Below are 114,680 nucleotides of genomic sequence, written 5' to 3' on the forward strand. Positions count from 1 at the left end.
AACCGGTGGCCGCGCGAGCCGACCACCGTGTCGTACCCGTCGGGAAGGCCGGCGATCAGGTCGTGGATCTGGGCGGCGCGGGCGGCGTCCTCGATGTCGGCGTCGGTGGCGTCCGGCCGGGCGTAACGCAGGTTCTCCCGGACGGTGGTGTGCAGCAGGTACGTCTCCTGGCTGACCACGCCGACGATGGCGGCCAGGTCGGCCAGGCGCAGGTCACGCAGGTCGACCCCGTCGACGGTGACCCGGCCGGCGGTCGGGTCGTGCAGCCGGCTGACCAGCCCGGCGAGGGTGCTCTTGCCGGAGCCGGTCTCGCCCACGAGGGCGAGGCTGGTGCCGGCGGGCACGTCCAGGGTGACCCCGGCGAGGGCGGCGGTGTCGCTACCCGGGTAGCCGAAGGTGACGTCCTCCAGGCGCAGGTGGCCGCGGACCCGGGCGGGGTCGAGTCGGACCGGCTCGGCCGGGTCGGCCACGTCGATCGGCAGGTCGAGGTATTCGAAGATGCGGGCGAACAGCGCCAGCGAGGCGGTCAGCGACACGCCCACGTTGAGCAGGCCCATCAGCGGCCGGAACAGGCCGCCCTGCAATGCGGTGAAGGCGACCAGGGTGCCGATGCTCAGCGTGCCGGCGGTGCCGGGCAGGCCGGCGGCGAGGTAGATGACCGCCGGTACGGCGGCGAAGATGATGCTCATCGAGGCCATCCGCCAGCGACCGGCCAGTTCGCTGCGCAGTTCCAGGTCGACCAGGCGGGCCGACGAGGCGGTGAACCGGTCGATCAGCGCGGGCCCGGTGCCGAGGGTCTTGGCCAGTTGGACGCCGCTGATCGACAGCCCCTCCTCCACGGTGACGTTGAGGTCGGCGAGCTCCCGCTGGCGCTGGGCGGTGATCTCCCGGCGCATGCGGGCGACCCGGCGGGTCAGCCAGATCGCCGGTGGCAGCACCACGAGGGAGACCAGGGAGAGCTGCCAGGAGAGCGCGACCATGGCGACGGCGGTGGCGATCACGGTGGTGAGGTTGGCCGCGACGGCGGTGGCGGTCGAGGTGACCACCGACTGCATGCCGCCGATGTCGTTGGTGATGCGGGACTGCACCTCGCCGGTGCGGGTCCGGGTGAAGAAGCCCAGCGACTGCCGCTGGAGGTGGCTGAAGACGTCGGTGCGCAGTCGGTGCATGATCTGCTGCCCGACTCGGGTGGAGATCCAGGTCTGGATGACGCCGAGGGCGGCGGTCACCGCGGCGACCGCGACCATGCCGAGGACCAGCCAGACCAGCAGGGTCACGTCGCCCTGCGGCAGGGCCCGGTCGATGACGGCACGCAGCAGGAACGGGGTGGCCATCGCGATGATCGAGGAGGCCACGATGATCGCGGTCACGGCGGCCAGCGCGGGCCGGTGGGCGGTGAAGAGCCGGCCGATGCGGCGCAGTGACACCTGGCGGGCCTGCGCCTTCTCGTCGGCGCTGACGGTGCGGTGGCCGCGGTCGCGGCCGGTGGGGGTGGATTCCAAGGGGCACTGCCTCTCGTCGGGAATATTGCTGAGGTTACCTCATCATGAGGTAGCAACCGCATCCCCTGCTACCGTATTCCCCGTGACGGAGCGCACGGCGGACGGCGACGACGAGAGCCTGGCGGAGACGTTCTGGGCGGTGGCCGGGCGACTGCGTCGGCAGGCGCGGGAGTCGTTGGCGCCATGGGACGTCACCCCCAGCCAGTCCCGGGCGCTCGGGGTGCTGGCGCGGCACGGTGAGCTTCGCCCGGGCGCCATCGCCGAGCACCTGCGCATCGCGCCCCGCTCCGCCACCGAGGTCATCGACGACCTCCAGACCCGGGGGCTCGTCGAACGCCGGCCCGACCCGGCCGACCGGCGGGCGACCCTGGTCGCGCTCACCGGGGAGGGCAACCGGGTCAGCGCCGCCATCCGGGCCGCCCGCCGGGCCGAGGCCGACCGCTTCTTCGGCCACCTGGACGACGCCGATCGCGACCAGCTCGCCCGCATCCTGCGCACCCTGCTCGGCTGAGCTGCAAGGAAGGGCACCTTGTTAACGCCTGGTGTAGAGGAAGGGGCCCTTCCTAACAATGAAGCCGTGTTTGCCCACCCCGCGCCCGGGTAGCCAGCGCGGCCCGTCCGGTAGGCGGGACCGGCCACGACACGGTCGGGCGAGGTGACAGGAGGATGTCCGTGCCGCTGGTGTCCCATCTGACTCACCACCCCGCCTGATGTGCGGGATCAGCGGCGAGGCTCGGTTCGACGGCAGGCCGCCCGATGCGGCGGCGGTCACCCGGATGACCGAGGCGATGCGGTCACGCGGCCCGGACGGCGAGGGCCTGTTCACCGACGGCTGGGTGACGCTGGGGCACCGCCGGCTGACCATCATCGACCTGTCCGACGCGGGCGGCCAGCCGATGGTGCGCGAGGACCTGGGCCTGGCGCTGGTCTTCAACGGCTGCATCTACAACTATCCCGAGCTGCGCGAGGAATTGACCCACGCCGGGTACGCCTTCCACTCCACCAGCGACACCGAGGTGATCCTGGTGGCGTACGCGCACTGGGGTGACCGCTTCGTCGACCACCTGGTCGGCATGTTCGCGATCGGGCTGGTCGACCGGGCCCGGCGGCGGCTGGTGCTGGCCCGTGACCGGCTCGGCATCAAACCGCTCTACCTCGCCGAGACCCCCGGGCGGCTGCGGTTCGCCTCCACCCTGCCGGCGTTGCTGCGTGCCGGCGACGTGGACACCAGCGTCGACCCGGTGGCGCTGCACCACTACCTGTCCTGGCACTCCATCGTGCCCGCGCCACGGACCGTGCTGCGCGGCGTACGCAAGCTGCCGCCGGCCACCATGCGGGTGATCGAGGCGGACGGGCGCAACCGGGAGGAGGTGTACTGGCGGCCGGACTACGTGCGGGAGCCGGCCGACGCCGGCATGGACGCCGCCGACTGGCGGGCCGCCGTGGGGGACGCGCTGCGCACGGCGGTACGCCGGCGGTTGGTCGCCGACGTGCCGGTCGGGGTGCTGCTCTCCGGTGGGCTGGACTCCAGCCTCATCGTGGCGCTGCTCGCCGAGGCCGGCCAGCGGCACCTGCGCACGTTCAGCATCGGTTTCGACAGCCGCGGCGGCGAGTCCGGCGACGAGTTCCACTACTCCGACCTGGTGGCCCGCGCGTACGACACCGACCACGACCGGATCCGGCTGTCCAACGACGACCTGGTGCCCGCCGTGCGGCGCGCCGTTCAGGCGATGGCCGAGCCGATGGGCAGCCACGACGTCGTCGCCTTCCACCTGCTCTCCGAGCAGGTGGCCCAGCACGTGAAGGTGGCCCAGTCCGGGCAGGGCGCCGACGAGGTGTTCGCCGGCTACGGCTACCACCAGCCACTGACCGAGGCGCCCCGGCACGGCGCCGCCGAGACGTTCGCCACCGCGTTCTTCGACCGCGACCACGACGAGCTGCGCCGGATCGTCGGCCCGGCGTACGCGCTGGACCACGACGCCAGCCGCGACCTGCTGACCGAGCACCTCGCCGCCCCCGGTGCGCAGACCGCGCTGGACGCGGTGCTGCGCCTGGACACCCACCTGATGCTGCCGGACGACCCGGTCAAGCGGGTGGACAACATGAGCATGGCGTGGGGCCTGGAGGTGCGCACCCCCTTCCTCGACCAGGACCTGGTCACCCTGGCCGCGCACTGCCCGCCGGAGCACAAGGTGGCCCAGGGCGGCAAGGGCGTGCTCAAGGAGGTCGCGCGGGAGGTGGTGCCGGCCGAGGTCATCGACCGGCCGAAGGGCTACTTCCCGGTGCCGGCGCTGCGCAACGTGGACGGGCCGGTGCGGGAGCTGGTGGCCGAGGCGTTGCAGGCGCCGGCCGCGCGGGAGCGGGGGCTGTTCCGCCCGGAGTACGTGGCACGGCTGCTCGCCGAGCCGGACCGCGCCGAGGCTGCGGCCGGCAGCAACAAGCTGTGGCAGCTCGGGCTGCTGGAACTCTGGATCCAGACGCACGGCATCCGCTGAGCTGTCAGCCGGCGCGGTGTGGTCAGTCGGTCGACAGAGCCGCCGCCCGCCCGCTGAGGAATGCCTGTTCGGCCGCGTTGTCGGTCAGCGCGGCTGCCCTCCGGTACGCCACGGCGGCCTCCCCGCCCCGGCCGAGCCGAGCCAGCAGGTCGGCGCGGACCGCGTGCCGTACGTGGTAGCCGTCCAGGTCGAGCCGGTCCACCTCGGCCAACGCCACCGCCGGTCCGGCCACCTCGGCGAGCGCGACCGCCCGGTTCAGCGCCACCACCGGGCCGGGGGCCACCGCCAGCAGGTGGTCGTACAGCTGGAGGATCTGCCCCCAGTCGGTGTCGGTGGCGCGCGGCGCGGCGCTGTGCACGGCGGCGATCGCGGCCTGGATCTGGTACGGCCCCGGCTGGTCGCGGCGCAGACAGCGGCGGACCAGCGACTGTCCCTCGGCGACCAGCGCGGCGTCCCACCGGGCCCGGTCCTGCCGGGGCAGCGGAACGAGGTCGCCGTCGGGGGTGGTCCGCGCGTCCCGACGGGACTCGGTGAGCAGCATCAGAGCGAGTAGGCCGAGCGCCTCCGGCTCGTCCGGCATCAGCTCGACCAGCAGTCGGGCCAGCCGGACCGCCTCGGCGCACAGCTCCGTGCGGACCAGTCGCCGTCCGGTGCTGGCCGTGTACCCCTCGTTGAAGATCAGGTAGAGAACCGCGAGCACGGCGTGCAGCCGGTCGGGCAGGTCGGCGTCGCGCGGAACGCGGTACGGGATCCGCGCGTCGCGGATCTTCGACTTGGCCCGGACCAGCCGCTGCGCCATCGTCGGCTCGGGCACCAGGAAGGCGCGGGCGATCTCGGCGGTGCTCAGACCGCCGAGCAGGCGGAGAGTGAGCGCGACCCGGGCGGCCGGGGCCAACGCCGGATGGCAGCAGGTGAAGATCAGACGTAGCCGGTCGTCGCTCACCGGTGTCTCCTCGACGGGTGGGTCGGCGGCGTACAGCAGGGCCGCCTGGGCGTGCCGGTCGGCCCGGGACGCTTCCCGGCGCAGCCGGTCGATGGCCCGGTTCCGGGCGGTGGTGATGATCCGGCCGGCCGGGCTGGGTGGCGGGCCGGTCTGCGGCCACCGTCGCAGCGCGATGGTGAAGGCGTCCTGGACGGCCTCCTCGGCGAGGTCGATGTCGCCGAGGAGGCGGACCAGGACGGCGACCGCGCGGCCGTACTCCGCGCGGAACACCGACTCCACGTTCTCCACGGTCAGTCGCCGGCTCCACCCTGGAACGGGCGGACCTCGACCGGCAGGGTGGTGGCCAGCGCGTAGCGGCGGCCCCAGTCCAGGGCGGCGTCCAGGTCCGGAACGTCGATGATGGTGATGCCGCCCAGGTACTCCTTGCCCTCGACGAACGGCCCGTCGGTGACGAGCACCTCGCCGTCGCGGGGGCGCAGCACGGTGGCGGATTCCGGGCTGTGCAGGCCCTGCCCGAAGACCCATGACCCGGTGGCGGTCAGCTCGTCACGCAACTCGCCGAGCTGGCGCATCACCCCGGCCAGGAACTCCGGCTCCGGCGGCAGCTCACCCTGCGGCTGGTGGATGCTGAGCAGGTAGAGAGTCATCGTTCCTCCTCGCGGGGCGGCCGGCCCGTCGCCGACCTCTCATCCTCCACACGAACGGCCGCCGGCCGGATCGACAGACCGCCCGGAAGAAATCCGAACGCCGGCCGCGTCGGCCGAGGTCGCGGGGCGGCACGACGGCGGCGGTGGTACGCCAGGTGACGGCGGGGTGGCCAGCGTGTGCGAGCTGCGGTGTCGCGCCATCCCGGGCCGGGCGCGATGGTGTAGAAAGGCGGAGTGAGCGCAGCGGTGACGCAGGTGCCGGTCGTTGACCGTGGGGCGGTCCACGGTGGCTGAGCACGCCCAACCGCCCACGCCCGTCACCGCCGGCGCCGCCCTGGTGCGGCTCGGCGACGTGCCGTTGGCGGATCTGCTGGCCGGCGCCGGTGACGGTGTGCTGGCCCACGTGCTGGCCACGCTGGTCACCGAGGGTGACCCGGCCCGGCCCGGCGACGTGTCCGCGTTCGAGTCGAGCTTCTGACCGTGTCGGCCGACGCCTCGCCGTCGGCCGACCAACGCCGCCCTGCCGCGGAGGTGGCACCGGCGGCTGCCCCGACCGCGCCCCGGGTACGCCAACTGGTGCTGAAGGTGCACTCGCGCTGCAACCTGGCCTGCGACTACTGCTACGTCTACCGGCACGCCGACCAGGGCTGGCGGGACCGGCCCCGGGTGATCGCGCCGGCCACCGTGGCCCGGGTGGCCGACCGGCTGGCCGCCCACGTCGCCCGGCACCGCACCGACCGGGTCCGCGTGGTCCTGCACGGCGGGGAGCCGCTGCTGGCCGGCGTCGCCGTGCTCGACCGGACGGTGCGTACGCTGCGCGCCGCGATGCCCGCCGGCACCACCCTCGACGTCACGATGCAGACCAACGGGCTGCTGCTGGACGAGGCGGTGCTCGCCTTCTGCCACACGCACGGCGTCGACGTCGGGGTGAGCGTGGACGGCGGCCGGACGGCCAACGACCGGCACCGCCGGCACGCCGACGGGCGGGGCAGCTTCACCGAGGTGGCCGCCGCGCTGCGCCTGCTGGCCCGACCCGAGCACCGGGCCCGGTACGCCGGCCTGCTCTGCACCGTCGACCTCGCCAACGATCCGGTCAGCGTCTACCGGAGCCTGCTGGAGTTCGATCCGCCCCTGCTGGACCTGTTGCTGCCGCACGGCAACTGGAGCACTCCCCCGCCCGGCCGCCACCCCGACGACCCCGCCACCCCGTACGCGGACTGGCTGATCGCCGTCTTCGACACCTGGTACCGGGAGACGCCCCGGCGCACCGGGATCCGGCTGTTCGAGTCGCTCATCGCGGTGCTGCTCGGCGGGCGCAGCGGCACCCAGGCGCTGGGCGTTGCCGAGCCGGACATCATGACGATCGAGACCGACGGCACCATCGAGGGCACCGACACCCTCAAGACGACCACCACGTCGGCGATGCGTACCGGGTTGGACGTCTTCCGGCACAGCTTCGACGAGGCGCTGCGCCACCCGTCGCTGGCGGGGCGGCCGACCGGGTTGGCGGCTCTCGGGGCGGCCTGCCGGGCCTGTCCGGTCGTCGGCGCCTGCGGCGGTGGCCTGTACGCGCACCGCTTCCGCGACGGCGCCGGCTTCGCCCACCCGTCGGTCTACTGCCCCGACCTGTTCCGGTTGATCCGGCACGTGCGGTCGGTGGTCGCCGCCGACCTGGAGGCGCTGCGCCGCCGCGTCGCCGCCCAGCCCGGCCCGGCCGAGGCGGCACCGCGCGACACGGTCCAGACACCGGTCGCGGGCCGCGCGGCGGAGGCGGTGGGTGCCGGGGCGATCGTGCTTGCGGGGCGGTGAGCCGTGTCGGGGCCGCTGTCCGGGACGCAGTTCGCCGGGCTGGCCGGCGGGCACGGTGACCCCACCGCCCTCGACGTGCTGCGCGGCGGGCAGTTGGGCCGGCGCAGGCTGCTGACGGTCGCCGCCGCCCGCGCGTACGGCGACGACCCGCTGGCCCGGCGCGGCCTGGAGCTGCTCACCCGGGCCGAGCGAGCCGACCCGGCGGCGGTCGCCGAGGTGCTGGCGCACCCGCCGCTCACCGGCTGGGCGCGCGCGGCCATCGGCCGGCCCGCCGACGCCGGCTACCTGGCCGCGCTCGCCGCTGCCGCGGCGACCCGGGCGGGTCTCGCCTTCGAGCTGACGCTGCCCTGCCCGGACGGCACGCTGCTGCTGCCCACCCTCGGCGGCGCGGTGGATCTCACCCCCGGCCCGACGGTGGTGAGCGCCCGGCACGGCACCGTGCGGATCGTCCCTCGGGACGGGCCGGCGCGCTGGCTGCCGGCGCGGCGGATCGCCCCGGCCGCCGGCGTCGAGGTCACCATCGACGACCAGGACCCGTGGCGGCGCCGGTACCACCACCCGCCCGCGCCCCGACTCGCCGACGACGCTGCCGCCGACCTGAGCCGGCTGACCGGGCAGGCGTGGCGGTGGCTGCACGTCAACCTGCCGGCCCACGCCGACGGGCTGGCCGGGTTGCTGCGCTCGCTGGTGCCGCTGCGGCCGCCGCCGTCCGGGCACGCGGTGAGCGCGACCAGTCGCGACGCGCTGGGCGCCATCGCGCTGTCCGTGCCGGCCGACCCGAAGACCCTCGCCCTGCTGCTGGTGCACGAGCTGCAACACACCAAACTCGGTGCGCTGCTGGACCTGGTGCCGCTGCACGGCCCCGGCGGGCCGGCCCGCTACCGGGCGCCGTGGCGGCTCGACCCCCGCCCGGTCGGCGCCCTACTCCAGGGCGCGTACGCGCACCTGGGGGTGGCCGAGGTGTGGCGCTGCCGGCGGGCGGAGGGCGTGACCGCCGCGTTCGAGTTCGCGTACCGGCGGGAGCAGACCGCCCGCGCGGTCCGGCAGCTCACCGACGCGGTGGAGCTGACCGACGCCGGGCGGAGCTTCGTGGCCGGCATGGCGGGCACCCTGCGCGGCTGGCGCGAGCCGGTCGACGAACGGGTCGAGGCGGCGGTGCGGGACATCGCCGACGGCGGCGCGGTGCGCTGGGGCCTGGCCAACCTGACCCCCCACCCAGATGAGGTCGACCGCGCGGTGCGGGCCTGGCGGCGCGAGCAGCCACGCCCGGACGACGGGCCGCCGCCGATGGTCGCGCCACGCCCGGCCGCCCCGGCGCTCGCCGTGGAGACCGGACCGGAGGCTGCGGTACGTGGGCGACTACTGACCGGCGACACTGGTCCGTCCATGCGGGACCCGTCTGACCGGGCTTACGCGGAAGGCGATCCGGTGCGGGCACTGGATGGGTACCGACGACGATTGAGCGGCGATCCCGGGGACACCGACGCCTGGGTGGGACTGGCGCTCGCCGCCCGGCGAACCGGGCATCCGGCCGCGGCCGTTGCCCTGGCGACCCGCCCGGACCTGGTTCGCGCGGTCCACCGGGCGGTGCCCGACGCCGACCTGCTGGCGTTGGCGACGTGGCGCCTCGACGCCCCGGCTTCTCCATGACCCGCGCCGTGCGCCGGTCGTCGCTCATCTCGCCTCGCCTCCGGTGGCCGCCGGGTAGCGGGCGCCGTTGAAGGTGACTCGCAGCGCGTACACGGAAGCGCCGGCGGTGATGAACAGGTGGTTGCGTTTCGGCCCACCGAAGGTGAGGTTGGCGACCGATTCGGGCAGCAGGAGCTTGCCGATGAGGGTGCCGTCGGGGTCGAAGCAGTGCAGGCCGTCCCAGGACGCGGCCCACACGCGCCCGGCGTCGTCGACGCGGAGGCCGTCGAAGCGGCCGAAATCGCATTCGGCGAAGACCCTCCCGCCGGTCAGGGAGCCGTCGGCGGTGACGTCGAAAACGCGGATGTGGCTCGGTTCCTGCCGGGTGTCGACGATGTAGACCTGCTGCTCGTCGCCGGAGAAGGCCAGGCCGTTGGGGCGGCAGAAATCGTCGGCGACGATCCGCAGGTCGCCGGTGGCCGGGTCGAGGCGGAACACGTGGCACGCGCCGCCGAACTCGTTCTCGCCCTTGTTGCCCTCGTAGTCGGAGTGGATGCCGTAGCTCGGATCGGTGAACCAGATCGTGCCGTCGGCGCGTACCACGACGTCGTTGGGGCTGTTGAGCCGCCGACCCTCGTAGCGGTCGGCGAGCACGGTGATCGTGCCGTCATGTTCGGTGCGGGTGACTCGCCGGTTGCCCTGTTCGCACGTGACCAGCCGGCCCTGGCGGTCCACGGTGTTGCCGTTGGCGTAGCCCGAAGCGTGGCGGTAGACGCCGACCGCGCCGGTGGTCTCGTCCCAGCGCAGCAGTCGATCGTTGGGGATGTCGCTCCACACCAGGTACCGGCCGGCTGGGAAGTACGCCGGGCCCTCGGTCTTGCGTGCGCCCGTGTGCAGCCGTTCGACGACGAAGTCGCCGTCCAGGTAGCGGAAACGCTCGTCGAGCAGGTGAAACTCCGCCGGAACAGTCTCGACCATCGCCATGCCTCCCAGATTTCGCCGATCACGTTCGGGCCAAGCCTACTCGGACCGAACCTGGTATGGTCAACAGGCTGGTTTGCAGGATTATGTTTTGAAGGAGCGGCTGGGTGGTAGACGACATCGACCGTGCGTTGTTGGCGCGCCTGCAGGACGACGCCACCCAGTCCTACGCGGCGCTGGGGAAGGCGGTGGGTCTGTCGGCGGGCTCGGCGCACGACCGGGTGCGCAAGCTCCGCGAACGCGGCGTGATCCGCCGCACCACCATCGACGTCGATCCGGCCGCCGTGGACCGCGGCGTGTCGGCCTTCGTGATGGTCGACGGCAACACGTGGATGGGCGACACCTGTGCCGCCCTCGCGGCCATGCCCGGCATCCAGGAAGCTCATGTCATCGCCGGCGCGGCCTCGCTGCTGGTGAAGATCCGCACCGCGACAACCGAAGACCTTCAGGCGGTGCTGCGCGGCATCTTCGACATCGACGGAGTCACCGGCACCCAGACCATCGTCGTGCTCGAGACGTTCTTCGAACGTCCGGTGAGCGTGCTCGACCAGGCCACCCCGCCGTCCCCGCCGGGTGTGCGGACAACCCCCTAGTGTCCTGAGTCGTTGGTTAGTTGGTTAAGTCGGGTGCAGTAGTTGGCGAGGCTGTCGAGAATCTCGTCGGCGGTCTTGGTCCAGACGAAGGGTTTCGGGTCTTCGTTCCAGGCAGCGATCCAGGTGTTGACGTCGGTTTCGAGGTCTTTGACGCTGCGGTGGCTGCTGCGGCGTAGCTTGCGGCGGGTCAGTTCGGCGAACCAGCGTTCGACGAGGTTGAGCCAGCTGCCCGAGGTGGGGGTGAAGTGCAGGTGGAAGCGGGGGTGCGCGGCGAGCCAGGTCTTGATCGCGGGGGTCTTGTGGGTGGCGTAGTTGTCGCAGATCAGATGCAGGTCCAGCTCGGGCGGGGTGTTCGCGTCGATGGTCTTGAGGAATCGCAGGAACTCCTGATGCCGGTGGCGGCGCTGGTGCTGGCCGATCACCTTGCCGGTGGCCACATCCAGGGCGGCGAAGAGGCTGGTGGTGCCGTACCGGACATAGTCGTGGGTTTGCCGGCCGGGCACACCCGGCATCATCGGCAGGACCGGCGCGCTACGGTCCAACGCCTGCATCTGCGACTTCTCGTCGACCGCGAGGACCATGGCCTTGTCCGGCGGGTCGAGGTACAACCCGACCACGTCACGGACCTTCTCGATGAACTGCGGATCCTTGGACAGCTTCCACGTGTCCACCAGATGCGGCTTGAGGCCGAACGCCCGCCAGATCCGAGAGACCGCCGTCTGGTTCAACCCCACGGCCTTGGCCATCGACCGAGTTGACCAGTGTGTGTCGTTGTTGATCGGTGCCTCTTCCAGAGTCTTCACGATCACCGCCTCGACCTGCTCATCAGTGATCTTGCGGGCAGCGCCCGGACGAGGCTCGTCCGCCAAACCCTCCAGCCGGTCACGCACGAAGCGGGCCCGCCACTTGTTCACCGTCTGCGGCCACACCCCCAACGCCGCAGCAACGTCCTTGTTCGTCGCGCCTTGCGCACACGCCAACACGATCCGCGCCCGCAATGCCAACGCCTGCGCGGTCTTCGCCCGACGAGACCAGGACATCAGAGTCTGACGCTCCACATCGGACAAAACCAGCTCGGCCTTCGGGCGCCCTGTTCGCGGCATACCACGAAGCCTACCCGAATTCAGCAGCTAATCACCGACTCAGGACACTAGAGCAGGGCCGGTTCGATGTAGGCGTTCGCGCGCTCCCGCTGGCGGGCCTGCACCACCCGCGGGTTGTCCCCGCCGAAGAGCTGCACCAGCTGCCCGAACGCCTCGTCGTAGAGGGCGCGCCCGGCGTCCGCCTCGCTCTCCGTGGCGAGCCGGCTCAACGCCAGGTTGACCGACGCGGAGAGGGTGTCCGGGTGCTCGGCGTCCAGCGCCCGGGTCAACTCCACGTACGCCGTGGTGTCCAGCAGCAGCGCGGCGTCCCGGTCGCCGAGGGCGAACAGGTCGTTGGCGAGGTTGAGGGTGGCCAACAGGGTGTGCGGGTGCCGCTCGCCGAGGGTGGCCAGCAACTGGTCGCGGACCCGCTGGGCGAGGTCCCGGGCCTGGACGTGGTCGCCCTGCTTGCGCAGCAGCACGCCGAGGTTGTTCAGGCAGGCCAGGGTGATGGCGTGTGTCTCGCCGAGCACCTCGTTGTAGCCGTCCCGCAGCCGCCGGGCCACCCGGAGCGCGGTCTGGTTGTCGCCGACCGCCGACCAGGTGGTGGCCAGCGCCATCTCGGCGGACAACGTGTCGGCGTGCTCGCCACCGAGGATGCGCTGGTAGCGGACCACGGTCCGTTCGATCAGCCGGTGCGCGTCGGCGAAGCGGCCGAGCTGGCGCAGGGTGAGCGCCAGCTCCTTGGCCGTCCGGAGGGTCTCCGGGTGGTCCGCGCCGATCACCTTCTGCTGGACGGTGTAGGTGCGTTGCAGCACGCTGTGCGAGCGCCACAGCTCGCCCGTGTCCCGTAGCCCCCGCCCATAGTTGCTGGCCGAGGCCAGGGTGGACGGGTCCTCCTCGCCGAAGCGGGCCCGCCGCCGCTCATGGATGTGCTGGTCCAGCAGGGCGGCACCGCGAAAGTCGCCGACCAGCCGCAGCGACACGGCGAGGTTGTTCTCCGCGGTGAGGGTCCGGCCGCTGTCGTCGCCGAAGGTGCGCACGCTCAGCTCCAGGGTGCGCCGGTCCTGCGCCTCGGCATCGTGGTAGAGGCCCTGGGCACGCAGGTCGGCGCCGAGGCTGCGGGCGGTCATCAGGGTGTAGAGGTGCTCCTCGCCGAAGATCCGCCGCTGCCGGTCGTACACGTCCCGGTCGATCTCGTACGCCTGGTCGAAATGGCTCTGCGCGCGCAGCACGTTCGCCAGGTGGAAGCGCATCCGCAGCTTGGTCGGGTCGTCATCGTCGGTGTCGCGCCAACCGGCCAGCGACTCCTGCGCCAACGCCCGGCTGGTGTCGTAGTCGCCGCGCCGGTAGAGGTAGCGCACGATGTCCACGACCAGTTGCCGCGCCTCGTCCATGGTGGACAGATGCAGCCCGCTGGGGCGCACGTGCGGCCACAGCTCGGCGTACCGGGGCCAGTTGACCGGCTTGTCCGGGTCCCGTGGGCTGGCCGCCGCGAGCAGCGACTGGGCCTGCCGGCGGGCCTCCTCCGCGTCGTCGAGCTGATCCTGGATGACCAGTTGGACCAGCCGGTGGATGCGGACGGAGTTGTTCTCCGCGTCCACCTGGGCCAGCCCGTAGCGACCCAGCTCGGCGGTGACCAGGCCCTGCAGGATCGGGTCGGTCAACGTCGGGTCGAACGGGGCCATGAAGCTCGCGAAGCGCTCGCCGGTGAGCATGGCGACCGGGATGGGCTCCGGCGCGTAGAACGAGCAGAGTTCCAACAGCCGGGCGGCCGCCGGCTTCTCGGAGCGGAGCTGGGCCAAGGTGACCAGCCAGGTGGCGGCGAGCGTCTTGGAGTAGCCGGCGGACTGCCGGCCGTCGAGGATCCGCAGCAGCCCTGGCGTGTCCAGCGAGGCGAGGTACCGGTCGACCTGCATCGCGGTGGCCCGCAGGTACGCCGCACCCTGCTCGACCGCGAGCGGCAGGTCCCCGAGTTTCTCGGCCACCTGCGTCGCCTCGCCGTCGGTGAGCCCGCGGACCCGGTCACGCAACAGCTGGACGCTCTCGGCGCGGTCGAAGACGCTCAACTCGGTCGCGGTGGCGTACTCGCTCCAGCTCTGGTCGCGGGTGGTGAGCAGCACATGGCCCGGGCCCTGCGGCAGAAGCGCCCTGGTGCCCCGGGTGGGTTCGTTGGCGTTGTCCATGATGATCAGCCAGCGCCGGTCCGGGCCGCCCCGGCGCAGCGCGTCGAGCACCCGGCGGACCGCGTCGGCGCCGCCGCCGGTGCCCAGCCCCATCGCCTGGCCGAGGTCGGCGAGGCCGCCACGGATGCGGTCCTCGCTGTCCGCCGGGATCCACCAGACCAGGTCGTAGTCGCGGCCGAAGCGCAGCGCGTACTCGGCGGCGAGCTGGGTCTTGCCGACTCCGCCCAGGCCGTGCACCACCTGTGTCGCCGAGTCCGGTGCGGCGGTGAGCCGGTCGCGCAGCGCCTCCAGCTGGGCGGCCCTGCCGACGAACGGGGTGCCGTGCTGGCGGACGTTGGACACCGCCGGGAACGGGCCGGGGAACCGGCCGACCGCGCGCCCGCCGACCGCGACCGCCGAGGCGCCGGCCGCCTCCAGCAGCCGGGTCCGGGCGGTGGACGGATCGACGTCGGTGAGGTCCACGGGGCTGCGGTCGCTGTACGGGACGGGCAGCCGCGACTCGTCCACCCGCAGCGGCACCAGCAGGCCACCGCCGCCGAGCTGGTCCCGGCCGGAGGCGGTCTTCCACACCTCGGCGGCGAGCGAGGTGCCCGCGTAGTGCCGGGTGAGCACGGCCAGCACCCGGCTGGCGCCGCCGACGGCCCGGTCGAACTCGGCCCGCCCTCCGGCACGCAGCGGGACGTCCACCGCCCGGCGGTCCACCCGCAGCCCGGCCTCCTCCAACTGGTCGGTGATCCACTCGGCCCAGAGCCGGTCGGCGGACGCGTAGCTGACCAGCACGGCCTGCTCGGCGGTGAGCCGGCTGCGCTCGAACTCGGTCAGCGAGCGGCGCCGGTCCTCCTCGGGCATCGGGTGCATCGTGGTGACCCGGCCCCCGGTGATCACCGAGGCGAGCTGCTCGTACGCGGCTAGCAGGGTGCCGACCTGCTCGGGCCGGTCGCCGAAGGCGGCGAGGATCTCCTCGTAGGCGTAGAAGGCGCGGTACGGCACCTCGATGGTGTTCCAGTAGCGGGCCGCCGCCGAGTCGGAGAGGTGGTCGAGGAAGGGTGCGAACTCGGCCCGGACCAGGTCGCGGCCGGTCTCCAGCTTGCGCAGTTCGGCGTCCTCCACCCGCATCGGCACCGGCAGCAGCAGCGGCGGGTCGTCCAGGCGCTGGCCGCGGATGGAGCGGGCCACCGCCGCCGCGCCGCGGATGCTCTGGGTGGACATGGTGAAGCAGTTGACCACCAGGTCGGGCAGTTGCACGGTGCAGATGCCGGCCACGTCGCTGAGGCCGGTGCGGCTGTCGATCAGCACCACGTCGTACTCGGCGCGCATCTGCGCGCGGACCGCGTCGATGAACGACGCGCCGCCCTGCCGCTCGTAGAAGTTGGCCCAGTCGAACGTGCTCACCAGCCGGGAGTACGCCGAGTCCTGCTGCCCGGCGGCCACGAAGTCGATGACGCCGCCGTGGCTGAAGTCCCAGTTCAGGGAGACCGCCCGTCGCTGGATCTTGCCGTGCCCGGTGAGCAGCTCCTGGGAGTCCTCGTCCCGGTTGCGTTGCATGGTGGCGATCGAGTAATCCCAGATCATCTCGATCACGCCCGGGGTGGCCCGCAGCTCCTTGTCCCGCAGGAACGGGTGGAAGTAGCGGTGCAGGCCCGGGGATTCCAGATCCCAGTCGACCACCAGCACCTGCAGGCCCTGACTGGCGAGGATCCAGGCCACGTTGGCGAGCGCCATCGTCCGGCCGGTGCCGCCCTTGTACGAGTAGAAGGTCACGATCTGGCCGCGTGCCGTCTCGTTCACCGCCATGGCCTGCCTCCCCTAGGGACCTTCGAGGATCGGGCGTTGGCCGGAGCCGTCCGTGGGTGGCTCCTGGTAGACCGTGCCCGTGCGGTAGATCCGGCCCTGTTCGACCACCAGCACGTCCTCCAGCTCCTCCTGGAAGCGGGCGGAGGTCGCGATCTCGGTGCGCCACAGGTCGCGGGTGTTGTGCAGCACGTGATGCGGGAGCACCCGGGCCAGCGTGTCCCACATCTTGCGGTTACCACCGGACGCGGCGTCGTCGGCTGCCGTCCAGGGTACGAGCACCGGCGCCCGCGGCGAGGCCACGTCGCGGTCGTAGCGGATCAGACTGAGCTGGTAGCGCGGCAGGTCGGCCGACCAGACGTCGACCACCAGCACGACGATCTGGTTGTGGGCCCGGGCCCATTCCCGGACCGCGGCCAACTCCTCCGCATCCTCCACCGTCCAGCCGTAGCTCTTGGTGGTTGCGATGGCGCCGGCCCAGCTGCCGATCGGCACCTCCAGCTCGGGCCGGTACGGCCGCCAGTCCCGGGAGACCGCGCCGTAGCGCTCCTCGGCGCCGGGACGGCTGTCGGCCAGCTCGGCGGAGCTGCCGGCGACCAGCACGATGTGCACGTGCCGCGCGCTGGTGGCCCGCTGCACGACGCCGGCCACGGCCGGCCCGGTCTGCGCCTGCGGGCGGGCCGGCTGACCGAACGCGCTGGTCACCTTGGCCAAGGTCGGGCGCTGCGCCGGCTGGTGCAGGGTGTGGTCGCGCGCGGTCTGCACGATGTGCTTGGCCAGCGCGTCGACGAAGTCGCGGTACTCGTCCTCGTGCCGGCGGCGTTGCTTGAGGGTGAGCAGCCCGTCCTGGGCGTAGACCGTGCCGGTCGGGAAGTTGCGGTACTGGTAGGTGCCGACCACCTCGGGCAGCCGGTCGCAGGGGATCCACTGCACCGGCACCAGCGCTGGCGGGCGGACCTGGAACTGCCGCTCGTGCTCGTCGATCCGGTCGGCGAAGACCCGGAACTCCCGGCCACAGTAGTCACTGACGACGTACCGGGGGGAGGTGAGCGCGATCAGGCAGGCGCTGGTGGAGAGAGCGCCGGCCAGGGCGTCCGTCCAGGTGGTGCCCAGCAGCATCTGCCCGTCGATGAACCCGGCCTCGTGCCAGCGGACCCCGGCCAGCCCGGCCACCGCCTCGCTGAGATCGCCGAAGAACGCCTGCACCTGACCGTTGCGGTTGTCCTCTTGGGCGTAGCTCAGGAAGAAGAGTGGCACGCCCGCCTCCGCTCACGGGTCCCACGACCGGTGCGCCCAGTATAGGACCGTCGATGCCAGCCCAGCCGTCACGCGATCATCGCATTGGGCGCGCCGGGAGTCACATGCCCGACGTTTCGCGGCTGAGCGGAGGCGCGGAGGCGGCCGGGCCGGCCCGGTTCGTCGGCGCGACCGGGCCGGCCCGGCCGGCGGGCCGACGGGCACGTCAACCGCTGGTGGCTGGACCCGGTGCACGGGCGCGGCTACCCCGCCGACATGATCGCCACCTACGGAGTCGAACCGCCGGTACGCGGCGACGACCTGGCGGTGATCGCCACGCCCACCGACTTCCTCGGCGTGAACTACTACTTCCGGCAACTCGTGGTCGACGACCCGGCCGGGCCGCCGCCGTACGCCCGGCAGGTGCCGGTGCCCGGCTCGGTGGAGACTGCGATGGGCTGGGAGGTGTACCCGACGGGGCTGGAGCGGCTGCTGGTCGAGGTGAGCCGGGAGTACCGGCCGGGCCGGATCATCGTCACCGAGAGCGGCTCGGCGTGGCCGGACGAGGTCACCGCGGACGGCACGGTGGAGGACAAGGAGCGCACCGACCATCTGGAGCAGCACCTGGCGGCCTGCGCGTCGGCGGTGGCCCGGGGTGTGCCGCTGGACGGCTACTTCGTCTGGTCGCTGCTGGACAACTTCGAGTGGGCGTACGGCTATGACAAGCGCTTCGGATTGGTGCACGTGGACTACGCCACCCAGCGCCGGACGGTGAAGGCGAGCGGCCTGCGCTACGCCGAGCTGATCCGCGCCCACCAGCGCCTCGCCCGCACGACCGGGACCGCCACGCCGGTGGCCTGAAACGGGGGTGGGCGAGACCGAGGCACCCTGGGCGCCGCGCCGATCGGCGCCCAGGGTGCCCTGGTCTCGCCCGGCGCTCAGTCCAGGACGCGACGGGCCAGCGACGGCGGCGGCCGGCCGGCGAGCAGCCATCCGGCGCCGGTGGCGACCACCAGCAGCCCGCTGACGATCGCCACGAGGTGCGCGACGGGCACGGCGCCGAGCGGGTCGAGGTCACGGTGCAGAGCAGCGGCCAACGCCAGGTACGCGCCGGCCACACCCAGCACGGCACCGAGCAGGGCGAGGGCCCCGGCGGTGGTGGCGGTGAGGGTCCGCCGTACCCGCCTCGACGCACCGGTCGCGGTCAGGGTGCGCAGGTCCGCCGCCGCCTCGCCCCGGATGAGCCCGACGGTTGTCGCGAGCACCCCGAGCGCGAGCAGCACGCCGGCGACGGTCGCGCCGGTCCGCAGCGCGGTCAGCGAACTCTGCGACCGACGTGACTCGATGGTGAGCCCGGCGGTGGCGGCCAGCTCCTGGGCCGTGGCCAGCTGCGCGCCGGTGAGGGGGTGGTCGGCCGCGAGGAACCAGCCGACCCGGGCCGGCTGCCAGCCGTGCCGGGCGAGCGCGGCGGGAGTGATCAACGAGTCGGGCAGCCCGGTGTAGCCAGACCGGGGCAGGGTGCGCACGCTCGGCCGCACGCCCCGGGCCGGGATGTTCACCAGCTCCAGCTCACCGGTGCGGGCGGTGAGCACGTCGGTGTCGGCCTCGACCGCCATCCCGTCCGCCCCGTTCAGCCGGAGCAGTCCGGGACTGACCACGTAGAGCGGATGGGAGGGGGTCGACTCGCCGGCCGCTGCCGGAACGCCGATCTCGACGGCCGGGTGGCCGGTCGGTCCCCCCTCCCGACCCGGGTCGGTGTGCGAGGCCACCACCGCCATGTCGAGCGGAATGACGGTGGCCGCGCCAACGCCGGCCGCGATGGTGTCGGTCCGGGCCTGGAGAGCGGCGATCTCGGCCGCCGTACGCTCCGGAATCACCGGATCCGGCTGCCCGATCCGGATCAGCAACTGGCTGTCCGCCAGGTTGCCCAGCCCGGCGGCCTCCCGGCTGCGGTACTCCGCCGCGGCGGAGCCCACCACGATCGCCGCCGACAGGCCCACCGCGAGACTGATGGCGGCGAGCGCCGCACCGGCCCGAACGCGATACCGGGCCAGGTCGGCCAGCGCGAGCCGAACGGCCACCGGAAGGCCGCCCCGGGCCGCCGCCAGAGCCGGGATGGTCAGCGGGCTGGCGAGCAGCACGCCGAGCACGGTGCCGACGCTGCCCACGACGATGAGCAGCGGGTTCGACCCGTCGGAGAGCACCAGGGCGGTGAGGCCGGCGGCGAGCAGCGCGGCCGCGGCCACGGCGGTCCGTCGCGCCGCCGGCGGGGCCGGTGGCCGTGCCGACAGCGCGCTCATGATCGGGGTACGCGCCACCGCGCGGGCCGGCCACCAGGCGGCGGCGGTCGCGGTGACCACGGCCAGCAGCATGCCCACGCCGACGGTGAGCCAGGGCAGGTCGAAGCGGCCGATGCGGTGCCCGGCGGCGGTCTCGACGAGACCGGCGGTGACCAGCCAGGCGGCGACCCCGATGGCGGTGCCGCAGACCGCGGCGACCACCCCGACAGCCGCGCCGTTGACCAGCAGCACCAGCCGCAGATGTCGGCGGGTGGCGCCCATCGCCGCCAGCATGCCGAGCTGACGCAGCCGGCGCTGCGCCAGCACCACGAATCCCGCGGCGGCCACGAGCGACACGAGTAGCAGGCCGACGGTTGCCAGCGCCAGGGCGGCAAGGGTGAGCACGGTGCGCTCGGCCGCCGGCCGGGACTCGCGCACCAGCGGGCCGTCGACAGTCCGGCGGAAGGCCTCCATGGTGTCGCGGTCGCCGGCCACCAGCACGGTCACCGACTGCGGCCGCTCGGCGTGGGCGGGGTCGGTGAGGGCGAACTCGTCGTGCAGGTCCGCCGGATTCTCGACCACCCCGACGATCAGGCGGTCGGCGTCACCGAGCGGGACCCGGGCGCCGAGCCCGGCGCGCAGGGCTTCCGCCACCCCGTCGGTCACCGCCAGCTCGTCGGGCCCGGACGGGTAGCGGCCCTGCCGCAGGGCGAGCATCGGGCCGCCGTACGCCCCGGCGGGGTCCTGGGCCCGGACGTCCACCGGGTCGAACAGTCCCGGCACCGGCACTCGCCGGTGACCGATCACGTCGATCGTGCCGAACCACGCCCGAGCGGCGGTGACCCGGTTGTCCAGCGCGGCGGGGTCGTCGCCGGGGATCCGGATGAGCTGGTCGGCGCGGCCGAACGTGGCGTCGCTCGACGGGGGGAGGTTCCAGGTCGCCGCCAGACCGAAGGTGGCGCCGGTGACCGCGACGGTGAGCAGCGCGATGGCCAGCAGTTGCTGCCGCCACTCGCGGCGGAACAGTCGTACCGCCCAGCGGATCACCGCGCGGCGGGCCGCAAGCCCGCCGCCCGTGGGCCGGGTGGCCGTCCGGCTCGGATTCGCGGTGGCGGTCACAGCGCCGGGTCCGGGGCGAGCAGAGCGTCCGGGCCGGCCGACGGCGCGGTCTGGTCGACGACCCGGCCGTCCCGTATGAAGATCACCCGATCGGCCCAGGAGGCGAGCTGGGCGTCGTGGGTGACCATCACTCCCGCGATGCCGCGCTTGCAGGCCGAGCGGAGCATCCGCAGGACGGCTTCGCCGTTGGCCGCGTCGAGGGCGCCGGTGGGCTCGTCGGCGAGCAGCAACCGCCGGTCCCCCACCACGGCGCGGGCGATCGCGACACGTTGGCGCTCGCCGCCGGAGAGGTCGTCGGGGAAGTGCCCGGCGCGGTCGGTCAACCCCAGCTCGTCGAGCACCCGCAGGGCGGCGGCTCGCGCCGGACGCGCGGCCATGCCGTCGAGCTCCAGGGGCAGGGCCACGTTCTCGGCGGCGGAGAGGCCGGCGAGCAGGTTCAGATCCTGGAAGACGAAGCCGAGCGACCGGCGACGCAGGCGGGCGGTGGCGTCGGCGGAGAGCGTGGCGAGGTCCGACCCGCACACCGTGACCTGGCCGTCGGTGGGCTCCTCCAGGGTGCCCGCGATGGTCAGCAGGGTGCTCTTGCCCGAGCCGCTGGGGCCCATCACGGCGACCAGTTCACCGGCGACCACGTCGAGGTCCACCGCGCGCAGGGCGTGCACGGCGGCGGCACCGGCGCCGTACACCTTGGACACCTGTCGCAGGCTCAACACGACGCTCATCGCCGGGCTCCTGACGTCCGGTCGCGGTCCGGCCGCGTCGTACGCCCGGCGGGAGCGTCGGCGGCAGGCGGTGCGGCGGCCTGGTCGGCGGGCGGCGTCGGACGGGTACGCAGGCGCGCGTCCGCGGCGTCCAGCCACCGGACGACCGCTTCCAGCCGGAACAACTCGGCGTCGACGACGAGGCCCAGGCCGACGTCCTCCGGCGACGCGTCGGCCTTGAGATGCGTGTAGTGCTGCATCTCCTCGACGATCCGCCGCCGGTGGGCCTGGAGGATCCCGGTCACGTCCACCTGGGGCAGGCGCATCGCCACCTGCACCTTCATGACGAGCTCGTCCCGGGGCGGCGGCCCGGCCTGCGGCGGCGTACGCAGCCAGCTGTGCAGCTCGCGCTCGCCGTCGGCGGTGAGCCGGTAGCGCTTCTGGGCGCCGTCGCGGCCGGCGTCGTCGGACTCGACGTGCCCCTCGCGCTCCAGGCGTTGCAGCGTGGTGTAGACCTGCCCGACGTTGAGCGGCCAGACCTCGCCGGTTCGCGCCTCGAACTCCTGGCGGAGTTGGAGACCGTACTTCGGTGCCTCGGTGAGCAGCGCCAGCATGGCGTGACGGATGCTCACGATCCATCACCTACGGTTAACATACTCGGTATAATACACAGTATTCTCGAGCTGACGCCTCGATAAACCGCACCGGGCGGTTAGCCTGCGCCAATGGCCGCAGCAGCCGACGAGGTCGAGCAGCCCGACACCGGGCCACGGATGTCCGAGACGGACCGGTTGACCGCGTTCAGCGACGGCGTCTTCGCCATCGTCATCACGCTGCTGGTCATCGAGCTGCGGGTGCCGGAGTACCACGCGGGTGAGTTGCTGGCCGGGCTGCTCGACGAAGGAGCGTCCTACCTGGCCTTCGTGGTGTCCTTCGTCTACGTCGGCGTGCTCTGGCTCAACCACCACGCGCTGGTCCGGCTGATCCGCGCCACCACCCTCGCGCTGAGTTGGATCAACCTCGGCATCCTCTTCGGCGCGGTGATCATCCCGTTTCCGACCGCCGTGCTGGCGTCCGTGCTCACCCACGGCGACACCGCCGACCGTCGGGCCGCCGTCGCCCTGTACGCGCTGGCCGCCGCGCTGATGTCGGCGCCGTGGCTGGTGTTCTTCGGCTATCTGCACCGCCACCCGGAGCTGCTTCAGCGCGGGGTCAGTCCCGGGTACGTGCGGACGCAGCGGCTGCGACCGGTCACCGGCCTGGTCCTCTACGGGCTCAGCGGCCTGCTCGGCTGGTTCGTCAATCCGATGCTGGGCCTGATCGGCGTCATCGTCATGATCGTGTATCACGCGTTCACCAGCGAAGGGCTGCGCCGCCGACGGACCGCGGGTCGCTGACCCGCCGAATCCTTCCGTGCGAGGGTCTATGGGTTGTTCGCCCGGATATGTACTGGCAAAGCTAGTCTGAGCCGGTGCGGGGCGGACCGGAGAGCGAGACGACCACCGACGAGCGGCACTCGTCCCGGGTGGCGTTCGACGTCAACGACGCGCACCGCGAGCTGACCCTGGACAACCGCACCACCCTGCTGGACACGCTGCGCGAACAGCTCGGCCTGACCGGGGCGAAGAAGGGCTGCGACCACGGCCAGTGCGGCTCGTGCACGGTGCTGCTGGACGGCCGGCGGGTGAAGAGCTGCCTGCTCCTCGCGGTCACTCTGGACGGCCGGTCGGTGGTCACCGTGGAGGGGCTGGCCGGCCCGGACGAGCTGTCCCCGCTCCAGGCCGCCTTCGTCGCGCACGACGCGTTCCAGTGCGGCTACTGCACCCCCGGCCAGCTCTGCTCCGCCCGTGGCATGCTCGACGAGGTCGCCCGTGGCTGGCCCAGCGCGGTCACCGGCGACCTCACCGCCCCGCCCGAGCTGACCGACGCGGAGATCCGCGAGCGGATGGCCGGCAACCTGTGCCGCTGCGCCGCGTACCCGCACATCGTCGCGGCCGTTCGCGAGACGGCGACGACGAGGTGAGACCGTTCCGCTACCACCGGCCCGCCGGCGTGGCCGAGGCGGTCGCCGTGCTGGCCGTCGAGCCGCAGGCGGCGTACCTGGCCGGCGGGACCAACCTGGTGGACCTGATGAAGCTCGGGGTGCAGCGGCCCGACCTGCTGGTGGACGTGACCCGGCTGCCGCTGGACGCCGTCGAGGAGCTGCCCGGCGGCGGGCTGCGGATCGGCGCGACGGTCCGCAACAGCGACCTGGCCGCCCACCCGGTGGTCCGGCGCGACTACCCGGTGCTGGCCCGCGCGCTGCTCGCCGCCGCCTCCGGGCAGCTGCGCAACCTGGCCACCACCGGCGGCAACCTGTTGCAGCGCACCCGCTGCGTCTACTTCCAGGACACCGGCAAGGCCTGCAACAAGCGCGAGCCGGGCAGCGGCTGCGCCGCCCGGCACGGCCAGAACCGCGACCTGGCCGTGCTGGACTGGTCCGACCTGTGCGTGGCGACCCACCCGTCGGACCTGGCGGTCGCGCTCGCCGCGCTGGACGCCGTGGTGGAGGTGCACGAGCCCGACGGTCCGCGGGACGTTCCGCTGGCGGCGCTGCACCGCTCACCCGGCGAGCACCCGGAACGGGAGACCACCCTGGCCCGAGGTGCGCTGATCACCGCTGTCCGGCTGCCGCACCTGCCGGCCGCGCGCCGCTCGGCGTACCTCAAGGTGCGCGACCGGGCGTCGTTCGCCTTCGCCGTCGGCTCGGTGGCCGCGGTGCTGGACCTCGACGGCGACGTGGTCCGCGACGTCCGGCTGGCGTACGGGGCGGTGGCACACCGGCCGTGGCGGGCGTACCGGGCCGAGGAGGAGCTGCGCGGGCGGCCGTTCAGCCCGCAGCTGGCGGCGCGGGCCGCCGATGCCGAGCTGGCCGAGGCCCGCCCGCTGCGGCACAACGGCTTCAAGCTGCCGCTGACCCGGGCGATCACGGTGCGGGCCCTGACCGAGCTGGCCGAGGGGACCTCCGCACCATGACCACCGGCGCGGTGGGGCGGGCGTATCCCCGGTTGGAGGGTCGGGAGAAGGTCACCGGCACGGCACGGTACGCGGTGGAGTACCCGGTGGACGGGGTCACCTACGGCTGGGCGGTGCCGGCGGCGGTGGTCCGGGGACGCATCACCCGGGTCGACGCCGCGCCGGCGCTCGCGCTGCCCGGCGTGCTCGCCGTGGTGCACCACGGCAACGCGCCCCGACTAGCGCCCGGGCCGGAGCCGGACCTGTGGCTGTTGCAGGAGCCGGCCGTGCACTACCGGGGGCAGCTGATCGCGGTGGTGGTCGCCACCAGCCTGGAGGCGGCCCGGGAGGGCGCCCGGCTGGTCCGGATCGACTACGACGCCGGGCCGCACAGCACGGTGCTCACCGCCGACCACCCCGGCCTGTACCGGCCGGACCAGGTCAACCCCAGCTACCCGACGGACACGGCGGAGGGCGACTTCGACGCTGGGTACGCGGCCGCGCCGGTACGGCTGGACGCCACGTACCGGACGCCGGCGTACCACAACAACCCGATGGAGCCGCACGCCACCACCGCGCAGTGGCGGGACGGGCGACTGCTGGTGCACGACTCCAACCAGGGCGCCACGCCGGTGCAGGCAGTCCTGGCCGAACTGTTCGAGCTGCCCCGCGAGTCGGTCCGGGTGATCGCGCAGCACGTTGGCGGCGGCTTCGGCAGCAAGGGATACCCCAAAGCGGCCGTGGTGCTGGCCGCGCTGGCGGCGCGGCAGGTGGACCGGCCGGTTCGGCTGGCGCTGACCCGGCAGCAGTTGTTCGGGCCGGTCGGCTACCGCACTCCCACCATCCAGCGGGTCCGGCTCGCCGCCGACGCCGACGGGCGACTCACCGCGATCTGCCACGATTCGATCACCCAGACCTCGACCCTTCAGGAGTTCGCCGAGCAGGTCGCCGTCTACACGCGCAGCATGTACGCCGCGCCGCACCGGCGCACCACGCACCGGCTGGCCCGCCTCGACGTGCCCACGCCGTTCTGGATGCGCGCCCCGGGCGAGTGCCCCGGCGCGTACGCCCTGGAGTCGGCGATGGACGAGCTGGCCACCGAGGCCGGCATCGACCCGGTGGAGCTGCGGATCCGCAACGACCCCGCGGTCGACCCCGAGCTGGGACAGCCGTTCACCAGCCGCAACCTGGTTGCCTGTCTGCGCGAGGGGGCCCGCCGGTTCGGCTGGGCCGACCGGGACCCCGCACCCCGGGCCCGGCGCGATGGGCGCTGGCTGGTCGGCACCGGGGTGGCCGGCGCGAGCTACCCGGCGCGGGCGCGGGCTTCCGCCGCGACGGCCACCGCGCGCCCCGACGGCGGTTTCCTGGTCCGGATCGACGCCACCGACATCGGCACCGGCGCCCGGACGGCGCTCTGGCAGGTGGCGGCCGACGCGCTGGGGGTGTCGCCGGAGCGGGTGGAGATCCAGATCGGCGACAGCGACCTGCCGCCGGCCGGGGTGGCGGGCGGCTCGATGGGCACCTCCTCGTGGAGCTGGGCGGTGATCCGCGCGTGTGAGGCGCTGCGGGAGAAGCTTCGGGACACCCCAGGCGGGGTGCCGTCCGACCGGGAGGTGACCGCGGAGGTGAGCACCGCCGACGAGGTGCGGGAACAGCCCGCGCTGCCGCGGTACGCGTACGGGGCGCACTTCGCCGAGGTCCGGGTGGACGCGGACACCGGCGAGGTGCGGGTGAACCGGCTGCTCGGGGTGTTCGCCGCCGGGCGGGTGGTGAACCCGACGACCGCGCGCAGCCAGCTCATCGGCGGCATGACGATGGGCCTGTCGATGGCGCTGCACGAGGAGGGCGTGCTCGACGAGCGGTACGGCGACTGGGTCAACCACGACCTGGCCACCTACCACATCACGGGTTGCGCGGACGTGGAGCGGATCGAGGCGCACTGGCTGGACGAGCAGGACGGCGAGCTGAACCCGGCCGGGGTGAAGGGCATCGGCGAGATCGGCATCGTCGGCACCGCGGCGGCGATCACCAACGCGGTGCACCACGCGACCGGCGTACGAATCCGCGACCTGCCGATCCGACTCGACAAGCTGATCGGCATATCACCGTTGGCTTAAATAAGCTCGTCCTGATATAAAGGTCGTCGTGCACGCCTTCGACGTGCTGGGCGATCCGGTCCGGCGCCGCATCCTGGAGCTGCTCGCCGGTGGCGAGCAGACCGCCGGCGCGGTCAGCGCGGTGATCCGCGAGGAGTTCGGCATCTCCCAGCCCGCCGTGTCCCAGCACCTCAAGGTGCTGCGGGACAACGGCTTCGCCACCGTGCGGCCGGAGGGCGCCCGGCGGCTCTACGCGGTCGACCCGCGCCCACTGCGCGAGGTGGACGGCTGGCTGGAGCACTTCCGCCGGTTCTGGACGCCGCCCCTGGCGGCACTCGCCACCGAGCTGGCCCGGGGCCGACGCGAACGCCGGCTGCGCGGGCCCGCCGACCCACCCGAGGAGAGGAACCCACAATGATCAACGCGATCGAGCAGATCAACGCGGTCCAGCGCCATGTCGGCAGCCGCACCCTGGAGGCCGGCGAGGCCCGGGTGACCACGATCAGCCAGACGTACCACACGACGGTCGAGGATCTCTGGGACGCCTGCACCAGCGCCGAGCGCATCCCGCGCTGGTTCCTGCCGATCAGCGGCGACCTGCGGCTGCACGGGCGGTACCAGCTCCAGGACAACGCCAGCGGCACCGTCGAGAGCTGCGACCCGCCGCACCGCTTCACCGCCACCTGGGAGTTCGGCGGCGAGGTGAGCTGGATCGAGGTGCGGCTCACCCCGGTCGACGACGAGCGGACCCGATTCGAGCTGGACCACATCGCGCACGTCGACCAGGACCGGTGGGCCCAGTTCGGGCCGGGCGCCGTCGGCGTCGGCTGGGACCTGGGCCTGCTCGGTCTCGCCTCGTACCTGTCCGCCGACGGCAGCGGGGTTTCGCCGGAGCAGGCAGCCGAGTGGAGCGTCTCCGACGAGGGCCGGCGGTTCACGGAGCTGAGCAGCGAACTGTGGGGTCAGGCGAGCATCGCCGGCGGCACCGACGCCGACGAGGCCAAGGCCGCCGCCGAACGCACCACCGCCTTCTACACCGGCACCCCCGCCGCCTGAGCAGCGCATCCGCACCGCCGCCGCCGGCCCGAGGACCGCGACGGCGGTGCGGGTAACGTGCTGCGGCATGACCGGTACGCCGTACTCGCACTGCTCCTACTGCGGCACCGCCTACCCGGCGGCGGGCTGGCCGCGGGTCTGTGCGGCCTGCGCCGAGACCGTCTGGCGCAACCCGCTGCCCGTCGCGGTGGCCGTGCTGCCGGTCCGCACCGCCGAGGGCCTGGGTGTGGTGGTGGTCCGCCGGGACATCGAGCTGGCCCGCGGGCTGCTCGCGCTGCCCGGCGGTTTCATCGAGTACGGCGAGGAGTGGTCCGACGCGCTGGTCCGCGAACTGCGGGAGGAGACCGGGCTGGTGGCGGGCGCCGAGGACGCCCGGCTGTTCGCGGTGCACGGCGCCCCGGCGGGCGGCACGATGATGATCTTCGGGGTGCTGCCCGAGCGGCGGGCCGAGGAGCTGCCGCCGTCGGCGCCGACCGAGGAGGCGACTGAGTGGTTGGTGCTCACCGAGCCGGTGGAGCTGGCGTTCTCGACCCACACCCGGGTGCTCGCCGACTTCCTCACCCGCGACCGCCGCGCCTGACCTCCCCTCCCCCGGCCGCCCCGGCCCGGCCCGACCTTGGGCCAGGTGGGTCGGCCTCAGCCGCGCGAGCTGCCCGGTGCTCAGCGGGGTAGCGCGTCGTCGGTGCCGGCGAGGTAGCCGCTGGCCTGGAGGTCGAACAGCTCGCGGTAGAGGCCGCCGGCCGCCATCAGCTCGTCGTGACTGCCCTGCTGGACGAGTCGACCCCGGTCCATGACGAAGATCCGGTCGGCGTGCCGGACGTTGGCGAGCCGGTGGGTGATCAGGACGACGGCGCGGTCCGGTCGGCGACGCAGATGTTGGAACAGAGCGTGTTCGGCGCGGGCGTCCAGGGCTGCCGACGGCTCGTCACAGATCAGCAGGGCGGCGTCCCGGTAGAGGCCCCGAGCGGCGACCAGCCGCTGCCACTGCCCGCCGGACAGCTCGTGGCCATCCTTGAACTCCCGGTCGAGCAGGGTGTCGTAGCCGTGCGGCAAACCGACGATCATGTCGTGGGCGGCGGCCGCGGCGGCGGCATCCTGCACGCTGGGGCCCGGTCGATCCGGCGGCCGGTCGTGCCGCCCGACCCGGATGTTCTGCCCGGCGGTGAACGGAAACCTCCACCAATCCTGGGTCATCACGGCCACCTGCGCGCCGACGGTACGCGGGTCCAGTTCGGCGGCGTCGACGCCGTCCCAGCGGATCACCCCGCCGGTCGGCTGGTAGAGCCCCGCGATCAGCTTGGCCAGGGTGGTCTTGCCGGAGCCGTTCTCGCCGACCAGCGCGATCACCTCGCCCCGCCGGACGGTCAGGCTGACCCGGTCCACCGCTGGCGCGTCAGTGTCCGGATAGCGCAGGCTCACCTCGTCCAGCTCGACCGCGTCGACGCCGTCGGCCGCCCGCTCACCGCCGATCGGCACCCGGCTGCCGGCACGGTCCAGGAAGTCCCGGTAGTCCTGGTAGTAGAGGGCGTCCTCGTAGAGCGAGTTGGTGGCGACGACGGCCACCCCCAGGCTGGTCCGCGCCGACTGCAGGGCGAGCATGGCGGTCGCCGCGGCGGCGAGGGCGACCATTCCGCCCAGCAGCAGACCGCCGAGGACCGCGTACACCCCGAAGGTGGCCAGCCCCGCGACGGACGCGCCCACCACCCGGGTGCCCGTCTGCGAGCGGACCAGTCGCAACTGGGCCCGGGTCTCGACGGCCATCACAGCGCGGTACTCGGCCAGCAGGAAGTCGCGCATCTGATAGGCGCGCACCTCGGCGGCGGTGCGCCGGTTGGCCATCAGATGGGCCAGCATCCACATCCGACGTCGCCGGGTGATCCGCGCCAGCATGGCCAGGTACTCCCGGCGGGCCATCCGCACCGCCGTGATCGCCTGGGGTATCGCCGCGAGCAGCAGGCAGGGCAGTAGCAGCGGCTGGATGACGGTCACCGCGACCGCGGTGGCGAGGATTCCGACCACACCGGTTACCAGGTTGACGGTGTGATCGACGATGTACGCCGCTTCGCCCATCCCCCGGTCCCGCACGCGGTCCATCTCCTCGGCGAACCCCGCGTCGTCGAACGCGGCCAGGTCCACCGCCGTGGTCGCCTCGAACAGCCGCAGCTCCACCTGGTAGTTGATCTGCGGGGTCAACCGGGCCTGAGCCCAACCGGCGGCGATCGTCAGACCACCGCGGGCCGACACCGCCGTGGCGGCCACGATCAGCGCCGGCAGGGCCGAGCGGACCCGGTCCGGGGTGGGACCTGCGGCGAACAGCTCGCGCAGCACGCTGGTCGTGGCGAGCAGGCCGAACGTGGTCATCACCCCGGCCGCGACGTTGAGCCCGATGGAGGCGACGGTGTCCCGGCGGTTGGTGGCCCAGGCCAGCCCGACCGCCTCCCGGACCAGCCGGGGCAGCCGCCGGGCCACCGCCCAGAAGCTGGTGTGGGCGACCTCCCTCGCGTGGTGCATCCAGACGGCGTCCTCCAGCTCCGGCAGCACCGGCGGGTCGCCTGGCCGATCGTCGTCCAATGAGGCGGTACGCTGGCGGGCCATCGACTCCACGTACCCTCCTCGGGGCGGGATCACCAATGCCGCCCGACCCTACTGTGTGCAACTGCCCGATGTCTCCAGGTGACCGGCGCGTCGCACGAGTGTGCCAATGGCGTGTCGTCACCCCATCCGGATGATCCCGAGCCGGCCAGGTCAGCCGGCCGGCGTCTCCGAGCGGAAGCTGTGACCCATCTCGGCGCCGAGCCCGAAGTAGTGGCGGAAGTTGTAGATCAACGGATGCCAGGCCCCCGGGTCGACATGGTCGGTGCCCGGCACGACGATGCGGGCGTCGGCGTGCACCGCCAGTACGTGGGCCTCGACGATGAGGAACGAGTCAGTGGCGTCGGCGTGGATCCGGGAGACCCGGGCCTCCAGGTGCAGCGGGCACTCGGTCACCCGGGGCGGTCGGACGCGGTACGACGGCTGCGGCCGCAGGCCGGCGGCCTCGAACTTCGCCGACTCGTGCCGGAACCGGTCGCGCTTGGAGTCCGGCACCGGGTGCCGTCCGGTCAGCGGCGCGAGCCGCTCGACGGCCTCCCACTGATCAGCAGCGGGAAGATTGATCACCACATCGGGGCGGGCGGCGAGGTTGTACGCGGTCTGCCCCTCGCCGCCGAGGCCGAGCACGACGACGTGGTCGAGGGCCCACGCAGAGGAGATCGGTGCCAGGTTGGCGCTGCCGTCGTCGTTCTCGGTGCTCAGCAGCACCACCGGGGTACCGAAGTACAGGATGCTCGGGTTGATCGTCAGGTGCTCGGCGACGGGTGGTGAGTGGCTGATCGTCATGGTCGCTGACCGTACGGCCGTCATCGTTCGGCCCTCGCCGAAACGACCGGTCCGCAGGTCAGGACGGCGGCGTGCCCTCGTTGACCGGCAGCAGGACCCGGAAAGTGGTCCGCCCCGGTTCGGTCTCCACCCGGATGTCGCCGTGGTGCTTGTGCACCACGATCCGGTACGAGATGTCCAGCCCCAGCCCGGTGCCCGCCCCCACCGGCTTGGTGGTGAAGAACGGCTCGAAGATGCGCGGACGCACCTCGGGCGGGATGCCGGGGCCGGTGTCGGTGATCTCCACCGCCAGCAGGTCGCCGACGCGTCCGGTGTGGACGGTCAGCGTGCCCTTCTCTCCCATCGCGCCCAGCGCGTTGTCGATCAGGTTGGTCCACACCTGGTTCAGCTCCGCGGCGTACGCCGGGACCGGCGGGAGGCCGCGGTCGTACTCGCGGACCAGCTTGACCTGCGCGGGGATCTTCCCCTTGAACATCACCAGCGTCGCGTCGAGCAGGTCGTGCACGTCCACCACCCGGTGCGGCGCGCGATCCAACTGGGAGTACTGCTTGGCGGCACCGACCAGCCCGGAGATGCGGGTCACCGCGTCGCCGATCTCACGCATCAGCAGCTCGGTGTCGACGGTGTAGGTGAGCCACCGCACCGCCGCCTCCAGGTCCGCCGGGCCGACCGCCGCCTTCACCCGCCCCAACCAGGCCGCGTCGAGCCCGCCACCGACCAGGATCGGCGCCAGATCCCAGGCGCCGCTCACCCCGTGCTCCTCCAGCCAGTCGGTGAGCGCGTCCTCGGCGTCGGCGGTCGCCATCGGGGTCAGCTTCGGCGCGGTGGCCACCCGGGCCACCGCCTCCTCCTGCAACGCGACGAGGCCGTGCAGCGCCCGACCGTCCAGCCGGCCGTCGGCGATCATCGCGAGCTTGTGCCGCATCCCGGCGACCCGGTCGCCCAGCACCGACGTGGCCCGCACCGCCGCCGCGGCCGGGTTGTTCAGCTCGTGGGTCAGCCCCGCCGAGAGCGAGCCCAGCGCGAGCAGCCGCTCCCGTTCGCCGACGATGGTCTGGCTGTTCCGCATCCCGAAGAACAGGCCCTCCAGCAGGTGCATCGGCATCGGGAACCAGGACCGCAGGGCGTACGCGAAATCCTCGGCCGGCAGCACGAAGAACTCCGCGTCGGTCACCGCCCGCAGGCTGTTGCGGTAGGTCTGCTCGACCTGGTCGCCCAGGTACGCCTGGGTGGCGCCGCCGTACACCCCGCGCTGCTCGGTGCGGCTGACCTCGATGTCGTCGCCGCGTACCTGCCGGCTCAACGCCACCGCGCCACGCAGCAGGACGAAGAAGCAGGTGGCGTCCTCGCCCTCGGCGTACACCAGGGTGCCGCCCGCGCGCTGCTCCACCCGGCCGTGCTCGGCCAGCCAGTCCAACTGCCCGTCGTCGAGGGCCTCGAACAGGAACAGGGTACGCAGCTGCGCGGGTGTCAGCCGGTCGCTCTCGGTGGTCACTGGGCCTCCTTCGTTCGCGACTGCGGGGCTCGCAAACCCGGCTCACTCCTCGCGCTCACTGGGCCTCCAGGTAACGGTGCACGAGCGACACGGCCATGGCGCCCTCGCCGACGGCCGAGGCGACCCTCTTGACCGATTCGGCTCGCACGTCACCCGCGGCGAACACCCCCGGCAGGCTGGTCTCCAGGTGGTACGGATCGCGCGACAGCGACCAGCCGGCCGGACGCCGCCCACCGGCGAGCAGATCCGGACCGGTCACGATGAAGCCGCGCCCGTCGCGGACCAGCACCCCGTCCAGCCAGTCGGTCCGAGGCTCGGCGCCGATGAAGATGAACAGCCAGGACGTGTCCACCGAGCGGGCCTCGCCGGTACGCGTGTCGCACAGGGTGAGCCGTTGCAGGTGATCCTGCCCGGCGCCACCGACCACCGCGGTGTGCGGGTGCACGGTGATCCGGTCGATGCGCTCCAGCTGGTCGATCAGGTATCGGGACATCGAGGCGGTCAGGTCGGCGCCCCGGATCAGCAGGTGCACGCGGGCCGCGTACCGGGAGAAGTGCACGGCGGCCTGGCCGGCCGAGTTCGCCCCGCCGACGATGTAGACGTCCTGGTCGACGCAGCTCGGCGCCTCGGTGGCCGTGGAGCCGTAGAACACCCCCCGGCCGGTGAAATCGGCCAGCCCCGGGGCGTCGAGCACCCGGTAGGAGACCCCGGTGGCCAGCACCACGGTGTGCGCGGCGATCTCGGTGCCGTCTCCGAAGCGCAGCAGCCGGGCGCCGCCCGCCTCGCTCAGACCGACGACCTCCCGGGCGCTGAGCAGCTCGGCGCCGAACTTCACCGCCTGCCGCCGAGCCCGGTCGGTCAGCTGCGCCCCGGAGACGCCGTCCGGAAAGCCCAGGTAGTTCTCGATTCGGCTGCTCTGGCCGGCCTGCCCGCCGGTCGCCCGCCGCTCGACCAGCACGGTGCGCAACCCCTCCGAGGCGCCGTACACCGCGGAGCCCAGGCCGGCCGGGCCACCGCCGATCACCACCAGGTCGTAGAAGTCGGAGGCGGGCACCACGGTCAACCCGGCCAGCCCGGCCAGCTCGGCCTCGCTCGGAGCGATCAGTGCCTTGCCCTCGGCGGTCACCACCAGCGGCACGTCCGCCGCGGTGGCCCCGGCGGCGTCGAGCAGTCGGGCGCCCTCCGGGTCGTCGGCCAGCAACCAGCGGTACGGCACCAGGTTGCGCGCCAGGAAGTCGCGGACCTTGAACGACGGCGCCGACCAGCGGTGCCCGACGACCCGGATCTCGGTGGTCGCCGCGTCCGGGGTGACCGCCCACGCCTCCAGCAGGCCGTCCACCACCGGGTACAGCTTCTCCTCCGGCGGATGCCAGGGCTTGAGCAGGTAGTGGTCCAGGTCGACCACGTTGATCGCCTCGATCGCGGCGTCGGTGTCCGCGTACGCGGTGAGCAGCACCCGGCGGGCGGCCGGGAAGATGTCCATCGCGGCCTCCAGGAACTCGACTCCGGTCATCTCCGGCATCCGGTGATCGGCCAGCAGCAGCGCCACCTGCTCGCCACGCAGCTTGACCTCCCGCAGCGCGTCCAGCGCCTCCGGGCCCGAGGCGGCCCGCAGCACCCGGTAGCGGTCGCCGTACCGGCGACGGATGTCCCGGGCCACCGCCCGGGACACCACCGGGTCGTCGTCGACGGTCAGGATCACCGGGTTCGCCATGGCGCCCATAAAACCACCTACCAGGGGTACGCCGCACCGGGCCGGGTCGGTACGGGACGCGGTTCACGGTTGGTCGGGCGCGAGGCGGGTAAGCCGGGTCGCCGCGCGGGTGGCCGCACACCGACGACCCGCCCGACTGCCGCGCACACCTCGGGGGGCCCATGGCGGACGCGTCGACGACCGGAACGACGTCGGACCGGGTCGTGGAGCTGCGGGTGCACGGCGTCTCGGGGGCGGGGGCCGACCAGGTGCTGGACCGGCCGCACGTCCACCAGGTCGCCGGGGACCGCAGCGGCGGGTTCTACCGCCCACGTGAGGGCTATCCCGACACCAAGGGCACCGACGGGATCATGCTGGAGGCGTACCGCTGGAGCGACCTGCCGTCCGGCACGGCCGTGCGGACGCTGTCGCTGGTGTTCCTGCTGCCGTTCATGCTCTGCAACGTGGCGCTCTGGATGCGCCCGGCGGGTTACGCCTCGAAGCACGGCATCGTCGCGCTGTGCCGGGTGCTCGCGCTCACCCTCACCATGCTCTACGTGCTCTCCATCGTCGGGGTGGCGCTGGACCTGATCGCCTGGCGTTGCATGGGCACCCCGTCCTGCATGGCCGGGCGGACCTGGCTGTCCTGGCTCGGCGGGCGCTCGGCCGGGTTGCGCCTCGGCGTGTTGGCGCTGGTGCCGGTCGCCGCCATCGGAGTCGTCTGGTGGCTGGGCGCCCGCCCCAGCCACTCGTTCGACGCGTTCCGGACCCGGGAGCCCTCCTCCGCCGCCGCCGCGCACCGGTTGAGCGCGGTCGGCCAGTGGGACGGCACGCCGCTGGTGGGCAGGCTGCGCTCGGTGCACGTCGCCGCCGCGTTCGCCACCCTGGACGGCAGCCTGCTGGCCGCCCGGATCAGCGAGGGTGCGTCCTGGGTGATGGGGGTGCTGGTCGTGGCCACCGGGGCGGTGCTGCTCGCCTGCCTCGTCCTGCTCACCGTGGTGCAGAGCATCGACCGGCCCGGCCCGTCGGCCCGGCTCGACGGGCTCACCCGCGGCCTACGCACGATCGCCTGCGGCCTGACCATCCTGGTGATCGTGTACACGATCATCAGCCCGAAGCCGTGGCCGCACGGCCGCGAGCTGCCCGGGTACGGCGCGCTCGTCGCCTGGCTGTTCGCCAGCCAGACCGCGCTGCTGCTCGTACTCGCCGCGTTGGTGATCTGGCGACGGGGCGGGCCGCCGGGGGCATCACCGCTGCGCGCGCTGGGCGCGCCGGCCTTCGTCACGGTGGGCGCCGGCCTCGCCGTGGCGTTCTCCGCCGAGCTGGTCTACCGGGTGTCGGACCTGCTGGACCGCGACGGCGAGACCGCGGACCGACTGGCCACCAGCCCGCCACTGGCGTACAAGTGGGCGATCTTCGGGTTCTTCATCGCGGTGCTGACCGCACTGCTGTTCGGCGGCGTGGTCACGGTGCTGAGCTGGCGCGAGCGGAGGCGGGCCGCGGCCGCGATCGTGGCCGCCGACTTCCCGCACGCGCCGCCGGACGCGGCGCAGCGGCTGCGTCAGGTCGAGCAGGCGGTGGCCCGGGCCCGGTTCACCGAGCGGCTGCCCCCGCTCACCGTGGTCTACGCCGGGCTGGCCGCGGTCGGCCTGGCCGCCAGCGTGCTCGGCCTGCTCCAGCTCTATCCCGGTGACGTGATCCAGCGCTACGTCCGGCTGCCCGCCGACATGGTCAACTTTCTGATCGGGATGGGCAGCTACGCGATCGCCGCGATCGTGCTCGGGCTGGTGGTCGGCGGCATCTTCGCGTACCGGACGGCGCAGTTCCGCCGGTACGTGGGCGTGCTCTGGGACCTGGGGACGTTCTGGCCCCGGGCGGCGCACCCCTTCGCCCCGCCCTGCTACGCCGAGCGGGCCGTACCGGAGCTGACCCGGCGGATCACCTATCTGGTCGACCAGGGCGAGGCGGTGCTGCTGGCCGGGCACAGTCACGGCTCGGTGCTGCTCGCCGCCACGGTGCTGCAACTGCCGCCCCGGACCACCGACCGGGTCGCCCTGCTGACCTACGGGACGCCGCTGCAGCGGTTGTACTCGCAGCTGTTTCCCGCCTACGTCGACGACGAGGTGCTGCGCGAGATCGGCGAGCGGGTCGGCTGGCGCTGGGTGAACCTGTGGCGGGAAACCGACCCCATCGGAGGTTGGATCTTCGCTCCGCACCGTCCCGGGGACCCCGGGACGGTCACCGGGCCGGAGGCCTCCGTGGACCGCCGGTTGGTCGACCCGCACGACGTGGTGCCACCGCCGTACGACAGCGTGCCGCCGCCGATCCTGGGGCACTGGCCGTGCGAGTCGGATGAGGCGTTCGCGGCGGCGGAGCGGGACCTGACCGAGCGGCTGCGCGCGGACCTGCGGCGGACGGGTTGAGCGGCGGGCCGGATATCGTCGCGGGGTGAGCCCGTCCAAGCAGCCCGAACGCCGGCTGATCGCCTCGAACAAGAAGGCCCGGCACGACTACACCGTGCTCCGGACGTACGAGGCGGGCATCGTGCTGGTGGGCACCGAGGTGAAGTCGCTGCGCGAGGGGCGGGCGTCGCTGGTGGACGCGTTCGCCCACGAGCGGGACGGCGAGATCATGCTGTACGGCCTGCACATCGCCGAGTACGCCTACGGCACGTGGACCAACCACGCCCCCCGGCGCAACCGCAAGCTGCTGCTGCGCCGGGCCGAGATCGACCGGATCCTGGAGAAGGTCCGCGAGGGTGGCGTGACCCTGGTCCCGCTGTCGATGTACTTCGACAACGGCTGGGCCAAGGTCGAGCTGGCCCTGGCCAAGGGCAAGCGCACCTACGACAAGCGGCAGACGCTGGCCGAGCGGGACGCCAACCGGGAGATCGCCCGCGAGCTGGGCCGGCATCTCAAGGGCCACCCGCGCCGGGGCTGACCCCACCCGGGCTGCCGGAGCGAGGGCGCCCGCGTCACGCCACGTCGTGTCATCCTGGCCGGATGCGAGTCGCCTCGATCCACACCTATCCGGTGAAGGGGTGCCGCCGAATGGACCGCGACACGGCGCGGGTCGAGCCGTGGGGCCTGGACGGCGACCGGCGCTGGCTGATCGTGGACGGACACGGGCTCGGCCTGACCCAGCGCCAGCACCGGGAACTGGTGACGGTGCGGGCGGTGTCCCGGCCGGGCGGGCTGACCCTGGACGCGCCGGGCCTGGCTCCGCTCGATCTGGCCGAACCGACCGGCGGCGAGGCGATCCAGGTCCGGGTGTTCCGGGGGCGGCCGCCCGCACCGGTACGCGCCGCCGGCCGCGAGGCGGACGACTGGCTCAACCGGCTGTTGGGGCGCACCGCTCGGCTGGTCTGGCTCGGTGACCCCGCCGGCAACCGCGTTCCCTGGCCGGATCCGGCCGGCTCCGGCGCCGAGGTGAGCTTCGCCGACGGCACTCCGCTGCTGCTGGCCAACACCGCGTCGCTGGACGCGTTCAACGACTGGCTGCTGGAGTCGGGCAGCTCCGAGGGGCCGCTGCCGATGATCCAGTTCCGCCCCAACCTGGTGGTCAGCGGTGCCGCGCCGTGGGCCGAGGGTGAGTGGGTCGGCCGGCGGATCAGGATCGGCGGGGCGGTGCTCCACGGCGTCGACGAGTGTGGCCGCTGTCTGGTCGCGACGATCGACCAGGAGACCGGGGAGCGGGGGCGGGAGCCGCTGTGGATGCTCGCCGCACGGCGGAACATCGGCCGGAAGCTCCGCTTCGGTCTCCAGATGACGGTGCGGGCCGAACCGGGCGGGCCTTCCCGCGACGGTCGTACGGTCAGCGTCGGTGACACCGTGGAGGTGCTGGACTGATCGGGGCGGCCCGCCTCGGACGTTGTTGCGCTGCCACCGGAGGTGGGGCAACATCAGGCGCCGTGACCGCACCAGGCAGGGACCTCGAGAACGACACCCAGGCCGGCGACAGCGGCACGCACCGGTGGAATCGGCGGGTCAGACACTGGATGGCCGGCGCCGGGGTCACCGCCCTGGCCGCCGTGGTCGGCATCACCCTCGCCGTACGCTCCGGCTCCGCCCCGGCCTGTGCCGCGCCACCGACGGGCGCCACCGTCCACAAGGGAAAGGCCTCCTTCTACGACGCGGGCGGCTCGGGCGGCAACTGCTCCTTTCCGAGCCCTCCGGCGGACCGGCTCTACGTGGCACTCGGCCCGTCGGAGTACGCGGGGGCGGCGGCCTGCGGCGGTTACCTGGACGTGAGCGGCCCGAAGGGCACGGTCCGGGTCGTGGTCATGGATCAGTGCGCCGGGTGCACGCCCGGCCGCATCGACCTCTCCGAGGAGGCGTTCGCCCGGATCGCCGACCGGGCGCAGGGCGTCGTGCCGGTGACGTACCGGGCGGTGGTGAGCCCGCCGCTCGACGGGGGCCTCACCTTCCGGATGAAGAACGGCGCCTCGCAGTGGTGGTTCGCGGTGCAGGTGGGCAACCACGGCAACCCGCTCCGCTCGGTCGAGGCGAAGGGGCCGGGCGGCGGCTTCCGCGCGGCGGTCCGCCAGAACGACAACTACTGGACCGTCGAGCGCGGGATCGGCCCCGGGCCCTACAGCATCAGGGTCACCGACGTGTACGGGCGCCAGGCAACCGCCACCACCATCCGGATGGTCGCGAAGCGGGTCCAACGCAGCGCGGCCTCCCTCGCCGACCCCGGCGCCCCGGCCCGTACGCCCAGCGGTTCGCCCTCGGCCGGACCGACCCCGACGGCGAGCCCCGTCCCGACGGAGTCGGTCGCCCCGACGGCGACCCTCGAAGCCCTCGCCGGCGCCGCCCCGCTCGGCGTCCCCGGCTGCTGACCCCACCCACGCCGGGCCCGTCCGCCTCCCGGCGAGCGGGGACAGGGAGACGTAAAACGCAACCCCTTCCGGTCTTTCCGCTCGCAGATGCGAGGGCTAGGGTGGGCCGGTGACGATGTTTCGCATCGGCGAGGCGGCCGAGCTGCTGGGCGTCAGCGCCGACACGATGCGCCGCTGGGTGGACGCCGGGCGACTGACCGCCGGGCGCGACGCGCACGGCCATCGGGTCATCGACGGCGCGGACCTGGCGGGTCTGGCCCGCGCCCAGGCCGCCGATCCGGCCGTGGGCGCCGAGCTCTCCTCCGCCCGCAACCGGCTGCGCGGCATCGTCATCGACGTACGCAAGGACACCGTGATGGCGCAGGTCGACATCCAGGCGGGCCCGTTCCGGATCGTGTCGCTGATGAGCCGGGAGGCCGTCGACGAGCTTGACCTGCGGGTCGGCTCGGTGGCCGTCGCGGTGATCAAGTCGACCACGGTGGTGGTGGAGCGGGCCGCACCCGCCCCGGCCAGGGGAAGGTCGGGCGGATGAGGGCGCGGGCGGTGCGTACGGCGGTGGCCGTACTGGTGGCGGTGGCCGGGCTGGCGGTGGCCGGTTGCGGCGGAGGCGACGACCCGACGCCGGACGGCACCACCGGGGACGATCGGGTCACCGGCGCGGTGACCGTGTTCGCCGCCGCATCGCTGACCGAGTCGTTCACGCGCATCGGCGAGGACTTCGAGGCCGCGTACCCGGGCAGCACCGTGACGTTCAACTTCGCGGGCAGCTCCGCCCTGGCCAACCAGATCAACCAGGGCGCACCGGCCGACGTGTTCGCCTCGGCCGCTTCGCGGAACATGACCACGGTGACCGAGGCGGGCAACGCCGACGGCACGCCGAGCACCTTCGCCCGCAACCAGCTGGTGATCGCGGTGCCCCGGGGCAACCCGAGGGGGGTGACCGGGCTGGCCGACCTGACCCGGCCGGGCGTGAAGGTGGCGCTCTGCGCCGACCAGGTGCCCTGCGGCGCGGCTGCCCGGTCGGCGCTGGAGGCGGCTGGGGTCGCGTTGACGCCGGTCACCCTGGAGCAGGACGTCAAGGGAGCGCTGGCCAAGGTGAAGCTGGGCGAGGTCGACGCTGCACTGGTCTACCGCACGGACGCCAGCGCGGCGACCGCCGACGTGACCGGCGTCGAGTTCCCCGAGTCGGCGCGGGCGGTCAACGACTACCCGATCGTGGCGCTGAAGGACGCGCCGAACCGGGCGGGCGCGCAGGCCTTCGTCGCGTACGTGCGCTCGGCGCCGGCGCAGGCGGTGCTCGCCGAAGCGGGCTTCCAGGCCCCGTGAGCCGGGTCCTCGACACCGCCGTGCCCCGGCGGCGCGGCCGGGTGCCGGCGGCGCTGCTGATCCCGGCCGGGTTGGGGCTGCTCTTCCTCGTCCTGCCGCTGGCCGGGCTGGTCGTGCGGGCACCGTGGACGACGCTGCCGCAGCGGCTCACCGAGCCGGGGGCGCTGACCGCACTACGGCTGTCGGTGCAGACCGCGACCCTGGCCACCATGCTCTGCCTGCTGCTCGGGGTGCCACTGGCCTGGCTGCTGGCCCGGGTCGAGTTCCCCGGCCGGCGACTGGTCCGCGCCCTGGTCACCGTGCCGCTGGTGCTCCCGCCGGTGGTCGGTGGGGTGGCGCTGCTGTTGGTCTTCGGCCGGCGCGGGCTGCTCGGCGGGTGGCTCGACGCCACGTTCGGCGTCACCCTGCCGTTCACCACCGCGGGTGTCGTGCTGGCCGAGTCGTTCGTCGCCATGCCGTTCCTGGTCATCGCCGTGGAGGGGGCGCTGCGCGCTGCCGACCACCGCTACGAGGAGGCCGCCGCGACGCTGGGCGCCGGCCGGTGGACCACCTTCACCCACGTCACGCTGCCGCTGGTGGCACCGGGGCTGGCCGCCGGCGCGGTGCTCTGCTGGGCCCGGGCGCTCGGCGAGTTCGGCGCCACGATCACCTTCGCCGGCAACTATCCCGGCCGGACGCAGACCATGCCACTCGCCGTCTACCTGGCGTTGGAGACCGACCTGGAGTCCGCGATCGTGCTCAGCCTGGTGCTGCTCACCGTCTCGGTGGTCATCCTGGCCGCGTTACGTGACCGCTGGATGACCAGCCCGTGACCGCGTCACTGCTCGACGCCCGGCTCGTCGTCGACCGGGGCGCCTTCCGGCTGGATGTGCCGCTGCGGGTCGCGCCCGGCGAGGTGGTCGCGCTGCTCGGGCCGAACGGCGCCGGCAAGACCACCGCGCTGCGCGCGCTGGCCGGGCTGCACCCGCTCAGCGCCGGGCACGTCACGCTCGGCGGCGCCGACCTGGACCGGCCGGCGAGCCGGCGCTGGGTGCCCACCGAACGCCGGCCGATCGGCGTAGTCTTCCAGGACTATCTGCTCTTTCCGCACCTCAGCGCATTGGACAACGTGGCCTTCGGGCCGCGTAGGCACGGCGTCGACCGTCGGGCGGCGCGGGCCACCGCCCGGGACTGGCTCGGCCGGGTGGGGCTGGCCGAGCAGGCGCACCGCCGGCCCCGGCAGCTCTCCGGCGGGCAGGCGCAGCGGGTGGCGCTGGCCCGCGCGCTGGCCGTCACGCCATCGCTGTTGCTGCTCGACGAGCCGCTCGCCGCACTGGACGCCCGCACCCGGCTGGACACCCGCGCGGAGCTGCACCGCCACCTGTCCGCGCATCCGGGGGCGACGGTGCTGGTCACCCACGACCCGCTGGACGCGCTGGCGCTGGCCGACCGTCTGGTCATCGTGGAGGGCGGACGGGTGGTGCAGGAGGGCGACGGCCCCAGCGTCACGGCCCGCCCGCGCACCGACTACGTGGCCCGCCTGGTCGGGCTGAACCTCTATCGGGGGCGGGCCGAGGGGCACGGGGTGCGGGTCGCACCGGAGCTGACCCTCACCGTCGCCGACCGCCTCGACGGGGAGGCGTTCGTCGCCTTCCGCCCGGCGGCGGTGGCCCTGCACCCGCGCCGACCGGAGGGCAGCCCCCGCAACACCTGGGCGGGCACCGTGGCCGGGGTCCAGCGGCACGGCGACAACGTGCGGGTGCAGCTGGACGGGCCGATCGGGGTGGCCGCGGACGTCACCCCGGCCGCCGCCGCCCAGCTGCGGCTGATCCCCGGCCAGCAGGTCTGGGTGGCGGTCAAGGCGACCGAGACGCACGCCTACCCGGCCACCGGCTGACACCTGGTCGCGGTGCCCCGTCGTCCGCCGGGCGGCCCGGCGGGGACGGCTCAGCCGGCGAGGAGGTCGGCGTGCGCGGCGCGCAGCCGTGCCAGCGCCGGGTCGCTGCCCGGGACGACACGGCGGTCCAGCTCGGCCCACACCTCGGCCAGTGCCGCGCGAACGGCACCGAGCTCGGCCGCGTGCCGGTGACTGCTGCGCCGGTGCTGCTCGTCGAGGCGACGGGCCCAGCCCGCGGTGACCGCGGCGAGCCGGTCGGCGTCGGCGCGGGCCTGTGCGCCGCTGCGGGCGGCAGCGGCCGGGACGATCGCGGCGACCGGGCGGTGATCGCCGTCGCGGGTGACGACGGTGACCGCGTCGGTCAGCTCGGCCAGCGCGACGAGCTGGCTGAACCGGGTGCGCGCCTCGCGCAGCGGCACGGAGCGCGGCGGATCGGGGTGCGGGGTGAGCGCGGGGACGGCCATGGATGCATGGTGCCGTCCGGGTACGACAGAACCCGCCGTCGTCAGTGGACGGTGGACTGCGCAACGGCCGGCCCGACCAGCCACTCGTCGGCCAGCACCGACCAGACTTCGAGGTCGATCCGCCCCTGCGGCCCCGGGTAGACCTGCCGCAGCGTGCCGTCGTGGCGCAGGCCGAGACGGCGGGCGAGCGCGATGCTGCGGGCGTTGTCGGCGTTGGTGCGCCACTCCACCCGCTGGATGCCGCGCTCGCGAACCGCCCAGTCGACGATCCGGCGGACCGCCGGCGCGACGATGCCCCGACCCTGCGCCGACGGCTCCACCCAGCAGCCCACCTCGCAGACGCCCAGCGCCGCGTCGAACGACACGAACATGACCCCGCCGACCAGCGTGCCGCGCCACCACAGGCCCCAGATGCCGCCGGCGTCGCGGGCCCAGCGGTCCGCGTACCGCTGGAGCACCGCCCGGGCCGAGGGCAGGTCGGTGGCGACGAAGGACGGCGACACCCAGGGCTGGATGTGCTCCCGGGCCCGGTCCAGGTTGGCGAGGAACTCCTCGGCCCGCCACGGGTCCAGCGGGCGCAGCTCGACCTCCTCGGTCAGCGGCAGGGCGAACACGGTGCCTCCACGGGGTGCGGTTCGGACGTCGTCGGGATGCAGGTTCGCACAGGCCGGCCGGCCGGACCCAGCGCGGGGCGCGCTCGGGCGCCACTCAAATGATCATGTGGGTCCAGTAGCTGAGCCAGAGCACGAACAGCGCGCCCTGCACCAGGGCGAGGGCCGCGGTCAGCCACACGTCGACGGTGGCGCGGCGTGCCCAGCGGGCCAGCACCAGGGCGACCGGGAAGGCGGCGAGCAGGTAGCGCAGCAGGCTCTTGTAGACCGCCGGGCCCATCGACAGCGGCACCAGGACCATGAGCACGCCGTACACCAGGTACGGCAGCTCCCGTCGGCGGAACCCGGCGATCAGCACGGCCAGCACGGCCACGGCGAACCAGACCCGGGCGGCGTCGCGGGGCTCCCCGGCCAGCCCGTCCAGCAGCACCGGCAGCGGGTTCTGCACCTCGATCCCCCAGCCGACCTGCTGGGCGTGCTGGTAGGCGAACCAGTCCCCGCCCCGCCACCGGCAGAACGCCATGAAGGTGAACCACCCGGTGGGCAGCAGCAGCAACGGCCAGCCGATCCGCAGGTAACCGAGCAGGGCGCGCGGGCCGAGCCGCCAATCGTGCTGGCGGAGCAGCACCAGGGCCAGCGGCAGCGCGACGAGCAGGCCGACCGACCGGCTCATCGCCAGGAAGTAGCCGAGTACGCCGACCAGGAGCCACCGACGGCGCTCGGCGTAGTAGAACGCGGCCAGCGCGAGGCAGACGAAGAGCGACTCGGTCAGCGCGGCCTGGAACAGGAACGCGGTGGGCAGCAGCACCAGGTAGCGGGTGAACCGGCGGGCCCCGTCCGGGTCGCCGAGCAGCAGCTCGGCCAGTCGGTAGCCGTACCAGAGGGCCAGCAGGAACGCGACGTTGCTGATCAGCAGCAGGGCCAGCGCGTTGTCGCCGCCGAGCAGCGCGCCGACCGGCCGGGCCAGGAACGGGTAGAGCAGGGGGAAGCCGAAGTCCCGCCACGGCCCGGTCAGCGGCAGCTCACTGAGCCGTAGGTAGAGCAGCGCGTCCCAGGCGAACCAGAAGGAGATCCACCGGTGCCCGGAGATCTCCCGCTGCTGCGCCCACATCAACGCCTCGTCGGCCGGCGGCGCGCCGGGAACGCCGTCCCAGGCGTGCAGGACCAGGAGCCCGACCAGGGTGAGCAGCAGCTTCGCGCCGAGGAACAGGCCCAGCAGGTACGGCCAGGGGGCCGGCACCCGGCGGGCCAGCCGTGCCCCGGCCCGGGCCGTCGCGGCCAGCCGGGGGGCGAGCGCCCTCGCGCGCCCCCGGCCGCTCCGCCACCGGCGCATCCGCCCCGCTCCCCCGGTCCGCCCCGGCCCACCCTCCGCGCGGGGGCGCCACTCTTCCCGTTGTACGCCGCCGCGCGCGCCGCCGGAGCCGAAACCGTCACATACCGGTGCGGTCGCGCGGGTGAAGTCCGCCGCAGAACGGGTACGCGCCGCGCCTCAACCACAGCGGTGAGCAGGGAGCGCGGCGGCATGAGCGAGCAGCACGGCACGGTGGTCATCGGCGCGGGGCCGGCGGGCCTCACGGCGGCGTACGAGCTGCTCCGGCACGGCCTGCCGGTCCGGGTGTTCGAGGCGGACGAGGTGGTCGGCGGGATCAGCCGGACCGTGGAGCGCGACGGGTGGCGGTTCGACATCGGCGGGCACCGGTTCTTCACCAAGGTGCCCCGGGTGGAGGCGTTCTGGCACGAGATCCTGCCGGACGAGGACTTCCTGACCCGGCCCCGGATGAGCCGGATCTTCTACCGGGGGGCGCTGTTCAACTACCCGCTCAGCGCGGCGAACGCGCTGCGCAACCTGGGGCTGCCGGAGGCGGCCCGCTGCCTGGGCTCGTACGCCCGGGCCCGGCTGCGCCCGCCCCGGGACCAGTCGCACTTCGAGGGCTGGGTGTCGGCCCGGTTCGGCTGGCGGCTGTACTCGATCTTCTTCAAGACGTACACCGAGAAGGTCTGGGGAATGCCGGCCGATCGGCTCCAGGCGGACTGGGCCGCGCAGCGGATCAAGAACCTGTCACTGGCGAAGGCCATCCGCAACGCCGTGCTGCCCCGGCGGTTCCGCACGGACGTGACCAGCCTGATCGAGCAGTTCCAGTACCCGAAGTACGGGCCGGGGATGATGTGGGAGCGGTGCGCCGAGCAGGTCCGCCACCGTGGCGGCGAGGTGTCGACCGGCACCTGGGTCACCGCGGTGCACCGCGACCCGGCGCGACGGCGGGCGGTCAGCGTGACGGTCAACGGGGCGGGCGGGCAGCGCACTGAGGCCGCCGACCACGTGATCTCGTCGATGCCGATCTCCGAGCTGGTGACCGCGTTGCGGCCGGCGCCGCCGACGGAGGTGCTGGCCTGCGCCGCCGACCTGCGCTACCGCGACTTCCTGACGGTCGCGCTGGTGGTGCCGGCCGAGTTCTCGTTCCCGGACAACTGGATCTACGTGCACGACCCGGGAGCGCGGGTGGGCCGGATCCAAAACTTCGGTTCCTGGTCGCCGTACCTGGTCAAGGACGGCCGCACCTGCCTGGGTCTGGAGTACTTCGTCTTCGAGGACGACGAGATGTGGCGTACCCCCGACGCCGAGCTGGTGGCGCTGGCCACCGCCGAGCTGGAGCGGCTGGGGTTGGCCCGGCCGGGCGTGGTGGAGGCCGGCTACGTGGTGCGGATGCCGAAGGCGTACCCGGTGTACGACGAGCGATACGAGCACAACGTGGACGTGATCCGGGCCTGGCTGGCCGAGGAGGTGCCGAACGTGCACCCGGTGGGTCGCAACGGCATGCACCGCTACAACAACCAGGACCACTCGATGCTCACCGCGATGCTGACGGCGGAGAACATCGCCACGGGCAGTACGCACGACGTCTGGTCGGTCAACGTGGAGCAGGACTACCACGAGCAGTCGTCCGGCGGCGACGGACGGCGGGGCACGGGCCGGGACGCGCCGGTGGTGCCGAGCCGGATCGTCACGGCCCCGATCACCGCGCCGGCGGGTACCCGCCACGTCGGCGACGAGGACCGGCCAGCCCAGGTGCCGCTGGCCTGACCGTGGGCTGTCGGCTCACCGCCTGACGCGGACACCGGGGCTCGCCGCGGTTTCGCCGCCGGCCCCCGGCGCCGGCGGCCGGCGTATCGTGCCTGGATCCTGCCGTCGCTGGTAGGCGGCGGCCAGGTGGTCCTGGAGTTCGGCGTGCCGGAACTGGTACACCACACCGGCCTGGCGCAGCACCTGCCGTCGCAGCGCCTCTCGAAACAGTACGGGGAACCGAACCGGCGGACGCCCACGCAGCAGCAACACGATCTGAGCGAACCCGGTCAGGACCGCCGGGCCGAGGCCGCTGAAGATGCCGTACGACATCCCGAGCAGGATGCCGAGCTCCGGTCCGACCGACACCATCCCGGGTCGAGGCGGATCCACGATATTGAACAGCGCGAACAGGACTCCGCCGAGGACGATGCCAGAAGTCACGGTCACCACGGTGCGGCGGCGGTCGGCCCGGTAAATGCCGTCCGGGGTGCTCGCCGGCGAGTCGGCCAACGGCTTCAGCCAGATGCCCAGCAGGCCGAATGTCACGTTGGATCGACCGATCGACGTGCCGACGATTGAGAGGCCCATCAGCGTCAACCCGAGCAGCACCCCGGCGAACGGGCCGAGGACAAGTCCGGTGGCTACGCCGATGGTCAGCGGTGGACCCGATCCGAGCAGCCACAGCGTGCGCAGTTCCGCCCTGGTCGGCCACCGCGGGTCCATGCCGATCGGGTCAGCGGGGGTTGGTGCCGGGCCGGGGGGCTTAGATCCCAGAACACACGCGCCTGCGGTGGCGGCGGCGCCGAAGATCACGCCGAGCACAGCCAGCAGTATGTCGGCCCTGGTGCCGTTGGCCAACGCCACGCATGTCCCAGCCAGCACGGCCGTCGGCAGTCCGATTCCGAAGCCGACAACGATCGACAGAGGCCCGAAGGGAATCCAGGTCGGGATCTCCCACCAGCGCAGGTCGCGGCGTCCCTGGAGGTGGTGGGCGAACCAGGACAGGTAGAACAGGTGACGCCGGTTCCGCCGCCGCTCGCGTCGGCCGCGCGGGCCGGAACCGGCCGGGTAGGCCCGCTTCAGGAACTGGCCGATCACGCGGGCCTTCACCTCCGCCACCGACGACAGCTCGGCCAGCTCAGCTGGGTCGGATGCCCCACCGTCCGGCCCGTCGAACGCGTCCCGGGCCAAACTCAGGATCAGGGGGTTGGCGAAGGCTTCCGCTACCGGCGAGTCGGGGTGGTTGCGCAGATGGTCGGTCAACTGCCGCCAGAGCCGACGTTGCCGGTCGCTGTCGTGGCCACGGCGCAGGTACTCGGCGGCGGTGTCTGGCTCGACCGGGTCGAGCTGGAGGACGACCGGGCGGGGCAGCCGTCCGCCGGCGCGCGCACGGTCGTACCCCTCGATCTGGGAGGTGAGTACGACCCGCAGCCCAGCAGCCTCACGGGCGATCGCGGTGAGCGCGGCCCGCTGCCCCGCCGCCGGCATCTCGTCGAGGCCGTCGAGGAAGAGCGCCACCTGTCCTTTCTCGATCAGGCGGCGTGCGACGTCCGCGCCGTAACGCGGGTGCCGAAGAGCCCGGAAGTTCGTCTCCATCTCCCTGACCACGTGGTCGAGCAGCGACCTCTCGCCCGGGTGCCAACTGCCCAGGGTCACCCATACCGGCACCGGCGTGCCGGCGTGCCCCCCTGTCATGATCGGTTGGACGCACTCCTCGGCCGCCCTGACCAGCAGCATCAGCATCGCCGCGGTCTTCCCGCTACCGGCCGGGCCGAGCAGGAGCAGTTGCTGGCGCTGGATCCGCCGGTAGAGGTCCGCATGCAGGTCGCTGACCACGCCCTGTTCGCCGCGACCGTCCTCGACCTGGTTCCGGCGATCGGCGCTTCGACGGCGGGGAGCCCGGCGAGCTTTCCCACCGGGGCGGTCGAACACTTCGTGAATCGGCAGCGACCGTTGGTGGTCCCAGTGCCAGGTGACCCGCACCGGGTCGGCGGTCGTTTCGATGCCCCAGGCCGCAGACTGCTTCGACCACAGCGACAGGGTGGCCTGGGCCAGTACGTCGGCTGCCGCCGTGAGCTGCTCCGCCGCCGAAAGCTGCGGCTCTTCTGAGCCGCGCCGCCACTCCACCACCGCCGCCGCGAACACGAGTAGGGCACACGGGATCCACATGGCCGTGTACACCCAGGACGGCAGGTGGACCGGGGCGGTGGTCAGGTTGATGACGACGGCGAGCGCGGCCGTCAGCGCGGCCGTGGCCAGAGAGTAACGGAATCGCCGCATGCACATCTCCCGGTCAGCGGAGCCAACAGTATCGACCGGGACGCCCTTCGGGCGGGGGCCCGGATGGGCCCGGTGCCACGGCACCCCGGCGTCCGGTCTCGGAGGCAGGAAACCGCTTACCTCTAGGCTATTGACGGTCATCACTGGCTGTCAGTACCGTGATGCGGGCAGCGAGAAAGCGCTTTCCGACCCTCACCGTCCGACAGGGAGCGCTCCCATGCCCAAAACCCTGCGCGCGTTCTGCCTGGCCCTGCTCGCCGTCGCCACCGTGCTGAGCACTACCGCCCCCCTGCCCGCCGAGGCCGCCCCCCGCTTCCGGGTCCTGGTCTTTTCCAAGATCACCAACTTCTACCACGACTCGATCCCGGCCGGCATCGCCGCGATCCAGCAGCTCGGCACCGCCCACAACTTCGAGGTCGTGGCCACCACCGACGCGGGCGCGTTCACCGACGCCAACCTCGCCACCTTCGACGCCCTGGTGTTCAACAACACCAACTCCACACCCGCCTCCGGTGACCTGCTCAACGCCGGCCAGCGGGCGGCCCTGCAGACATTCGTCCGCAACGGCGGCGGTTGGGCCGGCCTGCACGCCGCCTCGGCCAGTGAACGCGACTGGCCCTGGTACGAGGGCCTGGTCGGCACGATCTTCGACTTCCACCCCGACTTCTCCGCCACCGGCGGCACCTACCCCGGCCGGGTGAAGGTCCTCGACCGGGCGCACCCCTCGACGCGGAACCTGCCGGAGCTGTGGGAGCAGAGCGAGGAGTGGTACAACTGGCGGACCAACCCGACCGGCAACGTGCACACCCTCGCGCAGATCAAGGTGCGGGACGGGATCAGCGGGCTGGACGAGGGCGTCGACCACGCGTACTCCTGGTGTCAGCGCTACGACGGCGGCCGTTCCTGGTTCACCGCCGGCGGGCACGCCAGCTCCCGGTTCAGTGAACCGGCGTTCCTGGAGCACCTCCGCTATGGCATCGAGTGGGCCGCCGGCGCGGTCGCCGGCGACTGCTCGGCCTCCGAGACCGGCACCTTCGAGCGGGTGGGACTGGTCACCGAGAACCTCGCCGACCCGTTCGAGCTGGCCGTCGCCCCCGACCGGAAGGTCTACTACATCCAGCGCACCGGCGCGCTGAAGGTCGTCAACCAGGACACCCTCCAGGTCACCACGCTGCTGGACCTCGCGTACACCTCGGCGATGACCGACCAGTCCGACGGTCTGCTCGGCATGACCCTGGACCGCAACTTCGCCAGCAACGGCTGGATCTACCTGCTCTGGTCCGACAAGACCCTGAAACAGCTCAACCTGTCCCGGTTCACGGTCGCCAACAACAGCGTGGCGCTCTCCTCCGAGAAGCGGCTGCTGACGATCCCCACCTACCGTGGCGTGGGCCGGGCGAACTCGCACATGGGCGGCTCGCTCACCATGGACGCCGCCGGGCGGCTCTACGCCGCCATCGGCGACAACACCGATCCGTTCGCCTCCAGCGGATACACGCCGATCGACGAGCAGGCCGGACGGGCCGCCTGGGACGCCCAGGGCACCGCCGGCAACACCAACGACCTGCGCGGCAAGATCCTGCGGATCACCCCGCAGGCGGACGGGACGTACACCATCCCGAGCGGCAACCTGTTCCCGGCCGGCACCGCGAGGACCCGCCCGGAGGTCTACGCGATGGGCATGCGCAACCCGTTCCGGATCACCATCGACCCGCACACCAACGCGCTGCTGGTCGGCGACTACGGCCCGGACGCCCGCGCCGCCGATCCCAACCGCGGTCCGGAGGGGACGGTCGAGTTCAACCGGATCACCGCCGCCGGCAACTACGGCTGGCCGTACTGCGTGGGCAACAACATCCCGTTCAACGACTACAACTTCGCCACCAGCACCCCTGGGGCGAAGTTCAACTGCGCCGCGCCGGTGAACAACTCCCCCAACAACACCGGCCTGACCACCCTGCCGGCGGCGAAGCCAGCGCTGGTCTGGTACGCGTACTCCGCCTCCAGCCAGTTCCCGGAGGTGGGCACCGGCGGGGGCGGGCCGATGAGCGGTCCGGTCTACGACCACGACCCGGCCAACACCCGGACGACGAAGTTCCCGGAGTACTTCGACGGCAAGTGGATCACCTACGAGTTCACCCGCAAGTGGTTCAAGACGCTCTCGATCCACAGGACGGCGCAGACGTTCACCAACGCGCGCTTCGGGCCCACCGCCGTGGGCGACCTCCAGTCGATCAACGGAATCTTCGGCAACATGACCTGGATCCAGCCCTTCGAGGCGGAGTTCGGCCCGGACGGGTCGCTCTACGTCATCGACTTCGGCGAGGGAACCGGCAGCGGCCGCGGCGGCAGCAACGCCGGGGCGGGCATCTACCGCATCGACTACGTGGCGAACGGGAGGCCGCCGACCGCGAAGATCGCCTCCAACCCGGACAGCGGGCGCCCTCCGCTGACCGTGGCCTTCTCCTCGGCCGGCTCGACCGCTGGCGACCGCTCGGCGCTCAGCTACGCCTGGGACTTCACCAACGACGGCACCACCGACTCCACCGCCGCCAACCCGAGCCACACCTACCCGTCGGCGGGGACGTTCACCGCCCGGCTGACCGTACGCAACAGCGGCAACGGGTTGACCGCCAGCGCGGTCACCGACGTGGTGGTCGGCAACACCCGGCCCACGGTGACCATCACGGTGCCCGACGGTGGCTTCTTCGACTTCGGCGACAAGATTCCGTACACGGTGACGGTCACCGACCCGGAGGACGCCACCATCGACTGCGCGAAGGTGACCGTGCAGACCCAGCTCGGCCACGACTCGCACGCCCACCCGCTGGACAACTACACCGGCCGCTCGGGCCTGCTGGCCACCGAGGCGGACGCCGGTGACGGGCACGGACCCGGGCAGAACCTCTACACGGTGGTCACCGCGCAGTACACCGACGGCGGCGCGGCCGGCGGCGTACCGGCCCTGACCGGCTCGACCCGGGCGCAGTTGCAGCCCAAGAGCAAGGAGGCCGAACACCTCAGCGGCCAGTCCGGCATCACGGTGAACGACCGGCCCACCGCCCGCGCCGGCAAGCGACTCGGCGACGTCGACCACAACGACTGGGCGGCGTACGGACCGGTGGACCTGCGCAACATCGGCTCGGCGACGCTCGGGGTGACCAACGGCGGAGTCGGCGGCGACATCGAGCTGCGAACCGGCTCACCCACCGGCACGCTGATCGGCAGGGCCACCATCGGATCGACCGGCGGATGGGACAACCTGGTCTCGCCCACCGTCACGCTGACCAACAAACCCGCCGGCACCACCACCCTGTACGCGAGGTTCGTCAACGCCGCCCAGGTCGGCGGCACCCCGGACCTGCTCTCGCTGGACTGGCTGCGGTTCAACGGGGCCGGTGTCAAGCAGGAGCCCGGCGGGTCGCTCTCCCTCGCGGCCAGCCCCGGCAGCGGCACCGCGCCGCTGACCACCACCCTGACCGCCACCGCGACGGCGCCGTCCGGGCGGAGCATCACCGACTACGCGTGGGACTTCGGCGACAACAGCGCCGTCACGCACGGAGCGACGCTGCGGTCGACCGGCCACAGCTACCCGCGCAAGGGGACCTTCACCGCCCGGGTCACGACCACCTACACCAGCGGGGAGACCCGCTCAGCCAACCTGACCATCACGGTCAACTGACCGTCGAGCGGTGGCGGGCAAACGTCCATCCCGCCCGCCACCGCCCCACGGACAGGTGCGGTTTACTGCCAGGAACTCTGCTGCGTGTAGACGAGGTTGCCGGGAATGACCGTGCCGTCGGTGCTCAACTCGGTGTAGGCCCAGAAGTCACCCTCGGGCAGCGGCTTGTTCGGCTTCAGCGTGAATCCGACCGTCGAACCGCGCTCCACCGTGCTGGGCAGCGTCAGCGTCGCACCCGAATACTTGGCGTTCCGACCGATGATGGCGTGGCTCAGCTGGAAGTCGACGACCGGGCCGCCGGGCAGCTGGGCGAACACGTAGGCGGTGTAGCGCCCCGGCTCGGGCAGGAACTTGTAGGCCTGCTCCGCGCTGGTCCAGAACCTGTCACTGCTGTAGATCAGGGTGTCGCCCTTGTACAGGTAGAGGTCGAGGTTCGTGTTCGGGTCGTCGGTGTTGGCTTCGACAACGATGCCGGCGGTGTTCGCCGGCACGGTGAAGTCGAACTTCCTCACTCCGGTCGCGGTTGGGTCGAAGACGCCGCCGTAGACGCCGGCCGGCATCGAGTACGACTTCCGCTGCATCGGCGTGTAACCGGTGCTGCGACCGTCGAGTGGTCCGGTGAAGCCCGGCTGGAGCGAGCCGAACGCGCCGTTGGTCATCCGGCCGAATTCCTCCCCGTCGTCACCGTACGGTCGGGGGGTGATTCCCCACGGGCGGGCGGTGACCGGGATCCGGGCGTCGTGGGCCTTGCCGCGCCAGGCGATCGACCCGGTCACGTACCGGTCCCAGGGCGCGCTGCCCCGACGCAGGGTGACGGTCACCGTCGCGGACCGGCCCGGCTCTAGCGTCACCGATGCCGGCGTCACGGTGACCTTCATACCGTCCAGTCCGGACACCGACGAGCGGTAGGTCTCCCGCGCCTTGCTCACGTTGGTCAGGGTGCGGGTGAGGGTCACCGGCCGGGTCCCGTCGTACTCGCGCAACGAGATGGCCGGCAGGTTGAGCGCCTTACCGTCGGGCTGGGCCGTCTCGCTGAACTCGATCAGGTCTGCCGCGGTCGGCTCGATGACCAGTCCCGGGTCGGTGGCTCCGGCCAGGTTGATGAAACCGCTGCCCTGGTCCAACGGACTGCTGGTGCCGACGGTGTCGGTGGCGGTGGTCCGCAGTGCCGAGGAGACCGCGCCCGGTGACCAGGTCGGATGCGTGGCGCGCAGGATCGCCGCCGCGCCGGCCACGTACGGCGAGGCCATCGAGGTGCCGGAGTACGCGTCGTAGTTCCGCCCGAAGTTGCCGGGCGGTGCGACCGCGGCGATGATGTCCGAACCCGGCGCGACCAGGTCCGGCTTGAGGATGCCGGTGGCCACCTTGTCCGGACCGGTGGAGGAGAAGTCCGCGACGCTGGGTACGCCCGGCACGCTGGAGCCGTCGCCGCCGCTGCGCAGAGACACCTTCGCGTCGGTGGGGTGGCGCATCAGATAGTTGAACAACGTGCCGGCCTGCTTCTCGGTCGGCAGGTAGACGACCGGGAAGTTGAAGATCGAGTTGATCCGGTAGTTGCCGACGGGGTCGAACAGCACCATCGCCGCCCCGCCCTTGGCCTTGATCTCGGCGGCGGAACCGAACGTGTCGGACAGCGCGCAGGCGACCACTTTGCCCTTGATCTTGGCAGGGTCGAGGCTGCCCGGTTCGCAGTACACCGAGCCCTCCGCCGATCCGGCCTGCTCACCGAAGACCATCGGCAGCGAGTTGCCACCGGGCAGAGCGTCCAGCGAGCCGCCGACGAGCTTCGTGCCGTCACCCAGTTTGACGGTCGCTTCGTCGAGGTTCGTCACCGCCGCGCCGACCGTGGTCACCCAGGGCGCCGCGTTGCTGATCGCCCCGCTGACGATGCCGGTGTTTCCCGCCGACGCCGCCACGAAAACTCCGGCCAGCGACGCGTTGAGGAACGCGACGCCGATGGGGGTGTTGGCTTCCCAGTCGCCGAGATCGGAGCCGATCGAGAAGTTCAGCACCTGCACACCGTCGGAGACGGCCGCGTCGATGCCGGCGATGATGTCGGCGTCGTAGCCCATCCCGCCCCACAGCACCTTGTAGACAGCGATCTGGGCGTCCGGCGCGACCCCGGAGACGGGACCGAAGCGGCGGCCGTCGATCGTGACGTTCGACAGCGGCAGACCCGCCGCCGTGGACGCGGTGTGCGTGCCGTGACCGGCCATGTCGCGGGCGGACAGGACCTCACCCTCCGGGATTGAGCCACCGTAGGCGAGCCACGAATCGGCGAAGTACCGAGCGCCGACGATCTTGCCGTTGCAGTGCTCGGCCACGAAGGCGACGCCAGTCTGGCAGGTGCCGCGCCAGGTCGCCGGGGCGGTCATCCGCTTGGCGAACGACGCGCTCTCCGGCCAGATGCCGGTGTCCAGGACGCCGATCACCATGCCCGCGCCCGTGCCGGGGCCGGGCTTGACCGGTTTGCCGGCGACGCCTGATGCCACCGGCTGGTCCGGCTCGCCAGGAGCGGTGGCGGTCGGGGTGCCGGCGGTCGGGTTGGTCGGCGTCGCGGCCGGCAGAGCCGTTCGGGTGCCGAGCGCCCGCGAGGCGGTGACGGCGCGCACCCGCTTGTCCGCCCGCAACGTGGTCACCTGCTGGGCGGTCAGCTTCGCCGAGAACCCGTTGAAGGCGGTGGTGTACGCGGCGGTGACCTGGACCCCGGCCGCGGCAGCGACGGCGTTGCGCTGCGCGTCGAGGTGTCCGCGGTAGGCGCGTGACGGTGCCGACGTCACGTCCAGCCGGTCACCCGCCTCCGGACGGGTTCGCGCCAGCCCGGACACGCCACCGGCGTACGAGGTCAAGGGATCCTCGGCCAGTTCGACGATGTACATGCCCGGACGGGTCTCGTCCACCGTGGCTCGCTGGCTGGCCGCGTTCTTGCCGTCGGGCCGGCGATCGGCGCCGTCGGTCAGGGTGACTCTCTTGTCGGAACCGGGGGTGAAGTATCCGGCGGCGCTGCTGCCGCTGCCCGTCGGCCCTACCGGGGCCGCCGACGCCGATCCCGCGACACCGGTGGTGCCGGCGATCACGGCGAGGACCAGCGTCGGTAGCGCCAGTCTTCGCAGCCTGTCTCCGCTCGTGCTTGTAGCGACGAGGCTCCTTTCGATGACTCCCTTGTGGAGCGTTCTTACGATCACGACCCGCGCCTGGGAGCGCTCCCCCGCCTAGGCCGCCGAGAGTTGATCGGCGGTTTGGGGAGTGGTACGGATCGCTGGTGCGTATAAGATCATGATCCGTCAGCCGAGACCAGATGCGCGTTTCCTCGGTGCCGCCAGAGCACAGTGCACACCCCGGCGAGGGCCAGTCCGAGCAGCGGAGCGACGCCGACCCCGGCGAGCGTGCAGGCCACCGCCAGCAACGCCGGCGGCACCCAACACCAGGCGGGCACGGTACGCGGCGCGCGACCGCGCCGACGTGCCGCCGCTTCCACGGCTATCGGCACCACCAGCACCGGCAGCGCAGCGGCCAGGAGCGTCAGCCAGGGCAGCACGAGGCGGTCGAAGCGCGCCACCGCGAGCAGCCCGCCGAGCACCGCGACGCCGAGCATCGCCGTGCGCGCCGGCACCCGCGGCGTCAGGCCACGCAACGCCAGCGCCCCGGAGTACGTGGTGGTCAGCGCGGCGGCGAAGACCGCCACGGCGACGAAGAGATTCGCGTACGCGGCCAGCCCCGAGCCGGCGGCGAGCAGCGCGACCACGTCCGCCGAACCGGTCCGCAGCCACAGGCCCGCACCGGCCACCACCCCGAGCAGCGCCGGCCCGAGCAGCAGCCCCACACACCAGGCCAGGTCCCGCCGCCGGGCCAGGCCGACGCTGAAGTCCGGCGCGCGCAACGCGAAGACCGCCACGTAGCCGATCATCGCGGCGGCGTCGGCGAGACCACCGGCGGCGACGCGGACCGGCGCGCCCGGCGGCGGCAGGACGATCAGGCACCAGCCGACCAGCACCACCGCGCTGAGCGTGGTGAGCACCGCGACCCGGTTGCCGAACCGGGCCGGCGCCCAGGAGACGACGAGGACGGCGACCTCCAGCAACGCCGGCCCGACCCAGCCGGGCAGGTGTGTCAGCGCCGCCAGGGACGCGCCGCCGAGCCCGACGTTGAAGCCGTTCCAGCCGACCATCGACACGGTCAGCACGGCCGCCAGCAGCATCCGCGAGGTGTTCCCCAGGTACGCGGGCAGCACCGCGGTCAACGTTCCGCCGTCGCCGAGCGGCCGGCGCAGCCCGATCCGGCCCTGCCCCCAGAGCAGCGCCGCCATCAGGGCGCCACCGACCAGCAGCCCGGCCACCGGCACCGCGCCACCGTGCCGGGCGGCCATCGCCGCGCCGAGCACCAGTGTCGCCGGGGCGGTGCCGATGCCGAGCCACGCCCCGATCGCCGCCGGCCACCGGCGTTGCGGAGCCTCAGGCAACGTGGTGCAGGTAGCCGGCGATCGCCGCGTCCAGCACCTCCGCGCCGGGACGTGCCCACACCTCGGCGGAGAAGACCTCCACCTCGATCGGGCCGAGGTAGCCGGCCGCGTCCACCGCCTCGCGCAGCCGGCGCAGCTCGATGCACCCGTCGCCGGGCAGGGCCCGACCGAGCAGCACCCCCTCCGGCAGCGGGGTCACCCAGTCGCAGACCTGGAAAATGGCGATCCGGGCGCCGGCCCGGTCGATCTGCGCGTACACGGTGTCGTCCCACCAGACGTGGTACGCGTCCACGACCACGCCCACCACCGCCGGGTCGAAGCGCTCGGCGATGGCCAGCGCCTGGCCGAGTGTGGCGATCACGCAGCGGTCGGCGCAGAACATCGGGTGCAGCGGCTCGATGGCCAGCCGTACGCCGGCCGCCGCCGCGTGTGGGGCCAGTTCGCCGATCGCGTCGGCGACCCGGCGCCGGGCGCCGTCGATGTCCCGGCTGCCCTCCGGCAGCCCTCCGGACACCAGCACCAGCTCGGGGGCGCCCAGGGTGGCCGCCTCCTCGATGGCCCGCAGGTTCTCCGCGCTCCAGTCGTCGGCCTGGAAGAAGCCACCCCGGCACAGCGACGTGACGGCGAGGCCGGCGTCACGGACCAGCTTCGCCGAGCGGGCCAGCCCGTACTCGGCGACCGGCTCCCGCCACAGCCCGATGCCCGGCACCCCGGCCGCGACGCAGCCGGCCACCACCTCGGGCAACGGCCAGTGCTGGGCGGTGGCCTGGTTGAACGAGAAACGCTCCAGCCCGCTCACTGAGCTGGCTTCCGTTCGCGACTGCGGGGCTCGCAACACCGGCTCACTCCTCGCGCTCACTGGGCAACTCCCGCCACGGTGAACAGCGCCCGGGCGCGGGTGGCGGCCAGCTCGGCGTCGGGCAGCAGCCCGGCGGCGTCGGCCAGGGTGAGCAGGGTGGCCAGGTGGGCCGGCGACCGGCCGGACTGCGCGCCGCCGACCATGGTGAAGTGGCCCTGGTGCCCGGCCAGCCAGGCCAGGAACACGATCCCCGTCTTGTAGTGCCAGGTCGGCGCCGCGAACAGGTGCCGCGCCAGCGGCACGGTCGGCGCGAAGATCTCGTCGTACGCGGCCAGGTCGCCCCGGTCCAGGGCGGCCAACGCGGCGGCGGCGGCTGGCGCGATGGCCGCGAACACCCCGAGCAGCGCGTCGGAGTGGCCCACCTCGTCACCGCGGATCAATTCCGGGTAGTGGAAGTCGTCGCCGGTGTAGAGCCGTACCCCGGCCGGCAGCCGGCGGCGCAGCGCGACCTCCCGCCCGGGGTCGAGCAGCGACACCTTGATTCGGTCCACCTTGGACTGGTGCGCCTTGATCAGCTCGACCACCGTGTCGGCGGCCAGGTCCAGGTCGACCGCACCCCAGTAGCCGGTCAGCGCCGGGTCGAACATCGGGCCCAGCCAGTGCAGCACCACCGGCTCCTCGGCGGCGGTCAGCAGGTCGTCGTACACCCGTAGGTAGTCCTCCGGGCCGCGGGCCGCGGCCGCAAGGTGCCGGCTGCACATCAGCACCGGTTGGGCGCCGGCCGCCCGCACGTCGTCCAGCTGCTCCCGGTAGGCCACGGTGACCGCCGTCAGGGTGGCCGGGCCGGCCGGCAGCTGGTCGGTGCCGACCCCGGCGACGATCCGCCCGCCCACCGCGCGGGCCTCGGCGGCGCTGCGCCGGATCAACTCCCGGGTGGCCGGGTAGTCCAGCCCCATCCCCCGCTGGGCGGTGTCCATCGCCTCGGCGACGCCCAGCCCGTACGACCAGAGGTGCCGCCGGAAGGCGAGGGTGGTGTCCCAGTCCACCGCCGCCGGTGCGCCCGGCACGTTCTCCGCGCTCGGGTCGGCCACGACGTGCGCGGCGGCGTACGCGATCCGGCTGGTCGCCGGGGCGGCCGGACGGGGGAATCCGCGCCCTCCGGCCAGCCGGTGCCGCCGGCCCCCGGGCAGCACCACCTCCGCCGTCATGAGGTCAGCTCCGGCACCTCGACCCGGACGCCCTCACGGGCCGAGCGCAGCCCCAACTCGGCGAGCTGCACGCCGCGTGCGCCGGCTAGGAAGTCCCAGCGGAACGGCTCACCGGCCACCACGTGCCGCAGGAACGCCTCCCACTGCACCTTGAAGCCGTTGTCGAACTCCTCGTTGTCGGGTACCTCCGTCCACTGTGCCCGGAAGTCCTCGGTGACTGGGAGGTCCGGGTTCCACACCGGCTTCGGGGTGACCGCCCGGTGCTGCGCCCGGCAGCGGCGCAGCCCCGCCACCGCGCTGCCCTCGGTGCCGTCGACCTGGAACTCCACCAGCTCGTCGCGGTACACCCGCACGCACCAGGACGAGTTGAGCTGCGCGATCACCCCACCGTCGAGTTCGAAGATGCCGTACGCGGCGTCGTCGGCGGTCGCCGGGTAGCTGCGGCCCGCCTCGTCGACCCGCTCGGGCACGTGGGTGGCGGTCACGCAGGAGACGGCGTTGACCCGGCCGAACAGCTCCTCCAGCACGTAGTGCCAGTGCGGGAACATGTCGACCGTGATGCCGCCGCCGTCCTCGGCCCGGTAGTTCCAGGACGGACGCTGGGCCGGCTGCCAGTCGCCCTCGAAGACCCAGTAGCCGAACTCGCCGCGCACCGAGAGGATCCGGCCGAAGAAGCCGCCGTCGATGAGCCGCTTGAGCTTGCGCAGCCCGGGCAGGAAGAGTTTGTCCTGCACCACGCCGGTGCGTACCCCGGCGGCGTCGGCGGCACGGGCCAGGTCGAGCGCGCCCGCGGTGTCCTCAGCCAGGGGCTTCTCCGTGTAGATGTGCTTGCCGGCGTCGATGGCCTGCCGGATCGCCTTCTCCCGCTGCTGGGTGACCTGGGCGTCGAAGTAGATCTCGACGTCGTCCCGGGCCAGCGCCGCGGTCAGGTCGGTGGTCCAGTCGGTCAGCCCGTGCCGTTCGGCGAGCTCACGGAGCTTCGTCTCGTTGCGCCCGACCAGGACCGGTTCCGGCCAGATGGTCGTGCCGTCGGCCAACGTCACGCCGCCGGCTTCGCGGATGGCCAGCAGCGAGCGGACGAGGTGCTGCCGGTAGCCCATCCGTCCGGTCACGCCGTTGACGATGATGCCGATCGACCTGCGGGTCATGATGTTCCTTCCGTCGTGCTGGTCGTACCGATGCGGGCTCAGTGGTTGGCGGCCGCGCTGCCGAGCAACCCGCGCAGGTCGGTGGCGAGCCGGTCGAAGCGGGGATCCGACATCACCTGCGCGTAGTCGCGGTGCGCCGGCAGGTCGACCGGGAAGGTGCGGATGATCCGGCCGGGTCGGGCGCTCATCACCACGACCCGGGTGCCGAGGAAGACCGCCTCGGCGATGGAGTGGGTCACCAGCACCACCGTGGTGCCGGTCTCCCGCCAGATCCGGTGCAGCTCGGCGTTCATCTGCTCGCGGGTCAGCGCGTCCAGGGCACCGAAGGGCTCGTCCATGAGCAGCACCGGCGGGGAGTGCAGCAGCGCGCGGCAGAGTGCCACCCGCTGCTGCATGCCGCCGGAGAGCTCGTGCGGCAGCGCCTTCTCGAAGCCGGTCAGGCCGGTCATCTCGATCAGCTCGTCCGCCCGGCGGGCCGCCTGCGCCCGGTCCATGCCGCGCATCTCGGCCTGGAGCAGGATGTTGGCCCGCGCGCCGCGCCACTCGAGCAGCGCGGCCTTCTGGAAGACGAAGCCGATCTCCTTCTGCGGGCCGGCTACCGGGCGGTCCAGCAGCGACACCTCGCCGCTGGTCGGCCGGACCAGCCCGGCGACGATCTTCAGCAGGGTGGACTTGCCGCAGCCGGACGGACCGACGATGGTGACGAACTCCCCCGGCTGGATGTCCAGCGACACGTCGTCCAGCGCGGTGGTCTGCGACCGCCGCGAGCTGAACCGCACGGTCAGCCCGGACATCCCGATGGCGGTGCCGGCCCGGGCCGGCGCGGCGGTCACCGGGTCACCCCTGGGCCGCGTACGAGGCGTCCCAGTACGCGTTGGGCGCGCCCGGGTCCTTCAGCTCCGCGTAGCGGGACATCAGGTCGATGGTCTCGCTCCACTGGGCGTCGGTGTTCACGCCGGGCGGGCCGTCGGAGCCGATCAGCGGCAGGTTGAGGGTGAGCTGCTTGGTGAGGACCTCGGGCGCGGGCTCGTTCTCGGCCAGAGCGGTCATCGCGCTCACCGCACCGGCCGGGTCGCGGGCGGCCTCGGCCCAGGACTTCTGCGTGGCCCGGACGAACTTGCGGGCCAGCTCGGGGTCCTTCTGCAGGGTCTGGGTGTTGGCGATCAGGCCGGTGCCGAGCAGGTTCATCCCGTAGTCGGCGAAGAGCAGCACGTCGACCTTCTTGCCGGTCTTGCTCTCGATGGTGGGCGCCTGGTCGTGGAAGAAGCCCATGATGGCGTCGACCCTGCCCTCGGCCAACGCCGCGATCTTGCCGGCGGCGTCCACGTTGACCACCTTGACGTCGCTCTGCTTCAGGCCGTTCTTCTCCAGCCAGGCCGGGAAGGTCGCGTAGAGGGCGTCGCCGGGGGTGCCGCCGACGGTCTTGCCCTTGAGGTCGGCTGGGCTCTTGATGTTCTCCTCCGCGAAGAACTCCACCGAGGAGGGGCCCTTCTCCAGGTACGCGCCGAGGCTGCGCACCGGCATCCCGCTGGCCACGGACTTGAGCAGCACCGGGCTGTCCGCCCAGCCGAAGTCGGTCTGCTTCTGGGCGACCTGCTTGACGGTGTTGCCGGAGCCGTTGCCCGGCAGGATCTTCAGGTCGATGCCCTCGGCGGAGAAGAAGCCCTTCTGGAGCCCGTAGTAGAACGGGGCGTGCTCGCCGTACGGCACCCAGTTGAGGGTGAGGGTGACCTGCTTGCTGCCGTCGGTGCCGCCGTCGGAGGAGTCGTCCCCGCCGCAGCCGGTGGCGGCGAACAGCAGGGCGACGGTGGCCAGGATGGTGGTGGCGGTGCGTTTCATCGGTGCCTCCGTGATGGGGTCGGTCAGGAGGTGGTGAGCGGTACGCCGGCCCGACGGCTGGCGTGCCAGGGAATGAGCAGTGCCTCGGCGATCTCGACCAGGACGAACAGGACGATGCCGATGGCGGACATCAGGATCAGGTCGGCGAACAGCAGCGGGGCGTCGAGGTTGCCGTTGGCCAGCAACAGGACGTAGCCGAGCCCTTCGCTGGCGCCGACGAACTCACCGACCACGGCGCCGACCACCGCGAGGGTGACCGCCACCTTGAGGCCGGCCATCAGGTGTGGCAGCGCGTTCGGGAAACGGATCTTGCGGAAGGTGCGCCACGGCCCGGCGCCCATCGTGGCGGCGAGGTCGAGCAGCTCCGGGTCGGTGGAGCGCAGCCCGGCCACGCCGGAGATGACCACCGGGAAGAACGCGATGAGCACCGCCAAAATGATCTTCGGGGTGAGGCCGAGACCGAACCAGACCACCAGTAGTGGTGCGATGGCGATCTTCGGGATGACCTGCGCGAACAGGACGATCGGATAGAGCGCCTTGTCCAGGGTGCGCGAGTAGGCGATGGCGACCGCGGTGGCCAGCCCCAGCGCGGCGGCCAGCACGAAGCCGAGCACCGTCTCGTAGAGGGTGACCATGGTGTGCCGGGCCAGCTCGGACCACTGCTGCGTCATCGTGGTCCAGACCTGGCCGGGGGTCGGCACCAGATAGTTGGGCACGTACTCCCGGGCGGCCACGAACCACCAGGCGGCGAAGAACGCCGCCAGCACCAGCGCCGGGCGCCAGAGCGAGTCGGCGAGGGCCAGTGCACGCCGGCCGAGCGTCGGTCGTGGCGGGCGGCCGCCGGTGCCCGGTGGCGGACCGCCCACTGCGGACGGAGTCGCGCCGTCGACGGAAGCCGGCCCACCGACGGACCCGGGCGGGAGCGAGGAAGCGGCAATTTGTTCGCCGCTCGCCGCCTCGGTGGCGGCTTGCTGACCCGCCGCGTCCAGAGCGTTGTCGGTCACGCGGAACCTCCTCGAAGCCCGGCATGGCATGGCACCGACGGACCGGGCCGGTCGGCGTATCAGGCAAACGCTTTCCAGGAGCGTAGGCGGCTCCCCGACACCAGGCAAGGCCTTTCCTGGGTCTGTTCGCCGCTACGCCAGGTCCGCCCGCGATCGTGGCCTCCGAGATCGACTCGACTTCCAGGGAACCGGGCCATCGTCTGCCCTCGATCACCCCGGCTTCAAGGAAACCGAGTCAATCAACCACGACGTAGCGCGGACCGTCCGAGAAGGACGGCCAGCTAACCGCGCCGTCAGATGGCCGCCGGATAGGTGTCGAGCAGGCCGCACATGCCCAGCCGGCCCCGCTCGACCGGCTCGTCCACCGCGTACACCCCGGCCTCGCCCAGGTGCCCGGCATCGCCCCGGCCGAGGGCGTCGAGCTGCTCGCCGGTCCCGGCGGCGGCCCGGCCCGCGCCGGCCGCCCAGCGCTCCCGCCAGCGCGCCAGCAACGGCTGACGCAGCGCCACCGCGGCGGAGTGGAAGGCGGCGAGCGCCGCAGGTCCGCCCGCCCGCAGCGCCTGGAAGCCGGTCACCGCCAGATCCCGCCGCCGGTACGCGGCGGTCACGTCGGCGCCCGGCGCTCCCCCGTCGGGCAGCGCCGCGGCGGCGGCGTACGCGGCCGGGTCGGCCAGCACCTCAGGCGGGAAGGTGAGCACGGCATCGCCGGCCTCGGGCAGGCCGCTGTTCTGCATGAGCACCACGATGGTCAGACCCCCGCCGTTGACGAGGCGGTGCACGGTGCCCGGCTCGAACCAGACCACCGCACCCGGCCGCAGCGGGGTCTCCCGGTAGCCGCCGGCGGCGGTGAGGGTCTGCACCGCGCCCTCGCCGCCGGTCACCACGTACCCCTCGGTGCAGCACAGGTGCACGTGCGGGGTGCCGCCGACCACGCCGTCCGGCGCGGGGGTGTCGTAGACGCGTAGCCGGGAGAGCCCAACCCCGCCGGGCAGCGGGGCGGCGAAGCGTTCCGACACGGCGGGCCTCCCTGCGGGAAAGGGCTTTCTCTGCGGTACCGTGACGCTAGCCGGCGCGGCGAAACGCCGTCAACAGACCGAGGGGGCGGGCCATGGCCACCCTGTCCGACGTGGCGCGGCGCGCGGGCGTCTCGCCCGCCACCGCCTCCCGCGTGATCAACGGCAGCAGTAAACCCGTCACCGACGAGCTGCGCGAGCGGGTGCTCGCCGCCGTCGCCGAGTTGCAGTACGTGCCGAACGCGCACGCCCAGTTGCTGGCCCGCTCGCACCGCAGCGCGGTCGGCGTGATCGTGCACGACGTCTCCGACCCGTACTTCGCCGAGATCACCCGTGGGCTGCAACGCGTCGCCACCGACCAGGGCCGGCTGCTGATGATCTGCAACAGCTACCGCGACCCGGACCGCGAGTTGGAGTACGTGGAGCTGCTGCGCGGCCACCAGGTGGCGGCGCTGATCCTGGCCGGTTCCGGCTACCACGACGACGCGTTCACCCGGCAGCTCAACGAGAAGCTCGCCGCGTACGAGGCGACGGGCGGGCGGGTCGCGGTGATCGGCCGGCACGAGCACTCCGGCGACGCGGTGATGCCGGACAACCGGGCCGGCGGCTACCTGGCCGGGCGGGAGCTGTGCGAGCTGGGCCACCGGGCGATCGGCGTGGTGGCCGGTCCGCGCATCCTCACCACCACCACCGACCGGCTGGCCGGGCTCCGGCAGGCCCTCGCCGAGCAGGGCCGTGACCTGCCCGAGCGGCGGATCCGGTACGCCGAGTTCGACCGCGACGGCGGCGCCGAGGCCACCGCCCGGCTGCTCGACGCCGACCCGGAGCTGACCGCGATCGTGGCGCTCAACGACTCGATGGCCATCGGCGCGCTCGCCACCCTCCGGGCCCGATCGCTGGCGGTGCCGCAGCGGGTCTCCGTGGTGGGCTTCGACGACATGCCGATCGCCCGGGACGTGACTCCGGCGTTGACCACCGTGCGGCTGCCGTTGGTCGCCATGGGGGTCCGGGCGATGTCCCTGGTGCTCGGCGCGGAGGCGCCGGCGCCCCGCGTCGAGGTGCTTCCCGCCGAGCTGATCCGCCGGGACACCGCCGGCCCCGCCCTTCGGTCCACGTTGGACGCGACCGGCGCGGCGCCGCGCGCGCGTCGGGGTGACGCCGGCTCGTGACCGTGGCGAGCCCGACCCAGCGTCCGCTCACGATGGACGACGTGACGTACCTGGTCCGTGCGTCGTTCGGCCCGCACACGCGGGTACGCGACGGCGGCCCACTGACCGGCGGCGGCTACGCCACGGTCTGGTGGGCGCTGCTCGACGACGACCGCAGGGTGGTGCTGAAGCTGGCCCCGCCGGCCGGTACGCGGCTGCTGCGCTACGAGCGCGGGCTCTGCACGGCCGAGGCGCGGTACTTCCGGCTGGTCACCGAGCGGGCACCGGGGGTGCCCGTTCCTCCGGTGCTGCACCACGGCGCCGACCCGGCGTACGGCGAGTGGCTGGTCACCGGAATGCTGCCCGGCCGGTCACTGCGCCAGTTGGCCGAGGCCGGCGCGGCGGTCGACGACGGCTCGGCGCGGTACGACCTCGGCGCGGCCCTCGCCGCGCTGCACCGGGTCACCGGCGACCGGTTCGGTTATGACGGCGACCGGGCCAGCGGGGCGACCTGGCGAGCGGCGTTCACCGGGATGCTCGACGCGCTCCTCGCCGACGCCGCCGACTGGGACGTCCGGCTGCCGGTCACCCCGGACCGGTTGCGCGCGCTGGTCGGGCGGCACGCCGGCGCGCTGGACGAGGTACGCCGGCCGGCGCTGCTGCACTTCGACTGCTGGGACGGCAACGTGCTGACCGTGCCCGGCCCGGACGGCCGGCTGCAGTTGAGCGGGCTGGTGGACGGCGAACGGTTCCTGCACGGCGATCCGCTGCTGGATCTGGTCTCTCCGCTGCTCTACCGGCGGATCGAGGACGAGCCGGAGCATCCACTGCTGCGCGGCTACCGTGCCGCGGCCGCCGAGCCGCTGGTGCTGGACGCGGCGGCCCGCCGCCGGCTCGGTCTCTACCGGCTGCATCTGTACCTGCTGATGACGGTGGAGATGCCGAGCCGGGGCATGACCGCGCGGAGCCATCCTGGCCGGCATGCCCGGCTGGCGGCCCTGCTGGACGAGGAGATCGCCGCGCTCGTCCGGGACTGACGCGCGGGTCTCGTCACTACCCATGCTTCGCACCGGGTGTGCCGCACGGATGCGCCTCGGCACAACGGATTGTCCCGGGCCCGTCCCGGGCTTAACCTCCCCCGGTGCAGATTCGGGAGTTCGTCGACCAGGACTGGTCGCAGGTGTGGCCGATCATCGAGGAGGTGATCCGGGCACAGGAGACCTTCCCCTACGATCCCGCGATGACCGCCGAGCAGTCGTATGGCATGTGGGCGGAGGCGGCGCCGGGGCGGACCGTCGTGGCGGTCGACGGCACGCGGGTGCTCGGCACCGCGAAGATGGGCACCAACCGACCCGGGCCGGGCTCGCACGTGTCCACCGCGAGCTTCATGGTCGCCGCCGACGCGCGCGGGCGGGGCGTGGGCACCGCCTTGTGCCGAGACGCCGTGGTTTGGGCGCGCCACCAGGGGTACGTCGGGATGCAGTTCAACGCCGTGGTGGAGAGCAACCGATCGGCGGTCGAGCTGTACCGCCGGGAGGGCTTCGAGGTGGTCGGCACGGTGCCGGGCGCGTTCCGTCACCCCACCCTCGGCCGGGTCGGCCTGCACGTCATGTACCAGGAGCGGTGACCGGGCCTGCGGGTGCGGCGGAAACGCTGGCGGGTGCGTGGCCCTGCCAGGTGCCTGTCGAGCTGCCCCACAACTGGGGCAGCTCGACAGGCAGCCGTGGAACAGGCCGACTCGGAGGACGACGACCCGGGGTGGAGCCGGGGCTAACCGGCCCCTCCTACCGGGACGGCGACGGGCGACCGATGCGGCTCCGCGCCGGCTCGGCGGATCGGCGTGAACAGGCCACCGATCGCGACCAGCAGACATCCCGCCCCCGACACGATGGCGACCGCCGCGACGCCGTACCGGGCGGCGGCCCAGGTCAACGCGACCGCACCGGCCGGCCCGAGGGCGTAGTGCGTGCTCCAGAACGCCGAGGTGACCCGGCCGAGCAGATGATCAGGAGTGATCTCCTGGCGCAGGGACATCGAGCAGATCCCGCCCACGCTCAGGCAGCACAGGTACACGGCGGTGAGCGCGGTGACCGTCGGCACCGACGTCGCGAGGCCGACGCCCGCCACGGCGAGACCGCAGATCGCGTGCGCGCTGATCCAGGTGACGCCGAAGCCGCGCCGGCGGCGCAGCGGGGCCACCAGGAGCGCCCCGGCGATGGTGCCCACCGCCGCCAGGCCGAGCACCGTGCCGACGGTGCCCTCGGATCCGCCGAGGTCGTGCGTGACGTGGTAGATCAGCACGTCGGTGAAGCCGTAGGTCAGGAAGATGAAGACCGACAGCAGCACCGTCAGCGCACGGAGCACGGGTTGGCGCCACAGGAACCGCGCCCCGGCCAGGAACTCGACCAGCGGTCGCTGCCGGGTCAGCGGGGCGGCGTCGTCGGCCTGGACGGGTCGCAGCCGGATCAGCCACAGGCCGACCGCGGAGGCCGCGAAGCTCGCCGCGTTGACGGCGATCGCCACCGCCGGACCGAACCGGGCCGACACCACGCCGGCGAGCAGCGGCCCGAGCACGGCCGCTGCCGCGTACGTCGCCTGCAACCGGCCGTTGGCCTCGGTGATCCGGTCCCGGTCGACCAGGTTGCGGACCGCGGTCACCGCGGCGACCTGGAACATCATCCCGGCCGCCTCGCAGATCGGCAGCACGACGAAGAGCAGCCAGACCTGCGGCCCGGCGAGCCAGGCCAGTGGCACCAGGCCGTAGAGCACCAGGCGGGTGAGGTCGGCCACGATCATCAGGGTCCGCCGGTCGTACCGGTCGACCAGCACGCCGCCGAAGATCCCGGCGACGACGGACGCCGCGCCCGCGACGGCGGTGAGCAGGCCCATCCGGGCCACCGACCCGGTCGCCTGGAGCACCAGCAGCGGCACCGCGAGGAACGCGAACGAGTCGCCGGCCGCGGAGAGCGACTGCGCGATCCAGTACGTACCGAATGTGCGGTCCCGCCACAACGGAGGCCGGACCGCACCGGCAGGTCGGCTCATGGCGACGAGGGTAGTGGGCGCGGCCGCCCGCATCGGCTGTGCCGGGCGTCACACCAACCCATGTCACGAATCGTCGGGCGACACGCATCTCGTGGTCGTCACCCAACGAGAGAGGCCAGACGATGAGCACATCGCACGACGCAGGCACGGCCACCACGCACCGCGTGCTGGTCCTGGGCGCGGGGTACGCGGGCATGGCCGCGGCGATCCAGCTCGCGGCCCGCACCAGGGGACGCGCCGACGTGCAGGTCACCCTGGTGAACGCGCAGGAGCGGTTCACCGAACGGTTGCGGCTGCACATGGTGGCGACCGGGCAGCACCTGCTCGAGATGAACATTCCGGCGCTCCTGGCCGACACGGGCGCGCAGTTCGTCCGCGGCTGGGTCACGGCGGTGGACCCGAACGCGAAGACCGTCCGGATCGACGACAGTCGGGTGCTGCACTACGACACGCTGGTGTACGGGTTGGGCAGCGTGGCCGACACGGCGCTGGTGCCGGGGGTCGAGGAATACGCGTACACCCTGGACAGCGCCGACGACGCGGCGTCGCTGGCCGACCGGCTGGCGCGGCTCGCCAGCGGCACGGTCGTGGTCGCTGGCAGCGGCCTGACCGGTGTCGAGTCGGCCGCGGAGATCGCCGAGTGGCACCCGCAGCTGAACGTCGTGCTGGTGGGCCGGCAGGAACCGGGCGCCACCATGAACCCCAGGGCCCGGGCGTATCAGCGGGCGGCGCTCGAACGTCTCGGTGTCCAGGTGCGCAGCGGGACGGCGGTGACGAAGGTGCTGCCCGATTCGGTCGAGCTGGCGGGCGAGGCGACCATCGCGGCCGACGTCGTCCTGTGGACCGGCGGTACGCGGGTGTCACCGCTGGCGGCCGCCGCGGGCCTGACCGTCGACCAGGGCGGTCGTGTCGTCACCGACGCCACACTGCGGTCGGTGTCGCACCCGGACGTGTACGCGATCGGCGACGCGGCCGCGATCCGGCAGGGTTACGGCGTCATGCACGGCACCTGCCAGAGCGGCATGCCGACCGGCGTGCACGCGGCGGTGTCGATCGTCCGCGCGCTGGACGGCAAGCTGCCCAGGCCGTTCCGGTTCGGTTACTACCACACCCCGGTGAGCCTGGGACGGCATGACGCGGTCGTGCAGTTCACCCACCCCGACGACAGCCCCCGACGGGCGTGTCTGACCGGCCGCGCGGCCATCTGGTACAAGGAGACGGTGAGCGCATCCCCCTGGCCGACGTACCGCCGCATGGTGAAGCTGCCCTCCTCCGGCGCGTTCTGGCCGCGCGGTGGTCGCTTCACCCGCCTCCGGGACGCGCGGTGACCCGCCCCTACTCGGACGTCGACCAGCAGGTGTTCCACCGCCATCGCAACCTGCTGTTCTCGGTCGCCTACCGCATCCTCGGCTCCGCGGCCGACGCCGAGGACGCCGTCCAGGACGCGTGGATCAAATGGTCCGGGGCCGACCGCGCCCAGGTGGCCGACCCCAAGGCGTACCTGGCGCGCATCGTCGCGAATCTGGCGTTGCAGCGCCTGCGCTCCAGCCAGCACCAACGTGAGACCTACGTGGGTCCTTGGCTTCCCGAACCCGTCCTGACCGAGGGCGACACCGCCGATGCCGTCACCGACGCCGAGTCGGTGTCGATGGCGATGCTGGTGGTGCTGGAGACGCTCAGCCCGCTGGAACGCGCGGTGTTCGTCCTGAAGGAGGTCTTCGACTTCAGCCACGCCGAGATCGCGGTGGCGGTGGAACGCTCCGAGGCCGCCGTACGCCAGGCCGCGCACCGCGCTCGGGAGCACGTGCGCGCCCGGCGACCACGCTTCACCGCGGACCGGTCGCAGCAGCGCGGAGTCACCGAGCGGTTCCTCGCCGCCGCGACCGGCGGCGACATCAACACCCTGCTGGAGTTGCTGTCGCCGGACGTCACGTTGTGGACCGACGGCGGCGGCAAGGTCCGCCAGGCCCTGCGCCCGATCGTGGGCGCGGAGACGGTCGCCGCCTGGTTCGCGGCCATCGGCACCGTCACCTACCAGGGTGTCCGACCCGATGACATGCGCGCCGCCCTGGTCGAAATCAACAACGGGCCGGGCGTGGTGTTCAGCGGTGCGGGCCGGGTGATCGCCACCGTCACCTTCGACATCGGCGCTGACGGCCGCATCACCACCATTCACAACGTCGCCAACCCCGACAAGCTCCGGGCCGTCGGCGACGGCGCCACCCGCGACCTCACGACGAGCTGAGCCGGCCGCGGGAAGGATCCCGGCGGCCGGCCCCGGATCGGTGTGAGACGTGGTCAGCGCTGGCGCAGGGGTGCGAGCGCGGTGCTCCAGGCCACGACCTGGTCGAGGGTGACGCCGAGCGCGTCCCGCTGGTGCTCGTTGGGCTTGAAGACGCTGAAGTTCTCGAAGTCGGTGAAGAGCGACAGCGCGACCTGGGACCGCACGTCGGCCATCTGGAGCTCAGCGGAGATCAGCCGCAGGTGCTCGACGGCCCGCGCACCGCCGACCGAGCCGTAGCTGACGAAGCCGACGGCCTTGTTGTTCCACTCGGCGTAGAGGAAGTCGATGGCGTTCTTCAGGGCGCCCGAGGTGGAGTGGTTGTACTCGGGCGTGACCATCACGAACCCGTCGAACGACGCGATGGTCTCGGCCCAGCGCAGCGTGTGCGGCTGGGTGTACTGGCCCATCGCCGGCGGGTACGCCTCGTCGAGGTGCGGCAGGTTGTGGTCGAGCAGGTCGATCAGCTCGAACTCCGCGTCGGAGCGCTGCTTGGCGACCTCGAGGACCCAGCGGGCGACGGCTTCGCCGTTACGGCCCGGGCGGGTGCTCCCGAGGATGATCCCGATCCTGGTCATGGTTGCGCCTTTCAGAAGTCCTTGCCTGGCGACGAGAACGCTAGCCATTTGTTGCTTCGTCAAGCAACCTCCTGATCCATGTCGAGCATCACAGCGAGGGCGAGCAGTTGCTCGGTCAAGCAACTAGGATGGGGGCATGTCCGGCAACTCCGCAGAACCCCTTCGCCCCCTCAACCCCGACGAGGAAGCCCTGGTCCGCTCCCTGGGCCAGCTGATGTTCGTCCTGCCCCGGGCCATCGACGCCGACATGACCGGCGACCGTCAGCTGCCGCTGACCGAGTACACGGCCCTCCGGGTCCTCTCCGAGGCGCCGGGCCGGCAGCTGCGGATGCACGAACTCGCCGCGGAATGCCAGCTCTCGCTCAGCGGGATGACGCGCACCATCATCCGGCTGGAGACGCAGGGCCTGGTCGAGCGGGTCCGCAGCGAGCAGGACGCCCGCGGCTGGAACGCCGTCCTCACCGACGCCGGCTTCGCCCGGTTGGAGGAGTCCTGGCCGAGCCACCTGACCGCCGTGCGGCGGCGGTTCCTGGACCACCTCGAGGGCGTCGATCTCGTCCAGCTGGCCCGTGCGTTCCGGCAGATCGGCACGGCTGACTGAGCCGGGTGCGCTCACCCGCCGAGCAGCCGCGCGAACGGCGTCGGGTCGTCGTACGGGTCGGCGGGAGCGGGCGAGTCGCGCCGCTGGACCTCGCGGGCCAGCTCGCCGGCCGCCCGGTCGATCCGTTGCACCAGGGAGCCCTGGGCCGCGTCGCCGGCACCCCAGTCCTCCGGCGCCGCGAACACCCCGGTCGGCACCACGACCGCGCGCAGGTAGCTGAAGAGCGGTCGCAGCGCGTGTTCCAGCACCAGCGAGTGCCGGCCCGTCCCCCCGGTGGCGGCGATCAGGACCGGCTTGTCGATCAGGGCCGTGTCGTCGAGGACGTCGACGAACATCTTGAAGATCCCGTTGTACGAACCGGAGAACGTCGGGGTCACCGCGACCAGCGCGTGGGCACGCCGGACGGTGTCCTGCACCCGTTCCAGCTCCTCCGACGGGTACCCGGCCAGCAGATTGTTGACCAGGTCGTGCCCGTGGTCGCGCACCTCGATCAGCTCCACGTCGACCTCGGCGCCGAGCCGCTCCAGCTCGCGGCGGACCGCGTCGGCCAGCCGGTCGGCGAGCATCCGGGTCGACGACGGCTGCCGCAGGCCGGCGGACACGACGGCGATGGTGCGCTTCATCGAAGCTCCTCCCCCGCAGCGGCAACCGTCGCCGCCTTGAGCGAGGCGTGGGTCGGGGCGTCCGGGACGTGGGCGGGACGGCCCACCGCGAACTCCTTGCGCAGCACCTGCACGACCTCGCCCAGCATCTCGATCTGCTCCAGCACGGTCTTGCGGGGGACGCCAATGCCGTCGACGTTGAAGAGTTGGCGCTGGTAGTCGCCGCCGGCGTACTCCCGGAAGGTCAGGGTTCGGTCGATCACCTCCTGCGGGCTGCCGACCAGGAGCGCCGTCTGCCTCATCGTCTCCTCCAGGGACGGCCCGTGCCCGTACGCGGCGGAGTTGTCGAAGTACGGACGAAACTCGCGGACCGCGTCCTGGGAGTTGCGCCGCATGAACACCTGCGCGCCCAGGCCCACGATCGCCTGATCCGCCGGGCCGTGCCCGTAGTGCTCGAACCGTCGGCGGTAGAGCTCGACCATCCGCTGGACGTGCGCCTTGGGCCAGAGCAGGTTGTTGTGCAGGAACCCGTCGCCGTAGTAGGCGGCCTGCTCGGCGATCTCCGGGCTGCGGATCGAGCCGTGCCAGACGAACGGGGGCACCCCGTCGAGCGGGCGCGGCGTGGAGGTGAACGACTGCAGCGGAGTGCGGTAGCGGCCCTCCCAGTCGACCACGTCCTCGCGCCACAGCCGGCGCAGCAGGTCGTAGTTCTCGATGGCGAGAGGGATGCCGGCGCGGATGTCCTTGCCGAACCACGGGTAGACCGGGCCGGTGTTGCCACGGCCCATCATCAGGTCTACCCGGCCGTCGGCGAGGTGCTGGAGCATCGCGTAGTCCTCGGTGATCTTCACCGGGTCGTTCGTGGTGATCAGCGTGGTCGAGGTCGACAGCAACAGCCGCTCGGTACGCGCCGCGATGTAACCGAGCATGGTGGTCGGCGACGAGGGCACGAACGGCGGGTTGTGGTGCTCGCCGATGGCGAAGACATCCAACCCGACGTCCTCGGCCAACGTGGCGTACTCCAGCACGGCCTTGATCCGCTCGTGCTCCGACGGCATCCGCCCGGCCACCGGGTCCCGTGCCAGATCCCCCACGCCGAAGATTCCGAACTGCATCTGAAGTCGCCGCCTCACTCGTACCGGTTGTGCCTGACGCTCGTCAGCAACCCGGGACACACGCGGCAGATTCCTTGACCAGTCAAGTACTTACGTGACGGCGGTCACGTGGAGCGAGCGGGCGGCTCAGCCGGGCAGTCGGCCGAGCGCGACCAGGGCCCAGGTGAGCAGCCCGAACGCGCCGGTCGAGGCGACGGCCCGGACCACGTTGCCGCGCACCCAGGCAGCCTCGAAGCCCTCCCGCAAGCCGGCCAGGTCGGCGACCCGGTCGACGTCGCCGGCCTGCGCCAGCACGTTGTTGAGGGGCACGTTGACGACGGCCGTGACGCCGAGCACCACCAGGTACAGCAGCAGCGCGGCGACGATCCACGGCAGCACCGCGCGGTGCCCGGCGTCCAGGTGCAGTGCCGCCGCCAGCAGCGTGAACACCAACGCACCGCCGAAGCAGACGGCGAACCACCCGTTGAGGATGGACTCGTTGATCCGCTGCATGGCGAGCACCAGCGTCCGGTCGTCGGTGCGGGCCAGGCCCGGCATGACCGCGTACGAGAACGCGGTGAACAGCCCAGCGGTCAGACCGGTGGTCACGGTGGCGGCGAGCAGGCTCGCGGTTCGCAGGACACTCATCTCACACCGCCCAGACGCTGGTCGCGGCGGCGGCCCGGGCGTACCCGCTGAAGTCAGCTGGGTCGCGGCCGAGAGCCCGCCGCACGCCGTCGGTCAGGCTCGCGTTGCGACCGTCGAGCACCGTGCCGAAGAGGTACGCCAGCAACGCCACCGTCTCCGCCGGCACGCCGGCACCGCGCAGCGCGTCGGCGTACTCCGCCGGGTCGACCGGGACGAACCGGATCGGTCGGCCGCTGGCCTGGGCGATCTCCGCGATCGCGTCGGCGAAGGTCAGCAGACGCGGTCCGGTCACCTCGTACACCTCGCCAGCGTGGCCCTCGGCGGTCAGCGCGGCCACCGCGATGTCGGCGATGTCGTCGACGTCCACGAACGGCTCCGGCACGTCACCGATGGGCAGCGCCACGGTGCCCGAGCGCACCGCGTCGGTCAGGTCCCCCTCGCTGAAGTTCTGTTGGAACCAGCTCGCCCGGACCACCGTCCAGGTGCCACCGGCGTCGTCGAGCACCTTCCGGACGGCCTGTTCGGCCTGCTCGGCCTCGGCCTCGCCGCGCCCGGAGAGCAGGACCACGCGGTCCACTCCCCCGGCGACGGCGAGCCGGGTGAACGCGTCGACCGCCGGCACCGCCCCGGGCACCGCGAGGTCGGGCTGGTAGCTCAGGTACACCGACCGGACGCCGGCCAACGCGGCCGGCCAGGTGGCCCGGTCGGTCCAGTCGAAGGGCAGAGCGCCGGCGCGGGAGCCGAGCCGGACCGGCAGCCCTCGGGCGGCGAGCCGGGCGGCGACCCGGCGGCCGGTCTTGCCGGTGCCACCCAGGACGAGTACGGGGGAGGTTTCAGTCACGCCTCCATTGCACTGGCCGGCGAACGCTTCGACCATGCGTCACACCGTCGGGTGCATACGCAATCGTCTCGCGGTCGCGCCCCGGCCGGGTGTCAGCCTCGCCGACCCGGCCGGAGCGCGACCGGTGTCACCGGGCCGGCGCGTAGCGGGCCAGCGGATTGGTCAGCGTGCCGACGAACTGGAGGGCGGCCGACGGGTCGGCCAGGTCGATCATCTGCTGGTTGTCGCGCAGTTGCAGCCGGTTGAGGCAGGACAGCGCGAACTCCGGGGCGAACAGGTCGTAGCGGCGGGCACGCTCGGCCAGGTGCGGCACCCGGTCCAGGTAGTCGGCGGCGCAGGCCGCGACCGTACGCCAGAAGGCGTCCTCGGCCAGCACTCCGGCCTCGACCAGCACCGCGTTGAGGTGGCGCAGGAAGCAGTCGACCACGTCGGTGAAGATGGTCAGCAGTTTGGTGTCGTCGGGCACCTCGACCCGGATCCGCTCCACCGCGGGCGGCAGCTCGACCTCGGTGCTCATCACCGCGATCTCCTCGGCGATGTCCTTGAAGATCACCCGCTCGACGGTGTCCCGCTCGTCGAGGACCAGGATGACGTTCTCGCCGTGCGGCATGAACGCCAGATCGTGGGCGTAGAAGCTGTGCAGCAGCGGGGTCAGGTAGGCGTCCAGGTAGCGGCGAAGCCACACCTCGGGCGCCAGCCCGGACCGGGCGATCAGCTCCGCGGCCAGCGAGCCGCCGTCACTGTCCACGTGCAGCAGCGCGGCCATGGTGGTCAGTCGCCGGCCCGGCGCCAGGCCGGGGACCGGACTCTCCCGCCACAGCGCGGCCAGCATCTTCCGGTACGGGGAGGTGCGGTCGGTGGCCGCCTCGTACTGCCGGTGCCGGTAGCCCACCGCGGCCCGCTCCCGGATGACCGTCAGCCCGGTGCCGGCCAGCACCTCGTCCCCCGCGATCAGGTCCGCCAGCCAGTCGTTGATGGCCGGCGTGGCCGCCATGTACGCGGCCGACAGACCGCGCATGAAGCCCATGTTCAGCACCGACAGCGCGGTCTTCACGTAGTGCCGGCCCGGCTCGGTGACGTTGAAGAAGGTGCGGATGGACTGCTGGGCGAGGTACTCGTCCGACCCGGGGCCGAGGTGCACGAGCCGCCGCTCGGCCAGCTCGCCGGCGAAGGTGACCGCCAGCTTGTTCCACCACTGCCACGGGTGCGCCGGGATCAGGTGGTAGTCGGCGAGATCCAGCCCCAGGCCGGCCATCGTCGCGGCGAACCGGGCCCGGGTGTCGACGTCCAGCTCACCCTCGATCAGCGTGTCGTAGTCGAGGTCGGCGGCGCTGCTGAACGTCGAGTGGTCCCGGTGTGCGGCCAGCCACTCCAGTCGGACCGGCGCGGCGGCCTCCGGGGCGTACCGGTGGTACTCGTCGACGCCGAAGCCGAGCCGGCCGTTGTTGGCCACGAAGCAGGGGTGGCCCTCGGTCATCGACGTCTCGATGGTCTGGAAGTCCGCCCCGGCCAGCTCGGCGGCGTCCGGCGCGGGGCGGGCCAGCTTGTACGCGGTGCCGGCGAGGGTGGAGGTGATCTCCTCCAGGTAGACCGGAAGCACCCGCGCGGAGAGCCCGAGAGTGTCGCGCAGCTCGACGATGAGGTCGACCGCGTCGGGCGGCAGGGCGACCCCGTCGCGGTGCCGGGTGATGCTGTCCGGGTCGATCTGCCAGTGCGCCAGGGCGAACACCCGCGCGGCGAACCGGTAGGTGACCGCGCCGTCGTCGCTGCGGACCTCGTACCACTGCCGGTCGTCGGTGGTGACCGGGACGGGCTCCGGGGTGATCAGCCGTTCGTGGGTGAACTCGGCGAGCGCCTTGCGGACCAGCAGCCGGTTGGCCCGGGCCCAGCGCTGCGGGGTGAGATGCCCGACCGGGTCGACGGCGGCCGAGGCGGCGGCGGAGGACGGCTGGGTGGGGACGGCGGTGGCGGTCACGCCGGGGCTCCTTCGGTTCGGGTGGCGGCTGCGCGGTCTGTGGCGGCCCGGTCGGCCGCTGCCTGGTCGGTCGCGGCGTGGAACCGGGCCCGGGTGCAGACGCTCAGCAGCGCCTCCTTCTCGGGCTTGGCGATGGCGCCGACGACCTCGAAACCGACGGCGGCGTTCAGCGCGTGCACGGCGGTGTTGCGCACGTCCGGCTCGACCACCACCCGGCGGGTCGCCGGGTCGGCGAAGAGCCAGGCCATGACGGTGGTGATGACCGCCCGGGTGAAGCCGTGCACGGGGGTGCCGGTGGGCGCGCAGAGGAAGTGCATGCCCACGTCGCCGGGCTGGGCGTCGTACAGGCCGACCAGCTCGACGCGCGCCGGGTCGTAGCGTTCGGCCAGGAAGGCCGGACGTCCGTCGCACAGGCCGAGGTACGCGTCGTGGTGCGGGTGGGCGGCGATCCGCCGGTACTCCTCGGCCACCCCGGCCGGGTCGGCGTCCTGCATCAGCCAGAACGCCGCCTTCGGGTGGGTCACCCAGGCGTGCAGCAGCGCGGCGTCGGCGTCCGGGTCGAGGGTACGCAGCGTGAACTCACCGAGCCGGTCGTCGACGCGGGTGTAGACGACGGTCACGACGCCACCCCGGCGGGCGCGCCGAACTCCTGGAAGGTGATGCTCTTCTCGATCGGGTAGTGCTCCCGGCCGAGCAGCTCCCGGATGATCCACGAGTTGCGGTACGCGCCCATGCCCAGGTCCGGTGAGGTGATGCTGTGCGTGTGGGTGCCCGCGTTCTGCAGGAAGATGCCCCGGCCGGTGTGGTCGATGCTGTAGTTGCGGGCCACGTCGAATCGGCCGCGCGCGTCCCAGCGGATCCGGTCGCGCACCGGCGTGAGGAACTCCGGCACCCGGTAGTGGTAACCGGTCGCCAGCACCAGGCCCTCGGTCCGCAGGGTGAAGTCGCGCTCCTGCTCCACCTGACGCAACCCGAGCGTGTACGCCCCGTCGTGGTGGTCGGCGCCGGTCAGCTCGGTGTTGGTGAGCAGCCGGGTGTTCACCGGCCCGTCGACGCTGTGCGCGTAGAGCAGGTCGAAGATGTCGTTGATCAGGTCCGCGTTGATCCCCTTGAACAGCCCCTTCTGCTCGGACTCCAGCCGGTAGCGGGTCGCCTCGGGCAGCGCGTGGAAGTAGTCCACGTAGTCCGGTGACGTCATCTCCAGAGTCAGCTTGGTGTATTCGAGGGGGAAGAACCGCGGCGAGCGGGTCACCCAGTTCAGTTGGTAGCCGTACCGGTCGAGGTCGCCGAGCAGGTCGTGGTAGATCTCGGCGGCGCTCTGCCCGCTGCCCACCACGGTGATGCTGCGTTTGGTGCGCAGCGCGTCCCGGTGCTCCAGGTAGCGCGAGTTGTGCACCGCGTCGCCGGGCAGCGCGGCGACGGCGGGCGGCAGGTGCGGCGGGGTGCCGGTGCCGAGCACCAGGTGCCGGGCCCGGTATTCGACCGTCTCCCCCGCGGCGGTGCTGGCCCGCACCACGTACCCCTCGTCGGCGGGGTCGTACTCCACGGTGGTGACCGTCTGGCCGAAGCGCAGGCTCGGCAGCTTCGCCGCAGCCCACCGGCAGTAGGCGTCGTACTCGCTGCGCAGCGGGTAGAAGCTCTCCCGGATGTAGAACGGGTAGAGCCGGCCGATCTCCTTCAGGTAGTTGAGGAAGGAGTACGGCGAGGTGGGGTCCGCGAGGCTGACCAGGTCCGCGAAGAACGGGGTCTGCAACCGGGCCGACTCCAGCAGCATGCCGGGGTGCCAGGCCAGGCTCGGCCGGGCCTCCAGGAACACCCCGTCCAGCTCGTCGATCGGCGCGGTGAGGCAGGCCAGGCCCAGGTTGTACGGGCCCAGCCCGATGGCGATGAAGTCGTGGGTGGACATCCGGCCCTCCAGGCGCGGGTTCGCCGGCATCAGCCGACGTGGCAGGTCAGGTCGGCGGCGGTACGGTCGTGCACGTACCGGCCGGCGTGGGTGGCGATCAGTTCGAGCACGTGCCCGACGTCGTCGAGAGTCGTGGCCGGGTTCAGCAGGGTGAACTTCAGGAAGTGCCGGCCGTCCACCCGGGTCCCGGCGACGAGCGCGGCGCCGGAGGCGGCCAGCGCCTCCCGGGCGTGCAGGTTGGCCGCGTCGGCGAACTCCCGGGCAGGGCCGGTGGGCAGGTAACGGAACACCACCGTGCTCAGCTCCGAGCGGGTCACGACCTCGAAGCGGGGATCCTCGCTGACCAACTCCCAGGCGTCGGCGGCCCGGTCGACCACCTCGTCGAAGAGCGCGCCGAGCGCGTCCGGGCCCATCACCCGCAGGGTCAGCCAGAGCTTCAGCGCGTCGAAGCGGCGGGTGGTCTGCAGGCTCTTGTCGACCTGGTTGGGGATCCGCTGCTCCACCATCCGCGCCGGGTTGAGGTAGTCGGCGTGGTAGGTGGCGTGGCGTGCCGCAGCACCCGCCGGTCGCGCACCAGCAGCGCGCTGGAGCTGACCGGCTGGAAGAACGACTTGTGGTAGTCGACGGTCACCGAGTCGGCCCGATCGATGCCGTCGAGCAGGTGCCGCCGGGTCCGCGAGACCAGCAGGCCGCAGCCGTACGCGGCGTCGACGTGCAGCCACACCCCGGCTGCCGCGCAGACCCCGGCCAGGTCGGCGAGCGGGTCGATGGAGCCGAAGTCGGTGGTGCCGGCGGTGCCGACGACCGCCATGACCACCAGCCCGGCCTGCCGGCACCGGGCGATCTCGTCGCGGACGGCGGTCGGGCGGATGCGGCGCTGCGGGTCGGTGGGCACCGCGAGCACCGCGTCCGGGGCCAGGCCGAGCAGCTTGGCGGACTTCTGCACGCTGAAGTGACCGGCCGCGGAGGTGAGGACACGCAGGCGGGGCAGCAGGTCGGCGCGGGCCGCCGGAGTGGTCGCGGCGGCGCACGCCTCCTCCCGGGCCAGCAGCAGCGCATGGAGGTTGGACTGGCTGCCCCCGGTGGTGAAGACGCCGTCGGCGGTGGGGCCGAGGCCGACCCGCGCGGCGGTCCAGTCGATCAGGCGCCGTTCGATGAGGGTGGCCCCGGCGCTCTGGTCCCAGGTGTCCAGGGAGGAGTTCACGGCGGTGAGCACCGCCTCGCCGAGCAGTGCCGGGATGGCCACCGGGCAGTTGAGGTGGGCGAGGTAGCGGGGGTGGTGGAACCAGACGGCGTCGCGCAGGTAGACGTCCTCCAGCTCGTCCAGCGCGGCGTCCGCGTCGCCCAGGGGTCGGTCCAGGTCGACGCCATCGACCACGGGCGCCAGCTCGGCCGGGGTGATCCCGGTGCCGGGCCGGTCCACGGTGGCCACCCGGCGGGCGACCCGGTCGACGCCGTCGGCGAGTGTCCGCCGGTACTGCTCGACCGAGTCGCCGTGCAGCAGCTGGGCCCGCGCGACTGCCGGCGCGGTGGCCGGTGCCGATGGCGGCGCGGTGGTCTCGACGGGGTACGTCGGCAGGGTCACGGATGTCCTCCACGTTCTCGACGATGGGCAGCCGGAACCGTCCCCCGGCGCGGTCGAGCGCCGGGGGCCGTGCTGCCTTCGATTGGGTCGCCGGTCAGGCGGTCATGGCGTCAGCTGATCTTCTTCGCGTTCCGGATGGCGGTGGCGAGGTTCTCCAGCAGCGGCGCGGAGCCGGCGTACGAGAAGCGGGGCACCGTGTCCCACGGGGTCACCTGGTTGGCCTTGACCGCCGGCAGCTGCTGCCAGGTGGGCTTGGCGGTGAGGTCCTTGGGCTGCAGGGCGGTGCTGCGGTTGTCCAGCAGGATCAGGTCGGCCGGGAACTTGCCGGCGTTCTCCCAGCTCAGCGCCTCGAAGTAGTCGCCGGCTTCGAGCTTGGTGGGGACCACGATGTCCACGCCCAGCTCGGCGAAGTACATCAGGTCGGTGCTCACCTTGGGGTTGGAGACGTAGAACAGGTCGGGGCTGCCGGAGCAGGCCATGACCTTGATCGCCGGGTTGGCCTTGACGGCCTGGCGGACCGCCTCGGCGCCGGCCTCGAAGCGGGCCTTTGCGTCGGTGACCTTCTTCGCGGACAGGTCCGCGCCGAGCGACTCGGCCAGCGCGGCGTACCGCTCGATGGGCTTGGTCATCGGCACCCGGGCGGTGGTGATCGCCACGCTCGGCGCCAGCGGCAGGATCTTGGTCTTGCTCTCGTCCGGCACGTACCAGAGGGCGTCCGGGTCGTACATGTGCGTGACCAGCAGCTCGGGGCGCAGCGCCGCGTACTTCTCCAGGCTGAACTCGCCCCACACGTTGCCGAGGATCTCCACGGCCTCGATGTTCAGGTCGCCGGCCTGCGGTTCGGCCGTGCCGTCGGCGCGCTTGGTCTCGCCGAACACGCCGACGAGCTGCTTGTCGAGACCGAAATCGATCAGTGCGGCCGCTACCCCCGTGAAGGCCACCACGCGGGTCGGACGAGCCGCCACCTCGATCTTCTGGTTGCGGTCGTCGGTGAACGACCAGGGGCCACTTCCGTTGCTGGCGTCGGGCTTCTGGGCGTCGTCCTTGCCACAGCCGGCGAGCAGGGCGGCCAGCGTGGCGGCGCCACCGGCGGCCAGCAGGCCACGACGGGAGAGGCGACGGGCGGACAGGGCATCGGGCATGGTGTTGTCTTTCGATCAGGGGACGGCCGGGGTCGACCAGGACGGCGGGGTTAGGTTAGCCTAACCTCGTTCGTTGTCAACATCGGTACGTCGTGTCGCCACACCCCGGAGCCCACACTGGACGCCACACCCTCCGTCACCAGACCGGCACCAACCGTGCCAGCTGACCTGGCGGCACCACCCCTCGCACCACCGCCGGTGCGGCGCGGTCGCGACGCGGCCCGCGCCACCGGCCTGATCGGCGCCGTGGCGCTGCTCGGCGTGGTCCTGCTGCTCAGCATCGCGGTCGGCGCGAAGTCCATGTCACTCGGCGACGTCTGGTCCGGGTTGCTGCACCGCGACGCCACCGAGTACGCCGTGGTGCACCGGATGCGCCTGCCACGCACCCTGCTCGGGCTGATCGCCGGCGCGGCGCTCGGGGTCGCCGGCGCGGTGATGCAGGCCCTCACCCGCAACCCGCTCGCCGACCCCGGGCTGCTCGGCATCAACGCCGGCGCCTCCGCCGCCGTCGCCTCCGCCGCCGCCTTCCTGGGCGTCACGGCCATCGGCGGGTACGTCTGGTTCGCGCTGCTCGGCGCGGCGGTGGTCACCGCGCTGGTCTACGCCGTGGGTGGCGGACGCGGGGCCACTCCGGCCCGCCTCGCGCTGGCGGGCGCGGCGCTGAACGCCACCCTCTACTCGTACGTGAGCGCGGTGATGCTGCTGGACACCGCCTCGCTGGAGCGGCTGCGGTTCTGGACGGTCGGCTCACTGGCCAGTGCGGACTCCGCGACCGTGACCCGGGTGCTGCCGTTCATCCTGGTCGGCCTGCTGGTCGCGCTCGGCGCCGCCCGCCCGCTGAACGCCCTCGCGCTCGGCGACGACGCCGCGCGCGCCCTGGGCGCCCGACCCGCGCTGATCCGGGCCGCCGTGATCGTCGCGGTGACCCTGCTCTGCGGCGCGGCGACCGCGGCCTGCGGCCCGATCGTCTTCGTCGGGCTGCTGGTGCCGCATCTGGTCCGCGCCCTGATCGGCCCCGACCTGCGCTGGCTGCTGCCGTACTGCGCGGTGCTCGCACCGGTGCTGCTGCTCGGCGCCGACGTGCTGGGCCGGGTGCTGGGCCGGCCGGGTGAACTCCAGGTCGGCATGGTCACCGCCGTGCTGGGCGGCCCCCTCTTCCTCTGGCTGGTCACCCGCGGACGGGTGGCCCACCCATGACCGTCCTCCGTACCCCGGGCGGGCTCTCGCTGCGCTTCCGCCCCCGCGCGCTGATCGTCGGCGCCGGTGCCGCGCTGCTCGCCGCCGGGCTGGGTCTGGTCGCCCTGGGCAGCGGCGACTACCCGATGGGCGCGGCCGACGTGCTGCGCACGTTGACCGGCGGCGGCACACCGGCCGAGCAGTTCATCGTCGGGGAGCTGCGGCTGCCCCGGTTGGTCACCGCCCTGCTGGTCGGCGCGGCGCTGGCGCTGGCCGGCACCGTGTTCCAGTCCCTGGTACGCAACCCGCTGGGCAGCCCCGACGTGCTCGGCTTCACCCAGGGCGCGGCGACCGGCGCGCTGGTGGTGGTCGTCCTCGGCGGCGGCAGCCTGGCGCTGGCCGGCGCGGCGGTGGCCGGCGGGCTCGGCACCGGCGTGCTGATCTACGCGCTCGCCTGGCGGCGCGGGGTGCACGGTCACCGGCTGATCCTGGTCGGCATCGGCGTCGCCGCGATCCTCACCGGGGTCAACGGCTACCTGCTGACCCGGGCGCCACTGATGGACGCCGCCCGCGCCGTGCTCTGGCTCACCGGCAGCCTGGACGGCCGGGGCTGGGCCAACGCCGGGCCGCTGCTCGCCGTCGTGGCCGTGCTGGCACCGCTGGTGCTCATCGGCTGCGCCCCGGCGCTGCGAATGATGGAACTGGGCGACGACACGGCCAGCGCCCTCGGCGTGCCGGTGCGGCTGCTGCGCCTGGTGCTGCTCGCCGCCGCGGTGCTGCTGGTCTCGTTCGCCGCGGCCGCCGCCGGGCCGGTGTCCTTCGTGGCGCTGGTCGCGCCGCACGTGGCGAAGCGGTTGACCCGCGCGCCGGGCCCGAACCTGGTGCCGTCGATGGCGGTCGGCGCGGCGCTGCTGGTCGGTGCCGACCTGCTGGCCCAGCGTGCCTTCACCGGGCACCAGCTTCCGGTCGGTGTGGTGACCGGGGTGATCGGCGGCGGCTACCTGGTGTGGCTGCTGGCCATGGAACGCCGGGCGGGTCGGCTGTGAACACCCGCGACGCCTTCGAAGGAGCATCCATGCACCCCGGCAGTTCACGGCTCGGCGGCACCGCGCTGACCCTCGCCTACGATCGGCGCACCATCACCGAGGACCTGACCGTGGCGGTGCCCGACCGGTCGTTCACGGTGATCATCGGCCCGAACGCCTGCGGCAAGTCGACCCTGCTGCGCGCCCTGTCCCGGATGCTGCGCCCGACCACCGGCGCGGTGCTGCTGGACGGGCGGGACATCCACGACGTGCCCGCCCGGAAGGTGGCCCGCACCCTCGGCCTGCTGCCGCAGACGTCGATCGCGCCGGACGGGATCAGCGTCGCCGAACTGGTCGCCCGGGGCCGGTACCCACACCAGGGGCTGCTGCGGCAGTGGTCCCGGGAGGACGAGCGGGTCGTCGAGGAGTCGATGGCCGCCACCGGGGTCGCCGACCTCGCCGACCGGTCGGTGGACGAGCTCTCCGGCGGGCAGCGGCAACGGGTGTGGATCGCCATGGCGCTGGCCCAGCAGACCCCCCTGCTGCTGCTCGACGAGCCGACCACCTATCTCGACATCGCCCACCAGATCGAGATCCTGGACCTCTGCGCCCGGCTGCACGAGGAGCAGGGGCGCACGCTGGTCGCTGTGCTGCACGACCTCAACCACGCCGCCCGCTACGCCACCCACCTCATCGCCATGCGCGACGGGCGGGTGGTGGCCGCCGGCGAGCCGGCCTCGGTGGTCACCGCGGACCTGGTGGCCGAGGTGTTCGGGCTGCCCTGCCGGGTGATCGACGACCCGGAGACCGGCACCCCGCTGGTCATCCCCGCCGCCCGGCGCCGGGCCACCGTGCCCGCCCCGGAGCCGGCGTGAACGCTGAGCGGTTCCGCGACCGGTGGGGTGTGCCGCACCTGCGGGCCGGCGACCCGCTCGCCCTGGCGACGGCGCAGGGCCGGGTGACCGCGTACGACCGGGCGTGGCAGATCGAGGTGGAACGGCACCGGGCGCAGGGCACCAGCGCCGCCTTCCTCGGCGCTGACGCGCTCGGCTGGGACCGGTTCGCCCGGCAGGTCCGGCTCGACGACACCGCCCGCCGCTGCCACGCCGCGCTCGACCCGGCGACCGCCGCCTGGGTGGGCGCGTACGTGGCCGGGGTGAACGCCGGCCTCGCCGCCGGGGCGGCCCGCGCTCCCGAGTTCGCCGCCACAGGGCTGAGCCCGGGCCGGTGGCAGCCGTGGACGCCGCTGGCCATCTGGCTGGGTCACCACCTCCTGTTCGCGGGGTTCCCCAGCAAGCTCTGGCGCGAGCACGTGGCGCGCCGGCTCGGCCCGGACGCGCGGGACCTGTTCGCCACCGACGGGCCGGCCGTCGCCGGCAGCAACGGATGGCTGCTCGCGGCCGAACGGACCGGCACCGGGGCGGCGCTGCTCGCCGGCGACCCGCACCGGTTCATCGAGGATCCCGGCGTCTACCAGCAGATCCGGTTGGCCTGCCCGGAGTACGACGTGGTCGGGCTGGCGATGCCGGGTGTGCCGGGCATCGCGCACTTCGCGCACGCCGGCGCAGTGGCCTGGGCGATCACCAACGCGATGGCCGACTACCAGGACCTGTACGCCGAGCGGCTGCGCCGGCAGCGCCCGGTGGTCGAAGCGCTCGGCCCGGACGGCTGGCGACCGGCACACACCCACGTCGAGACGATCGAGGTGGCTGGGGCGGACCCGGTCGAGGTCGAGGTGGTGGAGACCGAGCGAGGCCCGGTGATCGTCGGCGGGCCGGACGAGTCCAGCGCCATCAGCCTCCGCTACCCTCCCCGCGTCCGCGCCGAGCTGGGGTTCGCGGCGTTGCCGGAGCTGCTGCGCGCCCGGAGCGTGGCGGACGTGGACCGGGCACTGCGGCACTGGGTGGAGCCGGTCAACGTGGTGCAGGCGGCGGACACCGCCGGCGGGCTGCTGCACCGGGTCGCCGGCGCGGTGCCGGTGCGGAATCCGGAGAACGGCCGGGGGGTGGTCCCGGCCTGGCGGGCCGAGTACGCCTGGCGCGGCTGGTACGCGCCGCTGCCCCGGGCCGACGTGGCCGGCCGTGCGGTGATGGCCAACGAGCGGGGGCTGGCGGCGCCGCTGGGTGTCGAGTTCGCCCCGCCGCACCGGGCGCACCGGATCGCCGAGCTGCTCGACGCCGGCCACGCCTGGACGGCCGAGCGCCTGGCCGCCGTGCACACCGACACGTACCTGGCGTCGGCCGGTCCGCTGCTGGCGATCCTGGCCGGGGTGACCGGGCTCGGTCCGGATGCCGACGCGCTGCGTGAACGCCTGCTGCGCTGGGACCGGCGGATGGCCGCCGACAGCACCGACGCCGCGGACTTCGCCGTGCTGCGGTCGGCCGTCGTACGCCGGCTGGCTGCCCACCCGGCGCTGGCCGCGCTGGCCGAGCCGCCGGCGTACCCGGAGGTGTTCGCGCCCTGGCTGGCACTGACGCCGCGGGTCGGCTACGCGCTGTCGCACCTGCTCGGCGGCGCCCGGCTGCCCGGCGTGGACGTGGCGGCGCTGGTCCGCACGGCGGCCGAGGAGGTCGCGGGCGCGGCGGACGGGCAGGTGCGCTGGGGAGACCTGCACCGGTTGGCGCCGTGGCGGGCGCTGCCCGACCCGGACGCCGGCCCCGGCCCCCGCCTCGGCGGCGACCACGACTGCGTGCTGTCCACCTCCAGCGTGCCCGGGGTGACCCATTGGTGCTTCCGGGGACCGGCCGCGCGTTTCGTGTGGGACCTGGCCCGGCGGGACGACAGCCGCTGGGTGGTCCCGCTGGGCGCCTGCGGGGTGCCCGGCGACCCGCACCACGACGACCAGAGCCCGGCCTGGCTGGCCGGGGAGCTGTTGCCGGTGACCACGGGCTGGGAGAAGCTCACCGAGGAGCGTGATGAGCACTGACACCAGGACCGCCGATCGACACCGCCACCGGCGGGACATCCCCGCTTTTGGGCTGGTGACCATCCGGCCGGTGCGGCCCGACGAGGACGCCGACCTGTTGCACGCCTGGGTGACCCAGGAGCGGGCCCGGTTCTGGGGGATGCGCGAGGCGAGCCGTGAGCGGGTGCACGAGATCTACGCGTACCTGGACTCGCTGGCCACCCACCACGCGTACCTGGTGCACCGCGACGGCGTGCCGGTGGCGCTGGCGCAGACCTACCAGCCGGAGGCCGACCCGGTCGGCGAGCGCTACGACGTGCTTCCCGGCGACGTCGGCGTCCACCTGCTGATCGGGCCACCGGTGACGGTCGAGCGCGGCTTCACCGGCACGCTGTTCGGCGCGATCCTGGATTTCGTCCTCGCCGACCCCGGCCGCCTGCGGGTCGTCATGGAGCCGGACGCCCGCAACGACAAGGCCGTCGACCGGTTCGTGCGCGCCGGCTTCCGGCCCGGCCCGCTGATCGACCTGCCGGAGAAGCGCGCCCGGCTGCTCTTTCTCGACCGACCGGCGGCCACCGGCTGACGCCGGGCGGCGAACCGGGATCAGCGGGCGGAGGTTCCGAGGGCGACCAGCTCGGACAGCCGGTCCAGCTGATCGGGATCGGCCAGCGCCGAGCCGACCGCCACGACCCGTACGCCGGCGTCGAGGAACGCACCGGCGTTGCCCGCGTCGAGGCCACCGGTGGCGACGAACCGTAGCTGCGGCAGCGGGCCGGCGACCGCCCGGAACCAGCCCGGTCCGAGGGAGATCGCGGGGAACGCCTTGAGCCAGGTGAGGCCGTGTCGCAACGCCTGCTGTGCCTCGGTCGGCGTGGCCACGCCCGGCAGGTGCGGCAGGCCGCGCGCGGCAGCGGCGTCGGCGACCGCGAGATCCAGGCCGGGCGCGACGGTGAACGCGGCCCCGGCGTCGGCCGCGGCCGCGACCTGCTCCACGTCGAGCACGGTGCCGGCGCCGACGATCCGGCCGCGCTCGGCGCCCGCCTCGACGGCCGCGCGCAGCGCCGGCACCGCGTCGGCGGTCGCCACCGGCACCTCGACCACGTCGATGCCAAGGTCCCAGGCGCGGCCGGCGAGCCGGACGGTCTCCGCCACCGGCAGGCCGCGCAGGATCGCCATCACCCGGGCCGTGCCGAAGACGTCGCCGAAGTCCGCTGTGCTCATGATCCACTCCATCCGAGATCGCTTGGAAGCCGGGCCAGGTCCAGCGGCGACCAGGCCTCGGCGGGGGCGTCCAGCAGCTGGTCGAACCAGGCCCACGGCGGCACCGGCGCGTTGACGCCGCTGCTGCCCAACGCCTGGGCCGCGACCAGATGCCCGAGACGCAGCCGCCGTACCGTGTCGAGGCCGCGCAGCAGCCCGGCGAGGTAGCCGGCGGCGAACGCGTCTCCGGCGCCGACCGGCTCCACCACCGCCACCCGCGGCGCCGGGACGAAGACCGGCTCGGCGTCGCGGCACAGCGCGATGGCCCCCACCGCGCCATCCTTGACCACCACCGTCTCCGGCCCGGGCAGCAGGCGGCGCACCGCCGCCGGATCGTCCGTGCCCCACAGCGCGTCCGCCTCGTCCTGACCGACGAAAACCAGGTCGCTGCGGTCGGCGAGGTCGCGCAGCACCGACGCGGCCCGGTCGGCCGGCCAGAGCCGGGCCCGGTGGTTGACGTCGAAGCTGACCAGCGCGCCCGGCAGCGGCCGGTCGGTCACCGCGTGCTCGGCCAGTGCTCGACAGGGGGCGGAGAGCGCGGGGGTGATCCCGGACAGGTGCAGCACCCGGGCGCCGGCCAGCCGCTGGTCGGCCAAGGTGCTGGGGCCCATTCGGGAGGCGGCCGAGCCGGCCCGGTAGTAGTGCACCTCGGTCGCCGTCGCGCCCGGGTCCTTGACGTACAGCCCGGTGGGGGCCGCCGGATCCACAGTCACCAGATCCACCCGGACGCCGGCGGCGGCGACGTGTCGGACGACGGCCCGGCCGAAGGGGTCGTCGCCGACCCGGCTGACCCAGGCCGCCCGGTGCCCGAGCCGGGCGAGGTAACCGGCCACGTTGGACTCCGCGCCGCCGACCGAGACGGCGACCCGCTCGGCGTGCTCCAGTGGCTCGCCCGGCGCGGGGCACAGCACGACCATGGTCTCCCCCACCGTGGCGACCTCGACCGACGGGGAACCGGCCGGAGCGGTCGCGGAGTCGGGTCGGGCGTCGGGGGTCGGCACACGTCCTCCGGGCGAGGGTTCGGGGTGCGCCGAGCCTAGGCGCGTCGCGCGGGACGAGCAACTGCATCGCGACGAGGTCAGGGCAGCGTCAGCCCGTACGCGGCCAGCACCTCCCCGATCGGCTGGTAATAGGTGGTGCCGCCGGAGGTGCAGTTGCCGCTGCCGCCGGAGAGGATGCCGATGATCATGCCGGTGGCGGCCACGTAGAGCGGGCCGCCGCTGTCCCCCGGCTCCGCGCAGATGTTGGTACGGATCAGGCCGTAGACCACGTTGCCGCCGGCGTAGTTGACGGTCTGGTTGAGGCCGGTGACGGTGCCGCAGCGCACGCCGGTGGTGACGCCGCTGCGGCACACCGCCTGACCGACGTACGCGCCGCCGGCGCCGTAGATCGTCAGCAGCCCAGGGTAGGTGTAGACCGCGCTGGGATGGGCGATCCGGCCGGTGTAGCGGATCAGGCCGTAGTCGTTGCCGGGGAAGCTGGTGGCGGTACGGGTGCCGAGCACGGTGGTCTGCGCGCTGTCGGCGTACCAGGCGCTGGCGACGGTGGTGCAGTGGCCGGCAGTGATCACGTAGTAGGTGCTGCCGCTGCGCACGTTCGCGCCGAGCGAGCAGCGGCTGCCACCGCCGTAGACGCCCTGTCCGGCGGCGATCAGGGTGCGCAGCGTTCCGGGTTCCCGACGCAGCAGCGCGCCGGCCCGGTCGGCCACCGTCCGCAGCGCCGCCACCTGGGCAGGAGTCACGGTGTCGTCGACGGTGAGGGTCATCCGGCCGGTGGCCGGGTCGAGGCCCCAGGCGGTGCCGGGTGTGCGTACACCGGCCAGCGCGGCCACCGGGTCGGCGACGGGCGCGGCGGGGGCGGCGCGGTCGGGGACGGCGGCCTGCGCCGCGCCGGGCGCAACGAGCAGGAGGGCGGTCAGGACGAGGGCGACGAGCGGGCTGCGGAGCATCCGAACCTCCAAAGAGATCGAGATATATGGATGCCGTCAAGCATCGCCCGGCGGCTGTCGCCATGGCAACCACGCCCGGTCGCGCGCTTGACCAGGGGTCGGCGGGAATCGTCGATCCGGGGACGGGCCACGCCGTCGCCGCCGATAATCCTCGAAGGATGCGGCGGGAGGCCGGGCATGACCACCGGAGGCACTGCGGCGCTGGTGCGCCGCCCGGACGGATCGGCCCGGGCCACCCTGCTGGAGCTGCTCTTCGACGTGGTCTTCGTGGCCGCCCTCGCCTTGGTCTCGAAGCTGATCGCCGAACGTGAATCCTGGACCGGCGCCGCGGAGGTGCTGCTGACGCTGACGGCCATCTGGTGGACCTGGTCGGTCACCTCGACCACGACCGAGTTCTACGACCCTGATCAGCGCCCGATCCAGGTCATCCTGATGGTCGCCATGGTGGGGTCGGTGGGGATGGCGGCGGCGCTGCCGATGCTCTCGGCAGGGCACGCGATGGTCTTCGCGATCGCGTACGTCACCACGCACGTGGTGCGCGGCGTCGTCCTGATCACCTCGTTGCACCGGCAGCGGCATGAGGCGGCCAAGAAACGGGCCACGCGGTTCCTGTTCTGGTTCGTGGTCTCCGGCGTCTTCTGGATCGCCGGGGCGGTGACCGGCGCGCCGGACTGGGGACTCTGGGCCGTGGCGATAGCGATCGACCTGTTCTTCGCGGCGGTCCGGTACCCGACGCCCTGGCTGGGTCAGGTGCCCATGGAGCAGTACGACCGGACCACCGGGCACCTGGGCGAGCGGTACCAGCAGTTCATCATCCTGGCCCTCGGCGATATCATCCTGGTGCCCACCCTGGAGGTCAGCCGGACACAGTTCGACCGCTTCCGGCTCACCGCCCTCTTCTGCGCCTTCGCCATCATGCTGCTGCTCTGGCAGGTCTACGTCTTCCGGGCCGGCCAGTTCCTGTTGGCCGGGGTCGAAGCGAGGCAGGCGTCCCGACTGGCTCCGTACACCCATCTGGTGATGCTGACCGGCGTGGTCGGCACGGCGGCGTCGTTCGACCTGGTCGCCGCCCGGCCCACGGGAGAGACGCCGGTGCGGTGGCTCATGCTGATCGTCGGTGGTCCGCTGCTGTTCGTGCTCGGGCGCGTCCTGTTCACCTGGTTGGTGACCAACAACGTGCCGTGGCGGCGGTTGGCCTGGCAGCTCCTGCCGCTGCTGGTGCTGCCGTGGGCCGGCGGCTGGCCGCCGCTGCTGGTCACCGTGGTCGTGGCGGCCGGGCTGGCCGGTCACATCCTGACCCCCGGCGGGGGTCGGGAGACCAAGCCGGGGCTGGAGTGGCGGCGAAGCAACGACTGACCCGCGACCGTCAGGCGAGGTGTCGGGTGGCCCACTCGGCGAGGTCCCGGGCGCAGGCGTCGACCGACTCCCGCCACGTCCGGGCCGCACCATCCCCCGCCTCGTCGCTGACCTGCTTGACCAGCCGGCATGGCACGCCAGCCTGGTTGGCGGCCCAGGCGATCGCGTACCCCTCCATGTCCACCAGGTCTGCGCGCTGCGCCAACCGGTCCCGTGCGCCGTCGTCGGCCACGAACGTGTCGCCGGTGGCCAGCACGGCGCCCTCCGCGGCCAGCGGGAGCGGCGCGCCGTACGTCTGGCCGGTGAGCGTGCGCAACAGGGCGGTGTCCAGGTCGTGCTGGAGCACCGTGGCGACCTCGTGGATGCCGGTCCAGCCTGGGCGCAACGCCCCCGCCGTGCCCAGGTTCAGCAGCAGGGCGGGGCGCGGGCCGGCGGCCAGCACCGCCGCCACGGCGCTGGCGGCGTTCACCTTGCCCATCCCGGTGAACAGCACCGGCAGCTCCGGCGGGAGGTACCGGGCCTCCTCCTCGACGGCGAGCACCACCAGCGGACGATCGAGCCGGACCGTACCCCGAAGAATCACCGCAGCATCGTACGGGCCGTCCCGGAGGCGGGCGTTTCGGCCTCGGCGGGCGTGCGCCCAGCCATCATTCAGCTGGCTCGCAACGCGCGCCCAGCCGGATGGGGCAGGCTGGCCCGGCGAGCCACCGGACCCGTCCGGGTGCGCCACCGCCGACACCGGCGACCGCGCGCGGACCGACGGCGGTCCGGTCCGCCGACGGAGAGGTGACGACGGTGTACGACGGGCAGGAGTTCCTCCGCGACGACCGCTGGTGCCTGAGCAGGCGAGCGCTGCTGAGCGGTGTCGGCGCGGTCGGCGCGGCCGGACTGCTGAGCGCCTGCGGCGCCGGCGACTCCCCCACCGGTCAGGCGGCTGCCACACCCGGCACCGTGCTGGCCCGCACCGGCGACGTGCCGGTCGGCGGCGGCACGGTCGTCGACGGTGTGCTGGTCGTCCAGCCCGAGGCCGGCACCTTCACCGCGTACGACGCGACCTGCCCGCACCAGGGCGCGCGGGTCGGCGCACCCCGGGACGGGGTGATCACCTGCCCCGCGCACAACTCCACCTTCTCGGCCAGCGACGGCGCCCGCCTCGCCGGCCCCGCCACGCGGGGGCTCACCGAGATCCCGGTCCGGGTCGAGGGCACGAACATCGTCCGCACCTGAAGATCGCGGCGGTTACTCGTCCACGAAGCTGTACAGGACGAAGTCCTTGTCGGCGCCGCAGGCGATCACCCGGGTGTTCCACGAGCAGGACGCGCTGCGGACGTCCTGGAGTTCGCCCAGTTCGTCGACCGCGCCCGGCTCGGCCCACACGCCGGCCAGGACCCGGTTGTCCGCCACCGTGCTGGGCGCCTTGGCGAAGACCAGCAGGTTGCCCTCGTCGAGGCGGACCGCCACGCCGCGGCGGTCGCGCAGCACCGCCTTGCCCTCGGCGTCGAAGACAGTGACCGTCGACTCCGGGCTCTCCCGCTGGGCGAGCAGTTGGGCGCCGAGCGGGACCAGGCCGGTCGCGCCCGGCGCCGCCCACCGAACCGGGCTCTTACCCTCGGTCGCCGCCACCACCTCGGTGCGCTCGGCCTCGCTGTTCGGCACCTCCAGCAGGCACGCCCGCCGCTCACCGCAGGCCACCAGCTCCTTCGGCCGGCGCTGGTCGTTCCCGGCCCGGTAGAGAACCACGGGCGTGGCGTCGGAGTTCAGGTCGTACGCCAGCAGCTGGTATCCGCCGTCGTTGGCCGCCACGTAGAGCCGGTCCTCGTGTGCCACCACCAGGTCGTCGAGGTCCGCGACGTTGCCCCACTGACGCAGCACCGAGCCGGAGGCCATGTCGAGCAACCGCGCCGACCGGTCCGCACCGATCTGCACGAGTCGCCGCCCCTTGCTCGTCCACGGGTTGCGGGGCGTGCCGTCGAGGAAGGCCGGCCCGCCGGCCGCCCCATCGGTGCTGACCGGCCGGACGACGGTGCGACCGCCGCCGTACTGGTCGCGGGGGTTGGCCTCGGTCCACGTCTCGTGGCCGTCGCTCAGCCGCAGGCCGACCAGCCGGTCGCCGGCCCGGTCCACCAGCACCGCCACGCCGTCGGCGAAGTACACGCTGTCGTCGCCACGGATGGCGCGGTTCCAGCGCTGCGTGCCCAAGCGACCGTCGAGGACGGCCAGCTGGCGGGGGGTGCTGTCGCCCGGCGCGTCGGCGATGACCGCGACCGCCCCCGGGACGGCCACCAGCCCCGTCCAGTCGTCGGCGCTGACGTTGGTCGGCTTGCGCCACAGCTCGTCGCCGGTGCCGGTGTCGACGGCGACCACCTCGAGCCGTTTGTCCGGCAGCGGGTACCCGAGGTAGGCCCGATCCTCGAGCACCGCCGTCCACATGCCGCTCGGCCGCTCGGCGCCGGCATGCGGCCGGGACAGCACACTCAGCGGTCGGAACTCCAGGTCCGGGTAGCGGTCGCGGAGGAAGTAGAGCGTCGACGCGGTGGCCACCCCGGCCAGGGCGAGCACCGCGGCGAGCACCACCCAGTGGGCCCGCCGCCAACGCGTCCCGGGGACGCGGTTGGGCGTCGGCGGCGGGGTGGCACCGTGGCCACCGACCAGGGTCGCCGGTACGCCCGCCGGCTCTGGTTCGGTCGGCGTCGGCAACCCCGGCCAACCTGACCCGGACGGCCCCGACGGCAGCGTCGACACCGACCCGTGCTGCGACGGCACGGTCGGGGCGGCCTCGGCGGGGACGGTGGGCGCGGTCGAACCGGCCCCAGCCGGGATGGTCGGCGCGGTCGAACCGGGCGCGGCGGGCGAGGTCGGCGCGAACGGTGGTCCGGCCGGTGACGCAGGGGCCTGCGTCGGTACGGCTGGCGAGGCTGGTGCCTGCGCCGGTCCGGCCGGGGCGCTCGGCGGGGCGAGCGGCGGTCCGGCGTACGCCGGCGCGGACAGTTGCCGGAGCAGCGGCAGGTCGGTCAGCGCTCCCTCGGCCACCGGCAACTCCGGCTGGTCCAGCACCGTCGGCGCCACCCCCAGCTCGGCGTGCAGCATCCGGGCCACCAGCGGGATCCGCGACGAGCCGCCGACCAGGAACAACCCGGCGAGCTGCTCGGGGCTGAGGCCCGCGGCGGCGATCACCTCCCGGGCCCGGTCGACCGCGCGGCGCAGCAACGGCGTGGCCACCCGTTCGACGTCCGCCCGGGTCAGCCGCACCGCCTCGGCCACGCCGGGCACGGCGACCGGCGCCACCGTCGAGCGGGACAGCGTCTCCTTGGCGCCCCGGACCTCGTCCCAGAGCCGGACCTGGTCGCGGCGCTGCGCCGGGTCCGTCGGGTGAATCAGCCGGGCCCACTGCGCGGCGTGCCGGTCACCGACCAGCTCGCCGACCCGCCGCACCAACGCGGCGTCCAGATCCAGGCCACCGAGATCCGGCAGGCCACCATCGGCCACCACGCGGAAGCCGGAGTCACCCCACGGGTCGGCGCCCTCGTTGCGCAGCACCGCGACGTCGAGCGTCCCGCCGCCGAAGTCGAACACCGTGATCGCGCCGCCGACCGGCACCGGCCGGTGCAGCACCTGCGTGTAGTAGCGGGCCGCGGCCACCGGCTCGCGCAGCAGCCGGGTGCCCGGCGGCGTCGGCCCGGCGAGCGTGTGCTCGGCCGCCTGCGGCCAGCCGGCCCGCATGAGCGCGTCGCCGAGCACCTGGCGCCGCGTGGCGTCCCATGCCGCCGGGCAGGTGACCACAGCCGGGGGCAGGAAGCCGACGGTGCCCACCGCGGCCCGCGCGACCGCCGCCAGCACCGCGGCGAGCAGCTCGGCCGGCGGGTACGAGCGGTCCCCGAGCAGCACACCCGGCTCGTCCACCCGACGCTTCGGGTTCGCCTCGAACCGGGCCGGATCGGCCTGCGCCAACCGGCGGGCGTCCCAACCGGCGTGCAGCGTGCCGTCCGGGTCGGCGTACACGGCGGACGGACTGACCGGCTGACCGTCCATCAGCAGCGGACGGGTCCGCCCGTCCGGCCAGCGCAGCACCGCGACCGTGTTGGACGTACCGAGGTCGACGCCGAGGGCGAAGCCCTCGTGCTGGCCTGCCATCTACCCGATACCTCCGCCACGACGAGGGAAACCCAGCCCCGCATGGTACGCATCCGGTGCTGGCGGGCTGATCAGTCGGTCGGAGTCGCGTCGGTCCGGCCTACCCGGGTGCCTGTTCACCAGCGCTCAGGGGGTCGTACAGCGGACCCCGCGTACGGCGGTGACGGTGACCTCCAGGCTCCCGGCCTCGGGCCAGTCTTCCGGCGACGGGGAGACCGGAAAAGCCCGCCCGTCGGTCGTGCCCACCCAGCGCTCGTACACCGAGAGGAAACTTGGCACGCCGTTGACGTCCTTGCAGTAGTACAGACCGGCCTGTCCGTCGCCGCTGCTGTGCACGGGCGCCAGGTCCAACGGCTGCGTCTTCCAGCCCGCGGCCAGGATGGCCGGCTCGTACATCTCGGCCAGCTTGTCCTGGGCGAAGCCCACGTCGAGCGCGAAGAACAGGCTGACCCTGGTGGTGGTGACGCCGGGACCCGCGTCGACGGGCTGTCCCTTGATCCGGGTGCTCTCGCGTTCACCTACCTGCCGGCAACCCTTCTCGACCGCTGGTGGGCCGACCGCGAGCGCCTCCGGCGGGCGGAAGGCGAAGACCGGTTCAGCGAGGTAGGCGGCGAGTAGTTCATCTTCGTGGGCAGGTGGATGACAGCCCTTGGCGAGCGGAGTCGCACTCGGGTCACCGCTACAGCCAGCCAGCATGGCGAGCAGGCACAGCGCGGCAACGACACCCGACCGAACCGCTCGTGAAGCCATGCGCCGGGACCCTACCGGGCCGAGAGGCGGCCACCGCACTCGCGGCGAACCACCTGGTGTGGGCCGGTCCGGCGTGGCGTCAGTCGCCGGGGCAGCGGTCGGAGAGGGCGTAGCGGAGCAGGACCACGTCGCCGATCTGGCGGGCCTCGGCCAGCCGGGCCCGGCGGCCCGGGTGCCAGGGGAAGCTGCCCTCGCCGACGAACCGGGGCGCCCGGCCGTCGCCGACGAAGAACGGGGCGACCACCAGGTGCAGTTCGTCGGCGAGGCCGGCGGTGAGGAACTGGGCGTGCACCGTCCCACCCCCCTCCACCATCAACCGCCGTACGCCCCGGGCGGCCAGGTCGGCCAGCAGCCAACCGGGGTCGACCGGCTCGCCCGCGTCCACCACGGTGGCCAGTCGGCCGAGCCGTTCCCGGGTCTTCTCCAGCGCGTCGCTGGCGCAGTAGACGAGCCGGGGCGCGTCGCCCGCGGTGAAGAACCGAGCCGTCGGGTCGAGGTCGCCCCGGGCGGTCAGGGTGACCTTGATGGGCGAGGCCGGCCGCCCGCCCGCCACCCGCTCGGCCCGCCGCTCCGCCGCGCGCACCAGCAACCGGGGATCGTCGCGGCGGACGGTGCCGGCACCGACCAGGATCGCGTCGCAACTGGCCCGGACGGCGTCGACCCGGTCCAGGTCGTCCGCGTTGGACAACAGGAGCCGCTGGTCGGAGGCGTCGTCGATGTACCCGTCGATCGAGGTGGCGCAGCTCAGCAGCACGTACGGCCGCGCCAGCGCCGGCCGGCAGCTCATGGGGCGACGGGCCGATCGGGGGTACGCCCAGCGGGAGCCGCGTCCGCCTCGGTCTCCGCAGCCTTGGCCGCCTTCGCGGCAAGGTAGTCGGCGTTGGCCGGGGAGAGGAAGATGCCGGTGGGCACCCGTTCGGCGACCGCCACACCCAGGCGGGTCAGCTGCTCCGCCTTGTCCGGGTTGTTGCTGAGCAGCCGGATCCGAGGCACACCCAGGGTGGCCAGCATCTGCGCGGCGGCGGTGTAGTCCCGCTCGTCCTCGCCCCGGCCGAGCGCGACGTTGGCCTGGTACGTGTCCAGCCCGGCGTCCTGCAGGGCATACGCGTCGAGCTTGGCGTACAGGCCGATGCCCCGGCCCTCCTGGCGCAGGTAGAGCAGGAAACCGCCGGCCTCGGCGATCCGCTGCACCGCCTCGCGCAACTGCGGCCCGCAGTCGCAGCGCTGGCTGCCGAACACGTCGCCGGTCAGACACTCGCTGTGCGGGCGGACCAGTGGCGGCTCGCCACCGTCGGCGAGCCGGTCCAGCGCGCCGGCCCAGTCGCCGAGGCCAAGGGCCAGGTGTTCGCGGCCGTCCACCAGGCCCTTGAACGAGAACACCCGGGTGGTCGTGGCGTAGCCGTCGGGAAAGGTCAGCGGCACCGTGACCTGCGTACGGACCGTGGCGACCGGCAATGCTTTGGGCATGGGACTCCTTTGTCCGGCGCCACCACCGTGCGGTGACGCGTACCGTCTCACAACCGGCTCAACAGCCGCTACCGGAGGCGGCTTCCCGACCGGGGGCCGGAGTCCGAGCACGCCGGGCGAGCAGCACGGCGGCACCCGGCAGGCTGGCCACCAGCACCAGTCCACCGTAGACGGTGGCGGTGGCGACCCCCTCGGCGGCGCTGAGCCCGGCCGCGCCGAACGCCCACGCCGCCACCCCCTCACGCGGGCCGAAGCCGGCGATGTTCAAGGGCAGGCCCATGGCGAGCAGCGCGAGCAGGGTGAGCGGCAGCAGCCGGGACAGCGGGGCGTCCGAGCCGGCGGTACGCGCCGCCACCAGGAAGGTGGCCAGGTGACCGGCGACCATCACGGTGGAGGCGACCAGCACCCCGAACCAGGTCCGCCGGGCCAGCAGCCCGGCGCGGACGTCCGCCACGGCGGTGCGCAGTCCTCGTGCCGAGCGCGACCGGCCGGCCTGCGGCAGGACCCGCGCCAGCAGCACGGCTGCCAGCCCAGCGGCGACCAGCAACGCGACGGCGGCCGGCAGGTACGGCCGCACCGGCGACGGGAAGGCGGCCAGCACCACCAGGGCGACGACCACCAGAACCACCTGACCGGCGGCACGTTCCCAGACCACCGCGCGGATGCCCCGGCTGACGTCACCGGCGTCCCGGCCGTGGCGTACCGCCCGGTGCACGTCGCCGAGCACACCGCCGGGCAGGGTGGCGTTGAGGAACACCGCGCGGTAGCAGTGCGCGACCGCGGTCGTCAGCGGCAGCCGTACGCCCAGGCCACCGGCGACCAGGCTCCACCGCCAGGCCGCGCAGACCGTGGTGAGGACACCGATGAGCAGCGCCGCGGTCAGCGCCGGCGCGTCGATCAACCGCACTCCGGCCAGGAACGGGCCGGCGCCCACCTGCCACAGCAGGGCGGCGAGCAGGCCCACCCCGCCGACCACTCGTGCCCAGGCCCAGAACATCGGCGCCGGTCCTCCCTGAAGATCGTCCACTTGCCCTAGTGCACGTACCCGGGGCGCGAGCGGTTCATCCGCCGGCCAGGAGGTCCCGGTGTTCGACCAGTACGCCGAGCCGCCCGGCCGCCGCGTCGGTCAGCCGGCGCTCGGCGTACGCCCGGGCCGGGCCGGCCAGTTCCGGGCGCTCCTCGCAGGCAGCGCCCAGCCAGCCCCGGAACCACTCGGCGGTCAGGTCGGCCTGGTCCGGACCGAGCCGCCACGGGCTGGGCCGCTCCCGGACCGGGACGCCCCGACGGGCGAACGCGACGACGGTGGCGGCGACGGCGTCCGGGCCGAGCAGCCGTCGGCCGTCGACGGTGCGCCGCTGGTGGTCGTTGAACGCGGCCTCGACCAGCGGGTCCAGCGGGTCGGCCGGGGTGAGTCGGACCCGCCCGGTGACCGAGATCGCGAACAGGGTGGGCCGGCCGGCGTCGGCGCAGGCGGCGACCACCCGCTCGACCTCCTCGGCGGTCAGCATGTCCAGCAGCGCGGACGCGGTGACCAGCGCGCCGTCGGCCAGATCGGCGGCGGTCAGCCGGGTGAGATCGCCGCAACGGGTTCTGACCGTGACCGGTGCGCCGTCGGCGGCGGTGACCCCGGCCATGCCCTCGGCGGCCCGGGCCAGCAGGTCGGCGTCCCGGTCGTGCAGCACCCAGTGCTGCGGGCCGGTCAGTCGGGCCGCCAGCCACCGGCTCATCGAGCCGGTGCCGCTGCCCAGGTCGTGGATCACGGTCGGCGCCTCGCCGGCCAGCCGGGGACGGACCACGTCCACCAGGTCCTCGGCGCGGGCCGCCGCGTCGGCGGGCTCGCGCAGCCGCAGCCAGTCGGCGAACGACAGGGTCTCCTCGACGGTCATGCCGCCACCTCCTCCAGCACGGCGGCCAGCAGCGCCGTGGTCACCGTCCAGTCGGTCAGGGTGTCCCGCCGGGCCAGAGCGGCACGCCGCAGCCGGGCCCGCAGGGCGTCGTCACTCAACCAGCGGGTCAGCGCGCCGGCCAGCGCGGCCGGGTCGCCCGGCGGAACCAGCAGCCCGGGCCGGTCACCGCCGGGCGCCTGACCGAGCGCCTCGGGCAGGCCGCCCACCTCGGTACCCAGCACCGGCAGGGCGCGGGCCAGGGCCTCGGTGACGACCATCCCGTACGTCTCGCCCCGCGACGGCAACACCAGCAGGTCGGCGGCGTCGTAGGCGACGTCCAGCGCGGCGCCGGTCAACGGGCCGGCCAGGCGGACCCGGTCGGCGACGCCCGCCCCGCCGAGCCGCTCACGCAGCCGGTGCACCAGCTCCGGCTCCCGGGCGAGCGTGCCGGCGCAGACCAGCGTCCACGACAGCCCGGCGAGCGTGGACAGCGCGGCCATCAGCACGTCGTGTCCCTTGTGGCGGGTGACGGCCGCCACGCAGAGCAGCCGGTTGCCGGTGACCGAACCGGGCGCCGGCGGCGCGGGCGTCACCCCCGGCGGCGCGGCCCGGACCCGGTCGGGCGGCAGCGGGTGGCGGGCCAGCAGCCGGCGGCGCGTCCACTCGCTGGTGGTGACGACGGCCCGGGCGGTGGCCAGCGCGAGGGCCTCGGCCTCGTCGTTCAACGGCAGGTGCACCAGGACCACGAGGCGCAGCCGCCGGGCGTGCGGGGCGAGCAGGTCCGGGACGGTCGAGGCGATCAGGCCGTCGAGCAGCACCACGGCGTCATCCGGCGCGGCGGCCAGCAGCCGAGCCAGCTCCGCCCGGTCGGTGGGGTCGGGGTACGGCCATGCGCCGGGCACCGCGTGTTCGTGCACCGACCAGCCCCGCCCGCCGAGGCCGGCGCAGATCCGCCGGTCGTAGACGTTGCCGCCGCTGGGCGTGGCCGGGTCGTCGATGTCGCCGGGCAGGACGACGTGCACGGCAGGGCCGGGCGAAGCGGGCCGGTCGACCGGCGTCGCCCGGCCCGCCCCGATCACAGCGACCGCTCGTAGCTGGCCCAGGCGACGTGCGACTCGTGCAGGGTGACGGTGATGCCGGCCAGCTCACGCGCCCCGGCGCCCAGCTCACCGGCGTGCACCCGCTCGGCCAGCCGGTCGGCGACCGTACGGGCCAGCACCTCGGTGGTGGTGTTCACCCCGGCGAACGCCGGCTCGTCGTCGAGGTTGCGGTAGGACAGCTCGCCGACCACGGCGCGCAGTTGCTCGGTGGCCAGGCCGATGTCGACCACGATGCCGTCGGCGTCCAGGTCGAGCCGGCGGAACGTCGCGTCCACCACGAAGGTCGCGCCGTGCAGGCGCTGGGCCGGGCCGAACACCTCGCCCCGGAAACTGTGGGCGATCATCATGTGATCCCGAACGGTCACGCTGAACACGGTCACTCCCCGTCGTCGTAGGTGATGAGGTGGCAGAGCGCGGGAAGGTCACCCGTGCTCAGTCGAGCGAGGACGTCGGGCAGCTCCTCGAACCGGGACGCGCCGGTGATCAACGCGTCGAAGGCCGGATCGTCGAGCAGGTCCAGGGCGAGCGCCAGTCGGTCGGCGTAGCTGCGCCGCCCCCGCCGTGCGGGCGCGACCATGCCGACCTGGCTGCTGCGCACGGTCAGCCGCCCCGAGTGGAACGCCCCACCGAGCGACACCTGCACCGGGCGGTCGCCGTACCAGCTCAGCTCGATCACCGTGCCCTCCGGCGCGAGCAGGTCCAGCGAGCGTTGCAGACCGTCGGCGGTGGCGCTGGCGTGCACGATCAGGTCCCGGTCGCCGGCCGCGTCGGCCGGTTGGGCGAACCCCACGCCGAGGGCGCCCGCCACCCCGGCGCGGCGGGCGTCGGTGTCGACCAGTTCGACCTGCACGCCGGGAAAGCGGGCGAGCAATGCCGCGACGCAGCAGCCCACCATGCCCGCACCGATCACGCTGACCCGGTCGCCGACCAGCGGCGCGGCGTCCCACAGCGCGTTCACGGCGGTCTCCACCGTGCCGGCGAGCACCGCGCGGGCGGGCGGCACGTCGTCCGGCACCGGCACCACCGCGGTGGCCGGCACGACGTACGCGCTCTGGTGCGGGTGCAGGCAGAAGACCGTGCGCCCGAGCAGCTCCGGTGGGCCCTGCTCGACCACCCCGACGCTGAGGTAGCCGTACTTCACCGGGCCCGGGAAGTCGCCCTCCTGGAAGGGCGCGCGCATCGCGGCGTGCTGGTCGGCGGGCACCCGGCCGGTGAAGACGAGTGTCTCGGTGCCCCGGCTGACCCCCGAGTAGCGTGCCCGGACCAGCACCTCGTCGGGGCCCGGGACGGGCAACGACACCGGCCGGATCTCCGCCGCGCCGGGCTCGCGCACCCAGCAGGCGTACGCCTCGCGGATCACCGTCGCGCACCTCACCTTTGCTCCCGGCCGAACCGAACGGCCACGTTTTCCGTGTTCCCTGTCGGGGTCGTCGATCATAAACACGGAGGTACGGTGCCCACGGTTCGAAGTGGTCCGATGATCGGGCTGAGCGCGCAACTGGTCGTGTTGGCGGTGCTGGCCGCCACGGTGGGGCTGGGTGGCGCCGGCTGGCTGGTCGGTACCGGCTACGCGGTGGTCACCTGTCTCGCGTTGAGCCGGGGCCTGCACCGGGCCGGCGCGTCCCGCCTGGGCCCGGCCGACCGGGTGACGCTGACCCGGGCCGTCCTGGTCGGCGCGGTCACCGCGCTGGTGGCGGACTCGTTCGGCCGGCCCGCGCCGGTGGGGTTGCTGGTCGCGGTGAGCGCGGTGGCGTTGCTGCTGGACGCGGTGGACGGGCAGGTGGCGCGGCGCACCGGCACGGTGAGCGCGCTCGGCGCCCGCTTCGACATGGAGGTCGACGCGTTCCTGATCCTGGTGCTCAGCGTGCACGTCGCGCCGGTCGCCGGCGGGTGGGTGCTGGCCATCGGCGTGATGCGGTACGCGTTCGTCGCGGCGAGCGCGGTGCTGCCCTGGCTGGGCGGGTCGCTGCCGCCGCGCTTCTGGCGCAAGGTGGTGGCCGCCGCGCAGGGGGTGCTGCTGGCGGTGGCCGCGGCAGGGGTGCTGCCCGAGCCGTGGACCACGCTGGTGCTGGTGGTGGCGTTGGCTCTGCTGGTCGAGTCGTTCGGCCGGGACGTGGCGTGGTTGTGGCAGCGTCGGCCGGTGTCCCGGCGGGGCCTCCCGGTGCCGGCCGCGCCGGCGCCGGCCGCCGCGCTGGCGCCGACCGTCCCGCCGGTTCCCGCGCCGGTGGCGCTGCCGACTCCGCTGCCGGTGGTCGCGCCGTCCACGGTGACGCTGCCGCCCCTGCTGCCGGTGCCCGCTCCCGCGCGGGCGATGGCGGTCCGCTCGGGCGGTACGGTCCACTCCGACTGGAGGCTGTGATGACCCTTCCCACCCAGGTACGCCGGCTGGCCGGCCGGTTCCGTTCGCGCCCTCCTGCTGTGGGCGAGGTGTCGGCGCGTACTCCCGGGTCGTTGGCCGCGGCCGGACGCGGCCCGGCGCGGCGGGTGGCGGGCGGGGTGGGCAGCGCGCTGGCCGTGTTGCTGGTGTTCGCCGTGCTGGTCGGCCCGGACCGGCTCGGCCTGCTCACGCCGGGCGCCCTCCTGCGCATCCCGCTGGAGGGGCTGCTCGTCGCCGCTCTGCTGCTGGCCCTGCCGGCGCGGCCCCGGCGGGTGGTGGTGGCCGTGGTCGGGCCGCTGCTCGGCCTGCTCGCCATCGTGAAGCTCGCCGACCTGGGCTTCCGTACGGCTCTCGACCGGCCGTTCGACCTGGTGCTGGACTGGCTGCTGCTGGACGACGCGTTCGGCTTCGTCCGTGACTCGGCCGGTCAGGCCGGCGCGGTCGGCACGGCGATCGGCATCCTGCTGCTGGTCGGAGCGCTGCTGGTGGTGCTCACGCTGGCGCTGCGGCGGCTGGCGTCGCTGCTGGTCCGGCACGAGCGGGTGGCGACCCGGGCGGTGGCCGCGCTGACCGTCGCGTGGGTGGCCTGCGCCGTCGTCGGGGTGCGCGTCGTACCGGGCGTGCCGGTGGCCGACGCCGGGACCACCGCGCTGGTCGGCGCGCACGCCACCCAGGTGGACGCACGGCTGCACGACCGGGAGACGTTCGGTGCGCAGATCAACGCCGACCCGTTCCACGACACGCCGGGCGACCAACTGCTGACCGGGCTGCGCGGTAAGGACGTCATCGTCGCGTTCGTGGAGAGCTACGGCCGCGACGCGGTGGAGGACCCGGAGCTGGCGCCGCAGGTCAACGCGGTGCTGGATGCCGGAACGGAGCGGCTGCGCGCGGCCGGTTACCACGCCCGCAGTGGCTTCCTCACCTCCCCCACCTTCGGCGGCGGTAGCTGGTTGGCGCACGACACGCTGTTGTCCGGCCTGTGGACGGACAACGAGGGGCGGCACCGCACCCTGCTGGCTAGCGATCGGCTCACCCTCAACGGCGCATTCCGCCGGGCCGGATGGCAGACCGTCGGGGTGCTGCCGGCGGCCACTGAACCGTGGCCGGAGCAGGGGTTCTTCGACTACGACCGCTACTACGACACGGAGGCGCTCGGCTACCGGGGACCGAAGTTCGGCTACGCCCCGATGCCCGACCAGTACACGTTGTCGTTCTTCCAGCGGCGGGTCCGGGCCGACGCGGACCGCCCGCTGATGGCGGAGATCCCGCTGATCTCCAGCCACTCGCCGTGGACGGCGGTGCCCGAGATGATCGGGTGGGACGAGGTGGGCGACGGCTCGATCTACCGCGGCTCCGCGGTCGGCGAGGACAGCGGCGACCCTGACGACCGGGACGCCGGCCAGATCCGCGGCGGGTACCGGAAGGCCATCGCGTACTCGCTGGAGACCCTGATCTCCTACGTGCGGACCTACGGCGACGACGACCTGGTGCTGGTCTTCCTCGGCGACCACCAGCCCGCCCCGGTGGTCACCGGCGAGGGTGCCAGCCGGGACGTGCCGATCACCATCGTCGCCCACGATCCGGCCGTGCTGGACCGGGTGGCGGACTGGGGGTGGCAGGACGGCCTGCGGCCCGGTCCGCAGGCCCCGGTGTGGCCGATGGACACCTTCCGGGACCGGTTCCTGACCACCTTCGGGCCGTCGGCACCGCCGATCGCCGCGCCCCGCTGAACCCGGGGACCAGCGTGCTCGGCGATGACCAGCCTGTTCTCGTAGGCTCCGACAGTGGAAAGCAGTCGAGGGCGACATGGACCATTTGTTGGACGCGGCGGAGAACGCCTCGCCGGTCGAGGCGGTCACCCGGGAACTCGGTGCGGCGCTGGGGGCACGTACCGTCGCGTTCCTGATCGCGGACCTCAGCGGCCGGGCGCTGGTCCGGTTGGCCCACGTGCCGCTCGATGGTGCCGGCGACGGGCGCCGCGACGGTGCTGAGGTCGCCACCGTGATGCCGTTCGACGGCGGCCCCGCCGAGCAGGCGCTACGCACCCAGGTGGTGCAGGTTGTCGCGCGGCCCGATCGGTGGACGGTGCTGGCGCCGGTGACCGACCGCGGTGAGGCGATCGGCCTGCTGGAGATGATCCTGCCGGACGAGCCCGATGCGCGGGCACTGGAGGAGACCGCCCGCACGGCGCACGTGTTGGCGTTCGTGGTGATTGCCAACCGGCGGTACACCGACCTCTTCGAGTGGGGGCAACGGACGACGCCGTTCACCCTGTCCGGGGAGATCCAGCGCCGCCTTCTCCCCAGCTCGTTCACGTGTGAGGCCAGTGCGTTCACCCTGTCCGGCTGGCTCGAACCCGCCGCCAGCATCGGCGGGGACACCTTCGACTACAGCCTCGGCCGGGACGTGCTGCACTTCAGCGTCACCGACGCGATGGGCCACGGGGTAGCCAGCGCGCTGACGGCCACCCTGGGCGTGGGCAGCCTGCGCAACAGCCGCCGCCGCGGGGTTGGTCTGGCGGAGCAGGCCGAGGCCGCGAACGCCGACGTGGCCCAACACGCCGCGGTGCCCGGCAGCTACATCACCGCGGTCCTCGGCTGTCTCGACCTGCGCACCGGGGTGTGCGCGCTGCTCAACGCCGGGCACGTGCCGCCGCTGCTGGTGCGCGACGGGGACACCCGGACGCTGGCGCTACCGGCCAACTTCCCGCTGGGAATGTTCGCCGAGACCGATCACCACGCTGGCGAGATCACGCTGCGACCAGGCGACCGTCTGGTGGTGGTCACCGATGGCATGCGGGAGCGCAACGCCGCCAGCCTGGATCTGCCGGCCATGTTGCGGTCGATCGCCGGTCTGCACCCGCGGGAGGCTGTCCGGGCGTTGGCCGATGCCGTGCTCGAGGTCAGCGGCCCGACTCTGGCCGATGACGCGACCCTGCTCATCCTCGACTGGCACGGCGGCCACAGCGAGGACCGGCGTACCAGCGCCGGCGCCGACCAGGCGCGTGCCAGCACCGCGCTGCCCGACTGACTACCCGCCCGCCGCGTCGTCCCTTGACGGCAGATCGGCTTCCGCCGCCGGGACACTGTCATAGACCTGGATGGCTCGATCCACCGAGGTGACCGTCAGCACGCTGTGCACGGCGGGCTGCACCGCGGCGAGGCACAACCGACCGCCGAGGTCACGCAACGCCTTGAACATCACCACCAACGCGCCCAGCGCGCTGGAGTCCAGGAAACCCACCCCGGCCAGATCCACCACCACCTGGCGGTCACCGGCGTCGATCAGCCGTCGCAGACCATCGCGCAACTGGGGGGCCGTCGCCATGTCGAGCTCGCCGCGCACCTCGAGCACGGTGCAACCCCGGCCCGGCCGGTCCGACAACAGCAGATCCACAACAACCCCCCAAGCCGATGATCCCCGCTTACCCTATTCTGCCGGCGGGCGAAACGCCGCCGCCGGCGTCGCCGAGCCGGCATCCTGACCGTTTCACCTCGGCAACACCCGGGTAGTGCCGATCACGGCGGGAGCATCCTGCCCCAGGGTGTGACACAGGAGTCCGGCGCGGGCCACGCGCGGGCTGAGGAGGAACTGCGCGATGCGCGTGACCATGACGCTGTCACTCCCGCGACAACCGTCCTCGGTGACCCGCGCCCGCCATGTGCTGACCACCCTGCTGAGCCTCACCGACGCCGCTGAGGACTCCGTTGACCGCCTGGCCGTGCTGATCACCGAGGCTTGCGCCAACGCGGTGATGCACGCCGACCCGGACAGCACCGTCGACATCACCATCATCATCGAGGACGACGTCTGCCTGCTCGAGGTCAGCAACCGCGGCAGTACCCCCAACGGCGCCGGACTCGACGCCGAGCTCCCCGCCCCGCTCACCGTCGGTGGTCGCGGGCTGCCCTTGATCGCCGCCCTCGCCGACACGGCGGCCTTCGTCGCCGGGCCACCGAACCAGGTGCTGCTACGCATCACCAAACACCTCAGCGAGGTACGCACAGCACCGGTCCGATGACCGGAACGCCACGCCGGCAGTCGAGGGCAGCGCGGTGGATCGCCTCGTTGGGCTTGAGGGAGTCCGATCGGACATCGCGATGATGTGTAGTCAAAGCTGAAAGGAAGCGGGCCGGGCCCTCGACGGGCGTCCCAACCCGTGTCAGGTGCCGTACTCCCCGTGAATGCGGAGGCTGGGAAACCATGGGAGCACGAGGGTGAACCGTGGCGGCAGGCCGTGTACCTGTACCCGCGCAAGGGTGGCCGAGTACTCGTCATCACCGCGCAGTCTCGCGAGCCTGGCATCGCGGCCGCCCGCTACGGCGTGGAGTCGATGCTGGCCCTAACCTGAGACGAGACGACCCAGCCCTGCGGACGCACGCACATGCCGCGAACCGCTCGCTACGGCAAGTCGCGGCAAGCGGACCGCGCCGGCGGCGGGTCGTGCCGATGCGCGGATGCCAGCCAAGCGAGTGGATGCTGCAGCGCGGGTGCAGGCCGCCGCCGAGCCGGACCAGTTCGCCCAGCCCGCCACGGACGGCTTCTTCGGCGGCGCGGAGCAGCCACGGGCCGCGCATTTCCCCTGGGTGGACGACACCTCAGCATTCACGGCCTCGGCGGAGCGACTCCTCGCAGGTAGCCGGACGGCAGGCCACGAGGTCACTCCGCCCGGTTTGGTTCTAGCTCGCGTACGCCCGCATTGAAGTGATCATGGCCTGGTCGTCGAAGGTCATGGTGTCGATGACCTCTCTGGTGGGGCCCTCGGCTGGTGTGGCGCGGAAGTGGAACGCGGCGTGGTGGTCGGCGATCGCCACCATCACGAGTTCCATTGTCCGTTGCTCGGTGAGCACGCCGGCAAAGTGCTGCTCGATGGCCGTTCGGCCGGTGACCGGGGGTCCGCCAGCGGGGTCATGCAGGCGGGCATCCGGTGTGTAGAGATCTGCCAGTGCGGTAGCATCGGCGGCGCCGACGGCGGCGAGGTGAGCCTCGATGGTGGCCCTGATCTGCTCCGTGCTGGCCACGATCAACCGTCGCTTTCCGCCGAAGGACCCGCAGCCGAGGCAGGTCGCGCTTGCTGGTCGAGGACGACGCAGAGGACCCCGGTGTAGCCGGTCGTCGGATCTCCCTGCAGGTCCAGGATCATCTGCTCGCCGCCTTCGGCGAAGATGCTGTCGGTGGCGTTGGTGGTGTCGCGCTGCGGCCGGCCCCGATAGGGCGGGCGACTGAAAACCTCGTCGGTGACCGTGTCGGGAAAATAGACCTGCGTGGTCACCGAGCCGTCGCCGAGGTGCGCGATGAGGTGGATGTGCACGGTGCGGCTGGCGTACCAGCCCGGGTAGATCGTGTTGAACCCGCACATCCCGCGCTCGTCGGTGCGCTGGCTGCCCCGCAGGTACGTCTCACCGGCGGCGATCACATCGTGCGGCACCGACTCCGAGGTGACCACCTGTCCCGGCCTCGCTTCGAATGGCTGGAAGCCGGAGTATCGGCCCACGTGGTCGGCCTGCCAGACCTCGACGAGGACATCCGCGAGGGGGGTGGTGGCGTCCGCCGCCAGTAGGCGTAGCCCGAGGCGCAGCGGGAGACCATCGCGGTCCTCGGTGATCTCCCGACGCTCGGGATGCACAGCTCGGTGGTATGGGCCCCGTGTCTGCTCGACGAACAACCGGCAGGTGACTCCGGTCGAGGCCAGTAGTTCGACGAGGTCCTCCTCCACCGTGCCAGTATCGTCCGCCGTTCGGTGCGGCGCCCGCGGTTCGCCGCCCGCACTCATGTGCCGCGAACCGCTCGCTACCGACCATGACGGAGGTTGTGGTGTCGGTTGTCCGCCCGTGCCGCGAAGTCCTTCGCTTGGCGTGACCGTTAGATCTCCAGCCGCAGCCCGGCCCATCGGTGGAGCCATCCCTTGACCTCCACGCGGCGCTGTACCTTCGCGCGGCCCGCTGCGTTGTTGAAGGCTGGAGAGGGGCGGACAACCATTCCCACAAGGTCGGTCAGACCGTGGCAGGACACCAGGCGAACAGAGTCGCCCCTCAGAGTCACCGCGACGCACGTCGCCGTTTCGGGCCAGCGCGATATCGCGTCCAGGGCGGACGTGTAGGGCTCATCGCCGTTGCGCAGATGCATCCGTGCTTGATTACGAATCTCCCACGGCACCCCAGGCAGGGCCACTATGGCTTGGGCTTCGGCGCGTGCATCCTCGCGTGGGTCCGGCTTTTCCGGGTCGAAGTAGGCGACATCCACGTCGCGCTCCGGCGAGACTGGGAGGCCGCTGATCGCGTCCCAGACGCGGTTGCGTACGAAGCCGGCACCGATCCACCAGTCCGGTAATCCAAGCTCGGCCGTAGCCCGAAGGACTCTCATTGCTCCCGGGTCCGACTCGATCACGCCCACAACGTCCTGCGCGCTCATGACCATCGCAGGGACCCTAAACCAGCGGACGTGCACACCGCTTGCGAGGCGAGGGCTGAGGGCAGAGCGAGGTCACGTTCGCTAGCGGTTACCACGGCGCGCGGGGCCACCGTAAAGATGGACACGGTTATCGACAACGCAGTCCGGTTCGCCGCGCAGGAACCGGTCGCATGCAACATCGCCGTTGCTGACATGGACCACCCAGTCCTCGTAGTACCAGCTGGGGTCGCACGCGCAGCCGGTCAACCGGAAATTGGCCCTATACCGGCCGACCTGCCCGTGGGCGAGGGTGAACAGGCGGGTCGACACTCCCGCCCGGGGAAACGCCGCCCCGCCGGGCAGACGCTCGACGGTTACCGCCGAGCCGTCGAAGGTGAGCCATAGAGCGAGACCGCGGGAGATGCTCACGCCACCGGTCCGTACCTCGCCACGGCGTTGGTAGCTGGCGGCCTCATCAGCCAGGACGTCGTGGACCACGACATCGCCTGCTGGCAGCGGCGCAGGAAGTATCACCGGGCGGTTGAGCCCTCGACGGGCGTTGGTCTGTGGAGCGCCGCGCCCAGCCGGGCTCCATCGCACGCGCACCCGCTGGATGATGATCACGCCCAAACCATGGCCCACGGCCACACGTCTCGCCAGCCGATATCCCGCTCATGCCTCTGACGGCTCGCTGACTATTCCCTGGCGGACGCGGCGGGGCGGGCGCGGACGTGCAGCCGCTCCCCCTGCGGCCCGAAGAGGTTGAGGACCTCGGTGGTGCCGGGGCCGGGGTTGATCACCCGGTGTGGCGTACGCGTGTCGAACTCGGCAACCTCGCCGGGGGTCAGCGTCAGGTCGTGCTCGCCGAGCAGCAGGCGCAACTGGCCGGAGAGCACGTAGATCCACTCGTACCCCTCGTGGGTCTGCTGGGTCAACTCCCCGGTGGGCGTGTTCGGCGGGAGGATCTGCTTGAACGCCTGCAGACCGCCCGGTCGGCGGGTCAGCGGCAGGAACGTCACGCCGTGCTGGACGATCGGCTTGGGACGGACCCGTGGGTCGCCGGTGGCCGGGGCGTCCACCAGCTCGTCCAGCGGGACCTGGTAGGCGCGGGCCAGCGGGAGCAGCAGCTCCAGGGTGGGCCGGCGGCCACCGGATTCCAGCCGGGACAGGGTGCTCACCGAGATGCCGGTCAGGTCGGCGAGCTGGGCCAGGGTGGTCCCGCGCTGCTGGCGTAGGGCGCGCAGCCGTGGGCCGACCGCGGCCAACGCCGCGCTGTCGTCGTTTGCCATAACGGCAAGGATAGTTGCCACCTGGCCGACGGCGACGGATGGTGGGCTCAGCCGACAACAAGGGGAGACTCCGGTGGACGAGACATATGACGTGGTGGTGGTGGGCGGCGGCGCGGCGGGGCTCAGCGGAGCCCTGGCGCTGAGCCGAGCCCGACGGTCCGTGCTGGTGATCGACTCCGGTGAACCGCGCAACGCGCCGGCCGACCACGTGCACAACTACCTGGCACGTGAGGGGACGCCGCCGGCCGAGCTGGTCGCGACCGGGCGCGCCGAGGTCGCCGGGTATGGCGGAAAGTTCCTGGACGGGCGGGTGGCGGCGGCGACCCGGGACGACGACGGGTTCCGCCTCGGCCTCGACGACGGGCGCGCGGTGCGGGCCCGTCGGCTGCTGGTGGCCACCGGGCTCAGCGACGAGCTGCCCGACGTGCCCGGGGTGGCGCAGCGGTGGGGGCGCGACGTGCTGCACTGCCCGTACTGCCACGGGTGGGAGGTCCAGGACCGGCGGATCGGGATCCTGGCCACCGGTCCGCTGGCCGTGCACCAGGCCGAGATGTGGCGGCAGTGGAGTTCGGACGTGCTGCTCCTGCTGCACGACGCCCCGGCGCCCGACGAGGAGACCGCCGAGCGGCTCGCCGCTCGGAGCATCGCCGTGGTGCCTGGGCCGGTGGCCGGGCTGGAGGTCACCGGGGATGCGCTGACCGGCGTCCGCCTCGCCTCCGGCCGGGTGGTGGCGCTCGACGCGGTGGTGGTCGCGGCGCGGCCGGTCCCCCGCGCGGGAATGCTGGTCGGGCTGGGTCTGGCTCCGGAGGAGGTGACGATGGGCGGGCACGTGATCGGCACCCAGATCCCGGCCGACGCCACCGGGGCGACGACCGTCCCGGGCGTGTGGGTGGCCGGCAACGTGGCCGACGTCCGCGGCCAGGTCATCGCGGCCGCCGCGGCCGGCCTCACCGCCGGGGCGGCGATCAACGCCGATCTGATCGCCGAGGAGACCCGCGACGCGGTGACCGCGTACCGGCAAATGCTGGCCACGGCCTTCGAGGAGCCGGCGTGGGAGGAGCGCTACCGGTCCCGACCGGCAGTGTGGAGCGGCCGGCCGAACCCGCAGCTGGTCACCGAGGCCACCGACCTGACCCCGGGACGGGCACTCGACGTGGGCAGCGGCGAGGGCGCCGACGCGGTGTGGTTGGCCGACCGTGGCTGGCGGGTGACCGCGGTGGACATCTCCACCACCGCGCTGGGTAGGGCCGCCGGGCACGCCGAGGCTGCCGGCGTCGGCGAGCGCATCGAGTGGACGCACGCCGACCTGCGCGAGAAGCCACCCGTCGAGGAGGCGTACGACCTGGTGTCCGCGCAGTTCATGCACCTGCCACCGGTGCAGCGGCGGGAGCTGTTCGCCCGGCTGGCCGCCGCGGTGGCTCCGGGCGGCACCCTGCTGATCGTCGGGCACCACCCGTCGGACCTGTGGACGTCGGCGCACCGGATGCACCTGCCGGACATGATGTACACCGCCGAGGACGTGGCCGCCGCACTGGACCCGGCGCACTGGGAGGTGCGCACCGCCGAGGCCCGCCCCCGCCCAGCCACCGACCCGGAAGGCAGGAACATCACCCTGCACGACGCGGTCCTCGTCGCCCGCCGCCGCTGAACCACCCAACCCGCGTCGATCATGGAGTTGTGCTGGGTGACAAGAGCCGCGGATCAGGGTCTTCCGGGCACCATGACTCCATGATCGACCGAGGAAGGGAGGGTCGGGCGGGCAGAGACGGGGCGGGACTTCGCACCGGGCCGCCTCGGCGGTAGCGTTGCGCCACACTCACGGCCCGCGGGGCGGTAGACCGCCGGCCCTGGCGCCCCGATCGTACGGAGGATGGCGCATGTCCATCGGCGCTGAGCCGCTCGCAGCACGCGACGACGCGGCCTCGCGGCCGAGCTTCGAGCTCACGCTGCGCGGCTACGACAAACGCCAGGTCGACCGGCACCTGGAGCAGCTCGACGGTCAGATCGCGATGCTGAGCGGGGAGCACGGGCGTTCCGCCGTCCGGGTCCGTGAGTTGACCGCCGAGGTGCATCGGCTGCGCGCCGAGCTGGCCGAGCTGCACGACCAGCCGGTGCAGGTGGACCGCGCCTCGTTCCAGGATCTGGGCCCGATGGTCGGCGAGATCCTGACCCTCGCGGAGAAGCAGGCCGCCATGATCAGCGACTCGGCCACCGACCTGGCCAACGAGCTGCGCGCCGAGGCGGAGCGGATCCTCGCCGACACTCGCGAGCGGGCCGCCCAGGCACGCCAGGACCTGGCCGAGGAGCTGACGGCCCGGCGCGCCGAGCAGGAACAGGCGCACGAGGAGCGGCGCGGCGTGGCCGAGGCCGAGCTGACCGCGATCCGGGAGCACGCGGAGCAGCTGCGCGCCGACAGTGAGGCCGCGCACGAGCGCGCGCAGAACGAGGCGAAGCGGATCACCGAGCAGAGCGCGCAGCAGCTCAACCAGACCCGGGTCGCCGCCGACGCACTGATGAAGTCGGCGCGTACCCAGATCCAGCAGGAGCTCCAGGCGGCCCGGGCCAAGAGCCAGCAGGAGCTGGCCCAGTGGCAGGCCGGGATCGAACGCGACGTCAACGACCGCCGGAGCGCGGCCGAGCAGGAGATCGCCGAGCAGCAGGCGGCCGCTGAGCGGGAGCTGGCGGAGCAGCGCAGCGCGATCGAGCAGCAGATCGCCGCGCTGCTGGCCGAGGCGCAGCAGCACGTGACCGACCTGCGCAACCGCGCCGACGAGCAGGCCGCCACGCACCAGGAGCAGCTCGCCGCCCTGCGGCAGGAGATCGAGGAGCGCCGGCAGGAGTCGACCCAGCTGCACGCGGAGCTGGAGACCGCCCAGCAGCAACTCGCCGAGGTGCGCGAGGAGGGCGAGACCCTGGAGAACGAGCTGTCCCGGTTGCAGCAGCGGCTGGGCGAGGTCCGTCGGGACCTCACCGCCGAGAGCGCCCGGCTGGACGAGGCCCGGCGGGCCGGAGACTCCGCCGAGCGGCACGCCAAGGACGTCCGCGCCCGGGTGCAGCGGGAGGCGAAGCGGGTGGCCGACCTGGCCGCCGCCGCCGTCATGGCCGCCGCCGCGGGCGGTACGGAGACCGCCGAGTACCCGATGGTGGGCGCCCGCTCCAGCGCCGAGCGACCGGTTGCCGATCGGATTGACGTGGAGCCGGCGGGTGGTGAGCGGCCGAGCGGCGGGCGGCACGGCGAGCGCGTGGACCGGCCCGGTGGCGACCACACCGGTGGCGACCAGTCCGGTGGCGGCCAGTCCGGCGCGGAGCGGGTCGGCACCTCGTCCACTACGGACGAGGCGGCAGCGGCTGCCGACCGTACGGCCGCTGCGGAGGTGCCCACCGGCGACGCCGACCCGACCTTCACGCGCCCCGGCGACACCGCCGAACCGACGCCTGTGCCGTTCCTGCCCTTCGGGCAGCCGGTCAGCGAGAACGGTGCCGCCCGGCACTGAGCTCGAGGCGGGCCCGGCCGGCGTTGGCGGTTCTGCTCGGAACCGGGCCGATGGCGCACCGGAGCTGACAGGCTGGTCTGGCCGCCACGACAGAGGCGGCCGCATCGGCCCGGCGACCGAGAGGAGCACCCGGTGACCGACCGAGCGGAGGAGTTCGACCTGCTCGTCGTGGGCGGCGGCAAGGCCGGCAAGACGTTGAGCATGGACGTGGCCCGGTCCGGCCGGCGGGTGGCGATGGTCGAACGCGGCATGATCGGCGGCAGCTGCATCAACGTCGCGTGCATCCCGACCAAGGCGCTGGTGACGAGCGCGCGGGCGGCTCGCCAGTTACGCGGCGCGGCCGCGCTCGGCCTGGTGGTCGAGGGCGGCCGGGTCGACGTGGACCTGCTGCGCGCCCACAAGCAGGACGTCGTCGAGGGGATGGTGGCCGCCAACCGGCAGCAGTTCCTCGACTCCGGCCTGCACCTGGTGATCGGGGAGGCCCGGTTCGTCGGTCCCCGGACCGTACGGGTGTCGCTGGCCGACGGCGGCGAACGGTTCCTGCGTGGCGCCGACGTGGTGATCAACACTGGTACCCGCCCGCACCTGCCGCCGGTCCCCGGGATGGCCGAGGCCTCGGTGCTGACCAGTGACACCCTGCTGCACCTGGACCGGCTGCCGGCCCGACTGGTGGTGCTCGGCGGTGGCACCGTCGGGGTGGAGTTCGCGCAGATGTTCGCGTCGTTCGGCAGTGCGGTGACCCTGATCGAAGGCGGCCCGCGGCTGCTCACCCGCGAGGATCCCGACGTCGGCGACGCGGTGCTGCGGGTCCTGCTCGACGACGGCATCGACGTGCGCGCCGGCATGACGGTCGCCCGGATCGACCGCAACGCCGACGGCACGGTCCGGGTGACGCTGGACGACGGCAGCCTGGTGACCGGGGACGACGTGCTGGTCGCGGTCGGCCGGGAGCCGGTCACCGACGGGCTCGGCCTGGACGCCGCCGGCGTGCAGCTGAACGACCGCGGCTTCGTGGCGGTCGACGAGTACCTGCGGACCAGCGCCGAGCGGACGTGGGCGGCCGGGGACGTCGCCGGCACCCCGCAGTTCACCCACGCCTCGCTCGACGACTACCGGATCATCCGGGCGAACCTGGCGGGTGAGCTGCGCAGCACCGCCGGCCGGCTCATCCCGTACACCGTGTTCACCACCCCGGAGCTGGCCCGGGTCGGTCTCACCGAAACCGAGGCGCGCCGCGCCGGGTACGACGTCCAGGTGGCCAGCCTGCCGGTCGCCGCGATCCCCCGGGCCCGCACCCTGCGCCAGACCGAGGGAACGTGGAAGGCGGTGGTCGACGCCGGGACCGACCAGATCCTCGGCGCG

General features: G+C 73.1%; 99 protein-coding genes and 3 pseudogenes (2 of these 102 running past the window's edge). 45 read left to right on the forward strand and 57 right to left on the reverse strand.

What is annotated here, in order from left to right; genetic code table 11:
• Positions 1-1,502: the 5' portion of an ABC transporter ATP-binding protein gene (locus ABZU69_RS00815; protein WP_354962328.1), read on the reverse strand. Its footprint begins 292 nt before the window's first position; the window shows 1,502 of its 1,794 coding nt (coding positions 1-1,502); it begins with the start codon at positions 1,500-1,502; its stop codon lies beyond the left edge, outside the window.
• A gap of 82 nt (positions 1,503-1,584) precedes the next feature.
• On the opposite strand from ABZU69_RS00815, the gene ABZU69_RS00820 reads away from it, so the two are divergent.
• Together ABZU69_RS00820 and ABZU69_RS00825 are read left to right on the forward strand one after the other, a co-directional pair.
• Positions 1,585-2,013 carry a MarR family winged helix-turn-helix transcriptional regulator gene (locus ABZU69_RS00820; RefSeq protein ID WP_354962329.1) on the forward strand — a complete coding sequence of 143 codons (429 nt, stop codon included), beginning with the start codon at positions 1,585-1,587 and terminating at the stop codon, positions 2,011-2,013.
• Between the two features lie 199 nt (positions 2,014-2,212).
• Positions 2,213-3,997: an N-acetylglutaminylglutamine amidotransferase gene (locus ABZU69_RS00825; RefSeq protein ID WP_354962330.1), complete on the forward strand. Its 1,785-nt coding sequence runs from the start codon at positions 2,213-2,215 to the stop codon at positions 3,995-3,997.
• Positions 3,998-4,019: 22 nt separating this feature from the next.
• Here ABZU69_RS00825 and ABZU69_RS00830 read toward each other — a convergent pair whose 3' ends face one another.
• Entirely contained in the window at positions 4,020-5,228 is a 1,209-nt protein-coding gene (locus ABZU69_RS00830; RefSeq protein WP_354962331.1) for a sigma-70 family RNA polymerase sigma factor, read from the reverse strand.
• Between the two features lie 2 nt (positions 5,229-5,230).
• A complete protein-coding gene (locus ABZU69_RS00835) occupies positions 5,231-5,587 on the reverse strand; it encodes a YciI family protein (RefSeq protein WP_354962332.1) in 357 nt (118 codons plus the stop codon).
• Positions 5,588-5,858: 271 nt separating this feature from the next.
• Here ABZU69_RS00835 and fxsA point away from each other — a divergent pair, with 271 nt between their 5' ends.
• Genes fxsA through ABZU69_RS00850 form a run of 3 tightly spaced genes read left to right on the forward strand, consistent with a single transcriptional unit; the run spans position 5,859 to position 9,046 of the window.
• Complete coding sequence (fxsA, locus tag ABZU69_RS00840; protein WP_354962583.1) at positions 5,859-6,065, forward strand: FxSxx-COOH cyclophane-containing RiPP peptide; 207 nt, start codon at positions 5,859-5,861, stop codon at positions 6,063-6,065.
• Positions 6,066-6,067: 2 nt separating this feature from the next.
• A complete protein-coding gene (locus ABZU69_RS00845) occupies positions 6,068-7,396 on the forward strand; it encodes an FxsB family cyclophane-forming radical SAM/SPASM peptide maturase (RefSeq protein ID WP_354962333.1) in 1,329 nt (442 codons plus the stop codon).
• Positions 7,397-7,399: 3 nt separating this feature from the next.
• Positions 7,400-9,046: an HEXXH motif-containing putative peptide modification protein gene (locus ABZU69_RS00850; protein WP_354962334.1), complete on the forward strand. Its 1,647-nt coding sequence runs from the start codon at positions 7,400-7,402 to the stop codon at positions 9,044-9,046.
• Positions 9,047-9,070: 24 nt separating this feature from the next.
• On the opposite strand, the gene ABZU69_RS00855 is transcribed toward ABZU69_RS00850, so the two are convergent.
• A complete protein-coding gene (locus ABZU69_RS00855) occupies positions 9,071-10,003 on the reverse strand; it encodes an SMP-30/gluconolactonase/LRE family protein (protein ID WP_354962584.1) in 933 nt (310 codons plus the stop codon).
• A 110-nt stretch (positions 10,004-10,113) separates the two neighbouring features.
• Here ABZU69_RS00855 and ABZU69_RS00860 point away from each other — a divergent pair, with 110 nt between their 5' ends.
• Entirely contained in the window at positions 10,114-10,599 is a 486-nt protein-coding gene (locus ABZU69_RS00860) for an Lrp/AsnC family transcriptional regulator (RefSeq protein ID WP_354962335.1), read from the forward strand.
• On the opposite strand, the gene ABZU69_RS00865 is transcribed toward ABZU69_RS00860, so the two are convergent.
• Genes ABZU69_RS00865 through ABZU69_RS00875 form a run of 3 tightly spaced genes read right to left on the reverse strand, consistent with a single transcriptional unit; the run spans position 10,596 to position 16,915 of the window.
• Positions 10,596-11,702 (reverse strand): IS630 family transposase, encoded by a 1,107-nt coding sequence (locus ABZU69_RS00865; protein ID WP_354962336.1) that lies wholly within the window; start codon positions 11,700-11,702, stop codon positions 10,596-10,598. The two genes, ABZU69_RS00860 and ABZU69_RS00865, sit on opposite strands and share 4 nt — an antisense overlap.
• A gap of 47 nt (positions 11,703-11,749) precedes the next feature.
• Positions 11,750-15,661, reverse strand: a complete 3,912-nt coding sequence (fxsT, locus tag ABZU69_RS00870) for an FxSxx-COOH system tetratricopeptide repeat protein (protein WP_354962337.1) — start codon at positions 15,659-15,661, stop codon at positions 11,750-11,752.
• A 12-nt stretch (positions 15,662-15,673) separates the two neighbouring features.
• The gene (locus ABZU69_RS00875; RefSeq protein WP_354962338.1) at positions 15,674-16,915 is read right to left on the reverse strand and encodes a TIR-like protein FxsC; all 1,242 of its coding nucleotides are present in this window, start codon (positions 16,913-16,915) and stop codon (positions 15,674-15,676) included.
• Positions 16,916-17,116: 201 nt separating this feature from the next.
• On the opposite strand from ABZU69_RS00875, the pseudogene ABZU69_RS00880 reads away from it, so the two are divergent.
• Positions 17,117-17,755: pseudogene (locus tag ABZU69_RS00880) on the forward strand (family 1 glycosylhydrolase); the annotation flags it as partial.
• Between the two features lie 77 nt (positions 17,756-17,832).
• Here the strand turns inward: ABZU69_RS00880 and ABZU69_RS00885 are convergent.
• The 3 genes from ABZU69_RS00885 to ABZU69_RS00895 are packed head-to-tail and all read right to left on the reverse strand — an operon-like array spanning position 17,833 to position 21,625.
• The gene (locus tag ABZU69_RS00885; RefSeq protein WP_354962339.1) at positions 17,833-20,292 is read right to left on the reverse strand and encodes an FtsX-like permease family protein; all 2,460 of its coding nucleotides are present in this window, start codon (positions 20,290-20,292) and stop codon (positions 17,833-17,835) included.
• Positions 20,289-21,014: an ABC transporter ATP-binding protein gene (locus tag ABZU69_RS00890; RefSeq protein WP_354962340.1), complete on the reverse strand. Its 726-nt coding sequence runs from the start codon at positions 21,012-21,014 to the stop codon at positions 20,289-20,291. The genes ABZU69_RS00885 and ABZU69_RS00890 overlap by 4 nt, the downstream gene beginning before the upstream one ends.
• Positions 21,011-21,625, reverse strand: a complete 615-nt coding sequence (locus ABZU69_RS00895) for a PadR family transcriptional regulator (RefSeq protein WP_354962341.1) — start codon at positions 21,623-21,625, stop codon at positions 21,011-21,013. Before ABZU69_RS00895 ends, ABZU69_RS00890 begins: the two co-directional genes overlap by 4 nt.
• 93 nt (positions 21,626-21,718) lie before the next feature.
• On the opposite strand from ABZU69_RS00895, the gene ABZU69_RS00900 reads away from it, so the two are divergent.
• The 7 genes from ABZU69_RS00900 (at position 21,719) to ABZU69_RS00930 (ending at position 27,719) form a co-directional block, all read left to right on the forward strand.
• Positions 21,719-22,390, forward strand: coding sequence for a TMEM175 family protein (locus tag ABZU69_RS00900; protein ID WP_354962342.1), 672 nt, complete (start codon positions 21,719-21,721; stop codon positions 22,388-22,390).
• Between the two features lie 128 nt (positions 22,391-22,518).
• A complete protein-coding gene (locus ABZU69_RS00905) occupies positions 22,519-23,016 on the forward strand; it encodes a 2Fe-2S iron-sulfur cluster-binding protein (protein WP_354962585.1) in 498 nt (165 codons plus the stop codon).
• Positions 23,013-24,008: a xanthine dehydrogenase family protein subunit M gene (locus ABZU69_RS00910; RefSeq protein ID WP_354962343.1), complete on the forward strand. Its 996-nt coding sequence runs from the start codon at positions 23,013-23,015 to the stop codon at positions 24,006-24,008. The genes ABZU69_RS00905 and ABZU69_RS00910 overlap by 4 nt, the downstream gene beginning before the upstream one ends.
• A complete protein-coding gene (locus ABZU69_RS00915; protein WP_354962344.1) occupies positions 24,005-26,104 on the forward strand; it encodes a xanthine dehydrogenase family protein molybdopterin-binding subunit in 2,100 nt (699 codons plus the stop codon). The genes ABZU69_RS00910 and ABZU69_RS00915 overlap by 4 nt, the downstream gene beginning before the upstream one ends.
• A gap of 28 nt (positions 26,105-26,132) precedes the next feature.
• Positions 26,133-26,501, forward strand: a complete 369-nt coding sequence (locus tag ABZU69_RS00920) for a metalloregulator ArsR/SmtB family transcription factor (RefSeq protein WP_354962345.1) — start codon at positions 26,133-26,135, stop codon at positions 26,499-26,501.
• Positions 26,498-27,139 carry an SRPBCC family protein gene (locus tag ABZU69_RS00925; protein WP_354962346.1) on the forward strand — a complete coding sequence of 214 codons (642 nt, stop codon included), beginning with the start codon at positions 26,498-26,500 and terminating at the stop codon, positions 27,137-27,139. Before ABZU69_RS00920 ends, ABZU69_RS00925 begins: the two co-directional genes overlap by 4 nt.
• A gap of 67 nt (positions 27,140-27,206) precedes the next feature.
• Positions 27,207-27,719, forward strand: a complete 513-nt coding sequence (locus tag ABZU69_RS00930; protein ID WP_354962347.1) for an NUDIX domain-containing protein — start codon at positions 27,207-27,209, stop codon at positions 27,717-27,719.
• Positions 27,720-27,799: 80 nt separating this feature from the next.
• On the opposite strand, the gene ABZU69_RS00935 is transcribed toward ABZU69_RS00930, so the two are convergent.
• The 4 genes from ABZU69_RS00935 to ABZU69_RS00950 all read right to left on the reverse strand — a co-directional run bounded on the left by ABZU69_RS00935 (position 27,800) and on the right by ABZU69_RS00950 (position 33,735).
• The gene (locus ABZU69_RS00935; RefSeq protein WP_354962586.1) at positions 27,800-29,734 is read right to left on the reverse strand and encodes an ABC transporter ATP-binding protein; all 1,935 of its coding nucleotides are present in this window, start codon (positions 29,732-29,734) and stop codon (positions 27,800-27,802) included.
• 150 nt (positions 29,735-29,884) lie between these two features.
• A complete protein-coding gene (locus ABZU69_RS00940) occupies positions 29,885-30,517 on the reverse strand; it encodes a flavin reductase family protein (protein ID WP_354962348.1) in 633 nt (210 codons plus the stop codon).
• A gap of 58 nt (positions 30,518-30,575) precedes the next feature.
• Positions 30,576-32,012 carry an ATP-binding protein gene (locus ABZU69_RS00945; protein ID WP_354962349.1) on the reverse strand — a complete coding sequence of 479 codons (1,437 nt, stop codon included), beginning with the start codon at positions 32,010-32,012 and terminating at the stop codon, positions 30,576-30,578.
• 55 nt (positions 32,013-32,067) lie between these two features.
• Positions 32,068-33,735, reverse strand: coding sequence for an FAD-dependent oxidoreductase (locus ABZU69_RS00950; RefSeq protein WP_354962350.1), 1,668 nt, complete (start codon positions 33,733-33,735; stop codon positions 32,068-32,070).
• A 152-nt stretch (positions 33,736-33,887) separates the two neighbouring features.
• On the opposite strand from ABZU69_RS00950, the gene ABZU69_RS00955 reads away from it, so the two are divergent.
• The 8 genes from ABZU69_RS00955 (at position 33,888) to ABZU69_RS00990 (ending at position 41,747) form a co-directional block, all read left to right on the forward strand.
• Entirely contained in the window at positions 33,888-36,128 is a 2,241-nt protein-coding gene (locus ABZU69_RS00955; protein WP_354962351.1) for a hypothetical protein, read from the forward strand.
• A 25-nt stretch (positions 36,129-36,153) separates the two neighbouring features.
• Complete coding sequence (smpB, locus tag ABZU69_RS00960; protein ID WP_354962352.1) at positions 36,154-36,645, forward strand: SsrA-binding protein SmpB; 492 nt, start codon at positions 36,154-36,156, stop codon at positions 36,643-36,645.
• A gap of 62 nt (positions 36,646-36,707) precedes the next feature.
• Positions 36,708-37,553 (forward strand): MOSC N-terminal beta barrel domain-containing protein, encoded by an 846-nt coding sequence (locus ABZU69_RS00965; RefSeq protein WP_354962353.1) that lies wholly within the window; start codon positions 36,708-36,710, stop codon positions 37,551-37,553.
• A 62-nt stretch (positions 37,554-37,615) separates the two neighbouring features.
• On the forward strand, positions 37,616-38,545 hold the full coding sequence (locus tag ABZU69_RS00970) for an expansin EXLX1 family cellulose-binding protein (RefSeq protein WP_354962354.1): 930 nt from the start codon (positions 37,616-37,618) through the stop codon (positions 38,543-38,545).
• Positions 38,546-38,654: 109 nt separating this feature from the next.
• A complete protein-coding gene (locus ABZU69_RS00975) occupies positions 38,655-39,077 on the forward strand; it encodes a TOBE domain-containing protein (protein ID WP_354962355.1) in 423 nt (140 codons plus the stop codon).
• Positions 39,074-39,871, forward strand: coding sequence for a molybdate ABC transporter substrate-binding protein (gene modA / locus ABZU69_RS00980; RefSeq protein ID WP_354962356.1), 798 nt, complete (start codon positions 39,074-39,076; stop codon positions 39,869-39,871). The genes ABZU69_RS00975 and modA overlap by 4 nt, the downstream gene beginning before the upstream one ends.
• Positions 39,868-40,683, forward strand: coding sequence for an ABC transporter permease (locus tag ABZU69_RS00985; protein WP_172899115.1), 816 nt, complete (start codon positions 39,868-39,870; stop codon positions 40,681-40,683). Before modA ends, ABZU69_RS00985 begins: the two co-directional genes overlap by 4 nt.
• On the forward strand, positions 40,680-41,747 hold the full coding sequence (locus ABZU69_RS00990; RefSeq protein ID WP_354962357.1) for an ABC transporter ATP-binding protein: 1,068 nt from the start codon (positions 40,680-40,682) through the stop codon (positions 41,745-41,747). Before ABZU69_RS00985 ends, ABZU69_RS00990 begins: the two co-directional genes overlap by 4 nt.
• A 50-nt stretch (positions 41,748-41,797) precedes the next feature.
• Here ABZU69_RS00990 and ABZU69_RS00995 read toward each other — a convergent pair whose 3' ends face one another.
• The 3 genes from ABZU69_RS00995 to ABZU69_RS01005 all read right to left on the reverse strand — a co-directional run bounded on the left by ABZU69_RS00995 (position 41,798) and on the right by ABZU69_RS01005 (position 44,155).
• The gene (locus tag ABZU69_RS00995; RefSeq protein ID WP_354962358.1) at positions 41,798-42,211 is read right to left on the reverse strand and encodes a type II toxin-antitoxin system Phd/YefM family antitoxin; all 414 of its coding nucleotides are present in this window, start codon (positions 42,209-42,211) and stop codon (positions 41,798-41,800) included.
• Between the two features lie 41 nt (positions 42,212-42,252).
• A complete protein-coding gene (locus ABZU69_RS01000; protein WP_354962359.1) occupies positions 42,253-42,825 on the reverse strand; it encodes a GNAT family protein in 573 nt (190 codons plus the stop codon).
• Between the two features lie 94 nt (positions 42,826-42,919).
• Positions 42,920-44,155 carry a hypothetical protein gene (locus ABZU69_RS01005; RefSeq protein WP_354962360.1) on the reverse strand — a complete coding sequence of 412 codons (1,236 nt, stop codon included), beginning with the start codon at positions 44,153-44,155 and terminating at the stop codon, positions 42,920-42,922.
• Between the two features lie 189 nt (positions 44,156-44,344).
• Between ABZU69_RS01005 and ABZU69_RS01010 the strand changes: the two genes are divergently transcribed.
• The gene (locus tag ABZU69_RS01010) at positions 44,345-45,904 is read left to right on the forward strand and encodes an NAD(P)/FAD-dependent oxidoreductase (RefSeq protein ID WP_354962361.1); all 1,560 of its coding nucleotides are present in this window, start codon (positions 44,345-44,347) and stop codon (positions 45,902-45,904) included.
• Positions 45,905-45,919: 15 nt separating this feature from the next.
• Here the strand turns inward: ABZU69_RS01010 and ABZU69_RS01015 are convergent, their stop codons facing one another.
• A complete protein-coding gene (locus ABZU69_RS01015; RefSeq protein WP_354962362.1) occupies positions 45,920-48,166 on the reverse strand; it encodes a hypothetical protein in 2,247 nt (748 codons plus the stop codon).
• A 217-nt stretch (positions 48,167-48,383) separates the two neighbouring features.
• Here ABZU69_RS01015 and ABZU69_RS01020 point away from each other — a divergent pair, with 217 nt between their 5' ends.
• Positions 48,384-51,848: a ThuA domain-containing protein gene (locus tag ABZU69_RS01020; protein ID WP_354962363.1), complete on the forward strand. Its 3,465-nt coding sequence runs from the start codon at positions 48,384-48,386 to the stop codon at positions 51,846-51,848.
• A 62-nt stretch (positions 51,849-51,910) separates the two neighbouring features.
• On the opposite strand, the gene ABZU69_RS01025 is transcribed toward ABZU69_RS01020, so the two are convergent.
• The 9 genes from ABZU69_RS01025 to ABZU69_RS01065 all read right to left on the reverse strand — a co-directional run bounded on the left by ABZU69_RS01025 (position 51,911) and on the right by ABZU69_RS01065 (position 63,321).
• Positions 51,911-54,925: a S8 family serine peptidase gene (locus ABZU69_RS01025; protein WP_354962364.1), complete on the reverse strand. Its 3,015-nt coding sequence runs from the start codon at positions 54,923-54,925 to the stop codon at positions 51,911-51,913.
• A gap of 197 nt (positions 54,926-55,122) precedes the next feature.
• A complete protein-coding gene (locus ABZU69_RS01030; protein WP_354962365.1) occupies positions 55,123-56,307 on the reverse strand; it encodes a hypothetical protein in 1,185 nt (394 codons plus the stop codon).
• Positions 56,300-57,097, reverse strand: coding sequence for a sugar phosphate isomerase/epimerase (locus ABZU69_RS01035; RefSeq protein ID WP_354962587.1), 798 nt, complete (start codon positions 57,095-57,097; stop codon positions 56,300-56,302). Before ABZU69_RS01035 ends, ABZU69_RS01030 begins: the two co-directional genes overlap by 8 nt.
• 65 nt (positions 57,098-57,162) lie before the next feature.
• The gene (locus tag ABZU69_RS01040; protein ID WP_354962366.1) at positions 57,163-58,314 is read right to left on the reverse strand and encodes a dihydrodipicolinate synthase family protein; all 1,152 of its coding nucleotides are present in this window, start codon (positions 58,312-58,314) and stop codon (positions 57,163-57,165) included.
• A complete protein-coding gene (locus ABZU69_RS01045; RefSeq protein ID WP_354962367.1) occupies positions 58,311-59,462 on the reverse strand; it encodes a Gfo/Idh/MocA family oxidoreductase in 1,152 nt (383 codons plus the stop codon). Before ABZU69_RS01045 ends, ABZU69_RS01040 begins: the two co-directional genes overlap by 4 nt.
• Positions 59,463-59,500: 38 nt before the next feature.
• Entirely contained in the window at positions 59,501-60,295 is a 795-nt protein-coding gene (locus ABZU69_RS01050) for an ABC transporter ATP-binding protein (protein ID WP_354962368.1), read from the reverse strand.
• A gap of 4 nt (positions 60,296-60,299) precedes the next feature.
• The gene (locus ABZU69_RS01055) at positions 60,300-61,301 is read right to left on the reverse strand and encodes an ABC transporter substrate-binding protein (protein WP_354962369.1); all 1,002 of its coding nucleotides are present in this window, start codon (positions 61,299-61,301) and stop codon (positions 60,300-60,302) included.
• 23 nt (positions 61,302-61,324) lie between these two features.
• Positions 61,325-62,305: an ABC transporter permease gene (locus ABZU69_RS01060; protein WP_354962370.1), complete on the reverse strand. Its 981-nt coding sequence runs from the start codon at positions 62,303-62,305 to the stop codon at positions 61,325-61,327.
• 293 nt (positions 62,306-62,598) lie between these two features.
• The gene (locus tag ABZU69_RS01065) at positions 62,599-63,321 is read right to left on the reverse strand and encodes a cupin (RefSeq protein WP_354962371.1); all 723 of its coding nucleotides are present in this window, start codon (positions 63,319-63,321) and stop codon (positions 62,599-62,601) included.
• Positions 63,322-63,413: 92 nt separating this feature from the next.
• On the opposite strand from ABZU69_RS01065, the gene ABZU69_RS01070 reads away from it, so the two are divergent.
• From ABZU69_RS01070 to ABZU69_RS01080, 3 genes are all read left to right on the forward strand, one after another.
• Complete coding sequence (locus ABZU69_RS01070; protein ID WP_354962372.1) at positions 63,414-64,487, forward strand: LacI family DNA-binding transcriptional regulator; 1,074 nt, start codon at positions 63,414-63,416, stop codon at positions 64,485-64,487.
• Positions 64,484-65,503, forward strand: a complete 1,020-nt coding sequence (locus ABZU69_RS01075; protein WP_354962373.1) for an aminoglycoside phosphotransferase family protein — start codon at positions 64,484-64,486, stop codon at positions 65,501-65,503. The genes ABZU69_RS01070 and ABZU69_RS01075 overlap by 4 nt, the downstream gene beginning before the upstream one ends.
• Before the next feature lie 104 nt (positions 65,504-65,607).
• Entirely contained in the window at positions 65,608-66,093 is a 486-nt protein-coding gene (locus ABZU69_RS01080) for a GNAT family N-acetyltransferase (protein WP_354962374.1), read from the forward strand.
• Positions 66,094-66,236: 143 nt separating this feature from the next.
• Here the strand turns inward: ABZU69_RS01080 and ABZU69_RS01085 are convergent, their stop codons facing one another.
• On the reverse strand, positions 66,237-67,511 hold the full coding sequence (locus ABZU69_RS01085) for an MFS transporter (RefSeq protein ID WP_354962375.1): 1,275 nt from the start codon (positions 67,509-67,511) through the stop codon (positions 66,237-66,239).
• Between the two features lie 122 nt (positions 67,512-67,633).
• Here ABZU69_RS01085 and ABZU69_RS01090 point away from each other — a divergent pair, with 122 nt between their 5' ends.
• Positions 67,634-68,839 carry an FAD-dependent oxidoreductase gene (locus tag ABZU69_RS01090; protein ID WP_354962376.1) on the forward strand — a complete coding sequence of 402 codons (1,206 nt, stop codon included), beginning with the start codon at positions 67,634-67,636 and terminating at the stop codon, positions 68,837-68,839.
• On the forward strand, positions 68,836-69,756 hold the full coding sequence (locus ABZU69_RS01095) for an RNA polymerase sigma-70 factor (protein WP_354962378.1): 921 nt from the start codon (positions 68,836-68,838) through the stop codon (positions 69,754-69,756). Before ABZU69_RS01090 ends, ABZU69_RS01095 begins: the two co-directional genes overlap by 4 nt.
• Positions 69,757-69,809: 53 nt before the next feature.
• Here ABZU69_RS01095 and ABZU69_RS01100 read toward each other — a convergent pair whose 3' ends face one another.
• Complete coding sequence (locus ABZU69_RS01100) at positions 69,810-70,370, reverse strand: NAD(P)H-dependent oxidoreductase (protein WP_354962379.1); 561 nt, start codon at positions 70,368-70,370, stop codon at positions 69,810-69,812.
• A 136-nt stretch (positions 70,371-70,506) separates the two neighbouring features.
• Between ABZU69_RS01100 and ABZU69_RS01105 the strand changes: the two genes are divergently transcribed.
• Positions 70,507-70,971, forward strand: a complete 465-nt coding sequence (locus tag ABZU69_RS01105) for a MarR family transcriptional regulator (protein ID WP_354962380.1) — start codon at positions 70,507-70,509, stop codon at positions 70,969-70,971.
• Between the two features lie 11 nt (positions 70,972-70,982).
• On the opposite strand, the gene ABZU69_RS01110 is transcribed toward ABZU69_RS01105, so the two are convergent.
• The 9 genes and pseudogenes from ABZU69_RS01110 to ABZU69_RS01150 all read right to left on the reverse strand — a co-directional run bounded on the left by ABZU69_RS01110 (position 70,983) and on the right by ABZU69_RS01150 (position 80,764).
• Positions 70,983-71,594, reverse strand: coding sequence for an FMN reductase (locus ABZU69_RS01110; RefSeq protein ID WP_354962381.1), 612 nt, complete (start codon positions 71,592-71,594; stop codon positions 70,983-70,985).
• Complete coding sequence (locus tag ABZU69_RS01115) at positions 71,591-72,688, reverse strand: LLM class flavin-dependent oxidoreductase (RefSeq protein WP_354962382.1); 1,098 nt, start codon at positions 72,686-72,688, stop codon at positions 71,591-71,593. The genes ABZU69_RS01110 and ABZU69_RS01115 overlap by 4 nt, the downstream gene beginning before the upstream one ends.
• A gap of 126 nt (positions 72,689-72,814) precedes the next feature.
• Positions 72,815-73,315 carry an anthrone oxygenase family protein gene (locus ABZU69_RS01120; RefSeq protein ID WP_354962383.1) on the reverse strand — a complete coding sequence of 167 codons (501 nt, stop codon included), beginning with the start codon at positions 73,313-73,315 and terminating at the stop codon, positions 72,815-72,817.
• 1 nt (position 73,316) lies between these two features.
• Complete coding sequence (locus ABZU69_RS01125; protein WP_354962384.1) at positions 73,317-74,156, reverse strand: NmrA family transcriptional regulator; 840 nt, start codon at positions 74,154-74,156, stop codon at positions 73,317-73,319.
• Positions 74,157-74,283: 127 nt separating this feature from the next.
• Positions 74,284-76,131 carry an IucA/IucC family siderophore biosynthesis protein gene (locus tag ABZU69_RS01130; RefSeq protein ID WP_354962385.1) on the reverse strand — a complete coding sequence of 616 codons (1,848 nt, stop codon included), beginning with the start codon at positions 76,129-76,131 and terminating at the stop codon, positions 74,284-74,286.
• A complete protein-coding gene (locus ABZU69_RS01135; RefSeq protein WP_354962386.1) occupies positions 76,128-76,751 on the reverse strand; it encodes a GNAT family N-acetyltransferase in 624 nt (207 codons plus the stop codon). The genes ABZU69_RS01130 and ABZU69_RS01135 overlap by 4 nt, the downstream gene beginning before the upstream one ends.
• Positions 76,748-78,037, reverse strand: coding sequence for a lysine N(6)-hydroxylase/L-ornithine N(5)-oxygenase family protein (locus tag ABZU69_RS01140; RefSeq protein WP_354962387.1), 1,290 nt, complete (start codon positions 78,035-78,037; stop codon positions 76,748-76,750). The genes ABZU69_RS01135 and ABZU69_RS01140 overlap by 4 nt, the downstream gene beginning before the upstream one ends.
• Positions 78,038-78,066: 29 nt before the next feature.
• Positions 78,067-79,541, reverse strand: a pseudogene (locus ABZU69_RS01145) (aspartate aminotransferase family protein).
• A gap of 191 nt (positions 79,542-79,732) precedes the next feature.
• Entirely contained in the window at positions 79,733-80,764 is a 1,032-nt protein-coding gene (locus ABZU69_RS01150) for an ABC transporter substrate-binding protein (protein ID WP_354962388.1), read from the reverse strand.
• A 246-nt stretch (positions 80,765-81,010) separates the two neighbouring features.
• On the opposite strand from ABZU69_RS01150, the gene ABZU69_RS01155 reads away from it, so the two are divergent.
• From ABZU69_RS01155 to ABZU69_RS01175, 5 genes are read left to right on the forward strand one after another with little or no spacing between them, the layout of a single operon-like run.
• Positions 81,011-81,961, forward strand: a complete 951-nt coding sequence (locus tag ABZU69_RS01155; RefSeq protein ID WP_354962588.1) for an iron chelate uptake ABC transporter family permease subunit — start codon at positions 81,011-81,013, stop codon at positions 81,959-81,961.
• Positions 81,958-82,986: an iron chelate uptake ABC transporter family permease subunit gene (locus ABZU69_RS01160; RefSeq protein WP_354962389.1), complete on the forward strand. Its 1,029-nt coding sequence runs from the start codon at positions 81,958-81,960 to the stop codon at positions 82,984-82,986. The genes ABZU69_RS01155 and ABZU69_RS01160 overlap by 4 nt, the downstream gene beginning before the upstream one ends.
• 29 nt (positions 82,987-83,015) lie before the next feature.
• Positions 83,016-83,840 carry an ABC transporter ATP-binding protein gene (locus ABZU69_RS01165; protein WP_354962390.1) on the forward strand — a complete coding sequence of 275 codons (825 nt, stop codon included), beginning with the start codon at positions 83,016-83,018 and terminating at the stop codon, positions 83,838-83,840.
• The gene (locus tag ABZU69_RS01170; protein ID WP_354962391.1) at positions 83,837-85,891 is read left to right on the forward strand and encodes a penicillin acylase family protein; all 2,055 of its coding nucleotides are present in this window, start codon (positions 83,837-83,839) and stop codon (positions 85,889-85,891) included. The genes ABZU69_RS01165 and ABZU69_RS01170 overlap by 4 nt, the downstream gene beginning before the upstream one ends.
• On the forward strand, positions 85,881-86,453 hold the full coding sequence (locus ABZU69_RS01175) for a GNAT family N-acetyltransferase (protein WP_354962393.1): 573 nt from the start codon (positions 85,881-85,883) through the stop codon (positions 86,451-86,453). The genes ABZU69_RS01170 and ABZU69_RS01175 overlap by 11 nt, the downstream gene beginning before the upstream one ends.
• A gap of 20 nt (positions 86,454-86,473) precedes the next feature.
• Here ABZU69_RS01175 and ABZU69_RS01180 read toward each other — a convergent pair whose 3' ends face one another.
• From ABZU69_RS01180 to ABZU69_RS01190, 3 genes are all read right to left on the reverse strand, one after another.
• Positions 86,474-87,091: a bifunctional 4-hydroxy-2-oxoglutarate aldolase/2-dehydro-3-deoxy-phosphogluconate aldolase gene (locus ABZU69_RS01180; protein WP_354962395.1), complete on the reverse strand. Its 618-nt coding sequence runs from the start codon at positions 87,089-87,091 to the stop codon at positions 86,474-86,476.
• Positions 87,088-88,131, reverse strand: a complete 1,044-nt coding sequence (locus tag ABZU69_RS01185) for a sugar kinase (RefSeq protein ID WP_354962396.1) — start codon at positions 88,129-88,131, stop codon at positions 87,088-87,090. Before ABZU69_RS01185 ends, ABZU69_RS01180 begins: the two co-directional genes overlap by 4 nt.
• Positions 88,132-88,208: 77 nt before the next feature.
• Complete coding sequence (locus ABZU69_RS01190; RefSeq protein ID WP_354962397.1) at positions 88,209-89,078, reverse strand: S1 family peptidase; 870 nt, start codon at positions 89,076-89,078, stop codon at positions 88,209-88,211.
• A gap of 177 nt (positions 89,079-89,255) precedes the next feature.
• On the opposite strand from ABZU69_RS01190, the gene ABZU69_RS01195 reads away from it, so the two are divergent.
• Positions 89,256-90,434 carry a low temperature requirement protein A gene (locus ABZU69_RS01195; RefSeq protein WP_354962398.1) on the forward strand — a complete coding sequence of 393 codons (1,179 nt, stop codon included), beginning with the start codon at positions 89,256-89,258 and terminating at the stop codon, positions 90,432-90,434.
• 10 nt (positions 90,435-90,444) lie between these two features.
• On the opposite strand, the gene ABZU69_RS01200 is transcribed toward ABZU69_RS01195, so the two are convergent.
• Positions 90,445-91,017 carry a nucleosidase gene (locus ABZU69_RS01200; protein ID WP_354962399.1) on the reverse strand — a complete coding sequence of 191 codons (573 nt, stop codon included), beginning with the start codon at positions 91,015-91,017 and terminating at the stop codon, positions 90,445-90,447.
• A 203-nt stretch (positions 91,018-91,220) separates the two neighbouring features.
• Here ABZU69_RS01200 and ABZU69_RS01205 point away from each other — a divergent pair, with 203 nt between their 5' ends.
• Positions 91,221-91,661, forward strand: coding sequence for a Rieske (2Fe-2S) protein (locus ABZU69_RS01205; RefSeq protein ID WP_354962400.1), 441 nt, complete (start codon positions 91,221-91,223; stop codon positions 91,659-91,661).
• A gap of 12 nt (positions 91,662-91,673) precedes the next feature.
• On the opposite strand, the gene ABZU69_RS01210 is transcribed toward ABZU69_RS01205, so the two are convergent.
• The 9 genes from ABZU69_RS01210 to ABZU69_RS01250 form a co-directional block, all read right to left on the reverse strand.
• Positions 91,674-94,565 (reverse strand): Hsp70 family protein, encoded by a 2,892-nt coding sequence (locus tag ABZU69_RS01210; RefSeq protein WP_354962401.1) that lies wholly within the window; start codon positions 94,563-94,565, stop codon positions 91,674-91,676.
• Between the two features lie 126 nt (positions 94,566-94,691).
• Complete coding sequence (locus ABZU69_RS01215; protein WP_354962402.1) at positions 94,692-95,315, reverse strand: hypothetical protein; 624 nt, start codon at positions 95,313-95,315, stop codon at positions 94,692-94,694.
• Positions 95,316-95,394: 79 nt separating this feature from the next.
• Positions 95,395-96,102 (reverse strand): dihydrofolate reductase family protein, encoded by a 708-nt coding sequence (locus ABZU69_RS01220; protein WP_354962403.1) that lies wholly within the window; start codon positions 96,100-96,102, stop codon positions 95,395-95,397.
• The gene (gene ribA, locus ABZU69_RS01225; RefSeq protein WP_354962404.1) at positions 96,099-96,782 is read right to left on the reverse strand and encodes a GTP cyclohydrolase II; all 684 of its coding nucleotides are present in this window, start codon (positions 96,780-96,782) and stop codon (positions 96,099-96,101) included. Before ribA ends, ABZU69_RS01220 begins: the two co-directional genes overlap by 4 nt.
• Before the next feature lie 58 nt (positions 96,783-96,840).
• Positions 96,841-97,779 carry a lysylphosphatidylglycerol synthase transmembrane domain-containing protein gene (locus ABZU69_RS01230; protein WP_354962589.1) on the reverse strand — a complete coding sequence of 313 codons (939 nt, stop codon included), beginning with the start codon at positions 97,777-97,779 and terminating at the stop codon, positions 96,841-96,843.
• 64 nt (positions 97,780-97,843) lie between these two features.
• Positions 97,844-98,668 carry a class I SAM-dependent methyltransferase gene (locus ABZU69_RS01235; RefSeq protein WP_354962405.1) on the reverse strand — a complete coding sequence of 275 codons (825 nt, stop codon included), beginning with the start codon at positions 98,666-98,668 and terminating at the stop codon, positions 97,844-97,846.
• The gene (locus ABZU69_RS01240) at positions 98,665-99,747 is read right to left on the reverse strand and encodes a glycosyltransferase family 4 protein (RefSeq protein ID WP_354962406.1); all 1,083 of its coding nucleotides are present in this window, start codon (positions 99,745-99,747) and stop codon (positions 98,665-98,667) included. Before ABZU69_RS01240 ends, ABZU69_RS01235 begins: the two co-directional genes overlap by 4 nt.
• A complete protein-coding gene (locus ABZU69_RS01245) occupies positions 99,744-100,142 on the reverse strand; it encodes a 6-carboxytetrahydropterin synthase (RefSeq protein WP_354962407.1) in 399 nt (132 codons plus the stop codon). Before ABZU69_RS01245 ends, ABZU69_RS01240 begins: the two co-directional genes overlap by 4 nt.
• A gap of 2 nt (positions 100,143-100,144) precedes the next feature.
• Positions 100,145-101,128, reverse strand: coding sequence for a dehydrogenase (locus ABZU69_RS01250; protein WP_354962408.1), 984 nt, complete (start codon positions 101,126-101,128; stop codon positions 100,145-100,147).
• A gap of 117 nt (positions 101,129-101,245) precedes the next feature.
• Between ABZU69_RS01250 and ABZU69_RS01255 the strand changes: the two are divergent.
• The 3 genes and pseudogenes from ABZU69_RS01255 to ABZU69_RS01265 all read left to right on the forward strand — a co-directional run.
• Positions 101,246-101,905 (forward strand): annotated as a pseudogene (locus tag ABZU69_RS01255) (CDP-alcohol phosphatidyltransferase family protein); the annotation flags it as partial.
• A 221-nt stretch (positions 101,906-102,126) separates the two neighbouring features.
• A complete protein-coding gene (locus ABZU69_RS01260; protein WP_354962409.1) occupies positions 102,127-103,875 on the forward strand; it encodes a sulfatase-like hydrolase/transferase in 1,749 nt (582 codons plus the stop codon).
• Positions 103,876-103,951: 76 nt separating this feature from the next.
• Positions 103,952-105,175, forward strand: coding sequence for a PP2C family protein-serine/threonine phosphatase (locus ABZU69_RS01265; RefSeq protein ID WP_354962410.1), 1,224 nt, complete (start codon positions 103,952-103,954; stop codon positions 105,173-105,175).
• On the opposite strand, the gene ABZU69_RS01270 is transcribed toward ABZU69_RS01265, so the two are convergent.
• Entirely contained in the window at positions 105,176-105,499 is a 324-nt protein-coding gene (locus ABZU69_RS01270) for an STAS domain-containing protein (RefSeq protein WP_354962411.1), read from the reverse strand.
• Positions 105,500-105,743: 244 nt separating this feature from the next.
• On the opposite strand from ABZU69_RS01270, the gene ABZU69_RS01275 reads away from it, so the two are divergent.
• The gene (locus ABZU69_RS01275; protein WP_354962412.1) at positions 105,744-106,166 is read left to right on the forward strand and encodes an ATP-binding protein; all 423 of its coding nucleotides are present in this window, start codon (positions 105,744-105,746) and stop codon (positions 106,164-106,166) included.
• A 159-nt stretch (positions 106,167-106,325) separates the two neighbouring features.
• Positions 106,326-106,496, forward strand: a complete 171-nt coding sequence (locus tag ABZU69_RS01280) for a hypothetical protein (protein WP_354962413.1) — start codon at positions 106,326-106,328, stop codon at positions 106,494-106,496.
• Between the two features lie 328 nt (positions 106,497-106,824).
• Here ABZU69_RS01280 and ABZU69_RS01285 read toward each other — a convergent pair whose 3' ends face one another.
• The 5 genes from ABZU69_RS01285 to ABZU69_RS01305 form a co-directional block, all read right to left on the reverse strand.
• Positions 106,825-107,166: a nuclear transport factor 2 family protein gene (locus tag ABZU69_RS01285; protein ID WP_354962414.1), complete on the reverse strand. Its 342-nt coding sequence runs from the start codon at positions 107,164-107,166 to the stop codon at positions 106,825-106,827.
• A gap of 2 nt (positions 107,167-107,168) precedes the next feature.
• The gene (locus ABZU69_RS01290) at positions 107,169-107,861 is read right to left on the reverse strand and encodes a hypothetical protein (RefSeq protein ID WP_354962415.1); all 693 of its coding nucleotides are present in this window, start codon (positions 107,859-107,861) and stop codon (positions 107,169-107,171) included.
• A 146-nt stretch (positions 107,862-108,007) separates the two neighbouring features.
• The gene (locus ABZU69_RS01295) at positions 108,008-108,562 is read right to left on the reverse strand and encodes a nucleotidyltransferase family protein (protein ID WP_354962416.1); all 555 of its coding nucleotides are present in this window, start codon (positions 108,560-108,562) and stop codon (positions 108,008-108,010) included.
• A gap of 75 nt (positions 108,563-108,637) precedes the next feature.
• On the reverse strand, positions 108,638-109,159 hold the full coding sequence (locus ABZU69_RS01300; protein ID WP_354962417.1) for a hypothetical protein: 522 nt from the start codon (positions 109,157-109,159) through the stop codon (positions 108,638-108,640).
• Positions 109,160-109,230: 71 nt separating this feature from the next.
• Positions 109,231-109,824, reverse strand: a complete 594-nt coding sequence (locus ABZU69_RS01305) for an XRE family transcriptional regulator (protein WP_354962418.1) — start codon at positions 109,822-109,824, stop codon at positions 109,231-109,233.
• A 73-nt stretch (positions 109,825-109,897) separates the two neighbouring features.
• Here ABZU69_RS01305 and ABZU69_RS01310 point away from each other — a divergent pair, with 73 nt between their 5' ends.
• From ABZU69_RS01310 to ABZU69_RS01320, 3 genes are all read left to right on the forward strand, one after another.
• On the forward strand, positions 109,898-111,472 hold the full coding sequence (locus tag ABZU69_RS01310) for an FAD-dependent oxidoreductase (protein WP_354962419.1): 1,575 nt from the start codon (positions 109,898-109,900) through the stop codon (positions 111,470-111,472).
• A gap of 229 nt (positions 111,473-111,701) precedes the next feature.
• Positions 111,702-113,318: a hypothetical protein gene (locus ABZU69_RS01315; RefSeq protein ID WP_354962420.1), complete on the forward strand. Its 1,617-nt coding sequence runs from the start codon at positions 111,702-111,704 to the stop codon at positions 113,316-113,318.
• Between the two features lie 132 nt (positions 113,319-113,450).
• Positions 113,451-114,680, forward strand: partial view of an FAD-dependent oxidoreductase gene (locus tag ABZU69_RS01320; protein WP_354962421.1) — the 5' portion only. Its footprint extends 165 nt past the window's final position; the window shows 1,230 of its 1,395 coding nt (coding positions 1-1,230); it begins with the start codon at positions 113,451-113,453; its stop codon lies beyond the right edge, outside the window.

It is taken from the genome of Micromonospora sp. NPDC005206, assembly GCF_040608175.1.
Lineage (GTDB): Bacteria > Actinomycetota > Actinomycetes > Mycobacteriales > Micromonosporaceae > Micromonospora.

What these genes read in the sequence shown, in the direction of transcription:
- ABZU69_RS01045 (WP_354962367.1), bottom strand. Translation starts at nt 59,462, where the DNA reads ATGACCCGCAGGTCGATCGGCATCATCGTCAACGGCGTGACCGGACGG.
- ABZU69_RS01085 (WP_354962375.1), bottom strand. Translation starts at nt 67,511, where the DNA reads ATGAGCCGACCTGCCGGTGCGGTCCGGCCTCCGTTGTGGCGGGACCGC.
- ABZU69_RS01120 (WP_354962383.1), bottom strand. Translation starts at nt 73,315, where the DNA reads ATGAGTGTCCTGCGAACCGCGAGCCTGCTCGCCGCCACCGTGACCACC.
- ABZU69_RS00855 (WP_354962584.1), bottom strand. Translation starts at nt 10,003, where the DNA reads ATGGTCGAGACTGTTCCGGCGGAGTTTCACCTGCTCGACGAGCGTTTC.
- ABZU69_RS01140 (WP_354962387.1), bottom strand. Translation starts at nt 78,037, where the DNA reads ATGTCCACCCACGACTTCATCGCCATCGGGCTGGGCCCGTACAACCTG.
- ABZU69_RS00865 (WP_354962336.1), bottom strand. Translation starts at nt 11,702, where the DNA reads ATGCCGCGAACAGGGCGCCCGAAGGCCGAGCTGGTTTTGTCCGATGTG.
- ABZU69_RS00955 (WP_354962351.1), top strand. Translation starts at nt 33,888, where the DNA reads ATGGCGGACGCGTCGACGACCGGAACGACGTCGGACCGGGTCGTGGAG.
- ABZU69_RS01160 (WP_354962389.1), top strand. Translation starts at nt 81,958, where the DNA reads ATGACCGTCCTCCGTACCCCGGGCGGGCTCTCGCTGCGCTTCCGCCCC.
- ABZU69_RS01215 (WP_354962402.1), bottom strand. Translation starts at nt 95,315, where the DNA reads ATGGCTTCACGAGCGGTTCGGTCGGGTGTCGTTGCCGCGCTGTGCCTG.
- ABZU69_RS01015 (WP_354962362.1), bottom strand. Translation starts at nt 48,166, where the DNA reads ATGCGGCGATTCCGTTACTCTCTGGCCACGGCCGCGCTGACGGCCGCG.
- ABZU69_RS01150 (WP_354962388.1), bottom strand. Translation starts at nt 80,764, where the DNA reads ATGCCCGATGCCCTGTCCGCCCGTCGCCTCTCCCGTCGTGGCCTGCTG.
- ABZU69_RS01315 (WP_354962420.1), top strand. Translation starts at nt 111,702, where the DNA reads ATGTCCATCGGCGCTGAGCCGCTCGCAGCACGCGACGACGCGGCCTCG.
- ABZU69_RS01005 (WP_354962360.1), bottom strand. Translation starts at nt 44,155, where the DNA reads ATGCGCCGGTGGCGGAGCGGCCGGGGGCGCGCGAGGGCGCTCGCCCCC.
- ABZU69_RS01070 (WP_354962372.1), top strand. Translation starts at nt 63,414, where the DNA reads ATGGCCACCCTGTCCGACGTGGCGCGGCGCGCGGGCGTCTCGCCCGCC.
- ABZU69_RS01090 (WP_354962376.1), top strand. Translation starts at nt 67,634, where the DNA reads ATGAGCACATCGCACGACGCAGGCACGGCCACCACGCACCGCGTGCTG.
- modA (WP_354962356.1), top strand. Translation starts at nt 39,074, where the DNA reads ATGAGGGCGCGGGCGGTGCGTACGGCGGTGGCCGTACTGGTGGCGGTG.
- ABZU69_RS00940 (WP_354962348.1), bottom strand. Translation starts at nt 30,517, where the DNA reads ATGACGATCAGCCACTCACCACCCGTCGCCGAGCACCTGACGATCAAC.
- ABZU69_RS01100 (WP_354962379.1), bottom strand. Translation starts at nt 70,370, where the DNA reads ATGACCAGGATCGGGATCATCCTCGGGAGCACCCGCCCGGGCCGTAAC.
- ABZU69_RS00965 (WP_354962353.1), top strand. Translation starts at nt 36,708, where the DNA reads ATGCGAGTCGCCTCGATCCACACCTATCCGGTGAAGGGGTGCCGCCGA.
- ABZU69_RS01020 (WP_354962363.1), top strand. Translation starts at nt 48,384, where the DNA reads ATGCCCAAAACCCTGCGCGCGTTCTGCCTGGCCCTGCTCGCCGTCGCC.
- ABZU69_RS00890 (WP_354962340.1), bottom strand. Translation starts at nt 21,014, where the DNA reads ATGAGCGTCGTGTTGAGCCTGCGACAGGTGTCCAAGGTGTACGGCGCC.
- ABZU69_RS00925 (WP_354962346.1), top strand. Translation starts at nt 26,498, where the DNA reads ATGATCAACGCGATCGAGCAGATCAACGCGGTCCAGCGCCATGTCGGC.
- ABZU69_RS01040 (WP_354962366.1), bottom strand. Translation starts at nt 58,314, where the DNA reads ATGACGGCGGAGGTGGTGCTGCCCGGGGGCCGGCGGCACCGGCTGGCC.
- ABZU69_RS01180 (WP_354962395.1), bottom strand. Translation starts at nt 87,091, where the DNA reads ATGAGCACAGCGGACTTCGGCGACGTCTTCGGCACGGCCCGGGTGATG.
- ribA (WP_354962404.1), bottom strand. Translation starts at nt 96,782, where the DNA reads ATGCCCAAAGCATTGCCGGTCGCCACGGTCCGTACGCAGGTCACGGTG.
- ABZU69_RS01235 (WP_354962405.1), bottom strand. Translation starts at nt 98,668, where the DNA reads ATGACCGTCGAGGAGACCCTGTCGTTCGCCGACTGGCTGCGGCTGCGC.
- ABZU69_RS01265 (WP_354962410.1), top strand. Translation starts at nt 103,952, where the DNA reads ATGGACCATTTGTTGGACGCGGCGGAGAACGCCTCGCCGGTCGAGGCG.
- ABZU69_RS00930 (WP_354962347.1), top strand. Translation starts at nt 27,207, where the DNA reads ATGACCGGTACGCCGTACTCGCACTGCTCCTACTGCGGCACCGCCTAC.
- ABZU69_RS01220 (WP_354962403.1), bottom strand. Translation starts at nt 96,102, where the DNA reads ATGAGCTGCCGGCCGGCGCTGGCGCGGCCGTACGTGCTGCTGAGCTGC.
- ABZU69_RS01230 (WP_354962589.1), bottom strand. Translation starts at nt 97,779, where the DNA reads ATGTTCTGGGCCTGGGCACGAGTGGTCGGCGGGGTGGGCCTGCTCGCC.
- ABZU69_RS01195 (WP_354962398.1), top strand. Translation starts at nt 89,256, where the DNA reads ATGACCACCGGAGGCACTGCGGCGCTGGTGCGCCGCCCGGACGGATCG.
- fxsT (WP_354962337.1), bottom strand. Translation starts at nt 15,661, where the DNA reads ATGGCGGTGAACGAGACGGCACGCGGCCAGATCGTGACCTTCTACTCG.
- ABZU69_RS01105 (WP_354962380.1), top strand. Translation starts at nt 70,507, where the DNA reads ATGTCCGGCAACTCCGCAGAACCCCTTCGCCCCCTCAACCCCGACGAG.
- ABZU69_RS01275 (WP_354962412.1), top strand. Translation starts at nt 105,744, where the DNA reads ATGCGCGTGACCATGACGCTGTCACTCCCGCGACAACCGTCCTCGGTG.
- ABZU69_RS01115 (WP_354962382.1), bottom strand. Translation starts at nt 72,688, where the DNA reads ATGCAGTTCGGAATCTTCGGCGTGGGGGATCTGGCACGGGACCCGGTG.
- ABZU69_RS01175 (WP_354962393.1), top strand. Translation starts at nt 85,881, where the DNA reads ATGAGCACTGACACCAGGACCGCCGATCGACACCGCCACCGGCGGGAC.
- ABZU69_RS01055 (WP_354962369.1), bottom strand. Translation starts at nt 61,301, where the DNA reads ATGAAACGCACCGCCACCACCATCCTGGCCACCGTCGCCCTGCTGTTC.
- ABZU69_RS00835 (WP_354962332.1), bottom strand. Translation starts at nt 5,587, where the DNA reads ATGACTCTCTACCTGCTCAGCATCCACCAGCCGCAGGGTGAGCTGCCG.
- ABZU69_RS01305 (WP_354962418.1), bottom strand. Translation starts at nt 109,824, where the DNA reads ATGGCAAACGACGACAGCGCGGCGTTGGCCGCGGTCGGCCCACGGCTG.
- ABZU69_RS01210 (WP_354962401.1), bottom strand. Translation starts at nt 94,565, where the DNA reads ATGGCAGGCCAGCACGAGGGCTTCGCCCTCGGCGTCGACCTCGGTACG.
- ABZU69_RS01260 (WP_354962409.1), top strand. Translation starts at nt 102,127, where the DNA reads ATGACCCTTCCCACCCAGGTACGCCGGCTGGCCGGCCGGTTCCGTTCG.
- ABZU69_RS01010 (WP_354962361.1), top strand. Translation starts at nt 44,345, where the DNA reads ATGAGCGAGCAGCACGGCACGGTGGTCATCGGCGCGGGGCCGGCGGGC.
- ABZU69_RS00995 (WP_354962358.1), bottom strand. Translation starts at nt 42,211, where the DNA reads ATGGCCGTCCCCGCGCTCACCCCGCACCCCGATCCGCCGCGCTCCGTG.
- ABZU69_RS01110 (WP_354962381.1), bottom strand. Translation starts at nt 71,594, where the DNA reads ATGAAGCGCACCATCGCCGTCGTGTCCGCCGGCCTGCGGCAGCCGTCG.
- ABZU69_RS00900 (WP_354962342.1), top strand. Translation starts at nt 21,719, where the DNA reads ATGGCCGCAGCAGCCGACGAGGTCGAGCAGCCCGACACCGGGCCACGG.
- ABZU69_RS01190 (WP_354962397.1), bottom strand. Translation starts at nt 89,078, where the DNA reads ATGCTCCGCAGCCCGCTCGTCGCCCTCGTCCTGACCGCCCTCCTGCTC.
- ABZU69_RS01295 (WP_354962416.1), bottom strand. Translation starts at nt 108,562, where the DNA reads ATGGTCATGAGCGCGCAGGACGTTGTGGGCGTGATCGAGTCGGACCCG.
- ABZU69_RS00825 (WP_354962330.1), top strand. Translation starts at nt 2,213, where the DNA reads ATGTGCGGGATCAGCGGCGAGGCTCGGTTCGACGGCAGGCCGCCCGAT.
- ABZU69_RS01165 (WP_354962390.1), top strand. Translation starts at nt 83,016, where the DNA reads ATGCACCCCGGCAGTTCACGGCTCGGCGGCACCGCGCTGACCCTCGCC.
- ABZU69_RS00950 (WP_354962350.1), bottom strand. Translation starts at nt 33,735, where the DNA reads ATGGGCGCCATGGCGAACCCGGTGATCCTGACCGTCGACGACGACCCG.
- ABZU69_RS00915 (WP_354962344.1), top strand. Translation starts at nt 24,005, where the DNA reads ATGACCACCGGCGCGGTGGGGCGGGCGTATCCCCGGTTGGAGGGTCGG.
- ABZU69_RS00935 (WP_354962586.1), bottom strand. Translation starts at nt 29,734, where the DNA reads ATGGCCCGCCAGCGTACCGCCTCATTGGACGACGATCGGCCAGGCGAC.